110 protein-coding genes, 4 tRNA genes, 1 other RNA gene, 4 pseudogenes and 1 riboswitch (1 of these 120 running past the window's edge) are annotated in these 113,975 nt (G+C 52.7%); of the genes and pseudogenes, 68 read left to right on the top strand and 51 right to left on the bottom strand.

Annotated elements, in window-relative coordinates; genetic code table 11:
* Positions 1-968, bottom strand: a pseudogene (locus WNY38_RS10740) (ABC transporter ATP-binding protein); its annotated part reaches 448 nt to the left of the window's first position; the annotation flags it as partial.
* 191 nt (positions 969-1,159) lie between these two features.
* Positions 1,160-1,855, bottom strand: a complete 696-nt coding sequence (locus WNY38_RS10735; protein ID WP_342857332.1) for a tyrosine-protein phosphatase — start codon at positions 1,853-1,855, stop codon at positions 1,160-1,162.
* A 201-nt stretch (positions 1,856-2,056) separates the two neighbouring features.
* Between WNY38_RS10735 and WNY38_RS10730 the strand changes: the two genes are divergently transcribed.
* Positions 2,057-3,301, top strand: a complete 1,245-nt coding sequence (locus WNY38_RS10730) for an aminotransferase class V-fold PLP-dependent enzyme (RefSeq protein ID WP_342857331.1) — start codon at positions 2,057-2,059, stop codon at positions 3,299-3,301.
* On the opposite strand, the gene WNY38_RS10725 is transcribed toward WNY38_RS10730, so the two are convergent.
* The gene (locus WNY38_RS10725; protein WP_342857330.1) at positions 3,298-4,419 is read right to left on the bottom strand and encodes a pyridoxal phosphate-dependent aminotransferase; all 1,122 of its coding nucleotides are present in this window, start codon (positions 4,417-4,419) and stop codon (positions 3,298-3,300) included. The genes WNY38_RS10730 and WNY38_RS10725 overlap by 4 nt on opposite strands.
* A 121-nt stretch (positions 4,420-4,540) precedes the next feature.
* Positions 4,541-7,567, bottom strand: a complete 3,027-nt coding sequence (locus tag WNY38_RS10720) for a valine--tRNA ligase (protein ID WP_342857329.1) — start codon at positions 7,565-7,567, stop codon at positions 4,541-4,543.
* A 341-nt stretch (positions 7,568-7,908) separates the two neighbouring features.
* On the opposite strand from WNY38_RS10720, the gene WNY38_RS10715 reads away from it, so the two are divergent.
* The gene (locus tag WNY38_RS10715; RefSeq protein WP_342857328.1) at positions 7,909-9,054 is read left to right on the top strand and encodes a serine hydrolase domain-containing protein; all 1,146 of its coding nucleotides are present in this window, start codon (positions 7,909-7,911) and stop codon (positions 9,052-9,054) included.
* Positions 9,055-9,068: 14 nt separating this feature from the next.
* On the opposite strand, the gene WNY38_RS10710 is transcribed toward WNY38_RS10715, so the two are convergent.
* Complete coding sequence (locus tag WNY38_RS10710) at positions 9,069-9,500, bottom strand: Lrp/AsnC family transcriptional regulator (RefSeq protein ID WP_342857327.1); 432 nt, start codon at positions 9,498-9,500, stop codon at positions 9,069-9,071.
* Positions 9,501-9,776: 276 nt separating this feature from the next.
* On the opposite strand from WNY38_RS10710, the gene WNY38_RS10705 reads away from it, so the two are divergent.
* Both WNY38_RS10705 and WNY38_RS10700 read left to right on the top strand, forming a co-directional pair.
* Positions 9,777-10,934, top strand: a complete 1,158-nt coding sequence (locus WNY38_RS10705; protein ID WP_342857326.1) for a type III PLP-dependent enzyme — start codon at positions 9,777-9,779, stop codon at positions 10,932-10,934.
* A 247-nt stretch (positions 10,935-11,181) separates the two neighbouring features.
* Positions 11,182-12,225 carry a DUF2235 domain-containing protein gene (locus WNY38_RS10700; RefSeq protein ID WP_342857325.1) on the top strand — a complete coding sequence of 348 codons (1,044 nt, stop codon included), beginning with the start codon at positions 11,182-11,184 and terminating at the stop codon, positions 12,223-12,225.
* Between the two features lie 54 nt (positions 12,226-12,279).
* Here the strand turns inward: WNY38_RS10700 and metF are convergent, their stop codons facing one another.
* Complete coding sequence (metF, locus tag WNY38_RS10695; protein WP_342857324.1) at positions 12,280-13,122, bottom strand: methylenetetrahydrofolate reductase [NAD(P)H]; 843 nt, start codon at positions 13,120-13,122, stop codon at positions 12,280-12,282.
* Between the two features lie 95 nt (positions 13,123-13,217).
* On the opposite strand from metF, the gene WNY38_RS10690 reads away from it, so the two are divergent.
* The 3 genes from WNY38_RS10690 to WNY38_RS10680 all read left to right on the top strand — a co-directional run bounded on the left by WNY38_RS10690 (position 13,218) and on the right by WNY38_RS10680 (position 15,449).
* Entirely contained in the window at positions 13,218-14,123 is a 906-nt protein-coding gene (locus tag WNY38_RS10690; protein WP_342857323.1) for a LysR family transcriptional regulator, read from the top strand.
* Positions 14,124-14,253: 130 nt separating this feature from the next.
* A complete protein-coding gene (locus WNY38_RS10685) occupies positions 14,254-15,042 on the top strand; it encodes an inositol monophosphatase family protein (protein ID WP_342857322.1) in 789 nt (262 codons plus the stop codon).
* A 200-nt stretch (positions 15,043-15,242) separates the two neighbouring features.
* Positions 15,243-15,449 carry a pilus assembly protein gene (locus WNY38_RS10680; protein ID WP_342857321.1) on the top strand — a complete coding sequence of 69 codons (207 nt, stop codon included), beginning with the start codon at positions 15,243-15,245 and terminating at the stop codon, positions 15,447-15,449.
* A gap of 88 nt (positions 15,450-15,537) precedes the next feature.
* Here the strand turns inward: WNY38_RS10680 and WNY38_RS10675 are convergent, their stop codons facing one another.
* The gene (locus tag WNY38_RS10675; protein ID WP_342857320.1) at positions 15,538-16,284 is read right to left on the bottom strand and encodes a rhomboid family intramembrane serine protease; all 747 of its coding nucleotides are present in this window, start codon (positions 16,282-16,284) and stop codon (positions 15,538-15,540) included.
* Between the two features lie 177 nt (positions 16,285-16,461).
* On the opposite strand from WNY38_RS10675, the gene WNY38_RS10670 reads away from it, so the two are divergent.
* The 5 genes and pseudogenes from WNY38_RS10670 to WNY38_RS10650 all read left to right on the top strand — a co-directional run bounded on the left by WNY38_RS10670 (position 16,462) and on the right by WNY38_RS10650 (position 21,334).
* Positions 16,462-16,547: transfer RNA gene (locus WNY38_RS10670), tRNA-Leu, on the top strand.
* A gap of 39 nt (positions 16,548-16,586) precedes the next feature.
* A pseudogene (locus WNY38_RS10665) lies at positions 16,587-16,718 on the top strand (transposase); the annotation flags it as partial.
* Between the two features lie 14 nt (positions 16,719-16,732).
* A pseudogene (locus WNY38_RS10660) lies at positions 16,733-16,810 on the top strand (integrase core domain-containing protein); the annotation flags it as partial.
* A 392-nt stretch (positions 16,811-17,202) separates the two neighbouring features.
* Positions 17,203-20,046: an ATP-binding protein gene (locus WNY38_RS10655; RefSeq protein WP_342857319.1), complete on the top strand. Its 2,844-nt coding sequence runs from the start codon at positions 17,203-17,205 to the stop codon at positions 20,044-20,046.
* Positions 20,047-20,224: 178 nt separating this feature from the next.
* Positions 20,225-21,334: a HAMP domain-containing sensor histidine kinase gene (locus tag WNY38_RS10650; protein WP_342857318.1), complete on the top strand. Its 1,110-nt coding sequence runs from the start codon at positions 20,225-20,227 to the stop codon at positions 21,332-21,334.
* 69 nt (positions 21,335-21,403) lie between these two features.
* Here WNY38_RS10650 and WNY38_RS10645 read toward each other — a convergent pair whose 3' ends face one another.
* Both WNY38_RS10645 and WNY38_RS10640 read right to left on the bottom strand, forming a co-directional pair.
* Entirely contained in the window at positions 21,404-21,763 is a 360-nt protein-coding gene (locus WNY38_RS10645) for an Hpt domain-containing protein (RefSeq protein WP_342857317.1), read from the bottom strand.
* 44 nt (positions 21,764-21,807) lie between these two features.
* Entirely contained in the window at positions 21,808-22,800 is a 993-nt protein-coding gene (locus WNY38_RS10640) for a response regulator (protein WP_342857316.1), read from the bottom strand.
* 240 nt (positions 22,801-23,040) lie between these two features.
* Here WNY38_RS10640 and WNY38_RS10635 point away from each other — a divergent pair, with 240 nt between their 5' ends.
* On the top strand, positions 23,041-23,424 hold the full coding sequence (locus tag WNY38_RS10635; RefSeq protein WP_342857315.1) for a response regulator: 384 nt from the start codon (positions 23,041-23,043) through the stop codon (positions 23,422-23,424).
* Between the two features lie 578 nt (positions 23,425-24,002).
* A complete protein-coding gene (locus WNY38_RS10630; protein WP_342857314.1) occupies positions 24,003-25,154 on the top strand; it encodes a DUF2130 domain-containing protein in 1,152 nt (383 codons plus the stop codon).
* Between the two features lie 211 nt (positions 25,155-25,365).
* Here WNY38_RS10630 and WNY38_RS10625 read toward each other — a convergent pair whose 3' ends face one another.
* Positions 25,366-27,564, bottom strand: coding sequence for an NADP-dependent isocitrate dehydrogenase (locus WNY38_RS10625; protein ID WP_342857313.1), 2,199 nt, complete (start codon positions 27,562-27,564; stop codon positions 25,366-25,368).
* Between the two features lie 396 nt (positions 27,565-27,960).
* On the opposite strand from WNY38_RS10625, the gene WNY38_RS10620 reads away from it, so the two are divergent.
* From WNY38_RS10620 to WNY38_RS10605, 4 genes are read left to right on the top strand one after another with little or no spacing between them, the layout of a single operon-like run.
* Complete coding sequence (locus WNY38_RS10620; protein WP_342857312.1) at positions 27,961-29,385, top strand: circularly permuted type 2 ATP-grasp protein; 1,425 nt, start codon at positions 27,961-27,963, stop codon at positions 29,383-29,385.
* A 1-nt stretch (position 29,386) separates the two neighbouring features.
* Positions 29,387-30,328, top strand: a complete 942-nt coding sequence (locus tag WNY38_RS10615) for an alpha-E domain-containing protein (RefSeq protein WP_342857311.1) — start codon at positions 29,387-29,389, stop codon at positions 30,326-30,328.
* A gap of 3 nt (positions 30,329-30,331) precedes the next feature.
* A complete protein-coding gene (locus tag WNY38_RS10610) occupies positions 30,332-31,129 on the top strand; it encodes a transglutaminase family protein (RefSeq protein ID WP_342857310.1) in 798 nt (265 codons plus the stop codon).
* Positions 31,130-31,144: 15 nt separating this feature from the next.
* On the top strand, positions 31,145-31,882 hold the full coding sequence (locus WNY38_RS10605; RefSeq protein ID WP_342857309.1) for a proteasome-type protease: 738 nt from the start codon (positions 31,145-31,147) through the stop codon (positions 31,880-31,882).
* On the opposite strand, the gene tsaD is transcribed toward WNY38_RS10605, so the two are convergent.
* From tsaD to WNY38_RS10570, 7 genes are all read right to left on the bottom strand, one after another.
* Positions 31,879-32,871, bottom strand: a complete 993-nt coding sequence (gene tsaD / locus WNY38_RS10600) for a tRNA (adenosine(37)-N6)-threonylcarbamoyltransferase complex transferase subunit TsaD (RefSeq protein WP_342857308.1) — start codon at positions 32,869-32,871, stop codon at positions 31,879-31,881. The two genes, WNY38_RS10605 and tsaD, sit on opposite strands and share 4 nt — an antisense overlap.
* Positions 32,864-33,478 (bottom strand): L-threonylcarbamoyladenylate synthase, encoded by a 615-nt coding sequence (locus WNY38_RS10595; protein ID WP_342857307.1) that lies wholly within the window; start codon positions 33,476-33,478, stop codon positions 32,864-32,866. Before WNY38_RS10595 ends, tsaD begins: the two co-directional genes overlap by 8 nt.
* Positions 33,478-34,083, bottom strand: a complete 606-nt coding sequence (locus WNY38_RS10590) for a hypothetical protein (protein WP_342857306.1) — start codon at positions 34,081-34,083, stop codon at positions 33,478-33,480. Before WNY38_RS10590 ends, WNY38_RS10595 begins: the two co-directional genes overlap by 1 nt.
* The gene (tsaE, locus tag WNY38_RS10585; RefSeq protein WP_342857305.1) at positions 34,076-34,564 is read right to left on the bottom strand and encodes a tRNA (adenosine(37)-N6)-threonylcarbamoyltransferase complex ATPase subunit type 1 TsaE; all 489 of its coding nucleotides are present in this window, start codon (positions 34,562-34,564) and stop codon (positions 34,076-34,078) included. The genes WNY38_RS10590 and tsaE overlap by 8 nt, the downstream gene beginning before the upstream one ends.
* A gap of 85 nt (positions 34,565-34,649) precedes the next feature.
* A complete protein-coding gene (locus WNY38_RS10580; RefSeq protein ID WP_342857304.1) occupies positions 34,650-35,378 on the bottom strand; it encodes an SDR family NAD(P)-dependent oxidoreductase in 729 nt (242 codons plus the stop codon).
* Positions 35,375-36,148 (bottom strand): DUF1365 domain-containing protein, encoded by a 774-nt coding sequence (locus tag WNY38_RS10575; RefSeq protein ID WP_342857303.1) that lies wholly within the window; start codon positions 36,146-36,148, stop codon positions 35,375-35,377. The genes WNY38_RS10580 and WNY38_RS10575 overlap by 4 nt, the downstream gene beginning before the upstream one ends.
* Positions 36,145-37,449, bottom strand: a complete 1,305-nt coding sequence (locus WNY38_RS10570) for an FAD-dependent oxidoreductase (protein ID WP_342857302.1) — start codon at positions 37,447-37,449, stop codon at positions 36,145-36,147. The genes WNY38_RS10575 and WNY38_RS10570 overlap by 4 nt, the downstream gene beginning before the upstream one ends.
* A gap of 234 nt (positions 37,450-37,683) precedes the next feature.
* Between WNY38_RS10570 and WNY38_RS10565 the strand changes: the two genes are divergently transcribed.
* Together WNY38_RS10565 and WNY38_RS10560 are read left to right on the top strand one after the other, a co-directional pair.
* On the top strand, positions 37,684-38,232 hold the full coding sequence (locus WNY38_RS10565; RefSeq protein ID WP_342857301.1) for a sigma-70 family RNA polymerase sigma factor: 549 nt from the start codon (positions 37,684-37,686) through the stop codon (positions 38,230-38,232).
* Positions 38,233-38,235: 3 nt separating this feature from the next.
* Entirely contained in the window at positions 38,236-38,871 is a 636-nt protein-coding gene (locus tag WNY38_RS10560) for a ChrR family anti-sigma-E factor (RefSeq protein ID WP_342857300.1), read from the top strand.
* A 72-nt stretch (positions 38,872-38,943) separates the two neighbouring features.
* On the opposite strand, the gene dtd is transcribed toward WNY38_RS10560, so the two are convergent.
* The 9 genes from dtd to WNY38_RS10515 all read right to left on the bottom strand — a co-directional run bounded on the left by dtd (position 38,944) and on the right by WNY38_RS10515 (position 47,800).
* Positions 38,944-39,387, bottom strand: coding sequence for a D-aminoacyl-tRNA deacylase (dtd, locus tag WNY38_RS10555; RefSeq protein WP_342857299.1), 444 nt, complete (start codon positions 39,385-39,387; stop codon positions 38,944-38,946).
* 2 nt (positions 39,388-39,389) lie between these two features.
* Positions 39,390-40,310, bottom strand: coding sequence for a carbohydrate kinase (locus WNY38_RS10550; protein WP_342857298.1), 921 nt, complete (start codon positions 40,308-40,310; stop codon positions 39,390-39,392).
* Positions 40,311-40,395: 85 nt separating this feature from the next.
* The gene (locus WNY38_RS10545; protein ID WP_342857297.1) at positions 40,396-41,505 is read right to left on the bottom strand and encodes a TFIIB-type zinc finger domain-containing protein; all 1,110 of its coding nucleotides are present in this window, start codon (positions 41,503-41,505) and stop codon (positions 40,396-40,398) included.
* Entirely contained in the window at positions 41,498-41,878 is a 381-nt protein-coding gene (locus WNY38_RS10540; protein ID WP_342857296.1) for a hypothetical protein, read from the bottom strand. Before WNY38_RS10540 ends, WNY38_RS10545 begins: the two co-directional genes overlap by 8 nt.
* Before the next feature lie 26 nt (positions 41,879-41,904).
* Entirely contained in the window at positions 41,905-43,020 is a 1,116-nt protein-coding gene (locus WNY38_RS10535) for an SPFH domain-containing protein (protein WP_342857295.1), read from the bottom strand.
* An 18-nt stretch (positions 43,021-43,038) separates the two neighbouring features.
* On the bottom strand, positions 43,039-44,010 hold the full coding sequence (locus WNY38_RS10530; RefSeq protein WP_342857294.1) for a DUF2927 domain-containing protein: 972 nt from the start codon (positions 44,008-44,010) through the stop codon (positions 43,039-43,041).
* A gap of 6 nt (positions 44,011-44,016) precedes the next feature.
* Positions 44,017-45,207: a toxic anion resistance protein gene (locus WNY38_RS10525; protein WP_342857293.1), complete on the bottom strand. Its 1,191-nt coding sequence runs from the start codon at positions 45,205-45,207 to the stop codon at positions 44,017-44,019.
* A 27-nt stretch (positions 45,208-45,234) separates the two neighbouring features.
* Positions 45,235-46,122: a 5-bromo-4-chloroindolyl phosphate hydrolysis family protein gene (locus WNY38_RS10520; protein WP_342857292.1), complete on the bottom strand. Its 888-nt coding sequence runs from the start codon at positions 46,120-46,122 to the stop codon at positions 45,235-45,237.
* A gap of 238 nt (positions 46,123-46,360) precedes the next feature.
* Entirely contained in the window at positions 46,361-47,800 is a 1,440-nt protein-coding gene (locus tag WNY38_RS10515; protein ID WP_342857291.1) for a pseudouridine synthase, read from the bottom strand.
* Positions 47,801-47,923: 123 nt separating this feature from the next.
* Between WNY38_RS10515 and WNY38_RS10510 the strand changes: the two genes are divergently transcribed.
* Positions 47,924-48,376, top strand: coding sequence for a nucleoside deaminase (locus WNY38_RS10510; protein WP_342857353.1), 453 nt, complete (start codon positions 47,924-47,926; stop codon positions 48,374-48,376).
* Between the two features lie 51 nt (positions 48,377-48,427).
* Here the strand turns inward: WNY38_RS10510 and WNY38_RS10505 are convergent, their stop codons facing one another.
* Complete coding sequence (locus tag WNY38_RS10505) at positions 48,428-48,634, bottom strand: DUF2061 domain-containing protein (protein ID WP_342857290.1); 207 nt, start codon at positions 48,632-48,634, stop codon at positions 48,428-48,430.
* 124 nt (positions 48,635-48,758) lie between these two features.
* Here WNY38_RS10505 and WNY38_RS10500 point away from each other — a divergent pair, with 124 nt between their 5' ends.
* The 6 genes from WNY38_RS10500 to rnpB all read left to right on the top strand — a co-directional run bounded on the left by WNY38_RS10500 (position 48,759) and on the right by rnpB (position 53,463).
* Positions 48,759-49,607, top strand: a complete 849-nt coding sequence (locus WNY38_RS10500) for a helix-turn-helix transcriptional regulator (protein WP_342857289.1) — start codon at positions 48,759-48,761, stop codon at positions 49,605-49,607.
* A gap of 199 nt (positions 49,608-49,806) precedes the next feature.
* Positions 49,807-50,094 carry an Asp-tRNA(Asn)/Glu-tRNA(Gln) amidotransferase subunit GatC gene (gene gatC, locus WNY38_RS10495; protein WP_342857288.1) on the top strand — a complete coding sequence of 96 codons (288 nt, stop codon included), beginning with the start codon at positions 49,807-49,809 and terminating at the stop codon, positions 50,092-50,094.
* Between the two features lie 5 nt (positions 50,095-50,099).
* The gene (gene gatA / locus WNY38_RS10490) at positions 50,100-51,581 is read left to right on the top strand and encodes an Asp-tRNA(Asn)/Glu-tRNA(Gln) amidotransferase subunit GatA (protein WP_342857287.1); all 1,482 of its coding nucleotides are present in this window, start codon (positions 50,100-50,102) and stop codon (positions 51,579-51,581) included.
* A 37-nt stretch (positions 51,582-51,618) separates the two neighbouring features.
* Positions 51,619-52,338 carry a hypothetical protein gene (locus WNY38_RS10485; RefSeq protein ID WP_342857286.1) on the top strand — a complete coding sequence of 240 codons (720 nt, stop codon included), beginning with the start codon at positions 51,619-51,621 and terminating at the stop codon, positions 52,336-52,338.
* 78 nt (positions 52,339-52,416) lie between these two features.
* On the top strand, positions 52,417-53,043 hold the full coding sequence (locus WNY38_RS10480; protein WP_342857352.1) for an N-acetylmuramoyl-L-alanine amidase: 627 nt from the start codon (positions 52,417-52,419) through the stop codon (positions 53,041-53,043).
* Between the two features lie 12 nt (positions 53,044-53,055).
* Positions 53,056-53,463, top strand: an RNA gene (gene rnpB, locus WNY38_RS10475) — RNase P RNA component class A.
* Positions 53,464-54,005: 542 nt separating this feature from the next.
* Here rnpB and WNY38_RS10470 read toward each other — a convergent pair.
* The gene (locus WNY38_RS10470) at positions 54,006-54,968 is read right to left on the bottom strand and encodes a YHYH protein (protein WP_342857285.1); all 963 of its coding nucleotides are present in this window, start codon (positions 54,966-54,968) and stop codon (positions 54,006-54,008) included.
* Positions 54,969-55,163: 195 nt separating this feature from the next.
* Between WNY38_RS10470 and WNY38_RS10465 the strand changes: the two genes are divergently transcribed.
* Positions 55,164-55,874: a DUF533 domain-containing protein gene (locus WNY38_RS10465; protein ID WP_342857284.1), complete on the top strand. Its 711-nt coding sequence runs from the start codon at positions 55,164-55,166 to the stop codon at positions 55,872-55,874.
* 101 nt (positions 55,875-55,975) lie between these two features.
* On the opposite strand, the gene WNY38_RS10460 is transcribed toward WNY38_RS10465, so the two are convergent.
* Positions 55,976-56,896 (bottom strand): DMT family transporter, encoded by a 921-nt coding sequence (locus WNY38_RS10460; RefSeq protein WP_342857283.1) that lies wholly within the window; start codon positions 56,894-56,896, stop codon positions 55,976-55,978.
* A gap of 85 nt (positions 56,897-56,981) precedes the next feature.
* Positions 56,982-57,150: riboswitch (FMN riboswitch) on the bottom strand.
* A 242-nt stretch (positions 57,151-57,392) separates the two neighbouring features.
* On the opposite strand from WNY38_RS10460, the gene rpmG reads away from it, so the two are divergent.
* Positions 57,393-57,560, top strand: coding sequence for a 50S ribosomal protein L33 (gene rpmG / locus WNY38_RS10455; protein WP_085849169.1), 168 nt, complete (start codon positions 57,393-57,395; stop codon positions 57,558-57,560).
* A gap of 130 nt (positions 57,561-57,690) precedes the next feature.
* Positions 57,691-58,266: a GNAT family N-acetyltransferase gene (locus WNY38_RS10450; RefSeq protein ID WP_342857282.1), complete on the top strand. Its 576-nt coding sequence runs from the start codon at positions 57,691-57,693 to the stop codon at positions 58,264-58,266.
* A 75-nt stretch (positions 58,267-58,341) separates the two neighbouring features.
* Here the strand turns inward: WNY38_RS10450 and WNY38_RS10445 are convergent, their stop codons facing one another.
* Entirely contained in the window at positions 58,342-59,115 is a 774-nt protein-coding gene (locus tag WNY38_RS10445; RefSeq protein ID WP_342857281.1) for a Bax inhibitor-1/YccA family protein, read from the bottom strand.
* A gap of 216 nt (positions 59,116-59,331) precedes the next feature.
* The gene (locus tag WNY38_RS10440) at positions 59,332-59,544 is read right to left on the bottom strand and encodes a DUF1127 domain-containing protein (protein WP_342857280.1); all 213 of its coding nucleotides are present in this window, start codon (positions 59,542-59,544) and stop codon (positions 59,332-59,334) included.
* 121 nt (positions 59,545-59,665) lie between these two features.
* Between WNY38_RS10440 and WNY38_RS10435 the strand changes: the two genes are divergently transcribed.
* Positions 59,666-60,547 carry a LysR family transcriptional regulator gene (locus WNY38_RS10435; protein WP_342857279.1) on the top strand — a complete coding sequence of 294 codons (882 nt, stop codon included), beginning with the start codon at positions 59,666-59,668 and terminating at the stop codon, positions 60,545-60,547.
* An 11-nt stretch (positions 60,548-60,558) separates the two neighbouring features.
* Here WNY38_RS10435 and WNY38_RS10430 read toward each other — a convergent pair whose 3' ends face one another.
* Positions 60,559-61,533 (bottom strand): NADPH:quinone oxidoreductase family protein, encoded by a 975-nt coding sequence (locus WNY38_RS10430; protein WP_342857278.1) that lies wholly within the window; start codon positions 61,531-61,533, stop codon positions 60,559-60,561.
* 340 nt (positions 61,534-61,873) lie between these two features.
* On the opposite strand from WNY38_RS10430, the gene WNY38_RS10425 reads away from it, so the two are divergent.
* The 4 genes from WNY38_RS10425 to WNY38_RS10410 all read left to right on the top strand — a co-directional run bounded on the left by WNY38_RS10425 (position 61,874) and on the right by WNY38_RS10410 (position 65,264).
* Positions 61,874-62,248: a helix-turn-helix transcriptional regulator gene (locus tag WNY38_RS10425; protein WP_342857277.1), complete on the top strand. Its 375-nt coding sequence runs from the start codon at positions 61,874-61,876 to the stop codon at positions 62,246-62,248.
* 267 nt (positions 62,249-62,515) lie between these two features.
* Positions 62,516-63,322, top strand: coding sequence for an inositol monophosphatase family protein (locus WNY38_RS10420; protein ID WP_342857351.1), 807 nt, complete (start codon positions 62,516-62,518; stop codon positions 63,320-63,322).
* A gap of 60 nt (positions 63,323-63,382) precedes the next feature.
* Positions 63,383-64,726, top strand: a complete 1,344-nt coding sequence (locus WNY38_RS10415) for an 8-oxoguanine deaminase (RefSeq protein WP_342857276.1) — start codon at positions 63,383-63,385, stop codon at positions 64,724-64,726.
* Between the two features lie 43 nt (positions 64,727-64,769).
* Positions 64,770-65,264, top strand: a complete 495-nt coding sequence (locus tag WNY38_RS10410; protein ID WP_342857275.1) for a CAP domain-containing protein — start codon at positions 64,770-64,772, stop codon at positions 65,262-65,264.
* 26 nt (positions 65,265-65,290) lie between these two features.
* Here the strand turns inward: WNY38_RS10410 and guaD are convergent, their stop codons facing one another.
* Complete coding sequence (guaD, locus tag WNY38_RS10405; RefSeq protein ID WP_342857274.1) at positions 65,291-66,601, bottom strand: guanine deaminase; 1,311 nt, start codon at positions 66,599-66,601, stop codon at positions 65,291-65,293.
* Between the two features lie 133 nt (positions 66,602-66,734).
* On the opposite strand from guaD, the gene mgtE reads away from it, so the two are divergent.
* The 5 genes from mgtE (at position 66,735) to WNY38_RS10380 (ending at position 72,376) form a co-directional block, all read left to right on the top strand.
* A complete protein-coding gene (gene mgtE / locus WNY38_RS10400; RefSeq protein ID WP_342857273.1) occupies positions 66,735-68,126 on the top strand; it encodes a magnesium transporter in 1,392 nt (463 codons plus the stop codon).
* Between the two features lie 21 nt (positions 68,127-68,147).
* The gene (locus WNY38_RS10395; protein WP_342857272.1) at positions 68,148-68,717 is read left to right on the top strand and encodes a 5-formyltetrahydrofolate cyclo-ligase; all 570 of its coding nucleotides are present in this window, start codon (positions 68,148-68,150) and stop codon (positions 68,715-68,717) included.
* Between the two features lie 71 nt (positions 68,718-68,788).
* On the top strand, positions 68,789-69,601 hold the full coding sequence (locus WNY38_RS10390) for a TIGR00282 family metallophosphoesterase (protein ID WP_342857271.1): 813 nt from the start codon (positions 68,789-68,791) through the stop codon (positions 69,599-69,601).
* Between the two features lie 137 nt (positions 69,602-69,738).
* The gene (locus WNY38_RS10385; RefSeq protein WP_342857270.1) at positions 69,739-71,520 is read left to right on the top strand and encodes an SLC13 family permease; all 1,782 of its coding nucleotides are present in this window, start codon (positions 69,739-69,741) and stop codon (positions 71,518-71,520) included.
* Positions 71,521-71,629: 109 nt separating this feature from the next.
* Positions 71,630-72,376 carry a YebC/PmpR family DNA-binding transcriptional regulator gene (locus tag WNY38_RS10380; RefSeq protein WP_342857269.1) on the top strand — a complete coding sequence of 249 codons (747 nt, stop codon included), beginning with the start codon at positions 71,630-71,632 and terminating at the stop codon, positions 72,374-72,376.
* 56 nt (positions 72,377-72,432) lie between these two features.
* On the opposite strand, the gene WNY38_RS10375 is transcribed toward WNY38_RS10380, so the two are convergent.
* Positions 72,433-73,311, bottom strand: coding sequence for a LysR family transcriptional regulator ArgP (locus WNY38_RS10375; RefSeq protein WP_342857268.1), 879 nt, complete (start codon positions 73,309-73,311; stop codon positions 72,433-72,435).
* A gap of 86 nt (positions 73,312-73,397) precedes the next feature.
* Here WNY38_RS10375 and WNY38_RS10370 point away from each other — a divergent pair, with 86 nt between their 5' ends.
* The 7 genes from WNY38_RS10370 (at position 73,398) to WNY38_RS10340 (ending at position 76,795) form a co-directional block, all read left to right on the top strand.
* A complete protein-coding gene (locus WNY38_RS10370; protein WP_342857267.1) occupies positions 73,398-74,000 on the top strand; it encodes a LysE/ArgO family amino acid transporter in 603 nt (200 codons plus the stop codon).
* A gap of 41 nt (positions 74,001-74,041) precedes the next feature.
* Positions 74,042-74,938, top strand: a complete 897-nt coding sequence (locus WNY38_RS10365; RefSeq protein WP_342857266.1) for a DMT family transporter — start codon at positions 74,042-74,044, stop codon at positions 74,936-74,938.
* 87 nt (positions 74,939-75,025) lie between these two features.
* Positions 75,026-75,268, top strand: a complete 243-nt coding sequence (locus WNY38_RS10360; protein ID WP_342857265.1) for a DUF465 domain-containing protein — start codon at positions 75,026-75,028, stop codon at positions 75,266-75,268.
* Between the two features lie 161 nt (positions 75,269-75,429).
* Positions 75,430-76,131 carry a thermonuclease family protein gene (locus WNY38_RS10355; RefSeq protein WP_342857264.1) on the top strand — a complete coding sequence of 234 codons (702 nt, stop codon included), beginning with the start codon at positions 75,430-75,432 and terminating at the stop codon, positions 76,129-76,131.
* A gap of 176 nt (positions 76,132-76,307) precedes the next feature.
* Positions 76,308-76,383: transfer RNA gene (locus tag WNY38_RS10350), tRNA-Val, on the top strand.
* Positions 76,384-76,580: 197 nt separating this feature from the next.
* A tRNA-Asp gene (locus WNY38_RS10345) sits at positions 76,581-76,657 on the top strand.
* Positions 76,658-76,718: 61 nt separating this feature from the next.
* Positions 76,719-76,795: transfer RNA gene (locus tag WNY38_RS10340), tRNA-Asp, on the top strand.
* Between the two features lie 87 nt (positions 76,796-76,882).
* Here the strand turns inward: WNY38_RS10340 and WNY38_RS10335 are convergent.
* Together WNY38_RS10335 and WNY38_RS10330 are read right to left on the bottom strand one after the other, a co-directional pair.
* Positions 76,883-78,280, bottom strand: a complete 1,398-nt coding sequence (locus tag WNY38_RS10335; protein WP_342857263.1) for a short-chain fatty acyl-CoA regulator family protein — start codon at positions 78,278-78,280, stop codon at positions 76,883-76,885.
* Between the two features lie 132 nt (positions 78,281-78,412).
* The gene (locus tag WNY38_RS10330; protein ID WP_342857262.1) at positions 78,413-79,627 is read right to left on the bottom strand and encodes a multidrug effflux MFS transporter; all 1,215 of its coding nucleotides are present in this window, start codon (positions 79,625-79,627) and stop codon (positions 78,413-78,415) included.
* Positions 79,628-79,844: 217 nt separating this feature from the next.
* Here WNY38_RS10330 and WNY38_RS10325 point away from each other — a divergent pair, with 217 nt between their 5' ends.
* The 7 genes from WNY38_RS10325 (at position 79,845) to WNY38_RS10295 (ending at position 85,723) form a co-directional block, all read left to right on the top strand.
* Complete coding sequence (locus tag WNY38_RS10325) at positions 79,845-81,377, top strand: acyl-CoA carboxylase subunit beta (RefSeq protein ID WP_342857261.1); 1,533 nt, start codon at positions 79,845-79,847, stop codon at positions 81,375-81,377.
* 22 nt (positions 81,378-81,399) lie between these two features.
* The gene (locus tag WNY38_RS10320; protein WP_342857260.1) at positions 81,400-81,771 is read left to right on the top strand and encodes a hypothetical protein; all 372 of its coding nucleotides are present in this window, start codon (positions 81,400-81,402) and stop codon (positions 81,769-81,771) included.
* Positions 81,768-82,175: a DUF6497 family protein gene (locus WNY38_RS10315; protein ID WP_342857259.1), complete on the top strand. Its 408-nt coding sequence runs from the start codon at positions 81,768-81,770 to the stop codon at positions 82,173-82,175. Before WNY38_RS10320 ends, WNY38_RS10315 begins: the two co-directional genes overlap by 4 nt.
* Before the next feature lies 1 nt (position 82,176).
* The gene (locus WNY38_RS10310; protein ID WP_342857258.1) at positions 82,177-82,581 is read left to right on the top strand and encodes a RidA family protein; all 405 of its coding nucleotides are present in this window, start codon (positions 82,177-82,179) and stop codon (positions 82,579-82,581) included.
* A 19-nt stretch (positions 82,582-82,600) separates the two neighbouring features.
* Positions 82,601-82,996 carry a hypothetical protein gene (locus tag WNY38_RS10305; RefSeq protein ID WP_342857350.1) on the top strand — a complete coding sequence of 132 codons (396 nt, stop codon included), beginning with the start codon at positions 82,601-82,603 and terminating at the stop codon, positions 82,994-82,996.
* A 348-nt stretch (positions 82,997-83,344) separates the two neighbouring features.
* The gene (locus tag WNY38_RS10300) at positions 83,345-83,545 is read left to right on the top strand and encodes a hypothetical protein (protein WP_342857257.1); all 201 of its coding nucleotides are present in this window, start codon (positions 83,345-83,347) and stop codon (positions 83,543-83,545) included.
* A 180-nt stretch (positions 83,546-83,725) separates the two neighbouring features.
* The gene (locus WNY38_RS10295; RefSeq protein ID WP_342857256.1) at positions 83,726-85,723 is read left to right on the top strand and encodes an acetyl/propionyl/methylcrotonyl-CoA carboxylase subunit alpha; all 1,998 of its coding nucleotides are present in this window, start codon (positions 83,726-83,728) and stop codon (positions 85,721-85,723) included.
* Between the two features lie 59 nt (positions 85,724-85,782).
* Here WNY38_RS10295 and WNY38_RS10290 read toward each other — a convergent pair whose 3' ends face one another.
* A complete protein-coding gene (locus tag WNY38_RS10290) occupies positions 85,783-86,244 on the bottom strand; it encodes a DUF4174 domain-containing protein (protein WP_342857255.1) in 462 nt (153 codons plus the stop codon).
* A gap of 111 nt (positions 86,245-86,355) precedes the next feature.
* Between WNY38_RS10290 and scpA the strand changes: the two genes are divergently transcribed.
* The 6 genes from scpA (at position 86,356) to WNY38_RS10260 (ending at position 91,932) form a co-directional block, all read left to right on the top strand.
* Positions 86,356-88,476, top strand: a complete 2,121-nt coding sequence (gene scpA / locus WNY38_RS10285; RefSeq protein WP_342857254.1) for a methylmalonyl-CoA mutase — start codon at positions 86,356-86,358, stop codon at positions 88,474-88,476.
* Positions 88,477-88,609: 133 nt separating this feature from the next.
* The gene (locus WNY38_RS10280; protein ID WP_342857253.1) at positions 88,610-89,230 is read left to right on the top strand and encodes a VOC family protein; all 621 of its coding nucleotides are present in this window, start codon (positions 88,610-88,612) and stop codon (positions 89,228-89,230) included.
* Positions 89,227-89,718 carry an N-acetyltransferase family protein gene (locus WNY38_RS10275; RefSeq protein WP_342857252.1) on the top strand — a complete coding sequence of 164 codons (492 nt, stop codon included), beginning with the start codon at positions 89,227-89,229 and terminating at the stop codon, positions 89,716-89,718. Before WNY38_RS10280 ends, WNY38_RS10275 begins: the two co-directional genes overlap by 4 nt.
* A gap of 81 nt (positions 89,719-89,799) precedes the next feature.
* Positions 89,800-90,483: a TerB family tellurite resistance protein gene (locus tag WNY38_RS10270; RefSeq protein ID WP_342857251.1), complete on the top strand. Its 684-nt coding sequence runs from the start codon at positions 89,800-89,802 to the stop codon at positions 90,481-90,483.
* A complete protein-coding gene (locus WNY38_RS10265) occupies positions 90,483-91,535 on the top strand; it encodes an endonuclease/exonuclease/phosphatase family protein (protein WP_342857250.1) in 1,053 nt (350 codons plus the stop codon). Before WNY38_RS10270 ends, WNY38_RS10265 begins: the two co-directional genes overlap by 1 nt.
* Positions 91,528-91,932 (top strand): hypothetical protein, encoded by a 405-nt coding sequence (locus tag WNY38_RS10260; protein ID WP_342857249.1) that lies wholly within the window; start codon positions 91,528-91,530, stop codon positions 91,930-91,932. The genes WNY38_RS10265 and WNY38_RS10260 overlap by 8 nt, the downstream gene beginning before the upstream one ends.
* On the opposite strand, the gene WNY38_RS10255 is transcribed toward WNY38_RS10260, so the two are convergent.
* From WNY38_RS10255 to WNY38_RS10240, 4 genes are read right to left on the bottom strand one after another with little or no spacing between them, the layout of a single operon-like run.
* On the bottom strand, positions 91,929-93,551 hold the full coding sequence (locus WNY38_RS10255) for a Ppx/GppA family phosphatase (protein WP_342857248.1): 1,623 nt from the start codon (positions 93,549-93,551) through the stop codon (positions 91,929-91,931). The genes WNY38_RS10260 and WNY38_RS10255 overlap by 4 nt on opposite strands.
* A 48-nt stretch (positions 93,552-93,599) precedes the next feature.
* On the bottom strand, positions 93,600-95,786 hold the full coding sequence (locus WNY38_RS10250; RefSeq protein WP_342857247.1) for an RNA degradosome polyphosphate kinase: 2,187 nt from the start codon (positions 95,784-95,786) through the stop codon (positions 93,600-93,602).
* A 29-nt stretch (positions 95,787-95,815) separates the two neighbouring features.
* The gene (locus WNY38_RS10245; protein WP_342857246.1) at positions 95,816-96,520 is read right to left on the bottom strand and encodes a DnaA/Hda family protein; all 705 of its coding nucleotides are present in this window, start codon (positions 96,518-96,520) and stop codon (positions 95,816-95,818) included.
* 3 nt (positions 96,521-96,523) lie between these two features.
* Complete coding sequence (locus WNY38_RS10240) at positions 96,524-97,696, bottom strand: AI-2E family transporter (protein WP_342857245.1); 1,173 nt, start codon at positions 97,694-97,696, stop codon at positions 96,524-96,526.
* Positions 97,697-98,595: 899 nt separating this feature from the next.
* On the opposite strand from WNY38_RS10240, the gene proS reads away from it, so the two are divergent.
* From proS to WNY38_RS10220, 4 genes are all read left to right on the top strand, one after another.
* The gene (proS, locus tag WNY38_RS10235; protein WP_342857244.1) at positions 98,596-99,933 is read left to right on the top strand and encodes a proline--tRNA ligase; all 1,338 of its coding nucleotides are present in this window, start codon (positions 98,596-98,598) and stop codon (positions 99,931-99,933) included.
* Positions 99,934-100,124: 191 nt separating this feature from the next.
* Complete coding sequence (locus WNY38_RS10230) at positions 100,125-100,625, top strand: DUF2937 family protein (protein ID WP_342857243.1); 501 nt, start codon at positions 100,125-100,127, stop codon at positions 100,623-100,625.
* A gap of 157 nt (positions 100,626-100,782) precedes the next feature.
* Positions 100,783-102,078 (top strand): lipoprotein-releasing ABC transporter permease subunit, encoded by a 1,296-nt coding sequence (locus tag WNY38_RS10225; RefSeq protein WP_342857349.1) that lies wholly within the window; start codon positions 100,783-100,785, stop codon positions 102,076-102,078.
* Positions 102,071-102,751, top strand: coding sequence for an ABC transporter ATP-binding protein (locus WNY38_RS10220; protein ID WP_342857242.1), 681 nt, complete (start codon positions 102,071-102,073; stop codon positions 102,749-102,751). The genes WNY38_RS10225 and WNY38_RS10220 overlap by 8 nt, the downstream gene beginning before the upstream one ends.
* A gap of 224 nt (positions 102,752-102,975) precedes the next feature.
* Here the strand turns inward: WNY38_RS10220 and WNY38_RS10215 are convergent, their stop codons facing one another.
* Both WNY38_RS10215 and WNY38_RS10210 read right to left on the bottom strand, forming a co-directional pair.
* Positions 102,976-103,179, bottom strand: coding sequence for a hypothetical protein (locus WNY38_RS10215; RefSeq protein ID WP_342857241.1), 204 nt, complete (start codon positions 103,177-103,179; stop codon positions 102,976-102,978).
* Between the two features lie 110 nt (positions 103,180-103,289).
* Complete coding sequence (locus WNY38_RS10210; protein ID WP_342857240.1) at positions 103,290-103,421, bottom strand: hypothetical protein; 132 nt, start codon at positions 103,419-103,421, stop codon at positions 103,290-103,292.
* Positions 103,422-103,692: 271 nt separating this feature from the next.
* Between WNY38_RS10210 and WNY38_RS10205 the strand changes: the two genes are divergently transcribed.
* Entirely contained in the window at positions 103,693-103,935 is a 243-nt protein-coding gene (locus WNY38_RS10205; RefSeq protein WP_342857239.1) for a hypothetical protein, read from the top strand.
* A 93-nt stretch (positions 103,936-104,028) separates the two neighbouring features.
* Here the strand turns inward: WNY38_RS10205 and WNY38_RS10200 are convergent, their stop codons facing one another.
* The 5 genes from WNY38_RS10200 to WNY38_RS10180 form a co-directional block, all read right to left on the bottom strand.
* Complete coding sequence (locus WNY38_RS10200; protein ID WP_342857238.1) at positions 104,029-104,736, bottom strand: hypothetical protein; 708 nt, start codon at positions 104,734-104,736, stop codon at positions 104,029-104,031.
* A gap of 51 nt (positions 104,737-104,787) precedes the next feature.
* Entirely contained in the window at positions 104,788-106,743 is a 1,956-nt protein-coding gene (parE, locus tag WNY38_RS10195; RefSeq protein ID WP_342857237.1) for a DNA topoisomerase IV subunit B, read from the bottom strand.
* Between the two features lie 301 nt (positions 106,744-107,044).
* Complete coding sequence (locus WNY38_RS10190) at positions 107,045-107,602, bottom strand: GNAT family N-acetyltransferase (protein WP_342857236.1); 558 nt, start codon at positions 107,600-107,602, stop codon at positions 107,045-107,047.
* Between the two features lie 189 nt (positions 107,603-107,791).
* Positions 107,792-108,250, bottom strand: a complete 459-nt coding sequence (locus WNY38_RS10185) for a DUF2267 domain-containing protein (RefSeq protein ID WP_342857235.1) — start codon at positions 108,248-108,250, stop codon at positions 107,792-107,794.
* Between the two features lie 285 nt (positions 108,251-108,535).
* A complete protein-coding gene (locus tag WNY38_RS10180; RefSeq protein ID WP_342857234.1) occupies positions 108,536-109,708 on the bottom strand; it encodes a phosphotransferase in 1,173 nt (390 codons plus the stop codon).
* Positions 109,709-109,974: 266 nt separating this feature from the next.
* On the opposite strand from WNY38_RS10180, the gene WNY38_RS10175 reads away from it, so the two are divergent.
* From WNY38_RS10175 to WNY38_RS10165, 3 genes are all read left to right on the top strand, one after another.
* A complete protein-coding gene (locus WNY38_RS10175; RefSeq protein WP_342857233.1) occupies positions 109,975-110,754 on the top strand; it encodes an AraC family transcriptional regulator in 780 nt (259 codons plus the stop codon).
* A 101-nt stretch (positions 110,755-110,855) separates the two neighbouring features.
* Positions 110,856-111,380: a YbhB/YbcL family Raf kinase inhibitor-like protein gene (locus tag WNY38_RS10170; protein WP_342857232.1), complete on the top strand. Its 525-nt coding sequence runs from the start codon at positions 110,856-110,858 to the stop codon at positions 111,378-111,380.
* Positions 111,381-111,805: 425 nt separating this feature from the next.
* Entirely contained in the window at positions 111,806-112,114 is a 309-nt protein-coding gene (locus tag WNY38_RS10165; protein WP_342857231.1) for a hypothetical protein, read from the top strand.
* 234 nt (positions 112,115-112,348) lie between these two features.
* On the opposite strand, the gene rpsU is transcribed toward WNY38_RS10165, so the two are convergent.
* The 3 genes and pseudogenes from rpsU to WNY38_RS10150 form a co-directional block, all read right to left on the bottom strand.
* Positions 112,349-112,549, bottom strand: a complete 201-nt coding sequence (gene rpsU, locus WNY38_RS10160) for a 30S ribosomal protein S21 (protein WP_342857348.1) — start codon at positions 112,547-112,549, stop codon at positions 112,349-112,351.
* Between the two features lie 252 nt (positions 112,550-112,801).
* A complete protein-coding gene (locus WNY38_RS10155; protein ID WP_342857230.1) occupies positions 112,802-113,560 on the bottom strand; it encodes a YHYH protein in 759 nt (252 codons plus the stop codon).
* A gap of 273 nt (positions 113,561-113,833) precedes the next feature.
* Positions 113,834-113,975, bottom strand: a pseudogene (locus tag WNY38_RS10150) (IS30 family transposase); the annotation flags it as partial.

Raw genomic sequence — 113,975 nt, 5'->3', positions numbered from 1 at the left:
GTGTAGGAAAACACCACATCATCAAGCTGCACATCGGCTTGCTGGGCTGGGCAGGGCAAGGGTTTCGGTGCCGTTGGGTCAATGATCGTTGGCTTTTGCATGAACACTTCGTGCAGGCGTTCAATCGGTGCCATGGCTTGCTGCCAAATGCCCGCAGACATGCCCAAACGGCGTGCAGGATCGATCAGCAATCCTATCGCGGTGAAAAACGACATGAATTCGCCGATGGATTTGTCGCCATTGATGATCTGACCGCCGCCGTAATACAGCACAGCGCAAAACCCGATCCCTGCGATCAAATCCACCAGCGCAGGCATGGCGGCTTGGCCGCGTACAGCGCGTAATTCAGAACGCACAAAGGCGTTGATGGCAGTCATAAAACGATTGGTTTCGCGCGCTTCTGTGCCTGATAGCTTGATGGATGTGGTGCCGTGGTACACTTCATCCAACCGATTGGACACCAAAGACGAGGTTTCGCGGGCTTGATAAGACGTGCGGCGTACCAAGGTTTGCAGTGATGAAATCGGCCAGACCAACAACGGCGTTGCCGACAGAACAATCAGCGTCCAGACCCAATCCGTGTACAATGCCACGGCCAGCAAGGAAATCAATCCGACAACATCACGCCCCAAAGATGTGAAAAGCTGTCCCCACAAAACTGACACTTGTTGACTGTCTCCACGTGTGCGCTCGATCAAAACACCGGGGGGATATTTGTGGAAAAACGGACCATCCAAGGTCAAAACATGGCGCACAAGGTCGGTTTGAACCCGCGCCGAAGTGCGTTGCTGGGCGATGGCCATCAAAATACGCTGCGCGAAAGAAGAAATGGCGCGTATTGCGAAAACCCCCAAGATCGTCAAAGCCACCCAAGTGATCGATGACGTGCTGCCAGCTGACAAAATTGTATCAAACATCGGCTTGATCAAATAGCTCAACGCCCCAAGCATCATGCCTTCAACCGCCATAAAGCCAAAAGCGCCCAAAAGAGCCGGCGTAGATTGGCGCAAATAACCCGCCCAAAACCAACTCATCAATGTCTTAGTTGATTTTGGCTGTCGCTGTAATGTATCGCTCATTCAAGATCCTGACAGTAAAAGGCGTTTCGCCAATCGCACCTGCGGTTTTGGTCTAGCCGCAGTGCGCGATGTTTACACAATTACGAGTGTTTCCAAAGAGGCTTAAAGCTCTGCGCGATCGCCTTTTGGTCAAAATGGATCTCGAACCACTCGCGGATCGGCATATCACCTAGACGTATGATATCAGCCTCATAACAGTCCAATAGGTGATCTAGAATACCGGTTTTGGTGCTTTTCAAATGCGCGAAACGCCAATGCAGCTGTTTGCGTGCTTCGCTCAGCGGGGCCCCTTTGACGTGCAAAAGATAAAGGGCCGAGACCAACCCTGCGCGATCAGCCCCTGATTTACAATGCAACAAAAACGGTGGCTTCAGCTGGTCCAGTCGATCCAAAACACGCAAATATGCCTCTTTAGACGCCAAGCTGCGCGCGCTTAAGTTTTCTGTTACCAAAGTGATGCCGTGTTCTTCGCAAGCCTGTTTTTCCAACAGCATAAAGCTGATCGGATTGTTCGCGTTGCCGCGCAACGACAGGATCGTTTTGATCCCCATTTTTTTGTACTTTTCGACGCGCTTGGGCGAAGGTTGGTTCGAGCGCCAAACTCCAGGTGCAATTTCATATAGGTTTTGCCACAGGCCCCGCAAAAATGCGTGGTCAAACAATTGGAAATGCCAATACGCCAATCTGCGTGTCTGCGGCGTTGAAACATCGTTGCCAAACGTGCCGACGCGCCCGTATTCAAGGTCTTTGAAACGTTCTTTAAGAGTCTTTGACATTTTGCCTCATGTGGAAAATCCAGTCTGCGCTGTGTATCTTTTATCGGTCTCTCTCGCAAGTCGCTGCATTTTCGCACTTTTGCCTCAGATTATCGCAATTTTCGGGTCGACCCTACGTCAATCTTGCTGCGCCAATTGTGCCGATTGACCAAAAAAAATCTGTAGGTTAACGCTAGATGTCTCATTATCTAAGGTTTGCTTATGTCACTTTCAAATGGTCGCCATTACCTCGCTATTCCAGGCCCATCTGTTCTGCCGGACGCTGTTTTGCAAGCTATGCAACGCCCTGCGCCAAATATTTATACAGGCGAACTGGTTGACTTGACCCATGGTCTTATCCCCGATCTTAAAAAAATAGCGCGCACCCAACATCATGTGGCGATGTATATTTCCAACGGGCATGGGGTCTGGGAAGCTTCTTTGACCAATATGATTTCGCGCGGCGACACGGTTTTGGCCTGTTTGTCTGGCGCCTTTGGTGAAGGCTGGGCCGATGTGGCTGAAAAGCTTGGAGCTAAAGTACAGCGTTTGGATTTTGGCAAAACCATTGCGATTGATCCGGCAAAAGTCGAGCAGGCTTTGCGTGCTGATACGGATCACAGCATCAAAGTCGTGCTTGTCACGCATGTCGATACGGCAACATCGTTGCGCAATGATATCAAGGCTATACGGGCCGCGATCGATGCCACAGGCCACCCAGCACTTTATGCTGTGGACTGTGTGGCCTCTATGGGCTGCGAGACGTTTGAGATGGATGCTTGGGGCGTTGATGTTGCTATTGCCGCCTCGCAGAAGGGGCTGATGACTCCAGCAGGAATGGGTTTTGTTTGGGCCTCAGACAAGGCGCTTGCTGTCGGGCAAACGTCTGATATGCGCACGCCGTATTGGGATTGGAATCTGCGTACAGATCCCACGCATCTTTATGAATTCTTTGGCGGCACGCCACCCACACAACATTTGTATGCCCTGCGCACAGCGGTGGATATGATGATGGATGAGGGCATGGAAAACATCTGGAACCGTCATGCGGTTTTGGCAGGGGCGTACTGGGCGGCTGTGGACGCTTGGGGGCAGGGGGGCGATTTGACCTTGAACGTCGCTGATCCCGCGCAACGCTCGCATGCTGTCACGGCCTTGAAACTGACCGAGCCCGATGGCACGCGGTTGCGCGACTGGTTGACCGAACACATGGGCGTTACGCTTGGCATTCCATTGGGTATGGCCGCTTGGGATGCGCCGGAATGGCACGGTTATTTCCGGATCGGCCATATGGGGCATTTGAATGCGCAGATGGTTTTGGGTGTGATCGGCGCGATTGAAACGGGTTTTATCGCCTTAGGCATCCCACACGGAACGGGTGGCGTCACTGCCGCCACGCAGTTTTTGGCCAGTCAGGTTGGGACTGTGACCACGCCCGCCGAAGCCGGCGGGTGCTGTAGCGGTTAAGTTTTGCCGATTTGGTCGAACGCGTCCTGCAAAGCCAAGGGCAGGCGCTCGGCCAAAATATCCAACTCATGCGGCAAGCCCACTGAGATGCGAATGCAGCGGTCCAGTGGCGCTGCCCCCGGCATCCGCACGAACACGCCCCGCGCACTGAGTGCGGACAAAACAGCTCGGGCGAAATTGCCATCACGTCCACAATCAATCGTGACAAAATTGGTGGCAGAGGGCAACGGATTCAAACCATTGTCTTGCGCGATTTGTGCAATTCGGGCGCGGGTTTGATCGACTTTTTTAAGGGTCTCAGATAGATACTCATGGTCTTGCAAGGCGGCCGAAGCACCAGCTTGCGCGATGCGGTTCACACCGAAATGATTGCGGATTTTGTCAAAGCCGCTGATGATCTCGGGGTGTGAAATGCCATAGCCAATTCGTGCCCCTGCAAGTCCATAAGCTTTTGAAAAGGTACGGAACCGGATCACGTGCTTGTCTGTTGTATCTAGCTCGGGTGTAGAGTTCTCAGGCGCAAATTCTGCATAGGCCTCGTCCAGCACCAACAGGCAGCCGTCAGGCACAGCATCGATCATGGCTTGCACTGTAAGTGCGTCATGCACGCTGCCCATGGGATTGTTCGGATTGGATAAGTACACAAGTTTCGCGCCAACCTCATGTGCCTTGGCGATCAAGGCTTTAGGGTCTTCAAAGTCGCCTTTATAGGCCACCTTGTGCAACACGCCGCCGACACCCGCCACGTGGTAGTTGAACGTCGGGTACGACCCGTCAGAGGTCACCACAGCTTCACCGCTGCCCACATAAAGTCGCACCAAAATGCCCAGAAGCCCGTCAATGCCTTCGCCGATGGTCAGGGCCTCAGGCGCGATGTTCAGATGTGCGGCCAATTCAGAGCGCAGCGGTTCATTTTCGGGTACGCCGTATTTCCAAATACCGCTAAGCGCATCCGTCATCGCGGTGATGGCTTTGGGCGAGGGGCCAAAAGACAGCTCGTTCGCGCCAAGACGTGCGGCAAACGCGACACCGCGTTCAGATTCAATGCGCTCAGGCGCGATAAAGGGAATGGTCGAGGGCAGCGATGCTGCAAGCGGGGTGAGGCGTGTATCTGTCATATCCAATATCTGCCCCAAGTTGACAGCGCGGACAAGCGGTCATGGCCCAGACTGCAAACAAGACTGCAAAAACGGGCGCAGATTTCGCTGCGCCCGTTTTGTCATGTCATTTAGCAGGTGTTCAGCCGATTTCTGCTAGGCGGGCGAGGGCGGCTTTGAGTTTGCCTTCTTCCTCTTCGCGCGCCGCCAGATTGGCTTGGGCTTCGGCCACAACATCTGCTGGGGCAGAGGCTGCGAATTTCGGATTGTTCAAACGTCCGCGCAAACCGCCCAGTTCTTTGGCCAGTTTTTGCATGGTTTTCTCAAGCCGTGCTTTTTCTTCTGCAATATCAATCACACCCGCAAGCGGCAGCGCAAAGGTGCCGCCCTCGACCGGAATGGTGATCGCGCCTTTGGGCATCGGGCCAACAGACAGGCTGTCGATGCGCGCGAGTTTCATGATCAGGGCCTCATTATTAGCCCAAGCTGTCTTGCCTGCTTCGTCCAAATCGACCTGCACCATGGGGATTTTCAGACCCGCTGGCACGTGCACTTCGGCGCGGCTTGATCGGATGCTTTCGATCAAAGTGATCACCCAGTTCATCTCAATATCCGCTGCCGCATCCACCAATTCAGGGCCATATGTTGGCCAGTCGGTGACGGCCAAAAGCCCGCGATCTGTTTGAACGGTGCCCCAAAGCTCTTCGGTGATGAACGGCATAAACGGGTGCAGCATGATCAAAGCCTGATCCAGCGCCCAGCCCATGGTTTGACGTGTTTCTGCCAAGACGGCTTCGTCTTCGGCAAACAACAAGGGTTTCGCCAATTCCACGTACCAGTCACAGAACTTGCCCCAAACAAAGCCGTAAAGCGCATGGGCCGCATCGTTGAAACGGTATGCGGCGATGGCCTCGTCCACCTCGGCGCGCACTTTCGCGGTCTCGCCGATGATCCATTTGTTCACTGTTGCCTCAGGTGTAGGCATTACAGATGGGTCATAGACCTCGAACACTTGGTTCATTTCGGCAAAGCGCGCGGCGTTCCAGATCTTGGTGCCAAAGTTGCGATACCCTTTGATGCGCTCCTCAGAGAGTTTCAAAACCCCGCCTATAGCGGCCATAGAGGCATTGGTGAACCGCAGCGCATCGGCACCGTATTCGTCAATGATTTCCAAGGGATCAATCACATTTCCCGTGGTCTTGGACATTTTCTTGCCCTTCTCATCACGCACGAGCTGGTGCAGGTAAATGGTGTGGAATGGCACTTCGTCCACCACAGCCAATTGCATCATCATCATCCGCGCAACCCAGAAGAACAGAATGTCTTGGCCGGTGACCAACACGTCTGTTGAAAAGTATTTCGAGGTGTCTTCGTCCCATTCAGGCCAACCGAGTGTGCCGATGGGCCAGAGGCCAGAGGAGAACCAAGTGTCCAAAACGTCAGGGTCGCGGAACATGGGCACTTCCATTGGGCCTTCAAAGGATCTGATTTCGCCTTCATTTTTGGTGTCCATCAGCTTGATCTGTTCGGCCAATACCTCTGTCGCTTCTTGCATGTCTGCAACAATGCGAAAATCGGTGCCATCAACGGACTGAAGTTTCGCTTTTTCAACAGCTTCCGCTTCAGTTGCTGCACAAATAGGATACCAGTCGTCTTTGCCTGGAATGTACCAAACCGGAATCTGGTGCCCCCACCACAATTGACGCGAGATACACCATGGCTCGATATTCTCAAGCCAGTGGTTGTAAACCTTGCGCCCTGAATCAGGGATGATCTTGGTCTTGCCGCTTTGAATGGCTTCCAGCGCTGGCGCGACGATTTTTTCTGCATCCACAAACCATTGGTCGGTCAACATCGGCTCGATCACGACTTTGGACCGATCCCCGAATGGCTGCATCACAGGCTTGTTTTCAACGTAAGGGACGATTTCTGAGACTTCTGTCTCAACGCCCTCATCGTCTTTCACCGTTTTGGTGACGGTGATCATGACGGCCAAACCAGCATTGGTGATGTCGTCGATCACAGCTTTGCGCGCCTCAAACCGATCCATGCCACGGTATTTTTCGGGCACAAGGTTCATCTCGTCGATTTCAACCTCGGTGGCCGCAGCACCTGTTGCGATTTCGCGGGCACGGTCGACGCAAGCTTCATAGCTGTCACCATCGTCACGCATAGCACCCTTGCGATCCATCAAACGGTACATCGGCAAGTTGCAGCGTTTGGCAACTTGGTAATCGTTGAAATCATGGGCACCAGTGATTTTCACCGCACCAGAGCCGAAATCCTTGTCAGGGTATTCATCGGTGACAATCGGGATCAAACGATTACATAGCGGCAGATGCACCATTTTGCCCACGATAGGCGCGTAACGCTCATCAGATGGGTGCACAGCAACAGCGCCATCTCCCAGCATGGTTTCAGGGCGGGTGGTGGCGATAGAAATATAATCGCGAGTCTCGCGCAGGGTCACGTTGCCGTCTTCGTCTTTTTCAACGTATTCGTAAGTGTCACCACCCGCGAGCTTGTATTTGAAATGCCACATGTGGCCAGCGACCTCGATGTTCTCGACTTCCAAATCAGAGATCGCAGTCTCGAAATGAGGATCCCAGTTGGTCAGGCGTTTACCGCGATAGATCAGGCCTTTGGAATGCATCTCGACAAAGACTTTGATCACGGCGTCGTGGAAATTGCCCTCTTCGCCCGCAGGCGCATTTGGCGCGCCAGACATGGTAAAGGCGTTGCGCGACCAATCGCAGGAATTGCCCAAGCGTTTCATTTGCCCGATAATTGTCGTTCCGTATTGGCCTTTCCAATCCCACACGCGGGATAGAAACTCATCACGACCTAAATCGGCGCGTTTCTTGCCTTCCTCAGCCATGAGTTTTTTTTCGACCTGCAACTGCGTCGCGATGCCTGCGTGGTCTTGGCCGGGCTGCCACAGAGTGTCAAAGCCGCGCATCCGGTGCCAACGCACCATGATGTCTTGCAATGTGTGGTTAAACGCATGGCCGACGTGCAAAGCGCCCGTCACATTGGGCGGGGGCAGCATGATGGTAAAGGTTTCCTCGCGCGAGGCATTGGCACCAGCTTTGAAAGCCCCTGCCTTTTCCCAGCCGCTATAAATCCGCGTTTCCGCTGTTTTCGCGTCAAAAACTTTGTCCATGGTCATGATAAGCCGCCTAATACGTCATTCCTGTTGCGCGATATGTACCGTGCAGCCACGGCAAGGGAAAGGGTGAAACCCTCGGATGTTGGCCCACCTTGTGGACATTTTCGTGGCACTTCAGAGCATTTGTCGCTCACCTGCGCTTTGGCGCTTCGGAAAACCTGCAGTGTTTCGGTCAAAAATGCGGATCAGAGCGCGGATCAGAGCAAAGATAACTAGGTCGCGTTTTCGAGTGTCAAAGCCAATAGACCGTGCCCTGAAATGGCCACTTGGAGGACTTTAAAAATTGACGGTGACTTAAGGTTTTGGACCTAAAAGAAAACCTGCGATAGGAGACACGCGACATGGGCGATTGGCGAACACATCTGGATCGAGAAATCGATCGCATGGTGAAAAGCCCGCAATACAGCGGGATTACGATTTCCGCATATCGGCAGTCAGATGGATCGCATTATAATTTTGATGCGGGGCAGTTGTACGCACGCACGCCCTTTTTCGCGACGTCCATGGTGAAACTCTATGTGGTGGCCATTTTGATGCAACTGCGTGATGAGGGTAAAGTGGCTTTTGATACGCCGTTTAAGTCCTACTTGCCAAATTCCAATTTATGGGTCGAAATCCACGTCAAAGACGCCATGGATTATACTGGTATCATCACCATCCGGCATCTCATGTCACAAACCTCTGGGCTTGGTGACTTTTTCGTATATCGCAACCGTGCCAGAGCGCTGCAACACGCCCTCGCGGATGGGGTCGACACGTCTTGGACGTTTGAAGATGTGATTTTACGCACACGATCTCATGGTGCAATTGAAGCCCCAGGGGCCTCATCCAAGGCACTTTATACTGACAGCAATTTTCATATTCTGGGTAAGGTGATTGAAGCGCTCGAGCAAAAGAGCTTTTCGCAGGTGGTTGAAGACCGCATCACGCGGCCTCTTGGGCTGACAGCAACTTACATTTACAATGATCCGTCTGACACGCGGCCTGCTAATTTTATGTCCAAAACGCGTGAAGTCGTGGTGCCACGTGCCATGGCGTCTTTCCAAGCTGATGCTGGTTTGGTGACAACCTCGCGCGAAGGGTTGATCTTTTTACGCAGCTTTTTCGAGGGGTATTTGTTCGAACGCCGTCGTATCCGTGATTTGTTCGACTGGAAGCCTTTGCATAGGCCCATTGATTACGGTCTTGGTGTGATGCGTGTTGATGCATCGCGCTTGGTGGCGCTCAAGTTTCGTCTTAAAGAACCTTGGTCGTGGGGGCGAAAACTGCCTACAGTCTATGGCCATTTTGGGTTCGGGGGGAGTTTTGCATTCTACGCGCCTGAACTCCAAATTTACGCTGCTGGCACAACCAACCAGCTTGCAGACCCTGCGCGCTCAGTTGCTCTGGCTCTTCGCGTGATTGAGGCCATCTCTCGTGGTGAAGTCGAGCCCTTTGAAGCACATGAAGCGGTCGAGGAGGATCTGGTACATCACGGCGCCGAATAACGTGCCGGAGAGCCCTAAATCGATCGGTCAAATTTGACGCTGAGATGGATCAGGCTTTCGATGTCTTGAACGCCCGTGGTCGAGGCAATTTGTTCCAAGGCTTGATCAATGTCTTCGGTGGTGCCACAGGCTATTTGTGCAATTAAATCAACACGACCTGTGGATGTTGCCACCATTTCCACATCGGGAATTCCTTTGAGTTTCCCGACGACACCTGCCGATGTTCGCGGTTCGCAATACACCAGCACAGTGGCCTTGATCCGCCGCGCCAAAGCGACGTCCCCCAATTTGATCGTATAACCCGCAATCGTGCCGTTGGTTTCCAGCTTTTCCAATCGTGCCTGTACGGTAGAGCGCGCCACCTTGAAGCGCCGCGCCAAACGCGAGACTGAGGTTGATGAATCAGTGGCCATCGCCGCCAGTATTTTTTGATCCAAATCGTCCACAAATCATCCCTTCGGTAAACGAATTCCATGCACATCTCGTAAGTGACATCAGAGATATAGCATTTTAACCGCAATAGCTTACAAATTAACGTATAATATGTACATTTCAACTCTTTTTTTCGGTGAAATGACACGTCATATACGGCTTAATGTTTTCAGGATCAAAGGGCAGCGGCGACGCTTGCACCTGGCCTGGTTTGGATTAACGCGTAAGCGCATTCCCAACCGGACACCCCGGGTAAGATAGTGGCTGCAACTGTTGGTGAGGATACGCTGATGGGGCTTTCGAAAACACTGTGGGCATCGCCTGCGGACTACCTTCGTACACATTCGCCGGAGCATCCGGTTATGTTTTTTTCTCCTGAAACGCTTCAGGCATGCGCCCATGAATTCTTGAACGGATTCCCAGGTCTTGTAACCTATGCGGTTAAAGCAAATCCAGACGAAGAGGTTCTGATCAACCTCATTGCCGCGGGTATCCGTGGTTTTGATGTCGCCTCTCCTGTGGAAATGGACACCATCGCGCGTTTGGCGCCTGATGCCGCGATGCATTACAACAACCCTGTGCGTTCGCGTACTGAGATCAAGCATGCTGTTGCGCTGGGCGTGAAGTCCTATTCCGTCGACAGCCATTCTGAACTGGTCAAGCTGGGCCAATTGGTGCCTGCGGATGGTGTTGAAATCGCCGTGCGCTTCAAGCTGCCTGTTGAAGGGGCTGCCTATAACTTTGGCGCCAAATTTGGCGCGACGGTTGAAAAGGCGATTGAGCTGGTGACTTTGGCAGATCAGCTTGGTTTTGACGTCTCGCTCAATTTCCACCCCGGTACACAATGTACCGATCCGAAAGCTTGGGAAACCTACATCTTTACTGCGGCCGAGATTGCCCGCGTGACAGACGTGCATATCCACCGTTTGAACGTTGGTGGTGGCTTCCCGTCGCACCGCTTGAACGATGTCTTGCCACAGCTGTCCGCGACTTTCGCCTTGATCGACCGCGTCACTGACGAGGCTTTTGGCGATGCGCGCCCTGCGTTAATTTGCGAACCCGGCCGAGCGCTTGTGGCGGAAAGCTTTGCGCTTGTGACCCGCGTGAAAGCCATTCGCGATGATGCGCATGTGTTCTTGAATGACGGCATTTACGGTGGCTTGTCTGAGTTGCACTTGGTCGGCGTCATCGATCGCATCGAAGCTTATGGTCCGTTTGGCAATCGCCGTATGGGCAACCCTGTGTTGCGCACCGTTTTCGGTCCGACATGTGATAGCACTGACAAATTGCCGTCTGAGTTGGGCTTTCCAAAGGATATGGAAGAAGAAGATCACGTGGTTTTCGCGGGCTGTGGTGCCTATTCACTTGCGACGGCTACGCGGTTTAACGGGTTTGGCAACATCACAGTCGAGACGGTGCAAAACCTCGTGAAACCCGACTACTTGTAAGACGCGCGCTACGATCAAGTCTGATTTTCGGCTTCAAAACCTATTGCCTTTTACACGGCCGCTTTGCCCGCTAGTCTGTGGAAAAGCGGCCGTTTTGGTTTTAGGGAGTGCACAGTGAGACAGTGCGGAATATGTCAGAAAATTAGGGGTTTGAAAGACAGGTTTTGTCCGACGGATCTTGATATTGAGGCGCGTGATGTGCTGTTTGATGTCATAACCTTTGGTGGTTTTATAAAAGGTGATGCGCGTGCGGCACCGTAAAAGTCTATTCGGTCGCCTGCGGCACCTTATTGAATTCAAGAGAAAAGTCACCACGTCGGAGTCCGTGCATGGGCGCGGCCCCATCACCCATGTCATCATCATGGACGGCACGCTGTCGTCTTTGGACGAGGGATATGAGACCAACGCAGGTTTGACGTTTAAGTTGTGTTGTGATGTTGCCGATATAGGCCCTGACAGCGCGAATATGCTTGTGCGCTATGAGGCGGGCATTCAGTGGGACAGTTTCGCTGATACCATGGATGTCGTTGAAGGGCGCGGTATCAACGAACAGATCAAACGGGTTTACGGCGGGCTTGCGTCGCGCTATCGCGCCGGTGATAAGATTTTCCTGTTTGGCTATTCGCGCGGCGCTTATGCTGTGCGGTCCTTGGCGGGGTTCATTGATCAAGTGGGCCTTTTGGAACGTCATGCCGCGACAGAGCGCAATATCAAAACCGCCTATCGCCACTATCAGTCTGATCCGGATACAGATGCCGCGCGTTTCTTTGCCGCCAAGCATTGCCACAAAGATGTGGTCATAGACATGCTGGGGGTGTGGGATACAGTGGCGGCTGTGGGTGTGCATTTCCCTGTGCTGTGGCGATTTTCGCGGGTCTTTCATGAGTTTCGCGACCTTAGGCCACCACGTTGTGCGCGCAAATCCTATCATGCTTTGGCCTATCACGAGCGCCGCCGTGCCTATGCGCCGGTGATGTTCGAGACCAACCCCAATTCGGATCAGGTGCTGCAACAGATGTGGTTTCCAGGCTCGCACAGCGATGTCGGCGGGCAGTTGTCTGGGCATAATCCCGAACGCAAACTGTCGAACGCGACGCTGGTGTGGATGCTGGATAAGGCGGAACAAGCGGGGCTGGAGCTACCCAAAGGGTGGCGCAGGCGCTTTTTGTCCGATCCGCATGGGCGGTCTATTGGTATGAGCAAAGGCTGGGGCAAATTCTTCTGGTTGCGTGTCAAACGCACTGTTGGCCGTGACCCGTCTGAGGTGATTCATCCGGCGGTGAAACGTTAGACACACGCCGTTTCCAGCGCGCGTTTTAGGGGCTTTCACGTTGCGCCTGCAAGCTTAGGCCGTGGTTACACCCAAATTGGTGCAGACAGCTTTGGACAGATTTGGCTTGTTGAGCGTGTAAAAATGCAAATCGTCGACGCCGCCAGCAATCAGTTCTTCACACATTTCAGTGGCCAAATCGATGGACAGCTGATCTGCGTTATCGCCAGCTTTCGCATAAAGATCATCCAGATGCGCAGGCACAGGCGTGCCGCAGGATTGAGCGAATTTTTTCACGCCGTTCCAGCTGTTGATTGGCAAGATGCCGGGCAGAATTGTACCGGTGATGCCCGTGGCAATTGCGCGATCACGGAAGCGGAAGAACGTGTCAGGGTCAAAAAAGAACTGCGTGATAGCGCTGTCTGCACCGGCATCAAACTTGCGTTTGAGGAATTTCACATCTGCGTTCTCGTCCGCGGCCTCAGGGTGCGGATCAGGGTAGGCGCCCACGCGCAGCTTGAATTTGCCAGTTTCTGACAGGGCCTCGATCAGCTCAATTGAGTTGGCGAAACCTTCAGGGTGAGGGGTGAAACCGCCCGCACCTTTTGGGGGGTCGCCGCGCAGTGCCACGATTTCAGAAACACCCGCCGCCGCATAAGCATCGGCAATGGCCAGCGTTTCGGCTTTCGTCGCATCGACACAAGTGAGATGGGCCGCAACGTTTAAACCGAATTTCTTGTGCAGCAATTCCACAGCTTCATGGGTCAGGGTACGGGTGGTGCCGCCTGCGCCATAAGTGACAGAGACAAAGCCGGGCTTCAGATCATGCAGCGCATTGACCGTTTCAAACAGACCAAAAGTGGCCGCCATGTTCTTTGGAGGAAAGAACTCGAAGGAAATATTTGGCGTTTTGGTCATGGCAGTCGTCCTTATGTGTTTGATCGTCTTGTGTCACGTCCCGCCATGTGAGACAAATTCATAGTTCTCAACACTATTATGAATGGCGCTCACATATGCACTTGGAATTTCGCCACCTGCGCACCATCAAAGCGATCTTTGAAGAAGGCGGGCTGGCGCGCGCTGCTGATAGTTTGAACATCACCCAATCTGCGTTGTCGCATCAAGTCAAAGGGCTTGAAGATCAAGCGGGGGTGGAATTGTTTGTGCGTCGCTCTAAGCCATTGAAACTGTCTGCCGCGGGTATGAAATTGCTGCGGCTGGCGGAAGATGTGTTGCCACGGATCGAGGCGATCGAGGCCGAATTCAAAGGCATCGAAGATGGCACCAAAGGGCGTTTACACATCGCCATTGAATGTCACGCCTGTTTCGACTGGCTGATGCCGGTGCTCAATCAGTTTCGCAAAGCTTGGCCCGATGTGGACGTGGACATTCGGTTGCGGCTTGCCTTTGGCGCCATGACGGCCTTGGAAAAAGAACAGGTCGATTTGGTGATCTCAAGCGATCCTGATGTGCCCACAGGCGTCACTTACGTGCCCTTATTTGACTATTCGCCGATGTTTGTCTGCTCTAGCAAAAATCATCTGGCCACGCGGGATTTTGTCGACGCGGAAGATTTTGCCGACCAGACCTTGTTCACCTATCCCATGGACCGTGCCCGTTTGGATGTGTTCAAAGAATTGTTAACGCCTGCGGGTGTATCGCCTGCGCATGTGCGCCAAGTGGAACTGACGGATGTGATCATGATGTTGGTTGCGTCAAACCGCGGTGTAGCCGTTCTGCCTGATTGGGTGATGCGTGATGCGCGCGACAATGACGAATATGCGGTTTTGCCGCTCACAGCCACGGGCAAAACGCGGCGCTTATATGCGGCTGTGCGCGATGACGACGTGTCCAAACCCTATATGGCGCATCTGATCCGCATCGCCAAAACCGAAGCCGTGAAACTGCAACGTGGTTAAGTCACATGGTTTGAACCTGTAACCCTGTCGATTTGGCCAAAACTTCCCATAAAACTGCCCTTCAAGCCCTTGGCAGATCGGGTCCTTGTGCGTATACGCAGCACTTGAACATCTTCGGAGCCGGATACCCATGCTAGGCAGTGCAAACCAAAACGTCATGATCAAGGCCACACGTGCCGCTGGTCGCTCTCTTGTGAAAGACTTTCGCGAGGTCGAGAACCTCCAAGTTTCAGCGAAAGGGGCAGGGGACTTTGTCTCCAAAGCGATCATCAGTTCTGAGACCATCATGCGCGATATGCTGGTCGAGGCGCGTCCGACCTATGGTTGGCTTGGCAAAGACGGCAAAGAAGTTGAAGGCGCTGACCCAACCCGCCGCTGGATCGTTTCTGGCTTGGACGGGGTGACCAACTTTTTGCACGGCTTACCGCATTGGGCTGTGTCTGTAGCACTTGAGCACAAAGGCGAGATCGTATCTTGTGTTGTGTTTGATCCGGCCAAAGGTGAATTGTTCTGGGCTGAAAAAGGTTCCGGTTCTTGGATGAACGACACGCGTATTCGCGTGTCTGGCCGCACCAAGCTTCATGAAGGATTGTTCGCGACAGGTCTGCCAAATGGTGGTCAATCTGATCTACCTGACACGTTGCGTGATCTTGCACGCATCTTGCCAGCTTGTGCTGGTGTTCGCCGTTGGGGCGCGCCGTCACTTGATATGGCTTTTGTGGCTGCTGGTCGTTTCGATGGCTACTGGGAACGTCGCATGAAACCATGGGATATCGCTGCTGGTTTGCTTTTGGTCAAAGAAGCAGGCGGCTTTGCTGAGCCTCTCGTAAAAACAAATAACATGGTGGATGATGGCGAAGTCATCTGTGCCAATGAAGCTTTATTCGATCGGTTCGCATCGGCTATTCGCGCGTCCTAATCGGTCACCATGTTTAAGATTTCAAAACGCGCGCTGTCATGGCGCGCTTTTTCTTTGCCCCTATGTTTGTTTCTATTTTTGCACAAGTCACATTGTTTTCTTTGTGACTGTTCTCAGCTCCAATAACGAGATACCTCGTTTTAGCCCTATTGCTGCCGGTATTGAATGCGAATGTGTTTGGGTAAATAGGAGAACTTTTTGTGTTTAAAAGATTTGCCCATTGGGTCAAAAATAATAACCAAGATGACGGCGGCGCTGTCACAATTGATTGGGTCGTGATCACATCTGCAGTGCTCGGTATTTCACTTACTGTTATTTTAACTATTTCAGATGGCGCACAAATTTATGCGACCTTCGTGAGCGAAGATCTCGAAGAAATCGCCTATGAGGTGGGTTACGGCGACTAATCCGTTTCAGCCTTTATTTATGCAGTCTGAGCGCCCCGCCTGTTTGGCCGGGTGATTCTTGCTTGTAAAATACATGACGGGCAGGGGTTCATTTGCGTCGTTTGACGATGGGAACAGATGATTTTACAAATTGATATTGGGCCTCAGGATGCGGAGGATGGCCGAATGTTCGATTCCAATACTGCCGCCCGCCCAAGGCCATCCATTTGGGATAGATCACGACAATCCCAGCTATGAACCCGCCCAAATGCGCCAAATACGCGACGCCACCAGAGCCAGATGTGGCCGAGACGCCACCCACGATCTGCATGAGGGCCCAAAGGCCCAGCATGACCCAAGCGGGCACGGGAAAGATTTTGAAAAAAATGATCAAAATTAGCAAAATGTCGATCTTTGCTTTGGGGTACAACAGCAAATAGGCTCCCATCACGCCGGCAATCGCACCGGAAGCACCGACCATCGGTACACGCGCGCTTGGATCGGCCAAAAACTGAGCCAACCCAGCGATCGCGCCGCAAAATAAATAGAACCCCAAGAATTTCCCGTGGCCCAGTTCGTCTTCTAAATTGTCACCAAAAATCCATAGAAACAGCATGTTGCCGGCTAAATGCATAAATCCTGCATGCATAAATATAGACGAAAAAAACGTATAAGCCCCATCACCGGACGACACGCGCGCAGGCACCAAAGCCCAATTGGCGTAGATGTCATAAAGGGTTGCATCGTTGCTATATGCGGGCAGCATCGCCAAAAATACAGCGATATTCAGCGCCATGATGCCGTAAGTGACATAGGCGGGGCGTCTGGACGGGTTGTGGTCACGAATTGGAAACATAAAACCACATTGGCGCTGCAATATCCTGCGTCAAGCGCAATTCTTTGGGCGAAGCTGCCGCAGAATGCATTTTGGGTGTCGAAAACCACTTGGCTCTGGGCTTTGAAGCGCTTAAACATCAAGGCGTTGCAAAACAGCTTTGTGCCTTTAGCGCTTATATTGCTTTGCGACATGGTTGCGGGCGTGGTGGAATGGTAGACACACCAGACTTAAAATCTGTTGGGCGTATGCCCGTGGGGGTTCGAGTCCCCCCGCCCGCACCACATTTTTAATTATATGTAATATAAATCAGTTGATTGAGGATTTTTTCTTCGATTTTCCTTTCAGCCCCCTTTGGGGCTGGGCTTGGTGTAAAAGAACTGTGCCGCAAGCACGGCGTCAGTGATGCGAGGTTTTACAAATGGCGATCCAAGTATGGCGGGATGGAAGTGTCCGCAATCTGGTGGCGGCATGGCGCATCGACTTCAACCACAATCACCCACATTCAAGCCTTGCTGGCCTGACACCAGCGGAATATGCCAACCGGTCAAAGAAGGACCAAAACCTGAACAGAGATAGCCAAAATGAGTGTACTTATTGGGGAGCTGGTTAATTTTAAAACACGAGACGTTGTCCCAAAAAGGCGACGAATTTGCATTTAATTTAATGTGGATCAAGTTGCTTTTTTGTCCACTGACGCTATTGATACGATTTCTGTTGTAGACGCCATTTAGCGGCAAGGTCCGGCGCGTTGACTGTGGCCGCTCAGCGTTGTCATCCTCGATTGAACGAGAGCTGGATAAATTTTTAGGCACGAGAGAATTCACACGCTAAGGGCGAGTAAATTCTCTCGCGAAATTTAAAGAACCAGTATATGCAAGACAGCAAGATTTCGAAACGGCGCAAACGGTTTAAAAATAGTTAGTAGGGTGAAACAGTATGTCAGAAAAGAATCGTGTCCAATCAATGGATCGGTTGATCGAGCGCGCTTCTTATGCAGTGATCATTGGTTTATACGCTCTTATTTTATTTGGCGCAGTCAATTACGCGAATGTAAAAGCAGAAGAAGAGCAGGTCGGGGCGATGTATCGTGCACAATCGATCATTGCGACGCGAATACAGCAGTCAGTCAATAAAAAGCTGTTGTTTGCGCGCGGCCTTGCGGGAGCCGTTTCCATTTCCCCAAACATCACGGAGACGGATTTTTCGAACCTGAGTAGCGCGATCAAGGCCGAAGACCCATCTGTGGTGAATATGGCATTGGTGAAAGATGGTATCATCACGCGTGTACACCCGCTTGAAGGCAACAGCACGTTAATCGGACGCGACATCACTGTTTCCCCGAGCCGACTTTCTATTTTGCAAATAATAGAGCGCGTCGGAACGACCGTAATTGAAGGGCCAATCGATTTACTGAAAGGGTATTCGGGTTTCATCATCCGAGAACCGATTTATGATGTCTCTCAAGGTGAGAATAATGGTGTACTTTGGGGGGTTGCATCGATCGTCTTTGCAATTGAGCCGTTCTTAGACGAAATCGGATTAACCGAATTTGCAGATAATTACTCTGTGTCAGTGAAAGTTAAGACGCCACTTGGTGAAGACGTTATGCTGTATGGGGACCAAGCAGCGTTTGCCGCCTCAAAGAGTATGTATGAATTGAAATTTCCTTCGGTTGTGTGGACGCTTGCATTGTCTCCACGTGAGACAGCCAGAGCATCTTTGAAATCACGGAACTTGATCTTGTTGTTAACGCTAATCGGGGCAATTATTGCCTTATTGATTGCGAAAAATTTCCATGCACTCAGACGCCGCCAGAGACGCACTGCCACACAATTACGAGTTGCGCTAAGTGCAGCACCCTCAGGGTTTGCAATGTTCGATAAGAATGACCAGCTAGAGCTGTACAACCGTAGATACGGCGAATTTCATGGTATGACTCCAGATGCATTGCCCATTGGCGCAACGTTAAAAAGTATTCTCGAGGCCGGAATTGACAAAGGGCTTTACGCCGATGCGATCGGCAATGAGCAAGCTTGGCTTGCGGATCAACTGAAACGCGGACTTACCAAAGAAACAGCTCGTGTCGTCGCACTTAGCAATGACACCTGGGTGCAGCATCTGGAACACGAAACACCCGAGGGCGGGCGTGTTGTGATTTTGAACGATATCACAGCTGTATCAGCCAGCCAAAAACGGGCGAAAGTTGCTGAACAACGTTTGAACGATGCCATCGACGCACTTCCCGTCGGGTTCTGGCTGTTCGACAGTGACGATAAACTTTTGATGTTTAATCCGGTGGCGGGAGAAAAACTAAGTGGTGTGAAGCGCAAGATGGCCATAGGGCGTGAACTGAGAGATATGGTTTCCCGACGTATGGAAATCGCCAGCGAAGTGCGCCTGTATGGTGAGCCGGTCGACGATCTAGACAGGGTCATCAACACGCTCATGGGCTCAACATCTGACATTGAGGTTTGCTACGAAGACAATCGTTGGTTCAAATATTTTTCTCGCCGAACATCTGAAGGTGGTCTTGTGATGTTCAGGGTGGAAATTACTGATTTGCAGCGTCAGCAGCAAGAACTCGAGTCTTCCAACGCAGAGTTGCGCGCGGCGCTTAACGAACGCGACGAAGCAGAAGCGCGTTTGAACGTTGTTGGCGATTTGAGTTCTGAGTGGTTTTGGGAACAAGACGCAGATATGACCATGACTTTTATCTCCGAAGGGTTTGGCCGAAGGTTGAGGGTTGACCCCGATGATTATGTCGGAAAGCCCCGCAAGGGACTTGTTTTGGATGATATGAATGAACACCGAGAAGAGCGGAGTTCCCTGTACTGTAAGATGCTGGCGCAGGAGCCTTTTAGCGACTTCTTATACAGTTACCGCTTCCGTCCTGATGTGTTGAGTTGGATTCGGGTCAGTGGCAAGCCGCGTTTTGATGACGATGGCAACTTTAACGGCTATATCGGAATTGCGGAGGATGTGACTAAGTTTTACGCTGCCTTGCGTCAGGCCGAACAGGCGGATGAGGCCAAAACGCAATTTCTTAATGTGATCAGCCATGAATTACGCACGCCATTGTCGGCAGTTTTGGGCTTCAATAGCTTTATTGCGAATTTTGAAAAACTGCCTTCTTACGAAGCGTTGAGCTCAGCCGTGACGAAAGGTGAACCAGAGCAGATCAGACACACACTTCACGTGTTTGAAAAAAACCTATCTCAGTTTGCGAAACGCATTCAAGCCGCCGGAACACAGCTCAAATCATTGATCGACGATATGCTAGATTTGGCTCGGATCGAGGCGAATACCATCGATGTGACCCCAACCCGATTGGACAGCCAAAGCGTTGTTGAATCTGTTGTGGATCAGATGCACGCAATGTCTGATGAAAAAGGTCTTTCTGTACCACTTGATCTTGTTGCGGTGGATGTGTGGGTCGATGAAATCAGACTGCGACAAATCCTGACCAATCTTTTGGGCAATGCCTTTAAATTTACAGATGAGGGGACGGTCACGGTACGGAGTCGGGTCCACGATGGTATGGTTGTTTTTGAGGTCATTGATACGGGCATAGGCATTTCGCAGGATCGTGTGGACATTGTTTTTGATCGGTTTGCACAGGCAGCCCAAGGTACGAATCGGCCAAATGCTGGCGTTGGCTTAGGGTTGGCAATCTGTAAAGATCTTGTTGAATTGCTAAATGGTTGGATAAAGGTCGATAGCGAACTTGGTGTTGGCACAACATTTACGTTCGCAGTTCCACTTTGGCGTGAAGGTGGTTAATAGCTTTTCACGCCTAGGTAGAATTGTGTTGCGCGCGACCATTTTTTGACCACAAACCCAACACAACTGTGTCGCTTTTTATCAATATATTAACGTTTGTATCGATATTTTTTATAGAATATCATCATCTTATGATGTGGTAAAATTGGAGCCATTTCTAAATGTGGGTGTAATTAATATGGCGAACAACTTAGATTACGGCGTGCAAGTTTTCTCGTTAGCGAGTGGCGCAGCAACATTTACTCAGGCACGATCTGAATTTCAAAATGTGCTTTGGGATGGAATGTCGGAAAATATTCTCGTGTTTGAGATCACACTGGAAAAGCCGATTTATTTAAATTTTGCGGTGCGTGACGCGTTTGGCAACGGATCTGTGACAGCAGCAGTATCGAACCTTCATCAAAGAGGCTTCTTTCATAACCTTTTGGCCGATGAAACATTGTTGAATGCAGTGCAAACCGTCGGACGGGCAGAATTTCGCACCCATCCTGTATTCGATGAAAAACGTCTCAACGGTTGTGTTTTTGCCACTTCAGATAAGTCTGGTGATCCGTATTTGGTTGTTATGTTTCACGTTGAAACGGATCAGGAAAGAACAGAGTTTCTGCGCAGAGAAGTCAATTCGGTTATCACTCACGAATTGCGTACGCCGTTGACGAGTATCAAAGGCGCGCTTGATCTGTTGAATTCGGGCTTGGTTGGTTCGCTGACAGAAAAAGCACAAACGCTTCTAAATATAGCGGGCTCTAACGCCGACCGCATGCTTGATCTCATTCAAGAGATCCTTGACCTTAATGAACGCGCGCAAGTTGATGATGTGCGTGAGCACGAAGTGATTAAAATTGCACCTCTTTTGGAGAGTCTTGTCGTTACACATCAGGGATACGGCTCCTACCACGGTGTGGATGTCCAAATGCGTCCAACGGATGCAGCGCTGCAGGTTTGCGTTCCTCCGTCTCAACTGACAAAAATTCTGTCCAACCTATTGTCCAATTCAGTTAAGGCATCCGAGCGGGGCAATTCGGTAGAAATATGGGCGCAGGCTTCAGGTGCGAGTATTGCGATTTTCGTATGCGATCATGGAGCAGGAATCCCGGTTGAGCTACGAGACAACCTGTTCGAGCGCTTCACAAAAGCAAGTTGGGGGAATGATCAAACGGTCGCCAGCTCTGGTCTTGGGCTTAATATCGTGCGCACGCTGGTCGAACAGCTGGATGGGGCGATTTCATTCGAAACGGAAGACGGCAAAGGCACGGTGTTTCGTGTCGACATGCCTGTGCATGACTAAGACCGATCATATGACAAAATAGGATCGGGCCTTGTCTGTGTTATTCGTACGGGGATTTGAGATAGTCGTTTACAAGGCCTCGACGAGCGCGTCTTCCATAAGGTCTAAAAGAGTTTCAATCCGTTCCGACAAGCTACAGAGCTGCATTGGTGTTTGATTGAAACCAGCAATAAGCTGTTCGATTTCTGCAGCACAGTCACCAATGTCTTGAAGGCTAAGAGTTGCAGCTATCCCGCCGAATTGATGTGTTATAAAAGCTAAGCGCCTCAATGCATTTGAGCGCTCTGCCTCGTTTTGTATCAATATTTGAAGCGCCTCGATTTCGGGAATTTTGTAGCTGAAATCGTCAACAAACCGCTGTTTCGTGCGTTGAAGCGTTCGAGCGATCTGGTACTCTAAGTCGGGGCAATGTTTTTTTCGGTTGGGCATAGGCGCCATAAGATCTCTATTGTTTAAGGATTTGGCTCGAATGTTTAGCCACGTGCTGACATGCTTTTGGGAAGGAGTCTCGACATAGAGCTACGCTCGGCGCATTTGACCTCTGCTTTAGCGGTCGCGCGGGCAATTAGGGCGTGAGGAGACGCATCGAACATCGACATTCTAACACTTTCGCCAACTATTACAGTTGCATCTACAGGCACAGTGTCTCCATCGATCAGTCCGAATTCACGTAATTTTAAGGACAGATTCAGTTCGAGTTCTTCTTCGTTCAATTGGAGCGTGCGCGGCAAGATCGCAACATATTGTCCATTTCCAACGTAAGATATCATTACATTGTAGCTGCGTAGGGTTTCGAAAATGGCTTCGGCGACATCGGTTAATATCTCATAAAACTCTAACGGAGATGTCATCGAAAAAAGACGTTCGCGTTTTTGAATTTGAAAGCATATGGCGCCACACATGAATCGTTTGCCTCGAGACAGGCGGTGTAGATAGTTTTCCATTTCGAGACTGCCTATTACGCGTGGAACGTCGTAAATAGAAACGGCATCATTCAGATCAAAATGTGTTTCCGAATAGGATTTGTAGCTCATTCCCAAACGCAAGTTTTCCTCGCGTCGTATCGCACTCAACGAAGTTTGCTGCTCATCGAAAAGAAGCTGCGCAACGTGTAGCCGTGCTGCAAGTTCGGTCGTATCGATTGGTTTGGTGAGATAATCTGTGGCACCTCGCAAAAATGCGGCGTCAACGTGCGCCTTGTCTCTCATGGAGGTGAGCATAATGATCGGCGTACGACGATGTTCGGCGGAAGCACGAATTCTGCCACACAATTCCACACCGTCCATGCCCGGCATTTGTATATCAAGGAAAAAAGTTGAGAACTTGTATTGCCCCTGATTAACGAGAGCCAACGCTTCTTCGCCGCTTTGCGCATAAACAACGTCTTCATGGCCTTGAGACGCCAAGATAGCCGCCATTAGATCCAGGATATTGCGATCATCGTCGACAACTAATAGCGTCATCATAATCTCCAAAAAGATAACTATACTGTGTTTGCACTACGATTGCTTCGTTAACCGTACCGTTTTTGACTTAAGTTCAACCTTAAGGATATATTCACCAAAAATTTGGGTCAAATTATGGCGAAAATTAGAAATGTGCTTCTGCGGCGTTTTTTTTCTCCCAAACAAACATAAAGTCGCCGAAAAAATCCAATTTTAGTATAATTCTCTTGTTTAGAATTCCGATAATTATATTGTTCCAGTATGAAAGTATTGAAAAACATTATGCACGTAGAAGATGATCGAGATATTCGTGAAATTACACGGATGTCGCTCGAGCTTGTGGGTGGCTTTGATGTGCAGCAATTCAGTTGCGGCAAAGATGCTATCAAATGTCCGCCTGATATGACGCCTGATATGGTGTTGCTGGACGTTATGATGCCGGTAATGGACGGTATTGAGACGCTCAAGCAGCTCAGAAAACTTGAACATTTTGCCGGCGTTCCGATCGTTTTCGTGACAGCAAAAGCAACACATGCAGATTTCGGTCAACTTGAGGCTCTTGGTGCAAAGGGTATCATTCTCAAACCATTTGAGCCGATGGAGCTTCCAGGCCAGCTGGTAAAAATTTGGGAAGCCTGTCAGTAAATAAAGACCCAGTATGATCATCGCTACGATAATTGTTATCTTTGTCCTCCTATGTTTCTGTACCGTTTTGAGATCCAGAGAGATCACCACTTAGGCCAAACTTTTAGCTCATACTGTTTAAATGTTATGTGCTGCGCCTTTTCGAATTTACTCAGTTAAATCGTTCCCCTTTTTCTCTAGTATGGTTTTGTCGCGTCGCGAGTAAACGTCGGCGCCATCGTTCAAGTGGCTTGTGAACTTGTCTAATTTCTCTTGTGAATGTGGGTGAGTTCGTTTTCACTGGACCGCCGTTTGCCCTGATCTTTAAAAGCGTTAGAACCGTTCTGCGAGTTTAACGGCGGATGCAGGTGAACACGCACATGAACTGCAGCAACTTGTCAATTCTGCGCTAAGCGCCACGGGTGCGGCTATAGACTTTAAATTTAACGGACCCTGCGCAATTCCAGTGGAAACTTGGTACTTGGGTAAAAATACAGAAAGCAAAATGATTTATGAGTGTTACGATGCACTCAGGTGCCGGATCGCGTATTCTAGTCACGTCCTAGCAACAGAAATTTTCAAATTATTAGGGTAACCTTATGTCCGAGTTGAAGATCCATTGTCCGAAGTGTTCAAACGAAATTGAACTGACTGAGCAATTGGCGGGCCCGATGCTGGCGGATTTAAAGGCGTCGTTCAACAGTGAGCTGGCCAAACGGGAGGCTCAAGCTGCAAAGGCTCTGGTTGCCGCACAGGCACAGGCCAAGGAAGCTGCCCAAGCAGAGTCTTCCGCCGCGCAGACGGCCTTACAAGACCGGATCACCGCTCAGGACGAAAAGCTGCGAGAGGCGCAGGCCGCTCAGACTGCGGCGTTGAAACGTGAGCAGCAACTCAAAGACAAAGAAGCTGAGATGGAACTGACGTTGCAAAAAATGCTGGCGCAAGAGCGTCCTGCAATGGCCGAAAAATTGGCTCGAGAGGCGGATGAAAAGGCAGGGTTGAAACTTGCTGAGCAAGCGCAAGTCATGGAGGGCATGAAGCGCCAGATCGAAGCGCTGAAGCAAAAGTCAGAACAAGGGTCGATGCAAACCCAAGGAGAGGCGGCTGAAATCGTTCTTGAAGAAACCTTAGCCGCGGCGTTTCCGACCGATGGGTTTGTGCCAGTGGCCAAAGGGGTCAGCGGTGCGGATGTACGTCAAGACGTAGCAGGGCCAAACGGTACTGCTGGCAGTATTCTTTGGGAAAGTAAACGCACTAAGAACTGGACCGCCGGTTGGCTGGCGAAGTTGCGAGATGACCAACGGGCGTCAGGATGCGAGGTTGCTGTGATTACATCCCATGCCTTGCCTGAGGGGGTCGATAGTTTCAGCATGATCGATGGTATCTGGGTGTGTGCGCCGCGCTATGCAGTGCCGCTTGCATCGTCTTTGCGGCAGGCGTTGATTGACGTCGCGAGCGCTAAGGTGCGCGCTTTGGGGCAGGAAACCAAGATGGAGATGATCTATGATTATCTTACTGGAACGCAATTCAAACAGCGCGTCGATGCGATATGTGAGCGGTTTGAGGACATGCAAGACAATCTGCGAAAAGAACGTGTATTCATCGAAAAGCAATGGGCGCTGCGCGCCAAACAGATTGACCTTGTTATCGCGTCTACGGTTGGGATGCACGGCGATTTACAGGGTATTGCGGGGCGCTCGATGCCTGAGATCACGAGCGTTGAGGCGCTGATGATTGGTAAGGATGACTGAAACTGTGCTTGGTATTTTGGTATGTCGTTTTGGGTTCGGCCTGATGAATTCTTGGAACCGTCTTGCCAAGTAGATAGTTCATGCTTGCGCTAGGAAAGCTGCGCCGCAACAGTCAAGCTCGGCGATGAGCAACCGTTACACCGTAATGTGATGCGAGGATAAAAAAGGGGAACCCTAAGGTTCCCCAAAAACTTGTGTATTTGCGCGAAGCTTAGCCGATGATGGCGTTGAGCGTTGTAGATGGGCGCATGATCGCGGATGTTTTGGCGGCGTCTGATTTGTAGTAGCCATCCATATCTGCTGGTTTACCTTCGTCTTTTTTAAGCTCGTTCAAAATCGCAGCTTCGCCTGTTTCAAGCTTTTCAGCCACTTGTGCGAAGTGTGCTTTGAGTTCTGCGTCAGCGTCTTGTGTTGCCAAGGCTTCTGCCCAGAAACGTGCGAACCAGTAGTGTGAAGAGCGGTTGTCGTTTTGACCGACTTTGCGCTCTGGCGATTTGTTCTCTAACAAGAGCTTCACTGTGGCGTCTTCCACGGCTTGACCCAAAACGGCTGCTTTGGTTTTGCCTTTGGCCGCAGCCAAGAAGTTGAAACTTTCGCCAAGCGCACAGAATTCGCCAAGGCTGTCCCAACGCAGGTGGTTTTCGTCAACCAGCTGTTCCACGTGTTTCGGCGCAGAACCACCAGCACCTGTTTCAAACAGGCCGCCACCGTTCATCAATTTCACGATGGAAAGCATTTTTGCAGATGTGCCAAGTTCCAAGATTGGGAACAAATCGGTCAGGTAGTCGCGCAACACGTTGCCAGAGATGGTCACAACGTCTTTGCCTTTTGTCATCTCAACCCATGAGAAACGCGTCGCTTCGCGTGGCGCCATGATTGGGATGTCTTTGCCCGCCGCTTTAAGTGCTGCGTCGACGTATTTGATCAGCTCTGCGTCGTGGGCGCGGTTGGCGTCTAACCAGAAGGCCGCTGTGCCAACAGCGTCGAAACGCTCGATACCTGTTTTGATCCAATCAAGAATAGGCTCTTTTTTCGCAGTCGAAGACCGCCAGACGTCGCCAGCCTCAACAGCGTGCGAATGCAGCACGTCGCCGGTGTCGAGAACGATCTCAACTGTACCAGCCGTTGGCAGCTCGAATGTTGTTGGGTGTGAACCGTATTCTTCGGCTTTTTGCGCCATCAAGCCAACGTTGGATACAGCACCACAAGTGGTGACATCCAATGCGCCGTTTTCTTTGAAGAAGTTGATGGTCTCGTCGTAGATGCCAGCGTAGCAATTGTCTGGGATGCAGCATTTGGTGTCTGCGGCTTTGCCGTCAGGACCCCAACCGATGCCGCCTGCTTTGATCACGGCTGGCATGGACGCATCGATGATGACGTCTGAGGACACGTGCAGGTTGGTGATGCCTTTGTCTGAGTTCACCATGTACATGTCAGGTTTGCCTGCGAGGGCAGTTTTCAGATCCGCTTCCAATTCGGCGTTGCCTTTGATGCGCTCTTCGAGATCGCCAAGACCAGCGTTGGGGTTAAAGCCCAGTGCTTTCACTGTGTCGCCATGCTTGGCCATGAAATCTTCGATGTAGACCGACACAAAGTGACCAAAGAGGATCGGGTCAGAGACTTTCATCATGGTGGCTTTGAGGTGCACAGAGAACAAAACGCCGTCTTCCATGGACGCGATTTCGGCTTTGATGAAGTCACGCAAAGCGGCAACGGACATGAATGTCGCGTCAACGATTTCGCCTTCAATATATGTCAGACCGTCTTTGAGAACAGTTTTGGTTCCGTCCGCTGCAGTGAAGATGATTCTTGCGCCGCCTGCTTGGTCAGCTGAGATAGTCGCGGATGTCTCGTTGGCAAAAAAATCATTGCCGGACATAGACGCAACATGTGTCTTGCTGTCGGCTGTCCATACGCCCATGCGGTGCGGGTTGGCCATCGCATAAGACTTCACCGCCTTGGCAGAGCGGCGATCAGAGTTGCCTTCGCGCAAGACAGGGTTCACGGCGGACCCTTTTACGGTGTCGTATTTGGCGCGGATGGCTTTTTCTGCGTCTGTTGCAGGCTCTGCAGGGTAGTCAGGAATCGCAAAGCCTTTGGACTGCAATTCTGCGATTGCGTCAGTTAGCTGTGGAACAGATGCCGAAACGTTAGGCAATTTGATCACGTTGGCGTCGGCTGTTTTAACCAATTTTCCAAGCTCTGCCAAATCGTCAGACACGCGCTGGTCTTCGGTCAAAAGATCAGGGAAGAGCGCCAAAATACGGCCGGCCAAAGAGATGTCGCGGGTTTCAACGCTGATGTCGGCAGCTTTCGCAAAGTAGCGAATGATCGGTAAAAGGGAGTGGCGCGCAAGCTCGGGGGCTTCGTCAACGATTGTGTAGATAATGTCTGGGGTTTGATTGGCCATGCTTTGGTCTCTTTCACGATATGATCGGACAAATACCTGCGCGGCAGAGGCTCGCAGGGCATCCACGTCCCCCAGTCCACGCTGTTGCCATTCAGGTAAATCAGACGGCCGCCCAAGTCAATGTGTGCAATGGTATACAGAGAGAAAATCTTTGCCAAATGCGTCATTGAATATCGTGAGTGTAACGGTTGGGATTGAGTTTCTAGATTCTATGCCACGCCAAGCGTCGTCTTCAAGCAGATGAAAGAATCGTTCCATACAGCCACATAAATGACGTAAGGGCATGACATCTGCAGGCTATTCTCAGCTGATTAAAAGTTAATCACACTCTATTTTGGGTGTCTTTGCAGACGAGAACCTATTGTAACCCTTGATTTTCGGACCTAGCCTCAAACCATGACTGAAAAAAACATCTTTGACGAAATGTTGGGCACTGAGGGTCAGCTTCGCGCGCCTTATGCGGAATTCAACCACTGGTTTGAAGGCGAAGATCCCGCGCGATTACGGGCCAAGCAGCGCGAGGCTGAAGAGGTGTTCCGCCTGATGGGCATCACCTTTAACGTTTACGGACGTTCCGAAGCCGAAGAGCGCTTGATACCATTTGATATCATTCCGCGCATAATTGCTGCGCGTGAATGGAAAAAATTGTCCAAAGGTATCGAACAGCGTGTGCGCGCGATCAACGCTTTTTTGCATGATGTGTACAACAGACAAGAGATTATCAAAGCAGGCCGTGTGCCGCGTGAGATGATCGCCAATAACGAAGCATTTTTACCGCAGATGTTGGGCATGACCCCTCCGGGTGGCATCTATACGCATATTGTGGGGGTCGATTTGGTCCGCACGGGTGACGATGATTTTTACGTGTTAGAAGACAATGCGCGCACGCCGTCAGGTGTGTCGTATATGTTAGAAAATCGCGAAACGATGCTGCAAATGTTCCCTGAGCTGTTTGCGAAAAACAAAGTGCAGTCGATCCAAAACTATCCTGCCGATTTGCGCCGCTCTTTGGCCGCTTGTGCGCCCGCTGCCTGTGAGGGCACACCAACTGTGGCTGTCTTGACGCCCGGTGTGTACAACTCTGCCTATTACGAGCACGCGTTTTTGGCCGATCAAATGGGTGTGGAACTGGTCGAAGGCCATGATCTGCGCGTCGTAAATGGGCGCGTCGCCATGCGCACGACCCGCGGCTATAAGCCGATTGATGTGCTGTATCGCCGGATCGATGACGAATATTTAGACCCGCTCAGTTTCAATCCTGACAGCGCCTTGGGCGTGCCTGGGATTATGGATGTCTACCGCGCAGGTGGCATCACCATTGCCAACGCGCCGGGCACTGGGATCGCGGACGATAAAGCGATCTACAGTTATATGCCGGACATCGTCGAATTCTATACGGGCGAAAAAGCAATCTTGAAAAACGTGCCGACATGGCGCTGTAATGAGCCGGATTCTTTGGCCTATGTTCTTGATAACCTGTCAGATTTGGTCGTCAAAGAGGTCCACGGATCTGGCGGCTACGGCATGTTGATTGGCCCGACATCTAGCAAACGTGAACTCGATGCCTTCCGCCGCAAACTCAAAGCGCGCCCGGGGAATTACATCGCCCAGCCGACACTAAGCCTTTCAACCGTGCCGATTTTCAACAAAGCCGGTTTGTCACCACGCCATGTGGATTTGCGACCCTATGTGCAATGCTCGCCGCAAGGCATCAACATCACTCCGGGTGGTTTGACCCGCGTTGCGCTAAAAAAAGGATCGCTTGTGGTCAACTCCTCCCAAGGGGGCGGGACCAAAGACACATGGGTGCTGGAGGACTGATATGCTAGGAAAAACTGCAAACGGCCTCTACTGGATGTATCGTTATCTGGAACGGGCTGAGAACACATCGCGCTTGATTGAAACAGGTCAACGTATAGGCCTGACACGTTCGGACGCTGATGATGATGAATGGCGCTCTGTGATGAAAACCGCAGGCGTCGCTTACGGGTATTTCGAAGGGCATGACGAGGTAAACAAGGACGATGCTATCGACTGGATGCTGCGCTCCAAGGATAACCCCTCGTCTGTGATGTCCGGCATTGCCACGGCCCGACAGAATGCACGATTGGTCCGCACTGCTTTGACACATGAAGTATGGGAAGCGATGAACGGCTGCTTTATGGCGTCTAAAAAAACGCTGGCCCGTAAAGTGTCAGAGCGCGATCTGCCCTCCGCTTTGGGGCTTGTGCGCCAACGCACCGCATTGGTCCGTGGGGCAACCCACGGTACGATGTTGCGCAACGACATGTATAACTTTGCCCGCATCGGTACGTTTTTAGAACGAGCGAATGCAACTGCGCGCATTCTGGATGTGAAATATTACGTTTTGCTCCCTTCTGTATATTCTGTCGGATCTTCGATCGATAACGTGCAATGGGAAACCATTTTGCGTTCTGTTTCAGGACGTGGCGGGTTCCGCATGGTGCATGGCAACAGCACCAATCCCCGCGATATCGCGCAGTTCTTGGTTTTAGACAAACGTATGCCGCGCAGTTTGAACTTTTGTGCGCGTAAAGTGCTTGATAATCTTGAGCACCTATCCTTAGACTACGGGGTCGAGCCAAAATCCTTGGAACTGGCCAAGACCTTGGTCTCTCGATTTGCGCATAATGACATTGATGTGATTTTCGAAGAAGGTTTGCATGAGTACATTCAATCTGTGCTCGGTGCCTTCGGAGAATTGGGTCGTCAGGTCGAAATTGACTTTAGGTTCTATGAGTAACCCATGAAATTGAAAATCCGCCACACGACGCGATATGTCTTTGACACGCCAGTATCTTACGGGCTCCAACAGGTGCGGTTGACGCCTAAAGCAAGCCCGTTTCAAAAGATTGCCAACTGGGAAACAAGTGTGACAGGCGGCGCTAAAGAAGTCTCCTACAACGATCACAACAACAATCAGGTTGATCTCATTTCTTTCAATCGTGACGCTGCCGAAGTAACCTTGATCAGCGAAGGCGAGGTCGAGATGACAGAATCTCACGGTATGATGGGCAAACATCGCGGACCTGCACCCCTATGGTTCTACGAAAAATCTACGAACCTGACGAAAGCAGGGCCTGGTACGCGTAAATTGATCAAAAAGATAAAAGGCGACGCCGATTTGGAACGTCTCCATTGCCTTTCAAAAGTGATTAATGAAAACGTCATCTACGAAGTTGGCAGCTCATTGCCTACGGGCTCTGCTGAGGATGCTTTGAGTGCCGGTAAAGGCGTTTGCCAAGATCACAGTCATATTTTTCTCGCCTGTGCTCGGGCTATGGGATTCCCCGCGCGCTATGTGTCAGGGTATTTGCTGATGGACGACCGGATCGAGCAAGAAGCGACGCATGCATGGGCTGAGGTGCATATACCCGACCTTGGATGGGTGGGTTTTGATGTGTCCAATGCAATTTCACCTGACGTCCGCTATGTCCGGGTTGCGACAGGGCTGGACTATGCTGGGGCTGCTCCTGTAACAGGGACGACATATGGCGGCTCTGGTGAACGCTTGAGCGTTCAAATTGAAGTCGCCCAACAGTAAAGCGAACTCAGCACTATGACATATTGCGTTGGAATGATGCTCGATCGCGGGCTTGTTATGATGTCAGACACACGCACGAATGCAGGCGTCGATAACATCTCTATGTTTCGCAAAATGGCCACTTGGGAAGAGCCGGGAGAACGCGTGCTCACTGTGATGACAGCTGGTAATTTGGCCACGACACAAGCCTTGATCAGTCTGCTTGATGAGCGCAGCAAAGCGCCTGAGGATCGTGAACCCTCTATCTTTGCCGTGCCGTCAATGTTTCAAGCGGCCCAGCTTATCGCGGACACGTTGAAGGACGTCATTTCCAATCACGCGGACGAGGGGCAAAAAGCCGACAACGGATTCAACGCCACGGTTATTTTGGCGGGCCAAATCAAAGGCACGCCTCCACGGTTGTTTTTGATCTATCCCCAAGGCAATTTCATTGAGGCCAGCACCGACACACCGTTCTTCCAAATCGGTGAAACCAAGTACGGCAAGCCTATTTTGGTGCGTGCTTATGATCCAAAAATGTCTTTTGAAGAGGCGATCAAGCTGCTGCTCGTGTCTTTTGATAGCACGATCAAAGCCAACCTGTCTGTGGGGCTCCCTTTGGACGTGCATACCTACGAAACCGATAGTTTTAAAATCGGGGTGCAAACGCGTGTTGAGGCGGACAATGAGTATTTTCAAACCATTTCAAATGGTTGGGGGGAAGCTTTAAAAACCGCTTTGGACAGCCTGCCAAACTACAGTCACGACGCCTAAGGCGTCTCAAGGCCTAAATTTGGTTTGGGGATCAAGTCCGGCTTGATCCCTTTTTCTATGTAGTCCCAAGTGGCCAAACCGATCATAGCACCATTGTCTGTCGCCCATTTAATTGGAGGCAAACACAAGGATATGCCGTGGTCTTGCGCCAATTGCGCCATTCCGTCTCGCAGTTGCGGTGACGCGGCCACACCGCCCACAATGATCAGCGATTTTGGTGCGCATTCGATCACCGCGCGCTCGGCCTTGGCGATCAGCACATCCATACAGGCAGCGACAAAAGACGCAGACATGTCGTCGACGCTGACCTCAGGGTGTTTCTCGATATGGCGCGCCACAGATGATTTCAGGCCTGAGAATGAAAACTCATAACCCTCGGTTTTCATTGGACGGGGCAGGCGCAACACGGGCGTTCCGCGGTTGGCCGCCGCATCAATCGCAGGCCCCCCTGGCATGCCGAGACCCAGCATTCGCGCCACTTTATCATAGCTTTCCCCAACTGAATCGTCGCGGGTTGTGCCCAGCAAACGATAGCTCCACGGGTCTTTAAGCTCGGCCACCAAAGTGTGCCCGCCAGAGACCAACATTACCACCGCGGGGTAGGTGGTGCGCGTCTCTTCCAAATCGACAGAGCGCATATGCCCACGCAAATGATTGATGCCATAAACGGGCATGCCCCAACCCATCGATAGAGCTTCAGCCGTCGACAGCCCGATCAAAAGCGATCCGATCAAGCCCGGCCCACGGGTGACGCCGATGGCTTTGAGATTGCTAGGAATGACTTGCCCCTCATCCATAACAGCTTGAATCGTCGGCAAAATCGCTTCCAAATGCGCACGCGAGGCCAGCTCTGGATACACCCCGCCATGGGCTTGATGAATTTCATATTGCGACACGGTTTTGATCGCTCTGACAGACCCATCTTTTGCAACCAGCGCCACGGAGGTGTCATCGCAAGAACTCTCGATTCCCAATACATACTCAGTCATTGGCGCGCTCCAAAATAGCAGCGATCTCGGCCTCAGACACGGCCCCGATGCGTTCGATCTTAGGCGGTGAGATACGGCAATTGACCAATGTCGAAGGTGCTTGCGATTTGGCTTGTCCTGCAACGACATAATCCGGCGTGCCGTTCAACTGGATTACGGCTTCATCTGTCGTGTGCGGCGTGTCTCGACCCGACAAATTCGCGGATGTGGCCATCAAAGGCCCCAAATTGGTCAGCAGCGCCAGCAACAGCGCATCATCGGGGATGCGAATGGCACATTCTGCGCGGCCCGACAGCCAGCTTGGCGCGATTTCTGTCTGCAACTCTATCGCTATTGTCAGCGGCCCCGGCATATGTTTGCTGTTCAAACAAGCGCGCGCGCTTGGGCTGATCTGACCACCAAAAGCGGTGATCTGATCGGCGGAGGCGACGATGATCGGCAGGTTTTTATCCCGCGGACGTTTTTTTAGTGCATAGACCTTATCGACAGCAGTGCTGTCACTTGGCAAGGCCACAAGCCCTAAGACCGTGTCCGTGGCCAAAAGCACCACGCCGCCAGAGACAAGCGTTTGTTGTGTCTCGACCAAAATGCGCGGATCAAATGACATTATAAGACCTCCACAATTGGATAGGTACGCGCATCTGGCTGCGGGAATGCTTTGGAACGCGCGACTTTTAACATGGCGGCCATCGACGCCACGTTGGTCAAAGGCGGTTCTTGCCCGTCGACCTCAACATTGCCGACAATACGGTATTTGTCTAATTTTTCGAGTGAAGTTAACGCGCTATCGCGCTTACAATGTTCGTAATGTGCAAGCGCGCCATTTTCGAACACCCCGAAATGCACGAAAGGCCGCGCCGCTTTTCGCAAGATCGCAACAGGCGCGTCGCCAAGGGACGCCTCAGCGCCGAGCAGTTCAAAGGCGGGCAGGCCTGTCGTCGGCAGCCCAATGGCAAAACCCAAGGCATTGGCAAAAGCAACACCTGTGCGGGTCACACCAAGACCACCGGGGCCGATGTCGACAAAAATCTGTTTGATGTCTGTAAGCTTTGCCCCAAGCCGGTCCAGCCCCGTTTCCAACACCATGCGGTAATCGCGTGAGCCGATTAGGGCCTCGTCAGTGGCACTGTCGAATACGATGTCATCGCCACACGCCAGTCCCAAAACTGGCACGCCATTTGACGTTTGAAGCAAAAAGGTCAGGTCAGTCATTGAGCGTAACCTCAAGATCGGCAAAGACAGGAGCCCACCGCGTGTCATTGGAAGAGAGCGTGAAAATGCGGTCTGCGTCTGTGTCGCCAAAGGCGATGTCGATTTGCAAAGGCGCATCAAAGAACCCGTCAATCCGCGCGCCCCATTCGATCAAGCAAATCGCACTGTCGAAATAGTCATCCAAACCCAAGTGGTAGAATTCTTTCGACGTTTCAAGGCGATATGCGTCAACATGCAACACGGGGGCTTTCGGCGCCTCGTAGATATTGGCGATTGTATAGGTCGGGCTGGTGACGTCTTCCAAGCTGCCTAATGCCCCCACAAGCGCACGAATGAAAAAGGTTTTGCCCGCAGCTAAAGATCCATCGAGTAGCGCAACATCGCCTGCACGCATATGGGCGGCAAGCTGTGCCGCGATGCGGCTGGTTTGTGCTTCATTTGAGGCATGAAGCACGATGGATTGAATCTTATGCGCGGTCACGCTGTTGATCCCTAGACATGAATTCCTGAGGCGGATTTAGGCCAAAAATGCTCAAAGGTCCATGGGATCCGCGTTTGGCACGCGATTAAAACAACTTGTTGAACAGCCCGCGCGGCAAATAGCGCCCCCATTTGAACACCCAAGCAAAAGGCCGCGGAAAGGCGGTCTCGAACCGACCGCTGTCGATGGCTTTGAGCACATGGGTCGCGGCCACGTCGGCAGTCATGATCTGAGGCATGTCGAAATCGTTTTTGGCGGTCAGGCGCGTCTTGATAAAACCGGGGTTGGCGATCTGGACGTTAACGCCAGAGCCTTTGAGATCAATCAACAGGTTTTCAGCCAAATGCATCAGCGCGGCTTTGGAGGCAGAATACCCAACAGCCGCCGGCAGACCGCGATATCCCGACAGCGATCCGATCAGCATGATGTGACCAAACCCACGGGTGACGTAGTGCGGCACAACGCCGGCTAGAACCCGTGCCGCGCCTGTGAAATTGGTGTCGATCATCCGTTCAACGGCCTTCGCGTCCCAATCGCGTGCATTCATTTGCTCGTAGGTGCCAACACAATAGAGCATCGCATCGGCGTGCTGGGCACGTGGGGTGGCTGTAAGAACGCTCTTCGCATCAGTCACATCCATCGGCAAAACTGTTGCGTTGGGCAATGATGTGGCGAGGTCATTCAACTTGTCTTCCGAGCGGGCCGACAAAATAACGTGGGCGCCACGCATCGCGATCATTTTGGCCAAAGCTGCGCCAAGCCCGTCTGAGGCCCCGACAATCCACCATGTTTTACCTGTAAACGCGTCTGTCATTTGGGGGCTCCAGATTTTGTAAGATCATGTGTCGGCGGGGCAGGGCGTCTTCGGTAGGTCGCGCCCTTGAACTTTAACACAAGTGCTTGCCAGTGGATCAAAGCCATGGTGCGCAGCGGGCCAAAGGGACGGCGCAGGTAAGCCTGCACCAGCGACATGTTGGTCATCGGCTTGCGCGGACCATAGAGAGTGGCGATCACGCCCTCATTCCCATTGCCATGAAAAATACGGATGGCGACGCGGTCTGATGTAATGTCAAAATGAAACGCGTAATGCCCGTCAACCTGTTGAAATGGCGAAACATGCAGCGCTTTGGGGGCGGTGATTTTGTCGGCTTTGGTGATGGGGCTGAGATCATCTTTCACGCACAAATAAGAATGGCGATCATCGAAAGGCGTTGATACTTCGGCGATCACACCCATCAATTGCAGGCCGCGCCAGCCCAGCCAAAAACTAACGGGGTTAAACCCGTATCCTAGAAACCGTGGCTGTGTGAGCAGATCGATGCGTAGATCATTAAGGCCCGCATCTGCGAAATGCCTGCGCGCCCAATCGACACCGATTCCTTGTTTCAACCGGCCCCCGTGGTCACGATCATGAATGGACGCTAAATTGAGCCGATTGCGCGAAAGCAATGCTGGAAGCTTGATCGCGGGCGCATCAAGATCGATCAACACAAAGTCCACTCCATAGCGAAAGGCGTTCTTTATAGACCCGCGTCGCGCATGGCTGGTGTGGCCCGCTATGTGCTCGGGGCGATGTTGTGTCATGCCAGTATTGCCGCCAGTTTTGCAGGGGACTGTTCGGCCATTTTATCGGCCACTTGCACGGCGGAATGAAACCCGTCTTCATGAAAGCCATTGCGCAAATACGCACCCGCAAACCACGTTCGATTGTCGCCGTTGATGGACTGGATGGTCTTTTGCGCTGTCAAAGCCGCATTGTCGAACACTGGGTGATAGAGTGTTGTCTCGTCATAAATTTTCGCCTCATCAATCGGGGTGGCCGCATTGAGCGTGACAAACAAAGGATCGCGCTCGTCAATCGCTTGCAGCCTGTTCATCCAATAGGTAACGCCAAGGGATTGTTCTTGTCCGACATTGTCCGATTTGTAGACCCATGAGGACCAAGCGGCGCGGCGTTTGGGCATTTGATTTGGATCACAGTGCAGCGTCACGCGATTGGCTTGATAGCGCAGATCAGACAGGGCTTTTTGCTCTGTTGGGGTTGGTTTCGCGATCAGTTTGATGGCTTGATCTGAATGGCAGGCAAAGATGACTTGGTCGAAACTTTCAGTCGTACCGTTTTTGGCCGTTACAGTGACGCCAAGGGCCGAGCGCGTCACGGCAGAAACAGGGGTGCCAAGGCGCATCGTGCAGCCCATCATTTTTAGATGAGTCTCAAGCCGGTTCACATATTCAATGGATCCGCCTTTGACAGTGTACCATTGGTGTTGGCCCGTGGCGGACAGCAAGGCGTGGTTGCGGAAAAACCGCAGTAGGCTGGCGGCAGGGTAATTGCGTACCTCGGATGGGGGGGTCGACCAAATCGCACCACATATCGGCATCAGGTAGTATTGGATGAACCAATCCCCTAAGCCCAGCTGTTCGGTCAATTCGCCAATGGTGGTCGTCTCGTCTTGCACCGTGTTTTCTGCATGGGTGTTGAATTTGAAAATGTCGCGCACCATGCGCAAAAACGCAGGGCGTGCCATGTTGGATTTCTGCGCAAACAGCGCGCCCAGCCCCTGCAATCCATATTCCACAGCGCCGTTGTTGATGGTCGCACCAAAGCTCATGTCCGATTTGATCACAGGTACATTCAGCGCATCAAACATCGCCGTCAAATTGGGATAATTGGCATAGTTGAACACGATAAATCCTGTATCCACCGGCTGGTCGCCGTTTTTGCCGGCGATCCGCGTGCGTGCATGTCCCCCTAAGCGTGGCTCAGATTCAAAAATCGTTACATCATGCTGGGGCGACAATAAGTACGCGCTGGCGAGGCCAGAAATACCCGAGCCGATAATGGCAATGCGTGAGCGGGCTTGGGTGGGAATATCAAATGACATCGGAAATCCTATGTTGCTTATATAGGCTACGCGATCTCACCCCGTTTGGATCACTTAATTCATCGGTTCAAAATAATTCACACGGAATGTGATCCATCTATCGACGGGCTGCGTATGCTTGGTATGATAGTTGATGAACATAAGATTTTGGATGGCGCTGGTCTTGCGCCCATTTTGCGACAAGCGCGACATGCGTGCAAAATCTCTCGTGAGAGGACGCCCGTGACTTCAGCCATGTCGACAACTTTCACTGAGCAGACAGAATGGATGCTCAGGGTGCGGGACGCGCGTGATCGTGACGCTTTCGCTATGCTATTTGACCATTTTGCGCCTCGTTTGCGCGGTATGTTGATGAAAAACGGATTTGGCGCTGCGCAAGCTGACGATGTTGTTCAAGACGTGATGTTGTCTGTGTGGCGCAAAGCCCATTCATTCAACCCAGAGCGTGCGAATGTGTCAGGTTGGATTTTCCAGATCGCGCGAAATCGTCAAATCGACGTGATCCGTAAAGATCGCCGGCCCATGCCCGAAGAATTGGCCATGCCCGAAAGCACCGACATAGATGGCGAACAGGTTTTGGGGATCGAGCAAGAAGCGGCCAGTCTGCGTGCTGCGATTTCTCGTCTGAACCCTGAGCAACGCGACTTGGTGCAAAAAGCCTATTTGGGTGAGCTGTCCCACAGTGAAATCCAAGCCGAAACAGGTCTTCCGCTCGGCACAATCAAATCGCGCATTCGACTTGGACTTGAGCGTCTGCGCCATGAATTGAAAGGAGAGCGGTAAAACATGACTGACATCGCTCATCATATCCCTGAGGCGATTTTGGCCTCTTATGTTTCCGGCACTTTGGCACAACCTTTTGCATTGGTTGTGGCCGCGCATGTGTCGATTTGCGAAGACTGTCGTGCCAATCTCGCGGCCCATGAGGCTGTTGGTGGCGCGTTACTGGACGATTTTGATCCCATTTCGATCACAGGCGACTTGCGCAATCGCGTGATGGCGGGGCTGGACGACGTCGTGCCAGAACCCGTGCGCCCGCGTGGCGATGACATTTTTCCAACACCGGTTTTGGAAGCACTGGGCAGCAAACCACCCAAATGGCGCTCACTTGGGCCAGGAGCCAAACAATGCATTTTGAATGCAGGCAAAGAGGGATCCGTGCGTTTGTTGCATATCGCACCGGGCTTTGCCGTCCCAGATCACACCCATGGAGGGCTTGAGCTGACTTTGGTGCTTCAAGGCGCGTTCAAAGACGAAACGGGGCGGTTTGCCCGTGGAGATTTGGAAGTGGCTGATGACGACTTGGAACATACGCCTGTCGCTGAAGACGGTAAGCCGTGCATCTGTTTGGCCGCGACCGACGCGCCGCTGAAATTCAGCGCCTTCATGCCACGTCTTTTACAGCCCTTGTTCCGCATTTAAGCGCTCAGGCATTGTGATATTATGATTTAAGGGGCCTATCGTGGGCCCCTTTTTCTATTTTGAATTAATCTCTTAGGCGTCGTCTGTATCAATCCAGATGGTCACGGGACCATCATTGATCAAACTCACCTTCATATCTGCGCCAAATTCACCTGTTTGAACTGGCACGCCCGTGTCGGCCAGAAATCCGGTGAAGGCGTTATAGAGTGCCTTACCAGTCTGCGGATCCGCTGCGTTTGAAAAGCCGGGACGATTGCCCTTAGTGTTGGCGGCCAAAGTGAACTGGCTCACGACCAAAGCGGATCCGTTGATGTCGTGCAGCGATAGGTTCATTTTGCCCGCATCATCTTGGAATATCCGTAGTTTGGACAGCTTGGTCGCCAGCTTTTGTGCCTCAGCTTCGGTGTCGCCGCGCATCGCACAGACAAAGACCAACAGACCTCGCGCGCAATCACCAATGACCTCGCCATCAACTTTGACGCTTGCTTCCAGAACCCGTTGAACCAGAACCCGCATGATTACATCTCATGGGCCCAAGGTGGATTTGCGCCTGCGCGTGACACAGTGATCGAGGCCGCTTTTGATCCCATCGCCAAGGCGGCTCGAATGGTGTCGTCATCCAGATCGGCCACACCCGCTTTGGTCAGCTTGCCGCTTTGTTGCAGTGAAGCCAAAAGACCCGCGTTGAACGTATCGCCCGCGCCAACTGTATCGGCAACCTCAACCTTGGTCGCCGCGACTTGGACAACCCCGTGTTTGGTAAAGCCACGCACACCCTCAGAGCCTTCGGTCAAGCACACCAGTTTGGGGCCCTTGGTCAAAAGCGTTTGAATATGCTGTTCGATATCACCTTCGCCCATGATCCACAAAAGATCTTCGTCGGACACTTTCACGATGTCACATAGGCTCAGCATATGTTCCATTCGCGCACGATACCGCGCCTCATCTTTGATAAACGATGGGCGAATGTTCGGATCCATCATGATCACGCGGGTGGCAGCTTCGCGTGCGCACAAGGCCTCATATGCTTCGCCGCAAGGCTCAACTGGCAAGGAAATTCCGCCAAAGAACAGCGCGTCGACAGTGTCAGGAATGGTGGGCAAATCTGCAGGGGTCAGCATACGGCCCGCTGTATTTTCGTCATAAAACGCATAGGTCGCATGGCCATCAACCAATTTTACAAACGCCACGGTGCAAGGCCGATCTGCTGTCACCGCCAGTGACGCATCCACGCCACTCTCGGCCAATTTGGATTTGAGCAATTCGCCAAAAAAATCATTCGACAACCCGTGGAAAAACGCAGGGCCCGCGCCAAGACGTCCCAAAGCAATCGCCGTGTTGAACACAGCGCCACCCGCATGGGGTGCATAGGCGTTCTCATTCAAAGTGGACGTGCGGGGCAACATATCAATCAGAGCTTCACCGGCGCAGAGGATCATGGGGCAATTCCTTATTAAGTTGCGGCGATAGTAAATCTGTTAGCGCTATCATGGCAAGAGTTATCTGGTCTCAATAGCAGTCAAATCATTGGGACTGTGATGCGATAAATCCAATGGTTCCAGCAACGATCAGACCCACAGCCACAGCAAATCCAATTTTCCAAGCCGACCAAGGACGCTCGCCTTGCACCCGACCAGAGCGGCCATTGACGACAAAGCGATAGGTTTTCCCACGATATTTATAAGCGGCCATCCACACAGGCAGCAGCACATGTTTGAATGTCACGTTCGACACCTGCGTTTGCACACTGGCCACTTGTTGGCGATCACCGCCGATGTCAAACTTGACATCACGCAAAATCACACGATCCATATACCCTCGCGCCGACCGATAGCCATCTTCCAAGTCAACAGTATAACTTTCTGCCCGAAACCCAGCAATATAATCGGGGACATAGGGTTCCATCGCTTGCAAGTCCCAAGGCTCTAACCCTTCGGTGTACTTTTGGGGCAATGACGTCGAGGCCAGCACCAAAACATCATCAAAGAATCGCGCGACACGGCCTGATTTGTTGCGCCATTTGGTGCGTCTCTCGCGCACTTGCTTGCGTTTCCCTTCGCGCATGACGGTTTTGGTGACATAGTAATCGTCCCCGCGCATACCAGAATACTGCGATTTTGTATCGGCATCAAAGGTCCAATAGGGCACGTAAATGCCAGACAGTTTGCGTCCTTTGCGAGCGTAGTCTTGCAGGCCATTTGGGGCAAACCAAAGCCCGCCAAGCCAGTCATTCATCGCCTCACGTGCCGTGGCCTCGGTCAAGGCAAAAGGCAGTAATCCACGCGGTTTTATTTGGCGATGAAGCCCCGTATCCGTCACCACCGGCGTGGCACAGAACGGACATTCTGAAGCATGGACCTCGGCGCTGAACTCGACCTGTGCGCCACAGTTCGGGCATTCAGAAACCCGTGTCTCTTCCATATCTTGCTGCGGCAACAGGTCTGTAATGGCGCGGTTGTAATCCAACTCAAATGGGCCTGTCGCGCCGCCAATGTCCAACGCCTCGGTCGCCCCGCAATGATCGCAGATCAGCGCGCCAGTATCAGGTGAAAACCGCATATCTGACCCGCAGGTGGTGCAGGGAAACCTGTGATCTTGAAGAACCTCTTTTGGGTGCAACTGATCGTTATCCATCCTGGCGTCCGCCTGTGTGCTCAAAACTAACAATTTGCGCGATTTGCGTGGCTGCTTCGGACGTGTGCCGGATGACATGGCAAAATATGCGCTCTTGCGCGCCGCGTGTCAGTCGCCCAGACACGGACGCCGCTTTGCCATGGGTGACAACTTGATCGACGGTGATGGTGTCAGGGGCTGTCAGAGCCTCGAACACCTTCGCGATGGCCAAGCGACCGGCGGTGGGGGCGTCTTGCCCGCGTTCCCAAATCGCATCATCTGCGATCATGTCGACGGGCAAAGGGCCAACGCCCATGAACGCCAGCGCGATATCTTCGGCGCGGGCGTCTTTGCGGGCGCGGCCTTCGGCTTTGCGGATCACTTTTGGGGGCATGTTCAGCTCTGTCCTATCGCCGCGTTTTAGGCACCAGGTGGGGGTGGAGGCGGAGCGACTGAAAACAGCTGTGACAGCTCGATCACGTCGTCGGCTTCCAACCAACCATCTTGACCTTGGGTCCAAACATAAGACGCGCGGGTGAGGGTGCCTTTGGCGGCCATCTGACCCATTTCGGCCTTTGAAAACGGTCCCTTGGTTTCACCGTTTAAGGCGATGTGCCACACATGTTCAACGGGGGGCGGCGGTGGCGCTTTAACGGCTGTCGTGGGGCGCGCACCCCATGGACCGGATTGTGGACCTGTGACTTGTTGGGCCATCCCCATGCCCAATCCAGCACCGATGCCAGCGCCCATTGAGGCCGCCATAGCAGAGTTTTCCGCGCCCATGCCTTCGGCCGCGTTGAACTTCATATAGTTGTCCAAATTGCCGACAATGCCCATCGATGTGCGCTTATCAAGGGCGGCTTCAACGGCTTCTGGCAGGCTGATATTTTCGATGTAATATTCAGGAATAACAAGGCCGTATTCAGCAACGACTTTGGAAATTTCAGTGGCCACCAGTTTGCCAAGCCCGTCTGTATTCGCCGCCATATCCAGCACAGGAATACCGCTTGAGGCGACAATACGCGAAAAGGCTTGCACGATGATGTTGCGGATTTGGAACGAGATTTCGTCCATGGTGAATTCGCCGTCTGTGCCAACGATTTCCGTCAAGAATAGTGCGGGATCTGACACTTTGACTGTGTAGGTGCCGTAGGCGCGGATGCGCACGGGGCCAAACTCAGGGTCGCGGCACATGATCGGGTTTTTCGTGCCCCATTTGAGGTCCGAAAAACGCGTGGTGTTGACGTAGTAGATTTCAGATTTGAACGGAGACTTAAAGCCGTGATCCCAGTGGTTCAGCGTCGTCAAAATCGGCATGTTGTTGGTTTCAAGCATGTACAGACCCGGCGTGAACACATCGGCCAATTGACCTTCATGCACGAAAACAGCCGCTTGGCCTTCGCGGACAGTCAGCTTCGCGCCGTACTTGATCTCGTGCGCTTCACGTTCAAACCGCCACACCATTGTATCGCGAGTGTCATCGGTCCAGTGGATGACATCGATGAATTCACCAGTTAGAAAATCGAAAATTCCCATGGAAGGCTCCTGTGGTGGTTAAGTGGCGTCGCGCATCAACTCGTTGGCGATCTGCGCAGAAATAGGGCGGGCGATTTCGGGCTGCATGCCAGGGTACAGGCGCGGATCATACAAAATGCGCAGCAGCAATTCGTCATGGCCGGTCAGCAGCGCGAATTCTTCGTCGTCATTGAAAATCGACGGGCGGGCGCGGGGCGTGTCATTGGCAAGACCAAGGCCTTGGGCGATTTCTTCGTGAAAACAAGACTTTCGCATCAAATCAGGGTGTTCGCCGCGAATAATCGCTACGGCTGTTTGATAGACACCGTTGTCAGCTGGATCCGAGGCCACGACCAAACAGTAGCTGGATCGTGGCATGTTTTCGATGGAGTTTATTGCAGCTTGGCCTATGCCTGGGATCAACTGCTCCAGACGCGGCCCAATAACTTGGCGTTCATCTTCGTTCAGCACCAAAACATGAAAATTAGGCTTCGAGGATAGTGCTATCGAATGGTTTGTCGCGCGTGCAAGGCGCCCCGCCAAAGCCGCTACTGTTGCGCTGTCTGTGGCGCGTTGTGCGGCAGGGATACTGGCACCGAATTCCAGCCCAATGCGTACAGGGCCGGTCCATTTGTGCAATGGCGACGGTGTTGTGCGGGCGACATAAGTTCCACCTACACTGGTGTATTCGTCGTTCAATGCGATGGCGTCAAAGTTGCTGGCCAATTGATGGCTTGTGAAGGGCGTGTCACTGCCACCACCATCTGTGCGCAGTAAATCGTTGAGAAGCAGGTTGTTTTGCACTTTTGCATAGTAATCGCGCATTGCCTTGCTCTGCGCTGACGGCCCCGTGATTGCAGTCTGAACAGGAGACGGCGCCGGCGCAATTGTCGTTGGGCGTGACTGAAGGATAGGCGACACAGCTGCGGGTTGAACACAACCAGCCAAAGCAGCCGCCACGAAGACAAGCCCCGTAGCGCGCAGATTTTTATATGTGTCGCCTTTTATCATCTCATCTCAGCTCGGAACTGCAGTGCCAGCATTGTCGCCGGTGCCTGTGCGTTTGGCTTTTGCCGAGGCCAATGTGTCGCGCAGATCTGCTTCCATCTGCTTGAGATCGGCTTCTGCTGCAGCGCGTTTGGTTTTGCCGTCGTCGGCGATCTGCAAGCTTTCTTGAATGGTCGCGATCAATTCAGCGTTGGCGGTTTTCACGGCCTCGATGTCAAATACGCCGCGTTCCATTTCTTCGCGCACAACTTTGTTGGCTTGGCGCAGGTTCTTGGCATTGGATGTCAACAATTCGTTGGTCAAATCATTGGCTTCGCGCACCGCATGTGCCGCCTCAGATGAGCGTTGAATGGTTACGGCTTGGGCCAATTGAGTTTCCCACAATGGCACGGTGTTGACCAAAGTTGAATTGATTTTGGTGACCAAGGATTTGTCGTTTTCTTGGACCAAACGAATGGACGGCAACGACTGCATGGTGACTTGGCGTGTCAGTTTTAAGTCATGCACGCGGCGTTCCAGATCATCACGTGCGGCACGCAGATCACGTAGTTGTTGCGCGATCATGACTTGATCGTTTTCTGCCGCAGCGGTCACTTCGGCTTCTTTGGCGGGGATGGTCACGCCATCAAGCTCTTTGAGCTTTTCTTCGCCAGCGGCAATGTAGATACCCAATTCGTCATAAAATGTCAGCGTGCGGTCGTACAATACATCCAAGGATTTGATGTCTTTGAGAAGCGTGTGCTCATGCGACAAAAGATTGTCTGTGATGTCGTCTATTTGACCTTGGACGGTCTCAAAGCGGGCGACGAATTTCGCCATTGGGGCTGCGCGACCCAAAAGTTTTTCCCACCAAGACCGATCGCGACGTACGTCCAATTCAGAGATCGAAAAACCGCGAATGGTTGTCACGATGGACCGCAGACTATCACCCGCAGGGCCAACATCTTTGTTGCGCACATCTGCGAGCATCGCTTGAGAAATCTCTTGTAACTCGGCTTGCGCGCCAGAGCCAAAGCGCACGATGGAATTGGTGTCGCTCATGTCGATTTCATTCATGGCGCTGCGGATCGCGTCGGCCTGTGCAGGTTCCGCGGCGTCCAAGACGATCAGATCGCCTGCGGGCTCAGGCAAAACGACTGCTGTGACGGCTTCGACGTCTTTCAACGTGGCTTCGGCTTTTTGGCGAGTGGTATCTGACATGATGTCCCCCAGTGATAGCTGTTTGATTTACTTGATACCTTCGCGAGCCAAACGGTCGCGAAGTACGTCGATCTCGATATCAAGGTCGACTTTGTTGTCTAAAAGTAACGCTTTGTTGCGCGCTGTGAAATTGCTTTCAAGATCGTTCAAAAGAGCTAGGTAGGACGCGCGAGCTTCCATGTTGCGGCTGCGCGCCCAGATATCGGCAAATTTGATGGTCGCGTCGCGCGCGCCCTGCAAATAGACGCTCAAGTATTTGCGCGCCGCTGTCAAATCGCGCGGATCTTCTTCGACTGTGCGAAACATGGCGCGCGCTGTTTTGGCAAACTGTTCAAGGCGCGTTTGCGCTTCGCGATCGCCAGTGCGCTGAAGCGCCTCTTGCATAGCTGTCAAATGACGCTCGGCCTCATTGACAGCTTTGGCAACGCGATCTTGTTGGAAGGTGTCGATACCTTCCATGCCTTTGTGTTTCAAAGGGTCTATGCCAAAGGCGAAACTGTGCAACGCCGTGCCGAGTACCGCGAAGATACCGGCTTCAATTGGCCCCCAACCCGCAATACCCACAAGGCCAAGGCCAAGGCCTGTCAAAGCAGATCCGAAGATTTTGCGTGGAATGGCTGGGCGGCGGGCGACTTTGCGCGCCTCATAAGCTTCTTGCGCTTTCAAACCTTCGCGGGTCAGCCAAGCTGCCCCCAAAAGCAGCCCTAGAGCAACAAGGTACTGCGCCATAACAATAGGTTCTGCGCCAAAGGCTTTCCAAGCCAAAGGCAGAGCCGCATAGAACAAAATGTTTGAGCGTGCGCCAACGCGAGACGGTTTTTTACCATCGAAAGGTCGTGCTTTTGGCGCATCCATAGAAGTGTCTGCGTCGCTTTTAGTGTCCGGTGAATATTTTGAACTGTATTTTTGTGCCATGCTCAGATGCCCGATGCGCCCAAAGTGGCGTAAAAGGTCAGTGCAACCAGCAGATAATACGCAAGTTTTTGGGCCCCATTGGCGCTCATGTCGCGGTCACTCCATCTTACTAAAGGCATATGACTCGTTGCCCGTTCGGGCCTTGCCATAAGATATAGGAAACAAATGCGCGTCATGAAAGGGTTAAGCGCGGGGAAGCTGGGTAAGTTGCTCCCCCCTCGCTTTGGGCTAAGGTTGCTTAGCTGCGTTTTTTGCCGCTAAAGCCGCCGCCACGTGGGCCGCCGGACGGTTTGCCGTCGCGGCTGCCTGTTGGTTTGTCACCGTGGGACTTAAACCCCTTGGCGCGTCCACCTTCAGGTCCGCCGCGTGATTTATAGCCTGCGGATTTGAATTCAGGCTTGCCGTCACGATCAACTGGCTTGCCTTTAAAACCGCCGCCTTTTGGACCGCGATCATCGCGCTCGCCACGCGGTTTAAAGCCGTCCGTTTTCGGTCCGCGATCATCGCGCTCGCCACGCGGTTTAAAGCCGTCCGTTTTCGGTCCGCGATCGTCACGATCCCCACGCGGTTTAAAACCACCGCCTTTGGTGCCGCGATCATCTTTGTCGCCGCGGGGTTTGAACCCAGCGCCCTTGGGACCACGATCATCGCGTTCACGTGAATCTGTGCGGCCAAAGCTTTCTTTGCGCGGGCCGGCAGGTTTGCCGCCACGGCTGACTTGGCGACGTGGCTCGGATGGGTGCTCAATGTCTGATGCAAAAGGATCGACGCCCAGCTGATCACGCAGCACACGGGCTTTGACTTCTTCGGCCTGACCTGGACGAATGGTGCCCAAACGAAACGGGCCATAAGAAATACGCATCAAGCGGTTCACGACGACGCCGATGTGTTCCATCGCGCGACGCACCTCGCGGTTGCGGCCTTCGCGAATGCCGATGGTGAGCCAAGCGTTCGCGCCTTGCTGGCGGTCAAACACGGCTTCCATAGGTTGGAAATCTTCGCCATCAATCGTTATGCCTTTGCGCAGTTGATCCAGCAACGCCTCGGACGGCGAGCCTTTGACGCGCACGCGGTATTTGCGCAGCCAACCGGTGTCTGGCAGCTCAAGTTTGCGTTTCAATTCGCCATCGTTCGTAAGCAGCAAAAGCCCCTCAGAGTTCAAATCGAGACGGCCAACAGACAGAACCCGTGGCAGGCCTGCGGGCAGGTTTTCAAACACTGTGGCACGGCCAAGTTCGTCTTTTTCTGTGGTCACGAGGCCCAGAGGTTTGTGGTAAAGCCACAAACGGGGCGGTTCCGCTTCGCCGATTTGTTGTCCGTCCACGGTGATGCGATCACTGGGCAAAACGTTAAGGGCAGGAGAGACAACCTTGCGGCCATTCACTGTCACGCGGCCCTCTTCGATGATCACTTCGCAATCGCGGCGCGAGGCAACGCCTGCGCGGGCCAAAACCTTGGCGATCCGGTCGCCAGGGCGTGTGCCATCTGCGCCAGCCTCGGGGCCTTTGGCGGGCGCTGTTTTGGGCGCGCCTTTCTTGGCATAAGGATTCGCGGGGGGCTTTTTGTAAGACTTGCCTTCCGTGTCACCATGGCTGCGGGAGCCCTTGCTTTTGGAAACAAAGGAGGGTGCGCCAGATTTTGCGCCGCGGGCGGGTTTTTTATCTGAATCTCGTGTCATGCGCTTGCCATAGCTGGGCTTTGCGCACTTGGGAAGGGGCTTGGTGTGTATCAAGCCTGCATTGGGCGCGTTTTGGGCGCGCATTTGCTTGTCATAGGGTCGTTTTGGCGTCAAATACAGGTTATGAGCTTTAGATCTTACATGGATACGGCCTTGCATGAGGCCCATGCCGCAGCGGCCCGTGGTGAAGTGCCTGTGGGGGCCGTCATCGTGTCGCCCAAGGGGGATATCATCGCCCAAGGTGGCAATCGCACCCGTGAATGGAATGATCCGACAGCCCATGCCGAAGTGGTGGCAATCCGTGCGGCCTGTGCTGTCTTGGGTCAAGAGCGCCTGTCGGGGTATGATTTATACGTGACGCTTGAGCCGTGCCCGATGTGTGCGGCTGCCATTTCCAACGCGCGAATTGCGCGCTTGTATTATGGCGCTGCAGATGAAAAGTCAGGCGGCGTGGCCCAAGGTCCGCGTGTATTTTCCCATGCGCAATGCCACCATGCGCCCGAAGTCTATGATGGGATTTCGGCCCAAGCGTCCGAAGACTTACTTAAAGATTTCTTTGCAAGTCGGCGACGCTGAGCCGTATTTTTAGGTGTTGTCGTTGTGATTTCTTGACCCTTGTGGAGCGTATTAGCGTCCGCGTATGCCCCAAGCTATTTTTGACCAGACAATTTCATGCGCAAAATAGCAGATGAAGCCCACGACTGCGCCAGAAATAGCAATGCTGCCGCCTGCTGCAACTGACCCCGTGAACACAAAGCCAATGAGCGTCATGGTGAAAAGTCCAGCCAGTTGCCACGTAACAGATTTGGCGATGAGTCTGATCTTGCTGTCCATGTGGCGCCCTTTGCGTAAAGTGTTGTGTTGTTATTGGGCTATCGTGAATATCGCGCTATGGACATTAGGGGAATTAGCTGCATAAAATACACTTTACAGATTTTATCCTACAAAGTTGATCGTGATGGACAAGCGTAAACGCGCAACCTTATTTCGAGAACGCCTACAAGACGCGATGGTGCTCAAGGGCGTGACAAAGAGTGCACTTTCGCGCGCAACGCAGGTGGATCGATCTACGATTGGCCAGTTGTTAAATGTCGATCAACCGCGTCTGCCGAATGCACAATTGGCAGCTGAGGCCGCAAATGTATTGGGCGTTAGCACGGATTGGTTGCTCGGTCTCACAAACAGGCCAGAAACCCCAGGTGATATTGTGGCGGCAGCCTTGTCGCTTAGCCCCGCTGAGCGTTCGTCTGCGGATGCGCAACTTCTTGAATGGCATCACGAATCTGCGGGCTATAAAGTGCGACACGTGCCTGCAACTTTGCCCGATATGTTGAAAACCAAGCAAATGTTGGAATGGGAATATGCGTCAGTGCGCGCGCGCCAGTTGCCACAGGCCTACGACGCCCTGCAAGATCAAATGGAGTGGGTGTCCTCTGGTGTGTCTGACTATGAAATTGCGCTACCAATTCACGAGATCGAAGCCTGCGCCGCTGGAACCGCCTATTATGAGGGTGTCGGAAAAGACGTGCGCCATGCCCAGTTGAATTTTATTGCGGATCAATGTGATGAACTGTTCCCGAGGTTGCGTATATTTTTATTTGACGCGCATCGTGTTTTCAGCTCCCCCGTCACCGTTTTTGGTCCAAATCTGGCCGTTATCTATGTGGGGCAATTCTATCTGGCTTTTCGCGAAATCGAGCGTGTTAAATCTTTGTCTAGTCATTTCGATTGGCTCGTCAGAGAGGCCGTCGTGGACGCACGAGGCGTTTCAGCGCATATTCGCGGCTTGATTGAGGCGCAAAGCTGACGGGCAGGGCTGCCGCTGGAGTTGCACAAACAACAACCGCGTGCTGCTGCATTGCGTCACATCAAGTCCCATCTAATCAGACCAGAGCCAAACTTTGTCACGCCATACGCTTGAAGCGCGGGGCGGGGCGCGATAAAGCCAATGCAAATAGATTGAATTGAGCGCCCTCAAAGCGCTGTTGAGATAACGGAGTTGCCCCATGTCGATCGACATTGATACCGCACGCCGCGTTGCATCGCTTGCACGCATTCGGGTTGAGGAAGACGCCCTCCCTGAGCTGGCCCAAGAATTCAACGCTGTTTTGGGCTTCATCGAGCAGCTGTCAGAAGTGGACGTGGAGGGCATCGAGCCGATGACCTCTGTGACCCCGCAGCGCCTCAAGCGCCGCGTCGACGTGATCACCGATGGCGATCAACAGGCCAAAATTTTGAAAAACGCACCAGATGCACGCGAAGGCTTTTTCGCTGTGCCCAAAGTGGTGGAGTAAACGCTATGACTGATCTGAACACACTGACATTGTCCGCCGCGCGTGATGGTTTACGCAAAGGCGCGTTCACATCCTCTGATCTGACTGAAGCTTGCCTGACATCGATCGCGGGCGCGGGAAAGCTTAACGCTTTTGTGCATGACACATCCGAGCAAGCGCGCGAGCAGGCCAAAGCCGCCGACGCGCGTATTGCAGCGGGCGATGCGCCCAGCATGTGTGGCTTGCCGATTGGCGTGAAAGACGTGTTTGCGACCAAAGGCCAGCCAACGCAGGCAGGTTCTTTCATTTTGAACGGCTTTAAACCCGAGTATGAAAGCACCGTGACCTCAAACCTATGGGGTGCGGGCGCTGTGATGCTGGGCAAGTTGAACATGGATGAATTCGCGATGGGCTCGTCGAATGAAAATTCTGTTTACGGTCCTGCGATCAACCCGTGGAAAATTGATGACCGTGATTTGACGCCTGGCGGTTCATCCGGTGGCTCTGCTGCGGCTGTGGCGGCTGATCTTTGCTTGGCGGCGACCGGCACGGATACAGGCGGGTCTATTCGCCAGCCTGCTGCGTTCACCGGCACCGTTGGCATTAAACCAACCTATGGCCGCTGTTCACGTTGGGGCGTCATCGCTTACGCGTCCTCACTGGATCAAGCCGGCCCGATGACCAAAACCGTGCGCGACGCGGCGATCATGCTGGAAGCCATGGCGGGTCACGATCCGAAAGATTCCACGTCCATGGAACTGGCCGTGCCTGACTTTGAAGCGTTGATCACTGGCGACATCAAGGGCAAGAAAATGGGTATCCCTAAAGAATACCGTCTCGATGGTATGTCCGCTGAGATTGCGAAACTTTGGGATGATGGTGCCGCGATGCTGAAAGATGCTGGCGCTGAGATCGTCGATGTGTCCTTGCCTCACACCAAATACGCGCTGCCTGCTTATTACGTTATTGCGCCTGCGGAAGCCTCGTCAAACTTGGCGCGCTACGATGGTGTGCGTTACGGTCACCGCGCGAAAATCGGCGAAGGTGACGGCATCGACGACATGTATGAGAAAACCCGCGCCGAAGGCTTTGGCCGCGAAGTGCAGCGCCGCATCATGGTCGGCACTTATGTGCTGTCCGCGGGCTTCTACGACGCTTACTACAACCGTGCGCGCAAAGTGCGTACCTTGATCAAACGCGATTTCGAACAGGTGTTTGCCGCTGGCGTTGACGCGATTTTGGCGCCAACCACGCCCTCTGCAGCTTTTGGCATTGGCGAAGTGTCCAAAGCGGACCCTGTCGAGATGTATCTCAACGATGTGTTCACCGTGACACTTAACTTGGCGGGGTTGCCTGGTGTGTCAGTGCCAGTAGGTCTGTCTTCGACTGGCTTGCCGCTCGGTCTGCAACTGATCGGACGTCCATGGGAAGAAGGCGATCTGCTGAATATTGCTCATAGCCTTGAACAATCGGCGGGCTTTGTTTCCAAGCCAAACAAATGGTGGTAACTCTTTTGATAACTTTAATTTTCTCGGGGGATGCGTGATGCGTCGTGCCGCTTTTGCTGTGATGTCTTTGGCTGTTTTGGCCGCCTGTGATTCGCCTGTGCCGGACAGTGGCGCTGGCGTTGGTTTTGGAACCTATGCTGAATATCAGGCTCGTCGCGAAGCTGAACTGATCGCTGCTGGTGAAGGGCGCTCCGTGAACGGTTTGCAGCCGATCGCTGGTGAACCCGTGACGGCGTCGACAGCAGATATCGCTGATGAGGCCTTGGCCGCGATTGGTCAAAGCCCCACCAACGTGGGCGCGCCAGCTGATCCGACGGGTCAATTTACATCTGCGCCAATTTCGGCTGGTGTTGAAAATGTGGTGGGCATTTCGGCGGAAAATGATTTTGACGCTGTGGCATCAGAGCGCTCCATCGCACAAGACGCCGCGCGCGTTGCGGCAAACCGCGAGCAGTATCAAACAGTTGCACCAACAGATTTGCCAAGCCGTCCTTCGGGCTCAGGCTCGTCTTTGGTTGAATTCGCGCTGTCGACAACCAACTCAGTTGGCCAGCCTATCTATTCGCGTTTGACCCTTGGGGCCGAGGTCCGTGCGCAGCGCAATTGTGCGAAATACTCATCACCTGACTTGGCGCAGGATGCATTTTTGGCGGGTGGCGGACCAGAGCGCAATGTCAAAGGTATGGATCCTGATGGCGATGGATTTGCCTGTTCTTGGGATCCGCATCCTTTCCGTTTGGCCGCTGGTCGCAATTAATCTCGCATGACTGCACTGTCCTGCCATTCCCAAGCTTCGCCTAACTTTGGTGAACGCAAGGGTGGGGCGGTGCCCGATATCATCCTTCTGCATTACACTGCGATGGCGACAGGGGCCGCGGCTGTCGCACGGTTGTGTGATCCCGAGTTTGAAGTCTCAGCCCATTATTTGATCGATGCTGACGGAAGCATTGTCCGCATGGTCGATGAGGAAAAGCGCGCGTGGCATGCGGGTGCTGGGCAATGGGGCGATGTCACAGACATCAATTCGCGCTCTATCGGGATCGAGCTTGCCAATTGTGGTTCTGTGCCTTTTGCGGCAGCTCAGATGGATGCGCTTGAGGCGCTCTTGCGCGACATCAAGATCCGCCATTTCATCAAGCCTGAGCGCATCATCGGTCATTCCGATATGGCACCTGAGCGCAAAATCGATCCGGGCCCCAGATTTGATTGGCGGCGCTTGGCGGTGCAAGGTTTGAGTGTTTGGCCCGAGGTTTTGGGGGCGCGCAAGGTCGATGAAAATACGTTTTCGTCCGATCTCACGGCCTTCGGATATGCCTGCGGCACGCCTCTTGAGGCGCGCCTGTCTGCCTTTCGTGATCGGTTTCGCCCCCGTCACACTGGCCCCCTTGATGGCACCGATATGGCTCTGGCGGGTGATCTGGCCATGCGCTTTCCCGTTGACCGCGCGCCGCGCACAGCCTAAGTCCCAAATCGCACGGATGGCTGGATGACCGCGGGTTCTGGGTGTGCAAGCATACCGGAACGCGAGGAAAGTCCGGACTCCATTGAACAACAGTGCCGGGTAACGCCCGGCGGGGGTAACCCTAGGGATAGCGCCACAGAGAACAGACCGCCTTCTAAATCGGAGGTAAGGGTGAAACGGTGAGGTAAGAGCTCACCGCGCAAGCGGCAACGCAAGCGGCACGGCAAGCCCCACTGGGAGCAATGCCAAATAGGGGTCTTACGTGAGGTCTGATGTGCGTTTACGCATACCGCTCACAGGGTCGTTCAAGCCCGAGGACCCGGGTTGGCAGCTTGAGCGTATTGGTAACAATGCGCCTAGAGGAATGGTCATCGAGGGGGCAACCCCAGACAAAATCCGGCTTATAGGCCATCCGTGCACTTTTGGATTTGATGTGAGTGAGACTATGATTTTGAAACACTCAATGAGCGCCGTCCAAACAAGCGTCTTGTTATGATTATTTGTATTTTCGGTATGTCCTAATCCGGCACATGCAAGTGAAGCGGTGTTCTGTTCTGTCTTTTTTAAGCCCGTGCGGATTGGCTGCGCGGCTTGGATGGACCTCAGAAAACCATAGAGCTGATGCAAGGCAGAGCTGATGCAAGGCTAGGCGGAAACTTTGTGGGCATCCGTTCCTAGGGATTTGGGCATGTCGACAGGGTTTTCAAAGCCTTCACGTCGCTATGTACCAAATTCACAAGCTATCGAGTGCTTATGACCGCATGGACGCAAAAAGGGGCAGGGCGCATGGCAAATGCCACTGTGCATGGAAGATCCAAGATGTGTGCAATGCACCAAGGTGTTGCGGGATGTTGTCAGATAACACTGCGCCTTAGTCTTATCGGCGCGGTCATATCCCACACCACACTACTGAGGCCACCCTTTGGATAGGGGCCTCAGTAGGCTTCATCAAAGCAATCGTATCAGCGGCAAAGTTCGCTGGATTGCACTTCGCCGTTGTTGGTGACGGTTTTTGTGGTGAAGTCATAGCAGCCGTCTTTGTCTGAGGGCGCGTAGCGGATGTAATATTCTTCGCCTTTATAGGTGTAATCCATGCTGCGTGCGCCATCTGCGTCTTGCGTGAACACAAGATTGTCGACGCCGCCTTGCGGTGGGCGACCTGCTTCCACGCCACCACCTGTGGCCATATCAAGCGGGCGCACCCGTGGCAGTTGGTCAAGTTCAGGCACTTCACCCATCAAACACTGCACGATGTAAGGTGCCTCGGCAGAGGTGTGATAGCGATAGCCAAAAGTGTCATCGCTTTGCCCGTTGCAGATATCAAGATCGCCCTCGGCGACTTCTGTGCCATCTGGGTTGTTGTCGCCATAAATCGGAAAGCCGTCAAATGCCCAACCAATGATCGCGTCATCGCCAGCATTTTCCATCTGGTCGATCATGCAGGTTGGCTTGGCGTGGTAATGGTAATCATCGCCGCGCCCTGCATGGCCACCACAGACATCAAGTTGTTGGGTCTGCAAGGTGTCGTGCTGCGCTTGGTGGTGGGCAAGGTCGGCTTGAGACATTTCGCCGCCTGCTGTGTAGTCATAGATAGGCACTCCGTTGACCGCGACGCCAAGAGCTGCGTCACGCGTGATTGGCGTGCTGCCCATGGTTGGAAACAAAATGATAGGGGCTGCGTATTCTGCGGGCACGGGCACCTGTTCATTGGAGCCAACAATCCCCGTCATCACGTCGTGATCAGGATAGGTGTCTGATGTGATGAACGCGTGGGCATCATCGCAAGTCACCGTCACACTGGCGCCAAAGCCAGCTTCGGCCACCGAGGCTGCTACCGTGGCACAATGATCCTCGTTGGCAGAGGCCGCCGATGCTGCGCAAAGGGCGATTGAGGTGATTAGGGACGTTCTGAAAAGGTGAGGCATCTTTTTTCCAATCAAAGGGCAGGGGGTAAGCCGCATGCTGTTATATAAACCTATACGCGCATCCCTTAAAATTCTGTCGCGAAATTTAGGGGGCCATTTCGCCAATCGTTCCCCCTTAGACTTTAGAATGCTTGGAGTTTTACGGGTTCGCCCCCATATTCATCTCAATGGCGAAACATTTATAAAGGAAGCCCCATGAGCTTTGTTAAAACATTGGCCACATTGGCCGTCGGATTTGTGGCCGCAAAAGGCGTTACGAAAGTCAAAGACATGGGCGGTATGGACGGCGTGCGTGACGCGCTGCGCAAAGCTGGCGATGACGGTGGCATGGCCGACCAGATGGGCCAAATGGCTGAAAAATTTGGCGTCCCAGGTGGTGCCGATGCGATCAAGAAAATGATGGGCACTTTTGGTGGTCAGGCCGCCGATGCCTCTGAGGCGACTGAAGCGGGCCTTGGATCATTGTTTGCGGCCATGGGGAGCGCTGCGACTGCTGGTGCGGGCGGCTTGTCCGATATGTTTGGCGCTGTAACTCAAGGAACGACCTTGGGTGAAGCCGCAGAAGAAAACGCCAAGCTGATGATTCGCGCTATGATTATGGCTGCGAAATCAGATGGCGAGATCGACGCAGAAGAGCGGACCAAGATTTTGGATCACCTCACGGATGCCTCGCAAGACGAGATCGATTTTGTGCAAGCCGAATTGGATGCCCCCGTTGATCCTTTGGCTTTGGCTAAGGACGCGACCGAGGACACCAAGAGCAAAGTCTATTCGGCGGCCTTGATGGCGATTTCTGTCGATACGGATGCGGAAAAGACATTCTTGAACGCTTTGGCGGCAGCCTTGCAGATCGATGCCGTCACGCAGGCCGGCATTCATCAATCGATGGGCAAGCCGGCGCTGTAAATCACGCATATCGAAACATCACATTAAACATCAAAAAAGGGCGATCTTGCGTGCAGGGTCGCCCTTTCGTTTGCAGTCTTTTCGCCTATCTGTTGCGTCAATTACGCGCGTTGCGATTCTTGGCGCAGCAGATAGGCCGATGCCCCTACGATCAACGCAGATCCAAGCCACATCGATCCAGGCGGTACAAAGCCAAAGGCCAAGATGCCAAAGCCCACATTAAGGGGCAGTTTGAGATGATCAAATGGCTGCAAGTAGGCCGCATCCGCAACGCTATAGGCTTTGGCGATTGCGTATTGGGCAAGGGCGGTCAAAAGCCCTGCCACCAGAATCACAAGTCCCGCAATGTCAAACCCGAGCGCAAGGTTGCTCATGCCCGTATCACCACTCAGCGCCAGCGCCAAATTGATGGGTGTCAGCAGCAGCAACAGATAAACAGTGAGGCTCTCAGCGCTTTCCGTCGCGGTCATGTATTTGGTCAACAGGGATGTCAGGGCCCAAAACACAGCTGCGCCCACGGGATAGAGCGCATAGGGTGAAAATTCTTCCGCCCAAGGTGCCAAAATAATCATGCCACCGATGAAGCCCGCGGTCACCGCGCCCCAGCGTTCCAGCGTGGTTTTTTCGCCCAAGAACACTCCAGCCCCAAGGGTGACGAAAAACGGCGACAGCATGATCAAGGCAATGGCCTGCCAAATCGGCACATGGGCAAGCCCTGTGATCCAAAGTTGCACTCCAATGGCCGAGGCGATCACGCGCATGAAATGCAGCATGAATGCGCCAGTGCGCATGGCTTTGATGCCGTGACGGATCACCCATGGCATCGAAATTAAAAAAGCGATGAAATATTGCCAAAAGGCCAGACGGGTCGGAGCGATTCCCTGAATCATTGTGCCAAATTGGCCCAACAAGTTTATTATTGCGAATAAAATACCGGCAAGGACCATCAAAGCGGCCCCCAATTGCGGCGGGGTAAGGCGCGCGCTTGCGGCGGCTATTCTTCTTTGTTTTTGGCGAGTCATGCGGTGTCCTTTCATTTGCGCATAACTCAAGGCAAACAGGACAACTGGGCGTATAGCGCCCCTAAAAAGGCACTTTACCCCCGTTTCCCGCTCTCTTTCATCCGGACTATGACCGTCGGCTCCGGAATTACACCGGATCTGCTGACCCAAAAGTTGGTGAAACAACCCTTGGCGCTCGCGGGCTTGGTCGGCTCTGGTAACCCAGATTTGACCTTACCGCCGGTGGGGAATTGCACCCCGCCCTGAGAACGTTGCGACCCCTATGGTCGCGCTTTAAAATCTATGTCATAGAGGCGCCAAGAGCAATGCATTGTACGCTGTGGGGCATCCATGACGTGCAATGTTTGTTTGGCCATAACGGCCACGCTTGTTTTTTTTGTTGGGACCCCATTGACTCGAGGGCGCAACACTTTAAAAGGCAGGCTTCAAGGATTCCACGGGGTGTCACGCGCAAGTGCCCGACTGACCCGTTGTACGTAAGACTGGAGACATAAAAATGGCTAAGCCAACCACAATCAAAATCCGTCTGAACTCGACAGCAGACACGGGCCACTTTTATGTGACCAAGAAAAACGCACGTACCATGACCGAGAAAATGGTCATGAAAAAGTACGACCCGGTTGTGCGCAAGCATGTTGAGTACAAAGAAGGCAAAATCAAGTAAGCCTGATTTGAACGACAAAATGCAAAAGCCGCGCAAACCCCAAAGGTTCGCGCGGTTTTTCTTTGTTTAAGATTGCTCTCGCGGACTTCCCCAAATCACGACACGCAAGCGTGACACAGGAGATCCCGATATGTGTTTATTACAAGAGAGTCCCTCTATTGAGGGCGACAGTCCTAGCCAGTCTAGCGAACCCCTTAGGGTTCTGCCGCCTTTTATCGTTCGTACAGCTACACCTGCCGATGCCTTGGCCATCGATGGTTTGATCGCTGCCAGCTATGGCGCGTTGATGCGTCCCGTCTATCATGATGACATTCTTGCACGCGCCTTGCCGCGTTTGATGCGCACCGCGCCAAGCTTACTCTCTGGCGGCAGTTATTTTGTCGCCGATGCTGGCGGTGTGCTTTTGGGGGCAGGCGGGTGGTCTCAGGCGACGCCGTTTGGCGGAATTGGTCCCGCAAGCAACGGGCATATGCGCCGCGTTGCGGTGGTGCCGCATGCGATCCGCTCCGGCGTTGGCTCTTTGATTGTCGATCACGCTTTGGCTCATGCACAGACACAGGGCGTAGAGAACATGTTCTGCCTGTCCACATTGGCCGCCGAGGACTTTTACAAAGCCAAAGGGTTCGATGCGACCGGAGAGGTCGAATTGACGCTTGAGCCCGGATTGTATCTGCCTGCCATTCAGATGCGCCGCACGTTGAATTGATATGTCAAATATGTCGAGTGCGCACAAAAAAAGGCCGGTCCTAAGACCGGCCTTTTCATATCTAATGGGGCGTCTTTAGTTGCGGTTGCCGAGAAGGTTCAGCAAGAACATGAACATGTTGATGAAGTCGAGGTAGAGCTTCAGCGCGCCCATGATTGCTGATTTAGCAAGCCATGTTGAGTCCATTGCATGTGCATGTGCGATATAGTCGTTCTTGATTTTTTGCGTGTCAAAAGCTGTGAGGCCCGCAAAGATCAAAACGCCGATGACTGAAATCGCAAAGCTCAACATGCCAGAGCCCAAGAAAATATTCGCGATGGAGGCCACGATCAAACCGATCAAACCCATCATCAAGAATGTGCCCATGCCGGACAGGTCTTTCTTGGTTGTGTACCCAAAGATAGACAAGCCTGCGAAGGAAATAGATGTCACAAGGAATGTCTGTGTGATGGACACGCCTGTGTAGACCAAGAAGATCGAGCTGATGGAAACGCCCATCAAGGCTGCGAAAGCGTAAAAGAACGTTTGCGCGCCAGCGGCGGACAAGCGATTCACGGCCGCGCCAAAGGCAAATACCATGCCGAGTGGTGCGAACATCACAACCCATTTAAGAGGGGACGTGTAAAGCGCCTGACCCAAACCAGTGAGGTACTGACCTTCGCGGAACATCAATTCTGTTGGCGTTGAGGTCACAGCCAAATTGGCGATAGCCCAAGCGGCCAATGCCGTAATCAAAAGACCAACGGACATCGTTCCGTAAACTTTGTTCATGTGGGTGCGAAGACCCGCATCGATATGGGCGGATGAGCGGGCGCCAATGCCTGCATCAATCGTTCTGTAGTCAGCCATTAACTGTCTCCTGTGCGATTTAAAACGTTGTTCCAAGCCGACTGCTTGGTTTCCATACCAATATTGGTGTGATGCCGCATCTTTTCAAGGCTTAAGCGCAGCATCTAGGCGTGAAAACGTAAAAAGACCGCGCCTTTGAACGGGGCGCGGTCTGTATCGCTGATGGTTCGGGGACAATGATTCCAATCAGGCGATATTGGTAAGATGTATCGTGGTTTATTTCATCCAGTGTTGCGGCGCGTCCCAAGTGGGGCGGGCAGATTCCTGTTCGGCTTGGGCGCGTGTGATGCCGATGTCTGACAACATGCTGTCATCAAGGTCTGCCAATGCTGTGCGTTGACGCGCCACTGCGCGCGCTTGGATGAAACGAGCCAATAAGGATTTTGGGGACTTGGTGCGAGGTGTCCGCTGGAGCGTCAATGTAAGCATGGGTTTACCTTCCTATTTGTGATGTTTTGCTGCTTATGTATCATTCATATTGATATGTTTCGTCGATCATCTATGATAAGTAAAATGAATGATTGTTGGTCAATGCATCACGGAGTTTGATATGGCGCGAAATTTGGATATGACAGCTTTGCGGTCTTTTGTGGCTGTCGCTGATTGCGGGGGTGTCACTCGTGCTGCAGGGTTTCTGAACCTCACACAGTCTGCTGTGTCGATGCAGCTCAAACGACTAGAAGAAAGCCTAGACCTTAAACTGCTGGATCGCTCTGCACGCACCATCGCCTTGACCGCAAATGGGGAGCAACTGTTGTCTTATGCACGCCGGATGCTTGATTTGAACGATGAGGTGTTCGGGCGTCTGACAGCGCAAGAGTTTGAAGGTGAGATCACTCTTGGTGTGCCGCATGACATTGTTTACCCTTCGATTCCACAAGTGTTGCAGCAATTCAATCACGCTTTTCCAAGGATGCGGGTGCATCTTGTGTCGTCTTTCACTTTGAAGCTGAAAGAGATGTTGGCAAAAGGCGAGGCTGATTTAATTTTGACCACCGAAGACACCTTGGATGCTGGCGGAGAAACCTTGGCTGAACTTCCACTGGTATGGGTCGGGGCGGTCAATGGGTCTGCGTGGCGTCAAAGGCCGTTGCGCTTGGCGTTTGAGCATAAATGCTTGTTCCGCAAAGGTGTGCAAAAGGCGTTGGATGACGCAGGTATTCCATGGCAGATGGCGATCGAGAGTGATCAATCGCGTACGATTGAGGCATCTGTCTCGGCCGATTTGGCTGTGCATGCAATGCTTGTCGGCTCTACGCCGCCGCAATCAGAGACCGTTCAGCACGGCGGAGCTTTGCCTGAACTGCAAAGCAAACAGGTTAATCTGTACAGTACGGATATGGCGCGCGGTCAAGCCTTCAATGCGCTTAGCGATTTATTGCGCGGATCGTTTGAGATGCGACTCGCCACACGCGGTATCGCAGCGCAATAAGGCGACGAGGGCTAAGGGTTAATAATGACCTTTCCGGTCGCTTGACGTTCGGCCAGCAAGGCAAGGCCTTCGGCTGTTTGAGCCAAAGGCAAGCGGTGCGAAATATGTGGGGTGATTTTTCCGGCAGCAGCCCAGCCAAATAACTGATCCAGAGACTCTGCGACGACTTTGGGCGCAAAATCAAAATAAGCGCCCCAGTAAAACCCAATCAAGGTGATGTTTTTGACAAGCATATGATTGGGTTTCACGTTCGGCAGATTTCCCCCCGCAAAGCCAATCAATACAATACGTCCATCAGGGTTGGTTGCTCGGAAACATGCCTCAAACAGGTCGCCGCCAACGGCATCATAGACCACATCGGCACCACCCAGCGCTTTGATCTTGTCACGTAGGTCTGGATCATCAGCATCGATCAGATGGTCTGCGCCAGCTGCGCGCGCGATCTCAAGTTTTGCAGCCCCACGTGCGATGGCGATCACTTCGGCTCCGATTAATTTCCCAAGCTCGACGGCGGTCAAGCCAACGCCCCCTGCGGCGCCAGTGACAATAAGACGTTCTCCGGGTTGCAATCGGGCTTTATACATAAGCGCCATGTGTGAGGTGCCGTAAGTAATCTGCAAAGCCGCGGCGTCGTTATAAGAAAGAGACTCGGGAAGTGGGATGCACCGTTGAGCAGAGGCGATGGCTGTATCTGCAAGTCCGCCTTGCCCGACGTAGGCCGCCACGCGCATTCCAATTGCAAGATGGCTCGGTACATCAGAACCTAAAGCGACAATATCGCCAGCGAATTCCATTCCTAAGGTAAAAGGCGTAGCGGGTGTGTCTTGATATTTACCGGAGCTCATCAAAAGATCGGCAAAATTCAAACCGCATGCACGAACATCGATGAGGACGTCATGCGCTTTGGCGAGGGGGGCTTCAACTTTTATCAGTTTTGGACTGGCGTCGAAGTCGGCGACTTGAAAAGCGGTGATAAATTCTGACATGGCAAAAGGGTACCTTAAGTCTGCGAGAAATGAATCAGCCGAATTGACGCATTTGGAACTTTGTTCCTTAAGTAGGGTTGGTCGTTTTTTGATCGAATGTATTCGCAAAATGCAAAATTTTTAGGTGTTCGCGCTGAGGTTTAGTCAGAAAATCGATTTTAGCACAAATGAATATCAGTAAAGTTTAAGGAAAAAATACTAAATATACTTTTTTATCAAATGGTTAGTTTTCAGTCCTCATATCCTATCCAAAAAGACAGGTTGAGGAATATCCCGAGTCGGAGGAATTCTGTTACACACGCATAGGTTACTCTGTGTGTCTCATCAAGGAGCGGTAAATATGAAACATCCGGTGGATGTACATGTAGGAAAGCGCGTTCGACATCGTCGTTGGATGGTCGGAATGACGCAACAACAGCTCGCCGAAAAGGTGGGTATTAAATTTCAGCAGATTCAAAAATATGAAACTGGTATGAATCGAGTGTCGGCGTCCCGTCTTTGGGATATTTCCGAAGCCTTGGGTGTACCTGTTGCCTTCTTCTTTGATGGCGTAGATGCATCTGAAACTGGTGATTTGCCTGCGGCAGGGGCTGTTCCCGCAGATATCCTTGCGGACAAAGAGGCGCTTGAACTGGTACGGTCTTACTATTCTATTCCAGAAAACCAACGCCGTCGTTTGTTCGAATTGGCTCGGGTTTTATCCGACGTAGCATGATGTAAGTGGTGCTTTTCGGAGCGTGACCGTTCGATCACTTCGATTTCTTGCAATGGTCCCGATGCCTTACATGGCTCCGGGACCTTCGCACATTTTAGACCCAGTGTTTTATCACTTTTTAGGGGCTTAGCCTTGCATCTTGACGCGTGACATCCGAATGTTTACCGCAAGGTATAGGCACGCGCGCGATCGCCTTTGAGGTTTTACGCCGCATCAGACAGTTTGCGCCGCGCAGATCAAAACACAAAAGGATGTGTTCTCGGTATGATGCAGTTAAAAATTGGCGCAGAGCAGCAAGAAAGCCTTATCGAAACCGCGCATGCCGCAGCAGATGCTGCCCGTGCCATTACATTGCAGTATTTTCGCGGTACATCGCTTGGCACGCAGTCGAAACTTGAGGCTGGCTTTGATCCTGTCACGGTGGCAGATCGCGGTGCCGAAGAGGCCATGCGCAAAATTATCAGCGAGATGCGCCCCGATGATGCCATCCATGGCGAAGAGTTCGGCCCCAAAGAGGGGACATCTGGTCTGACATGGGTTTTGGACCCAATCGATGGGACGCGCGGTTTTATTTCTGGCACGCCGACTTGGGGCGTTTTGATTGCCTGCCGCGATGATGCCGGCGTGCATCTTGGCGTGATTGATCAACCATACATTGGGGAACGTTTTTTTGGCGGCTTCGGTGTCTGTGAGCTTACAGGGCCGCATGGGGTCAAACCACTTGCTGCACGACAAGATGTTGCTTTGAGTGATGCTATAATTTTTACCACATTTCCAGAAGTTGGCACGCCTGAGGACCGTAAGGGCTTTGAGTGCGTTGCGAATATGTGCAAACTGACGCGGTACGGGATGGATTGCTATGCCTATGCGCTTTTGGCGGCGGGGCAGATTGATCTCGTGATCGAGGCCGGTTTGCAACCTTACGATATCTTGGGACCAATCGGCGTGATTGAGGCCGCCGGGGGCGTGGTCACGGACTGGCAAGGAAAAACGGCGCAGAACGGCGGGCGTGTTGTTGCCGCGGGATCAGAGACTTTGTTGGCCGAAGTCTTGGAGCTGTTGAAAGACGCGTAGCCTCAAAACTTGGTTTTGTGAGTGCGGCAGCTAGACTGAGGCGATTGGAAAGGACAGTGGATGCATCCATGTTTCATCATTCGTGGCGCAGATATTCTTGTCACGATGGACGACGCGCGCCGAGAGATAAAGGGCGGCGATGTTTTGGTGCGCGATGGCGTGATCGAAGCTGTCGGAACGTTGCTGTATGATGATGACGCACAAATCGTTGATGGGCGCGGCTGTGTTGTCACGCCAGGTTTGGTCAATACGCACCACCATCTGTTTCAAACACTGACGCGGGCCGTTCCTGACGCGCAAAACGCGTTGCTGTTTGGCTGGCTGCAAAAGCTTTATCCTATATGGGCAAAATTTACCCCAGATCACATCCGCGTATCGGCTATGATTGGTTTGGCAGAATTGGCTTTTTCTGGCTGCTCTCTTACCTCGGACCACCTCTATCTTTACCCCAACGGGTCGCGTCTTGAGGACACTATCGATGCGGCCAATCAAGTCGGCTTGCGCTTGCACGCCATGCGCGGCGCGATGAGTATTGGTGAAAGCGACGGTGGCTTGCCCCCTGACAGCTTGGTCGAGCGCGAAGCAGACATTTTGAACGATAGCCTGCGGGTGATTGATGCCTTTCATGACCCAAATCCGGGTGCGATGATCCGCGTTGGCGTGGCGCCGTGCTCGCCGTTCTCGGTTAGCCAAAGCTTGATGCGCGATGCGGCGATTTTGGCACGCGACAAGGGCGTGATGATGCACACGCATCTGGCGGAAAACGACGAAGATGTCGCCTATTCGTTAGAAAAATTCGGGTGTCGCCCGGGCCAATACGCACAGGACTTGGGCTGGACAGGATCAGACGTGTGGCATGCGCATTGCGTTAAGCTGGATGTTTCAGAAATTGAGTTATTTGCGCAAACGGGCACAGGCGTGGCGCATTGCCCCTGTTCCAATTGTAGGCTGGGGTCTGGGATTGCCCCTGTGCGTGCGATGCGTGACGCAGGCGTGCCTGTCGGGCTTGGCGTTGATGGATCTGCCTCAAATGATGCCAGCAATCTTGTGTCTGAGGCGCGCCAAGCCATGCTGTTGCAACGGGTGATGAATGGCGCTGACAAAATGAGCCCGCGTGAGGCTTTAGAAATTGCGACGCGAGGCGGTGCGCAGGTTTTAGGGCGCGACGACGTTGGCCAAATAGCAGTGGGCATGCGTGCTGATATTGCGATTTGGGACGTGTCAGATATCGAATCTTCAGGAAGTTGGGATCCGGCCGCTTTGTTGCTGGCGGGGCCCACGCAGGTCAAACACCTGTTCGTCGAAGGCAAGCCTGTTGTCAAAGATGGCTGGCTGACGACCCTTGATATGGCGCGCGTATTGCAGCAACAATCTAACTTGGTGCGCGGGCTGATGGATGCTTAAAGACCCTAAGGCGCAGTTGATAAATTTACGAGGAACCAAATCAATGTTGAAAGCACCACTCACGGGCCTGTGCGCTGCACTTGCCTTGACCGCCTGCCAAAGCCAAACGGGCGCAGGATTTACGCAACCAGCCCCTGTGCAAACCAGCGGTGTGAACACCTCTGTTGCGGCCGAGGGCGAAATATTGTCCGCGGTAAACGCTGAACGCGCCCGCAATGGATTACAGCCTCTGGTTTACAACGGCCTGTTGACGCGTGCAGCGCGCGCGCATGTCGATGACATGATGCGCACTGGCATTTTTTCACACACCGGCTCTGATGGCGGCACAGCTGCTGATCGTACGCGGCGGGTGGGGTATAATTATTGTATTGTTGGGGAAAACCTCTCAATTGGGTACCCATCAGTCCATGCTGCTGTGCAAGGCTGGATGACGTCCAAAGGCCATCGCGATAATATCTTGAATCGCAGATTTGACGAAATCGGAATCGGAATTGGTGAAGGGGCGCGTTATGTGACGGTGTTTGGCAGTCGCTGCTAACCCGTTATCATAAAAGGCTTAAACCTTTAGGTGGGGCGCATAGGACGCCCCATCACATAAGTTTCCACGATAGCCCGATCATCGCCCATCATGATGGTCGGAAAAATGGCTTCCCAAATATCGGTGGAACGCCCCGCGCGCTGAGCGATGGCGGGGGTCGAGGTCAAATCGATCACCGTCAAATCCGCTTCAAGCCCCATTGCGATGCTGCCGATCTGGTGCTCTAAATGCAGCGCTTCAGATGATCCACGCGTGGCGAGCCAAAGCAATTGAGCAGGGTGCAAAGCCGCGCCGCGCAGCTGGCCGATTTCATAACTTGCCGCCATTGTACGTAGCATCGAAAAACTGGACCCGCCGCCTGTGTCCGTGGCCAAACCCACACGCAGACCGTCAGCTTTGCGTGCAGCCATGTCAAACAGGCCTGAGCCGATAAAGGTGTTGGACGTCGGGCAATGGATCAAAGAGCTGCCGGTCTCTTGCAGACGCGCTATCTCGCGTGGCTCTAGGTAAATTGCGTGACCAAACAAGGCGCCTTTGCCGATCAAACCGAATTTCTCGTAAGTGTCCAAATAGTCCCGCGCCTCGGGGTACAGTGATTTGACCCAAGCGATCTCGTCTGTCTGTTCGCTCAAATGGGTTTGCATCAAACAACTGGGGTTTTCAGCCCATAACGCCCCAAGCGCCTCTAATTGCTCTGGCGTAGAGGTCGGCGCAAACCGTGGCGTGATCGCATAGGTGGCGCGGCCTTTTTGGTGCCAGCGCGCAATCAGCGCTTTGGACTGATCATAGGCGGTTTGCGCCGTGTCGCGCAGGCCTTCGGGGGCAGTGTCACGATCCATACAGGTTTTACCCGCAACAATGCACATGCCACGCACTTCGGCCGCTTCAAACAGGGCTTCAACAGATTCTGGGTGAATGGTGCAAAAGGATGTGACGGACGTTGTGCCATTCGCGAGCAGGAAATCCAAATACATCGCTGCGATCTCGCGCGCATAGGCGGCATCGTGAAAGCGCTGTTCTTCGGGGAATGTATAGGTGTTGAGCCAATCAATCAGCCGCTTGCCCCATGAGGCGATGATCCCCGTTTGCGGGTAATGCGCGTGGGCATCGACAAACCCAGGGGTGATCAGCGCGTCCCCGTGGTCGATCACCGTCAAATCGGGACGTTTGGTGCGCAGTGTTTCGAGATTCGCGATGTCTGCGATGCGTCCATTTGAGATCAACAGCGCACTGGGGCTGACTGTGACAGCTTCCGTGGGCGTTATCAAAAACGGATCACCATGAAACAACAGGATTTGGCCTGCGATGATGCAGTCTTTTTGGGCAGGGGTGCTCATAGAAGGCTCCGATATGTGTTGCCACAGTTTAGGGCGATGATTTTCGAAGGTAAATCGATCTTGCCTCTGTTTCTCAGCGCGGTCGTGACGTAAAGTCTCTAAAACAGGCACCTTAAAAGACCGCGAGTACAATATGGTCGAAGAGACAACACCCGAGACACAAAACGAACCCCGCGACGAGGACGCCTATGTATTAGCGCCGCGCCTGTTGTCGTCGATTATTTTTGCGCTGGAAACTCAGGATCAAGCCCAACTCGTCGAGCTGATGGAACCGCTTCACCCGGCCGACATCGCCGATATTTTGGAGCAAGTGAACGCCTTTGACCGTCGACGAATTATCGAACTGTACGGGCGCGAGCTTGACGGTGAGATTCTATCTGAGATCGATGATGGTATCCGCGAAGAAGTCATAGCTCTTATGCGGCCAGAGGTCTTGGCAGACGCTGTGCGCGATTTGGATTCTGATGATGTCGTCGATCTCATCGAGGATCTTGAAGAGGAAGCACAAGAAACCATCTTGGCGTCTTTGGAAGATGCAGATCGCGTGGCGGTCGAGCAATCTTTGTCCTACCCCGAATTCTCTGCCGGTCGTTTGATGCAGCGCGAGGTCGTGATGGGGCCAGAACATTGGACCGTCGGACAGGCCATTGATTACATGCGCGAAGCCGAAGGATTGCCAGAAGATTTCTATCACATGGTGATCACTGACCTTTTGTTGCATCCCATTGGGCATGTGACCTTGGGTAAAATCCTAGGTGCCCCACGCGCACAAAAGTTAAATAGCATTATGGAGCCGGGATTTCGCACGTTTCGTGTTGATGAGAGCGAATCTGACGTGGCCTATGCGTTCAACCAATACCATATGATTTCAGCACCTGTTGTAGATGAAAACGACCGTTTGACTGGCGTAATCACCATTGATGACGCGATGAACGTGCTGGATGAAGAGCACGAAGAAGACATTATGCGTCTGGCGGGGGTCGGTGAAGGCACCTTGACCGACCGTGTTTATGACACAGTGAAACAACGCTTGCCGTGGTTGGCTGTCAACTTGTTGACGGCGATCATGGCCTCGCTGGTGATCTCGCAGTTTGAGGGCACGATCACGGCACTGGTCGCTTTGGCTGTGCTGATGCCGATCGTCGCCTCAATGGGCGGTAACGCGGGCACCCAAGCGTTGACCGTGGCCGTACGCGCCATCGCCACACGCGACTTGACCGGCGCAAACGTCTGGCGGGTTATTCGACGAGAAGTTTTAGTGGGCTTAGTTAACGGGGTTATTTTCGCTGTTATCATGGGCTTGGTAGGGATCGTTTGGTTTGGATCGCCTGCGCTGGGCGGTGTGATCGCCGTTGCTATGGTGATCAACTTGGTGGTCGCGGGACTTGCTGGTATAGGTGTGCCTGTCGTGCTTGAGCGGGTCGGTGTCGATCCGGCTTTGGCCTCTGGCGCGTTTGTGACCACTGTGACTGATATCGTGGGATTTTTCGCGTTCCTAGGGTTAGCTGCGACATTTTTGTTGTAAAGCTGTGAGGGGCCTTGGGACGTGAGTGATGTGAGCGTTGATCTGAAAGCGATAGCACGCAAACGGGCGTTCGCGCAGCGGGGCGTTGTTCACGCGCGCGATCGTGGAAATGCAGGGATTGCCTCAACGCTTTTGGCGACGTTTTTAGCGCCTTATTATGGTAAAATCATTGCGGGCTATATGCCGATCAAGTCTGAAATCGATCCTTTGCCGGCTATGAAAACTCTGTCCAAAAAGGGGCTTGTGGCAGTCCCGATTGTTGAGGCTAAAGCAGAACCTTTGCGATTTGATTTATGGACGCCAGACACTGAAATAATCCCAGGTGCTTTTGGGGCATCAGTGCCAAAGCTTTCAAAGCCTGTCGTGCCAGATGTTCTGATCGTGCCGCTGGTGGCGTTCAATCGCGCGGGGCACCGGTTGGGCTATGGTGGTGGGTTTTATGATCGCACCTTGGCCAAATTGCGCGCCGAGCGCGATGTATTTGCTGTTGGATTTGCCTACAGCGGGCAAGAAATGACAGATTTCCCGACCTCGTGCTATGACGTGCCTTTGGACGCGATTGTCACGGAAAGCGAAGTTTTCACACTTTGAAATCAGCCTGCACCGGTTTGCTTGTAACGCAGGGCTTGCGTTTGGGGGGCAAGGACGGCTAAGCCGTGGCCATGAAAATCCTATTTCTCGGCGATATCGTCGGTCGCGCGGGGCGCGATGCGGTGATCCAGCGGCTTCCCACTTTGCGCAAAGAGTGGAAGCTCGATTTTATTGTGGTTAACGGTGAAAACTGCACCAATGGCATGGGGCTGTCTGCGGACCATGCCCGTTTGCTGCTGGATGCTGGTGTTGATTGTTTGACCCTTGGCGATCACGCCTTTGACCAACGCGATATGATGCAGTTTTGCGAAACGGAAACGCGGATCATCCGTCCGATCAATTTCGCTAAAACAGCACCTGGGCGTGGCGTACGTATCTTTGAAGACGCCCGCGGGCGTCGTATTTTAGTGGCGCAAATTTTGGGTCAAGTGTTTATGAAACGCGCCTTTGATGATCCGTTTTCTGCCCTTGATGAAGTGTTCATGCGCCACAAACTTGGTGGGCAAATCCAAGCGGCGCTGATCGATGTGCATTGCGAAGCCACATCTGAGAAAATGGCCATGGGCCATTTTTGCGACGGCAAGGCTTCGGTCGTGGTTGGCACGCACACCCATGTCTGTACCGGCGACGCGCAAATCTTGCCCGGTGGTACGGCTTACCTGACCGATGCTGGCATGTGCGGCGATTACAATTCGGTGATTGGCATGGATAAAGCCGAACCCCTGCGCCGTTTTATCACGGGCATGTCCAAAGGTCGGTTTGAGCCGGCAAAGGGTGATGCGACCCTGTCAGGTGTCTATGTTGAAACCGATGATCGAACTGGATTGGCTACACGGGTGAAGCAAATTCGTCATGGTGGACGGTTGGAGCAAAGCCACCCGTAACAGGTCAGCAACGAATTACTTTGCAACATTTTTTTGCGTTTTGGGTGCTCGGCCCTTTCAGGGCCGTATTGCCGCTTGTAGTGCCACTGTATCCACGTCAATTATGGTCAAGTTGTGCAATAGATCTTTGAGGTGGCATGGAGATTTTTCATTTTGATCCGATGACGCAAGCGATTGTGTCCTTGGTGGTGGTTGGTTTCATGTTCGTGCTGTTCGTGCGCGAGGTTTTCCCGACAGAAGTGGTGGCCCTGACCGGCGCTGCTTTGATGATTGTCTTAGGTATTTTGCCCTATGACGCGGGGCTGGCGGTTTTGTCGAACCCTGCGCCTTGGACCATCGCCGCGATGTTTATCGTCATGGGCGCTTTGGTGCGCACTGGAGGCTTGGAATGGTTCACCCGACTGGCTGGACTGCATGCCGAAAAACGCCCTTCGCTTTCTATCGCCATGCTTTTGGCCGTGGTCGTGGTCTTGTCGGCCTTTGTCGCCAACACGCCCGTGGTCGTTGTGATGATTCCTGTGTTTGTGCAACTGAGTTCTAAGCTGGGGGTATCTGCCTCTAAACTTTTGATCCCATTGTCTTATGCTGCTATTATGGGCGGCACAATGACGCTGATAGGCACGTCTACAAACTTGCTTGTTGATGGTGTGGCGCGCGCCGAAGGTCTTGAGCCGTTTTCTATTTTTGAGGTGTCAATCTTAGGGATGATCATCGTCGTCTGGGGCATGACTTATCTGTATTTCATCGGGCGACATCTGCTGCCTGAACGTGACAGTTTGGCCAATATGTTGAGCGGCTCGCGATCCAAAATGAAGTTTTTTACCGAAGCCATCGTGCCGCCAGACAGCAACTTGATTGGGCGCGAAGCCTTGACCGTTCAGCTGTTCAAGCGAGAAGGCGTTCGGTTGATCGACGTTGTGCGAGGTGACAATTCACTACGTCATTCATTGAAAGAAGTGGTTTTGGAAGTCGGCGATCGTATAATTTTGCGGTCGCAAATTTCAGAACTTTTGAGCCTGCAACGCGATAAATCACTCAAACGCGTTGATCAAGTCTCTGCCGTTGAAACCACTACGGTTGAGACGTTGATTACTCCGGGATGTAAAATGGTTGGGCGGTCGCTTGGCTCGATGCGGTTGCGGCGTCGGTACGGGATTTACGTTTTGGCAGTGCACCGGCGCAATCAAAACGTGGGTCAAAAAATCAACGATCTTGTTGTGCGCGTTGGGGACACTTTGCTGATTGAGGGCGCGCCTGCGGACATTCAAAGGCTCGCGTCTGACATGGATCTGGGTGATGTGTCTAAACCGACTGAGCGCGCCTATCATCGTTCGCATGCGCCGATTGCACTGATCGCGATGTTTTCTATCGTCATTCTCGCCGCACTTGGTGTCGCACCTATTTTGATGCTCTCAGTGGTATCTGTTGCAGTGGTTTTGGTGACGCGTTGTATCGACGCCGAAGAAGCCTTTTCCTTTGTCGATATTCGCCTTCTGACGCTGATTTTTTCGATGCTCGCTGTGGGGGCCTCGCTTCAGGCGTCCGGCGCTGTGGCGATGATTGTCGGATGGGTCGCGCCATTGCTTGACGGCTTGCCGATCTTTTTTGTGATTTGGTCCGTCTATCTGTTGACGTCCGTGTTGACGGAACTTGTGTCTAACAATGCGGTGGCGGTGGTTGTCACCCCGATTGCTATCGCTTTGGGACAGCAAATGGGTCTTGATCCACGCGGACTTGTTGTGGCTGTCATGGTGGCTGCTTCGGCCAGTTTTGCCACGCCCATCGGCTATCAAACAAACACGATGGTTTATGGCCCAGGCGGTTACAAATTTACCGATTACATGAAGGTGGGCATTCCTCTGAACTTCTCTATCGGATTGCTCGCCTCTGCCGTGATCCCGTTTTTGTGGCCACTTTAGGTCTAAATACGGCCTCTTTGAATATTTAGACTGCCCCCGTGGTCTTGCAGGTCAGGGTGCGCATCGCCTATACGGGTGCAAAGCTGAAATTCTAGTTCGGAGGCTCCTCATGGCAGGCCACTCAAAATGGGCAAACATCCAACACCGTAAAGGTCGTCAGGACAAATTGCGCTCGAAACTCTTTTCTAAACTCGCCAAGGAAATCACCGTGGCAGCTAAAATGGGCGATCCTGATCCCGACAAAAACCCACGTTTGCGTATGGCTGTCAAAGAGGCAAAATCTGTTTCTGTGCCCAAGGACGTGATTGATCGCGCGATCAAAAAGGCTATTGGCGGCGATGCAGAAAATTACGACGAGATCCGCTACGAGGGCTACGGTCCAAACGGCGTTGCTGTGATCGTGGAATGTATGACGGACAACCGCAACCGCACCGCTTCAACTGTGCGCTCGACGTTTTCTAAAAACGGTGGCAACCTTGGTGAAACCGGTTCTGTTGGGTTCATGTTCGACCGCAAAGGCGCGATCACATATCCTGGAACCGTTGGCGATGCAGACACCGTGATGATGGCGGCGATTGAGGCCGGCGCGGAAGATGTCGAAAGCGCAGATGAAGGTCACGTGATCACTTGCGAAGGCTCAGATCTGCACGAAGTGTCAACGGCGCTTGAGACGGAGCTTGGCGAATCTGACAGCACCAAGTTGATCTGGCAGCCAAATATCCAAACCGAACTTGATCTTGAAGGCATGGAAAAGCTGATGAAGCTTGTCGACGCTTTGGAAGATGATGATGACGTGCAAACGGTCACCACAAACTTTGAGGCCTCTGACGAGGTCATGGAACAGCTCGGAGAATAAGCTACGCGTTTATTTTAGATGTCTTAGCCCCGCCGGTTGATCCGCGCGGGGCTTTTTTATGGCTGAACCAGCGCGTTACGCGCCGCTTTGCGTACCGAAGCTGTTAAGTCGCGTAAGGGCGCTTTGACCGCGCGCGAGACATGCCAGAACAAATCGATGTCTAAGGGCGTGTTTGGGATGAGTTCACCCAGCTGGCCCTTGAGTTGTGCGGCCTCAAAATACCGATCAGGGTTCAACCCCCAACCAAGCCCCGCGATAGCGCCATCCAAAAATGCCTGCGTTGAAGGTAGGCGATGATGGGGCAGGGCCAGCTTGCATCCAAATTGTTGTTCCACCCATATGTCTTGCAGTTGGTCCTTTGAATTAAATATCATCGCAGGCGCGGCGGTCAGACTTTGCGCGGTGACACCGTTTTTGAAATGTTTGGCGATGAACACAGGCGATGCGGTGGCGCGGTAGCGCTGCGCGCCCAAAGCAAAGCTGTCACAGCCCGCAATCGGCCCCGCATGCGACGACACCGCAGCAGCAACTTCTCCGCGTTTAAGCCAGTCGCCTGCAGTATCTTGGTCATCGATCTCCAGATCGAAAAGAAATCCATCAACAGGGGCGAGCGCATCGACGAACCACGTGGCAAGGCTGTCGGCGTTGACTGCAATACGCACGGTTTTCGGCGTTACTGCGTTTGGAAAAATGTCCTGTGATAGCTCAGCCTCCAAAATCCCGACATCTTCGGCGTGGCGGGCCAGCCGTTTGCCAATATCAGTGCCAATGCAGGGCGCACCACGGATCACCAGCGCGCACCCGTGACGTTCCTCAAGTGTTTTGATTCGTTGCGAAATGGCCGAAGGCGTCACCCCCATCATCTTGGCCGCATGATCAAAGGACCCTCCCCGCAGAACGGCTGCAAGGGCGTCTAGGCTTGCGTAATCCAACATTAGCTTTCCTTCATGTGTCTTAATTTTATTAACTATCACTAACTCACCCATCCCGCTAGACAGTCGGTGAAACGAAAGGACGCATCATGCACGCACTTGTCACCGGATTTATCACAGGCCTATCTTTGATCGTCGCGATCGGCAGTCAGAATGCCTTTGTGCTGCGCCAAGGCCTGCGGCGTGCGCATGTTCTGCCTATTGTCGTGGTATGCGCCTTGTCTGATGCGATTTTGATTTGTGTTGGTGTGTTTGCCTCGGCTTGGATCACCACTGCCATGCCTTTGGCGTTGCCGGTGATGAAGTGGGGTGGGGTTGTGTTTTTGGCGGTCTACGGCGGTCTTGCGCTGCGCTCTGCTTGGCGCGGAGGGCAACATTTAACGCCTGCGGATAGCACCAGCCAATCTTTGCTCGCAGCGCTCACGACCTGTTTGATGCTGACTTGGCTCAACCCGCATGTCTATTTGGACACTGTGGTGTTGTTGGGCGCGATTTCGACCGATTTCGGCGCATCTTCTGGCTTATTTGCTTTGGGGGCTGTTGGCGGATCAACGGCGTTCTTTTTCTCACTCGGTTTTGGAGCGCGCTTGCTGGCGCCGCTCTTTGCCAAAGAGGTGTCGTGGCGGATTTTAGACGCGGCCATTTGTCTGATCATGTGGTCCATCGCGATGAAATTGATTGTAAGCGCATAAGGTCCCTTGTGTTTTTTCAGGCAAAGGCAGATGTTTGCAAAATGATACAATCCTCCCAGTTAAAACCGCTTGCTGGCATCCTTTGGATGTCTGTCGCCACCCTCAGTTTCGTGACGATGAATGTGCTTGTGAAATATGTGGGCTCTGGGTTGCCGGTGGTGCAAATCGCGTTTTTACGGTTCGTATTGGGTTTGGTGTTTTTGCTCCCTATGATCAAAGCTGTGCGTTCTGTTGTTTATACGCGCGAGATCGTTGGCTTGGTTATTGGGCGCGGTGTAACCCATACATTGGCCATATTGCTGTGGTTCTTCGCTATGACCCGTATTCCTATCGCCGAAGTCACCGCGATGAACTTTATGAACTCGATTTATGTCACGATCGGTGCGGTGTTCTTCTTTGGTGAAAAAATAGCGATACCACGTATCATCGCTTTGATTGTCGCGGTCATTGGCGGGCTTGTCGTGCTGCGACCTGGGTTTCGCGCGCTCGACCCGGGCCATATCGCGATGATGTTTGCGCCATTTTTTTTCGCGGGCAGCTTTTTGTGTGCCAATGCTTTATCTCGACGTGTGTCGGCCACTGTTGTGGTCTTTATGATGTCCACAATTGTCCCGCTGCTGCTCTTGCCACTTGTCATTCCCGTTTGGCAAACGCCAACAATGTTTGAGTTGGGCTTGCTGTTTTGTACGGCATTTTTCGCTACTCTTGGACATTACTGTATGACGCGCGCTTTTGCCTGTGCGCCGCAATCCGTCATCCAGCCGGTCTCATTCTTGCAGTTGCTTTGGGCCACAGTCTTTGGCGCGGCTTTGTTTGGCGAGGGCTTTGACAGCTTTGTAATTTTCGGCGGCCTTATGATCATGGCCTCGGTGACATTCATCACCATTCGCGAAGCCCGCGCCAAAAGTCGGATGGAATCAGCAAAAGCACTTCATTAAACGTCATTCGAGTTGATCCCTATCAAGGTCAGGCGGCCTAAAATGTTGGACAGTTGAGTCAAGAACTGGATCAAAAGGAGACGCACCATGTCCAACACACCACACGAATTGTCCGCAGATTTCCCTGAGCTTGCAGGTAAAATTTCTGCACTTAAAACCTCTGACGCGCATTTCGCGCGCAAGATGGAAGAGTATCACGATCTTAACCGTGAAGTGCACCGCGCTGAGACAGACGTTGAGCCAATGGATGATCTTGCACAGGCCGAATTGCGTAAAAACCGCATGGCTTTGAAAGATGAGTTGTATCAAATGCTCACCGCTGCGGCTTAATGCGCATCGCCAAGTAGAATCGACACCGTAAAACAGAGGGCATGTTAACCGTAAGGTCACATGTCCTCTTGTCTTTGTTCTTGTTTTACCCCACATACTGAGGTGTGAGATGGGGTATTATACAATATGTTGCGGTCTTTTCGGCCGTGGTGGGGCTAGGTGTGGCTTTTCCCTCTGTGAAAACAGGCGGGCTTGAAGCCGCGCAATCTTCTCATGTAGCGCCTTCTGCGGCTCAAAGTGGCGCTCCCAAATTTACTGGTACAGCACGTATTGTTGATGGCGACACTCTGGCGCTGGATGACATTAAGATTCGCTTGCACGGAATTGATGCACCTGAGATTGCGCAGACCTGTAGCGACATGCACGGTGCCATTTGGACCTGCGGACAGTGGTCAAAAGCGGCGCTTGAACGTCTGGCGACGGGGCTGGTGACATGTGTGCAAAAAGATATCGATCGCTATGGGCGCATTGTTGGCACATGTTTTGCCCAAGGTGTGGATGTAAACGCCGCTATGGTCGCCAAAGGGGCCGCCTTTGCCTATGTGCAATACTCCCGCGACTATATCAGCCAAGAGACCCAAGCGCGCCGTATGGCCTTTGGCATGTGGCGCTCAGGGGTTCAGGCGCCGTCCGAGTATCGTAGCGACAAACGAGCGACCACTCAGGCGCGACAAGCCGCTGCAGAGATCCCAAGCCCAGTGGGCTGTACCATCAAGGGCAATATTTCCAAATCGGGACACTTGTATCACCTACCTGGATCGCGCTGGTACGACGGTACGCGGATCAATGAGGCGCAGGGCGAGCAATGGTTCTGTTCAGAAAACGAAGCAAAGGCCGCTGGTTGGCGCGCAGCGCTGAGCTAAGCCTTTCGAAGTATAATTTTTATGTATCTATTTGTTATATAATAATATTTTTAGTATGTTTCAGAAAGGTTCCGGTTCGCTATTCTCATGGCTTGAGTAGGAAATGAAAAGAAGTTCACATTAATTGCACAAAGCCTCTTGTGTCCGTCCGAAGCATTCGGTAAATCGCCCTCACCGGGTCGTTAGCTCAGTTGGTAGAGCGCTTCGTTTACACCGAAGATGTCGGGAGTTCGAGCCTCTCACGACCCACCATTACCCCTCATTATAAACATGCATCATGACAAAACACGGACTTTGTTCGTGTTCGACCTGTGCTGTAGCACTTGCATTTGGGGTCGAACATTTTTTTTACAAACCAACTCACATTTCGTGCATATGGCGCTTGACGCGCAGGCCGTCGAGCCATAGAACGCCACAACGTCTCGGCGGTAACGTCGGAATGGTAGCGAGCGGTTGTAGCTCAGTTGGTTAGAGTACCGGCCTGTCACGCCGGGGGTCGCGGGTTCGAGTCCCGTCAACCGCGCCACGCTATCTTGTCTCATCTGAGGCGCCTCGAAGTGGGGCAGGAAATAGCCGAAAGGCAATGCGCGGTTGTAGCTCAGCTGGTTAGAGTACCGGCCTGTCACGCCGGGGGTCGCGGGTTCGAGTCCCGTCAACCGCGCCATTTTTCCTCTTTTTCATTACATCAAAATGACATCGAGCGATATTGGCGCTGCCTTTTGGGCTCTGCGCAGGTGTGTTCATGCCCTACTTAATCAATTGAATAGGGCAGGGTGCCGCGTTTGTCGGGGTCAATGGTCAGTGCGCGCTCTAAGGGCGGCACAGAGCGCTGGTGGCAGTTTTTGCGTTCGCAGATGCGGCATGAAATACCAATGGGCTCATATGCATTCGGGTTTTTCACGTCCAGATCATCCGCATAGACCAAATCGGATGCATGGCTGATCTCACAGCCCAAGCCAACCGCATATCGCCGCACAGGCGCATGAAACGATCCGCCAGATTTAGACACATCGCGGGCAATCGACAGATAGCGCACACCATCGGGCGTCTCAGCCAATTGGCGCAAAAATCGCCCCGGTGTCTCAAAGGCTTGGTGCACGTTCCATAGGGGGCAAGCTCCGCCATATCGCGCGAACTGCAGTCGCGTAGACGAGTGCCTCTTGGTAATGGTGCCCGCTTGATCCACGCGCACGAAATAGAACGGAATGCCTTTGGCGCCGACACGTTGCAGCGTGGACAGACGATGCCCAACTTGTTCGATTGAGGCCCCAAAGCGGTCGCCAAGCATCTCAAGATCATGCCGTGTTTCGCCGACTGCGGCCAGAAAATTTGCATAGGGCAGCAAAGCCGCGCCAGCAAAATAATTGGCCAAGCCGATACGGGCAATTTTGCGGGCATCTTCAGTATGAAAACGCGCCAAATCCAGTGTGGCGTCCAGCAAGTCATTCTGCGTTAGCAAAGCCAATTGGTGAAGAATTTGAAAGCTTTGCGTGGCTTTTGATGTGCGCGCACATAATGATAGGATGCCGCGATCTTTGTCAAAATCGCGCACGTTTTCTGAGTTGTAGCGTATGTGGATGCCCTGCGATTGTAGTACGTCTATCGCGGCGGCGGTTACATCCCGTGCTTGACCATTGGGGCATGCGAAGTGTTCAGCCGCACGATCAATTGAATCGATGTAGTTGTCGCAGTAGTGAAAGAAGTCACGGACCTCTTCCCACGGCGAGGGACGGGCTGGACTGTCGTCTCGACCAAGTGCCGCATCCAGTGAGGCGAGGCGTTCTGAGCCCTGCTTGTAGGCGCTGTGCAGCTTTAAAAATGCACGCGCCAGCGCGGGCGCATTGCTCGCGGCCAGCCGTAAATCCGCCAAAGGTGGTGCGCCGTCAGAAAAGACCGGATCGGCCAGCGCTTCGCGCATATCTGTGACCATGCGCTCGGCATCCCCCGTGGACAGCTCAGTCACGTCAAAACCGAATTCTTGCGCCAAGGCTAAAACAACGCCCGTTGACACAGGCCGATTGTTGTTTTCCATTTGGTTGAGGTAAGGCAAAGACACCCCAAGCTTTTCTGCAAACGCCCGCTGGGTCAGCCCTAAACGGGTGCGCGTTTCGCGTAGCTTTGCGCCGGCATAGAGTTTTTGCTGAGCCATGGGACCTCACGTATTTGCATCTTTGCGTATGCCTAGCATCGCTTTTGCAAACCCTGCGCGCAAGGGGGAAGTCTATGGTTCAGGGTGCGACTTATGTGTCGATCAAATGCTCGTAGTCTGTGTTGCCTGACCTTATAAGGTCAGGGCGCGCTCTCTGCGTATGACCCAAACGATCGCTACGATGCTTAGAAATGAAACCAACATCATAATTAGCAGCAGCGGCAATGCGCCATGTTCGACCGACATAAAAGCCCCCGAAGACGCAGACAAAGCCGCGCCGCCACCGATCATCATTGCGCCACCAAGACCAGCGGCAGTGCCCGTCAGTTTAGGACGCACTGACATGGAACCGGTGATGGCGTTGGGCATGGTCAATCCATTCCCAAGGCCAAGGGGAATCATCAGCGCAAAGAACCAAAACGCCGTGATGTGGCCTGTGTAAATAAGCAGAGCGCAGAGTGAGATGCCCGCGAAGGTCACCAAGGTACCGATGAAACACATCTTATTCATGCCTATCCGTACGGAAAAGCGCGCGGATAGAAAGTTGCCAAAGAAATACCCGATGGCTGGCGCGCCGATGCCCATGCCGAGAGCCGCTTCTGAGATGCCAAAAATTTGCACGCCCACGAAAGGCGCGCCTCCCAAAAAGGCAAAAAATGCGCCGGAGGCGAGGGCCGAGCACAGAGCGTATCCTAAAAAGCGTTGCGATGTCAAAAGGTCAGGAAAGCCTTTCGCCATGTCCAGGAAGGATCCGCTGGACTTTGGCGCAGTTTCTCCCATGTCGAAATAAATTAAGGCCAACAAGCCCAAGCCTGCGATAAACAAAAGCCAAAACGTGCTTTCCCAACCGAAGCTCATCGCCAAAAAGCCGCCAACAGTTGGTGCGATCATTGGCACCAAAGACATGCCCATTGTCACATAAGCCATCATCTTGGCAGCCGTATCTCCGGGGAACACATCGCGTACAACCGCGCGTGACAACACCATAGCCGTGACCACGCCAGCTTGAGCGCCGCGCAGGATCAAAAACGTCTGAATCGTGGTGGCTTGCATCGCGGCATAGGTGGCGATGATGAACAAAACCACGCCAACAAGGGCGACAGGCCGCCTGCCAAAACGATCTGACATCGGTCCGACAATCAATTGTAGAACTGCGTTCATCCCCATGAAAACGCCAATGGACAGCTGCATATAAGCGTAATTTGTGCCGAAATATTCGGTCATTTCTGGCAAAGCGGGCAAAAACACATTCATCGTCATGGCGGAAACCCCAGCCATGAGCACCAAAGTGAGAATATGCGGTGGTGTGGTGCGGTCTAAAAAGCGGATTTTTGAGTGTGTGTTCATTGGCTCACCATAGGGGCGAGCGGAGGCTCGTCTACTGCTATCTTGGCGCGCATGTGCACAGGGGTTCGTCATGTTTGCGTCATCTGTTGCTTTGTGTGGTTTGCACATTTGCAATTAGCGCAAGGCGGCCTTTGCATCCTTTGCAAATCTGCCAAACTTTGCTTTGTTCGCGGTTGTTGCGTCGCTATGGTGGGATGAGCCGAGGAGGAGCCTACCTGTGAAAGATATCATTCAAGAACTTCATGATCGCCGGTCCGACGCCCGTTTGGGCGGGGGGCAACGCCGCATTGACGCACAGCATGCTAAAGGCAAACTGACAGCGCGTGAACGGGTCGAGCTTTTGCTGGACGAGGGCAGCTTTGAAGAGTTTGACATGTTCAAAACCCATCGTTGTACCGATTTTGGCATGGAAGCCTCCAAGCCTGCGGGCGACGGGGTGATTACAGGCTGGGGGACGATCAACGGCCGCATGGTCTATGTCTTCTCTCAAGATTTCACTGTGTTCGGCGGCTCTTTGTCTGAAACGCACGCGGAAAAAATTTGCAAAATCATGGATATGGCAATGCAAAACGGCGCTCCTGTGATTGGAATCAATGATTCCGGCGGTGCGCGGATTCAAGAAGGCGTGGCGTCTTTGGCGGGCTACGCGGAAGTGTTCCAGCGTAACATCATGGCTTCAGGCGTTGTGCCGCAAATCTCTGTTATCATGGGTCCTTGTGCCGGTGGCGCGGTCTATTCCCCTGCTATGACGGATTTCATTTTCATGGTTAAAGACACGTCCTATATGTTCGTGACCGGTCCTGATGTGGTGAAAACAGTGACCAACGAAGTGGTCACGGCCGAAGAGCTTGGTGGTGCATCTACTCACACCAAAAAATCATCCGTTGCTGATGGAGCCTTTGAAAACGATGTGGAAACATTAATAGAAGTGCGTCGTTTGGTGGACTTCTTACCACAAAACAATCGCGATAAGGCCCCTGTGCGTCCGTTCTTTGATGATCCCGCGCGCATTGATTTGTCGCTTGATACGATCATCCCAGACAACGCGAACACGCCCTATGATATGAAGGAAGTGATTCATAAAGTTGTCGACGAGGGCGATTTTTATGAGATCCAAGCAGAACATGCCAAAAATATCATCACTGGGTTCGCCCGCATCGAAGGGCAAACCGTTGGTGTCGTAGCCAATCAGCCAATGGTGCTTGCGGGCTGCCTTGATATTGACAGTTCCAAAAAAGCTGCGCGGTTCGTGCGCTTTTGCGATGCCTTTGAAATCCCTGTTTTGACGCTTGTGGATGTGCCTGGGTTTTTGCCTGGCACCAGCCAAGAATACGGCGGCGTGATCAAGCACGGGGCCAAGCTTTTGTTTGCCTACGGTGAAGCAACCGTGCCGAAAGTCACTGTTATCACACGTAAAGCTTACGGCGGTGCCTATGATGTGATGGCCTCTAAACACCTGCGCGGTGACTTTAACTATGCGTGGCCAACTGCGGAAATCGCAGTGATGGGCGCCAAAGGGGCAACTGAAATTATCCATCGTAGTGATTTGAAAGATGCGGAAAAAATTGCAGCTCATACTGCGGATTACGAGGATCGTTTTGCCAATCCCTTCGTCGCAGCAGAGCGCGGATTCATCGATGAAGTGATCCAACCGCAGTCCACGCGCAAACGTGTGGCACGGGCATTTGCATCGCTGCGCAATAAAAAGCTCGAAAACCCATGGAAGAAGCACGACAATATCCCTCTGTAATTTGGGATAGTGTGAGGACATCATGGGAAAAATTGGAACGCATCAACAGTGGCATATGCTGCGCGCGGACGACGGAGTGTTGACGCTCTCTCGTCGTTTGCCCGCACGCTTTGATTTCGCGGCAAAAACCGTGATTTCAGGCGGTGCAAGCCTGCGCAGAGGACGAATGGCAACGCAAGTGCGCCAAGATATGTGGCGCGTGCTGCAATCTTTGCGCGGCTTTGCTCCTGTGGTTCAGGTCAAGGTGCAGGGCGATGATTTGGAGATCACCGCAGGCGGTGCTGTCGCGGGGCGTTTTCCGAAACTGCGCTCTGAGGCTTTGGTGTCTGAGGTGCTAGAGTGCCCTGATCGCCGCGCCCGTTGGACGCGCAGCGCACGGAGGGCCGTGGTATGAAGCTTGCATTGCTGTGCGCTTTGTCGCTGTCGGTCGCTTCAGCGGCCCATGCAGATCTAAGTCCGCGTGTTTTAGATGTCATCACCGTGCCTTCTGGCCAGCCTGTCACGTTTTTTGAAAGCATGCTGGATCGCCCCGCCACAGGGCTGACGGCGCGGTTTCGTTTTCTTGCGCCCGAATTGCCGCAAACGCTGACCATTTTGAGTTATGAAGAACTAGAAGCCGATATGGCCTATTTGTGCGATACCTACGCTTTGCCACGTATCGCGTCGCCTGTACCGTCAATGATCGTGATTTCCCTGTCTGAGCGTGAAACCGTTTTTGGGTCCTTTGAACCCGATGTAGCACAGGTGTTCGAGGCCTACCGCCCAGCAGACACCGTTTGTGAATGGGAGGCGTTTTAAGATGGCACCGAAATTCCACCTGTTTGACAAGGGCCCGCGACCTGTTGCGCCGTTTTCACACGCAGTCGAAGACGACGGTTGGGTAATTTTGACAGGGCAAATGCCCACTGATCCGAATGCCCCAGATGCGCCTTTGCCCGATGGGATCAAGGCACAAACGCGGCGTGTGATGGACAACCTTGCGCTGATTTTGGCCGAATTGGACCTTGATCTGAGCCATGTTGTGCAATGCAGGTGCTTTTTGACCGCTTTTGAGCGCGATTACGCTCTGTTCAATGACACCTACAAAAGTTACTTCCTCGAAGGCCAGCTTCCGGCACGCACCACGGTGGGCGTGACCGCTCTGGCTGTTGGCGCTTTGGTCGAGATAGACCTAATCGCGCGCAGACCGCAGGAGGACGCATAACATGCCACCCAAAGATTATATGCCCAAACATAAGGGTTTTCCCGGGCGCTATCCCGGCTCAGATTATCAATTCACGTTGCGCCGTGCCAACCCTAAAGGGGTGACGCCGATCAAAGCGTTGGAACGTTTCAAAGACCGCAAGCCTGTCGATAAACGTGTGGACGCGGCCTTTATCACTGCGATCTGGGAGATGTTCGGCGATCAACCGTTTGAACGCGGCAACTTGGATGCGGGGCGCTTGTCTTGGTTTTGGGGCCGCGAAATCGTGCCGGCTGATCCCGACAACTTTGATCCTGCGTCTTATGAGGCGCTGATCCAAGTCAACGTCAAGATTGCGCAAGTCACGTTTCCTGAGTTGTTCGTGGCCGACGATCCCTTTGATGCGGATGCAGAAACTGATGAGGAACCTTGGTAAAATGCGCGGATTGTCGCTGTCATATAACGCCTTTGCGCAAAAGTTTGCCCGTTTTGGGGTGACTTTTGACGTGACGCTTGCGCGAATGACAGCTGGCTTTCATCCTATTGATACCCCATGCGCTTTGACTGCATCGCGCACGGGTCAACGTTCTGTAGACCCTTCCCCTAAGGCAAGGATTGCGCCTATCGTGTGCGGTCCTTGCCTTTTTTCTTCTTTTCTCGGCGAGCTTGCGCGTCTTGCGCTGTCTTTCGCCGAAGCTGTTAATCTTTGTGGATTTCACTTTTCTAACGCTGCCTTTTTTGGCAGACTGAAAGCCAGTGCAACAAAACAAAGAGCAGTAAAATCATGCGCAAATCACTTTTTACATTCGCCCTCATCTCTGTCACAGCCCTTTCTGGCTGTTTGGACAATGACGCAGAGCGCGCAGTGGCAGGCGGCCTTGCCGGTGCGCTTGTGGCCGACGCGACTGGTGGCAGTGCTGCTGTTGGCGCGCTTGGCGGCGCTGCTGTTGGCGCGCTGTGCGACGACGCACGCATTTGTAACTAAGACACAGTTTACAGATTTGGCTTTGAGTGCGCCTTTTGGCGGACTTGGGCGTATTGAAAAAAAAGGTTTCCGAGCTGGCCAGCTCGGGAGCCTTTTTTCATGCGCATGATTTGAAATACCATCGCTGGCCGCATCATCACATGCTGGGCAGATCGATATGAAGAGAGAAAGGGAGAGCACATGTTTGACAAGATTCTTATCGCCAATCGAGGTGAGATCGCCTGCCGTGTCATAAAATCAGCGCAGAAGATGGGGATCAAAACGGTCGCCATTTTTTCTGACGCCGATAAAAACGCGTTGCATGTGAAAATGGCGGATGAGGCCGTTCACATTGGGCCTGCACCGGCCAACCAATCCTATATCGTGATTGAAAAGGTTCTGGATGCTGTGCGTCAAACAGGCGCGCAGGCTGTGCACCCAGGCTATGGATTTTTGTCTGAAAATTCCAAATTTGCCGAAGCTTTGAGTGCCGCAGGCGTCGCCTTTATCGGGCCACCTGTGGGCGCAATTGAGGCCATGGGTGACAAGATCACCTCGAAAAAGCTCGCACAAGCAGCCAATGTAAGCACAGTTCCCGGCTATATGGGTTTGATCGAGGACGCTGATGAAGCCGTAAAAATTTCTGGTGAAATCGGCTATCCTGTGATGATCAAAGCCTCCGCTGGCGGCGGCGGCAAAGGTATGCGGGTGGCTTACAATGACGCTGAGGCTCGGGAGGGGTTTCAGTCGTCCAAAAACGAGGCCGCGTCATCCTTTGGCGATGACCGCATCTTCATCGAGAAATTCGTCACCCAACCACGCCACATCGAAATTCAAGTGCTCTGCGACACCCACGGAAATGGCATTTATTTGCAAGAACGCGAATGTTCGATCCAGCGTCGCAATCAAAAAGTGATCGAAGAAGCGCCAAGCCCGTTCTTGGACGCGGCCACGCGCAAAGCCATGGGCGAACAGGCCGTCGCTTTGGCACAAGCGGTAGATTACGCCTCTGCTGGTACTGTGGAATTTATCGTCGATGGCGATCGCAATTTCTACTTTCTTGAGATGAACACCCGCTTGCAGGTGGAACATCCTGTGACTGAGTTGATCACCGGTATCGATTTGGTCGAACAGATGATCAACATCGCCGCTGGCGCGCCATTGGGCATCAAACAAGAAGACGTGCAAATGAATGGCTGGGCGATGGAAAGTCGTTTGTACGCCGAAGATCCTTACCGCAATTTCTTGCCCTCAATCGGTCGTTTGAGCAAATACCGCCCGCCCGCTGAAAGTGTCTCTGACACCTGTGTTGTGCGCAATGATACGGGGGTTTTTGAAGGCGGCGAGATTTCGATGTATTACGATCCGATGATCGCGAAACTTTGCACTTGGGCGCCAACCCGTGCCGAGGCAATCGATCATATGAGCGATGCTTTGGACGCGTTTGAAATTGAAGGCATCGGTCACAACTTACCGTTCTTGTCTGCTGTGATGGATCATCCGCGCTTTGTGTCGGGCAATATCACCACCGCCTTTATCGAAGAAGAATACCCTGATGGGTTTGAAGGCGCTGTGTTGTCTGATGCGCAAATGCGTAAAATTGCTGCTGCAAGTGCGGCGATGTACCGTGTGGCTGAAATCCGACGCACGCGCATCTCTGGCCGTATGGACAACCATGAACGCATTGTTGGCACGGATTGGGTTGTGCAGATCGGTGATCAAGATTTCCCTGTCAGCATCGATGCCGATAAAACCGGATCGAATGTCACGATGGGCGATATAGTGATGCGTGTTGAAAGCGATTGGGTGCCGGGGCAGACCTTGGCAGACGTCGCGATTGATGGCGCAAAGGTGACATTGAAAGTGGGCAAAGTGCCGGGAGGTTTCCGCATTCGCAATCGTGGCGCGGATCTCAAGGTTTATGTGCGCAGCCCGCGTGCGGCTGAGCTGTCAAAATACATGCTTGAAAAAGTACCTGCTGACACATCCAAATTGCTCTTGTGCCCAATGCCTGGATTGATCGTTAAGGTCGATGTGGCTGTTGGCGATGAGATTCAAGAAGGGCAAACGCTTTGCACCGTTGAGGCAATGAAAATGGAAAACATCCTACGTGCAGAGCGCAAAGGCGTGGTTTCCAAAATCAACGCCGCCGCAGGCGACAGCTTGGCTGTCGACGAAGTGATCATGGAGTTTGAATAACCCATGACCGATGTCGCCGCATCAATCCGTGGGCCTAAGGTCCCGCACGCGCCTGCGCCTTACCGTGCCGCGCGTGCGGCGTCTTTGATGTCTTGGATTTCTTGTTGGCGCAGTGGTGTTTTGTCGATGGCGCGTGTCAATTCGCGCAGGTCCCACGGATCGGGTTTGCGCAGCAGCACAGTCCCGTCTTTGTCGACCACAACCAAAGCAAATCCGCGTGGGCGCAATGTTTTGCGCACATCGCTGAGCGTTTCTGAATTGGTGTCTGTGAGCACGACAATATCGCGCTCAGTCAGGCGCTCAGGGCGCTCTGCCAGCAGATCCATTTGCTGGCGAAAGCTGGGATCAAGCGGGCTGTCAGCAAAGACTGCCACAACGCGGTTAGTCCATTTGAAATCTGCCAAGGTCACGCCTGCTGCATCTTGCGACAGGGACACCGAAATTGGTGCTTCTTGTGCAAAGGCAGCGGGCGTTACGCTGATAAGAACTGCGCCTAGGGCGCTGAGAAATATGTGTTTCATCGATCCTCCGGTCCCTTTCTATATAGGGCATCTTGCAGGATTTACCAAGATTACCACCAAGTGTTTTGCTGCAATGGCCCTGCAGTCACACACGTTTGAAAGGGACCTCTCATGACCGATAGAAAACTCTGGACTGAACTTGCCAGCAAAGAGCTTCGGGGCAAGCCTGTGGATAGCCTCGCGTGGGAAACGCTGGAAGGCATCACGGTCAAACCGCTTTACGATGAAGACGACATCAAAGACTTGCCCCATCTTGGCAATACGCCTGGCGCGGCACCGTTTACGCGCGGTGTGAAGGCGACGATGTACGCAGGCCGCCCATGGACCATTCGCCAATATGCGGGCTTTTCCACGGCAGAGGAATCCAACGCATTCTACCGCAAAGCCTTGGACGCAGGCCAACAGGGCGTGTCGGTCGCCTTCGATTTGGCCACCCACCGCGGCTATGACAGTGATCATCCGCGTGTCGAGGGTGATGTTGGCAAAGCGGGCGTGGCGATTGACAGCGTCGAGGATATGAAAATCCTTTTCGACGGCATTCCGTTGGATAAAATCTCTGTTTCTATGACCATGAATGGTGCCGTGATCCCGATTTTGGCGTCTTTTATTGTGACCGGTGAAGAGCAAGGCCACGACAAAGCGCTGCTCGCGGGCACCATTCAAAACGATATTCTCAAAGAATTCATGGTCCGCAACACCTATATTTACCCGCCAGAGCCATCAATGCGCATCATCGCGGATATTATTGAATACACTGCCAATGAGATGCCGAAATTCAACTCGATCTCGATCTCTGGCTATCACATGCAAGAAGCTGGCGCGAACTTGGTGCAAGAGCTAGCCTTTACCTTGGCCGACGGGCGCGAATATGTGCGCACGGCGATCAAAGCGGGCATGGATGTCGATAAATTTGCCCCACGTCTGTCGTTCTTTTTTGCCATTGGCATGAATTTTTTCATGGAAGCGGCCAAGCTGCGCGCTGCGCGTTTGTTGTGGACGCGGGTGATGGATGAATTCGAACCAAAGTCGGAAAAGTCCAAGATGCTGCGCACCCATTGTCAGACCTCTGGCGTGTCGTTGCAAGAACAAGACCCTTACAACAACGTGATCCGTACTGCTTATGAGGCGATGTCAGCGGCTTTGGGCGGCACGCAGTCTTTGCACACCAATGCATTGGATGAAGCCATTGCTTTGCCAACAGAATTCTCTGCCCGTATCGCGCGCAACACCCAGCTGATCTTGCAAGAAGAAACTGGCATCACCAATGTCGTCGATCCACTCGCCGGCTCTTACTACGTGGAAAGCCTGACTGCTGAGCTCGCTGACAAAGCTTGGGCCTTGATGGAAGAGGTCGAAGACATGGGCGGCATGACCAAAGCGGTCAACACTGGCATGCCCAAATTGCGTATCGAGGAATCTGCGGCCAAACGCCAAGCTTTGATCGACCGCGGCACTGAAGTGATCGTTGGCGTGAACAAATATCGCAAAGACAACGAAGACCCTATCGATATTTTGGACGTCGACAATGTCGCTGTGCGCTTGAGCCAAATGGCGCGGCTTGAGAAAATTCGCGAAACGCGCGACGATGCGCTGGTGTTGGAAACCCTGTCCGATCTGGAAGCGGCGGCACAAACGGGCAAAGGCAATCTTTTGACTTTGGCGGTTGAGGCAGCGCGAGCAAGGGCCACAGTGGGAGAAATTTCCATGGCGATGGAAAAATCATTTGGACGTCACCGCGCAGAAGTGAAAACTTTGGCGGGCGTTTATGGTGCTGCCTATGAAGGCGACGCGGGCTTTGCGCAAATTCAAAAAGACGTTGAATCTTTTGCGGAAAAAGAAGGTCGCCGCCCACGTATGCTGGTGGTGAAAATGGGTCAAGACGGTCATGATCGTGGTGCAAAAGTCATCGCGACCGCCTTTGCCGATATCGGCTTTGATGTCGATGTCGGCCCGTTGTTTCAAACACCTGCCGAGGCTGCTCAAGACGCCATAGACAATGACGTGCACATCGTCGGGATTTCGTCGCAAGCGGCAGGGCATAAAACACTCGCGCCGAAATTGATCAATGAACTCAAAGCCCAAGGGGCAGGAGACATCATAGTAATTTGCGGTGGCGTCATTCCGCAGCAAGACTATGCGTTCTTGCAAGAGGCCGGCGTCAAGGCGATCTTTGGCCCTGGCACCAATATCCCTGTGGCTGCGCGCGAGATCCTGGAATTGATCGGCGGGTAGAGCGTATAAAAGAAAAGGGCATGATGCATGTCGGGTCCTTTTTGGCTTTTCATTCTCCTGCTACAGGGTCACCATGCTTAAAAACAACACGACGTTGGTGTTGTTAGATCCCGTATACTATTTTTGGTGACCTATGCCGTATGAATTAGACCATTTGGTGGTGTGCGCCTCCGATTTGAGCCAAGGACGCCTTTGGGCCGAAGGGCTTTTGGATGTGCCGCTTGAATCCCGTGGCGCCCATGCGCACATGGGTACACACAATCACGTCGTGCGCCTTGACGTTGGGTCCTATATCGAAGTGATTGCGACTGATCCCGATGCGCCCAAACCGGAGCATCCGCGTTGGTTTGGATTGGACGATGTTGGTGGTCCGCCAAAGCTGTCAAATTGGGTGATCCGCTGCGATGATCTGGATGAAGCATGGGAACGCGCTCCTGCCACAGTTGGGCGGATTATGTCGTTTGAGCGTGGCGACTACGCATGGCGCATGTTGGTGCCTGATGATGGTAATCCGCTGTTCGATGGCTGTTTTCCGACCTTTATTGAATGGCAATCATCGCACCCCGCGGCACAGTTGCCGCATCGTGACCTGCGATTGCGCCGACTGAAATTGACACATCCGCACGCAACTGATTTGCGTGCAGCTCTTGCACCTTTTGTGCAAGCGATGGAAAATGTCTCTATTGGCGAAGGCGCGGTGGCATCTTTGCAAGCAGAAATTGGATCAGCCTCAGGGGAGATTTGGATCGCATGACACTTCGTACGGCAACACCTGCAGACGCGAGCGCTTTAAAGGCGATCATGAAACCTGTGATCGAAGGCTCTACAGCGACCTTTTCGTCGGTGGAACGCAGCGTCGATGAATGGGCCGCCTTGATCGAGGCACGCCTTAAAGACGGGCGCGCATTCTATGTGGCCGAAGTCGACGGGGTTGTGGCCGGGTACGCCACATACGAACAGTTTCGTGGTTCCAATAACGGCTATCGGTACACGATGGAGCATTCCGTTTACCTAAGTGATGCTGCGCAAGGACGTGGATATGGGCGCATTTTGCTGATCACCATCGAAGAACACGCCCGCGAGGCAGGGCACAAATCGATGATCGGTGTGATCGATGGCGATAACACGGCCTCTATCGCGTTCCATGAGGCGCTAGGATACAAAGAGGTCGGTCGCATTCCGCAGTCCGGTTTTAAATTTGATCGTTGGTTGGATGCGCTGTTCATGCAAAAGATGCTTTGAATTTCAGCGGGTCTGCCTGTGTAGCAATTCATCATGAGTTTGTGACCTGACAGTCAGCCGCATTTTCGTTAGAGTATTTTCATGTCCATTTGGTTCCGCATATTAGACGCCATCGCGGCGTTGCGCGCTGGCGAAAGCTTGTCTGCAGTTTTTGATCGTCTGCGGTCGGAGCCTGAGCAGCGCGTAGGTTTTGCCATTGCAGTGATCGCTTTGGGCGCCAAAATGGCCAAGGCTGACGGGCTTGTGACGCGCGCGGAAGTGACAGCTTTTCGCGAAGTTTTCGATATATCCAGTGAAGATGAGGTCGCAGCTGGGCGCGTGTTCAACCTTGCCCGTCAAGATGTTGCAGGGTTTGAAGACTATGCCAAACGCGTAAAAGCTATGTACGGCGACAATTGCACGCCACTTTTCGATCTTTTGGATGGGCTGTTTCATATCGCGATGGCCGATGGCGAATACCACCAGAAAGAAGACGCGTTCTTGCACCGTGTGGCCGAGATTTTTGAAATCAGTGAGCGAAGATTCCGCATTATTCGCGCGCGGTTTGTCCCTGACGCAGAACGCGATGCTTATGACATTTTGGGGGTCGATCCAAATATGGCGTTTGAGGATATCAAATCGGCATATCGCGGTCTTGTCCGTGAAACTCATCCGGACAAGATGATTGCGCGTGGTGTTCCGCCAGAGGCGGTGCAAATGGCGACACGACGTTTGGCTGAGATCAATGGCGCATGGGAAGAAATTGCTTTGGAACGCGCAAACTAGTGCGCATCGCCACCTATAATGTGGAATGGTTTGACGCGCTGTTTGACGCGCAAGGCACACCGCTTTTGGATGGTGCTTGGTCGCGTCGACACGATGTTAGACGCATTGATCAATTGAATGCATTGGCAAAGGTGTTCACCGCGCTAGATGCCGATGCGATCATGGTGATTGAGGCGCCAGATACGTCACGTAAGCGCGACACGGTGCAAGCGCTGGAACAATTTGCAGATTTTGCCGGTATTCGCGCACGCGCGGTTGTCACGGGGTTTCTTAATGACACGCAGCAAGAGATCGCGCTGCTCTACGATCCTTTGATATTGCGCGCCAAACATGACCAGCGTGGTTCCGACGACGGCCCACCTGTGTTCGATTCAGTTTATCACCTTGATATCGACACGGATATGAACCGTGATCCCATCTCGTTTTCAAAGCCTCCTTTGGAACTAGCCATGCAGGTGCGTGAAACAGGGTTTTCCTTTCGGATGATCGGCGTTCACGTGAAATCCAAAGCGCCCCATGGTGCGCGAAACCGCGATGAAGAAATCCGCATTTCCATTGAAAACCGTCGCAAGCAGCGGGCGCAGTGTATTTGGTTGCGCGAAAGGATCGAGCGGCATTTGATTGCTGGTGATCCTTTGATTGTCCTTGGGGACTTTAACGACGGGCCTGGCCTGGACGAATTCGAAGCCCTGTTTGGGCGCTCAGGTCTTGAGATTGTGATCGGAGAAGGCGTGGGGGGCGCGCTTGAGGATCAGCGCTTGTTTGATCCACATGCGCGGATGGCGATGGCGCCGCGTGCGAGCGCTGCTCCCACAACGTCTCGGTTTTTTATTCGCCATGAAAATCGATATCTGTCGGCTTTGTTGGACTACATTATGGTATCAAAGGATTTGGCTCCGATAGGCGCGTGGCGGATTTGGCATCCCTTTGATGATCGCGCGTGTTATGAGGATGTCGATTTGCGCGAAGCTTTGGTGACTGCCTCAGATCATTTTCCGGTGACCTTGGATTTGGATCTCACAAACGTGGGTCTGGATTTAAAGAATGGGTGAAATTTTAAATTTGCAGCACTATAATAAGTTTATGAAACAGATTTTGCGTCATACCGTTTTTGCGCTGGTGATCCTACCAAGCTTGGCTTTGGCCGAGGATACACCAGAAGATCAGGCTGACACGCCTGATGATGGCTTCGCACTTTTGCGAGATGGCGCAGAATTGCTGATGCAGGATCTATTCGCTCATCTCGCGCCTGCGCTGAAAGGGTTCGAAGCATTCGCACTTGAACTTGAGGCCTATGAGCCTCCTGTGATGCTGCCCAATGGCGATATTTTGATCCAGCGCAAGACACCCAAGGACGCGGACATAGGAAAGCAAGCTGCGCCCGTGCTGCCAATCCCGCGTCAGCCAATCGAAAGTGATTCCATGCCGGATGACGACATCGAGATTTAGCTTTTGGCGTGTTTGATTTGCGTGTTTGCGCCAAGCGAAGAGGCCAATGACATGAACCGCGCCTCGGACACTTCTCCAAACAGATCAATCGCTTCAGGGCGCAGCGTCAAAATTAGCTCCTTTTTCTTTGGAAAATAGCTGAGTTTCGCGATTTCATCGGGTGCATCAACTGCGATCATCGCGCCAAATCGCATAGCCTTGCCAAGCACTTCTGCGTTTTGAATTTCCTTGTCTGATAGCATTTCAATGAGCGGCGCAAAGTTCGAACCTTCGCGGGAGTTTTTATAGCGATGTAGTAAGGCCAGCCCCAAAAATACACGTTCCTTATGAGTCAGCCCGCCAAGGTTTGCACGTGTAGCATTGTCAAAGCAAACCTCTGCGCGATAATCGGGATGTGCACGCCATGTCACATCGTGCAGCAAGCACGCGGCCCGGATCAGTCGCATTTTATGGTATTCGCGGGCCCTAAAAATAGGTTCGATGAATCTGTGCAGGCGCTTACCTACGCCAGGAATTCTGGCGTCTTTTTGTTCGGCAAAACGGCAAGCTTCGATCAAAGGATCGCGGGCACGCACAGAAGCCGGCATTTGCTCGTACAGCAGGCCTTCGCGGATGCCATAGGATGAAATACAGATTTCTTTGGGTCTAAACGTCAGCACCAATTGGCGCAGCACTTCCGAGGCAATCGGCACCAAAGCCATACGCGCAGACGATGTGCCGGTTTTGGCGCGAACGTCTTCAAGATTATTTGTGCGGATGTACTGAATCGTCTTGCTCACATCGCGTACGGACATCCGATATTCATGCAAAACATGCAGCGGATATCCGCGGCGTTCCATATCGATCCGCGCGATGGCGCGCCACGATCCACCGACCAAATAGATACGTTTATGATCCGTACCCATCGTTTCGGCCAAATCCGCCATGATGGGCTTGATGTGGTCTTTGATGCCTTTGCGTCCGCCTTTGAGACCTTGCAGTTTCAATGGACCAAGGGGGGAGGTGATGCGCTTGCCCACCTCGCCATCGCCCACCACAGCCAGTTCCATAGAGGAGCCGCCAATGTCACAGATCATTCCCTTTGCGTCAGGCCAACCTAACAAAACGCCTTGTGCTGACAGACGGGCTTCTTCTTCGCCGTCGATCACCCAAAGGTTCAGGCCGGTCTCCTGCAGTATTTCCTCCCGAAATGCAGGACCGTCCTGAGCCTCCCGCACGGCGGCTGTGGCAACAGCTGTCAGCGGGGGGATTCCCATACCCCGTGCGAGTTTTTGAAACCGCTTGATTGCGGACAAGGCACGCGCCTTGCCTTTGGGATTCAATAACCCCGTTTCGCGCAGTCCAGCGCCCAAACCACACAGGATTTTTTCATTGTAAAAATACGCAGGGCTGCGCGCAGCCCCATCAAATACAACCATACGCACCGAGTTGGACCCGACATCGACAACGCCTACACGTGACAAGGCACGCGCATCTTCGTCAAGGAAAAGCGGACGTCCAAACACGCCCCATTCGCTTTGAGCAGCTGCTAGTGTCAGCGCTGATTTAGGTGTCGGCAAAATGTCTTCCCCAGTGGCTGTGGTGCAGACTGCCAAATCAAAGGCAGTGCTGTCAATCATTGAGCACGTTTACGGCTGTCTTTCTCAAGTCAGTTTGTGCGCGCGAGGTTAAAGGTTTGTATGTGTAAGCTCAGGCACGTCCTTGACGCCAGCAGAGCCGCGACCCGATAGCGACGGGTGTTCCATAAAGAACTGGTGGCACGAAAAGGGTATAGCATCCGAATCGAGTTCGGGACGCTGCCAAGTGCCGTCACCCGCCAAGATCCAGCTTTGCGCAACATCGGCCATGTTCGCGGCCATGATTTGCTGAAGAATTTGCGCTTTTACTGTGGGGTTATTGATTTCGACCAGTGTTTCTACTCGGCGGTTGAGATTTCGTCCCATCCAATCTGCGGATGACATATAGACATTTGCTTTTTTCGACGGCAGGCTTTTGCCATTGCCAAAGCAAACGATGCGCGAATGTTCCAAGAACCGCCCAATGATGGATTTGACACGGATATTTTCTGACAGGCCTTTCACGCCAGGGCGCAGGCCACAGATGCCGCGGATGACAAGATTAATTTTGACACCGTCTTGGCTCGCAGCATAAAGCGCGTCTATCACTTTTGGCTCGACCAAGGAATTCATTTTGGCCCAAATTTCGGCAGGTTTTCCCGCGCGCGCAAATTCTGCTTCGCACGCAATCCCTGCCAAAAGGTCCCTTTTCAAAGTGTGCGGTGAAATTGACAGGTTTTCTAAGCCCTCTGGTGGCGCATAGCCCCCAATGTAGTTGAACACCTTCGTTGCGTCTCGGCCCAAAGCAGCATCACATGTGAAAAAGCTTAAGTCAGTATAGATCCGCGCCGTAATCGGGTGATAATTGCCAGTGCCAAAATGCGTATATGTCACAAGCTTTCTACCTTCTCGACGCACAACGGTAGAAATTTTCGCATGGGTTTTGTAGTTGGTAAAGCCGTAGACAACATGTACACCGGACCGCTCCAAGCGGCGTGACTGACGGATGTTGGCGGCCTCGTCAAAGCGAGCTTTCAGCTCGACCAATGCTGTGACCATCTTGCCATTTTCAGCCGCTTCGCAAAGCGCCGACACGATCGGGCTATCATGAGATGTTCGATACAAAGTCTGTTTGATCGCTACCACGTTCGGATCATTCGCCGCCTGTGCCAAAAACCGGATCACAAGGTCGAATGTCTCATATGGGTGATGTAGCAAAATGTCCTTTTGTGTTATCGCTGCAAACATATCGCCTTCGTGATCTTGGACGCGCTCTGGTACGCGCGGCGTATAGTTCGGCCATTGCAAATCCCTGCGTGTGCTTAGAACCAGCCCCTTCAGGTCCGCCAACCCCAGCATGCCTGGAACCTCAACGATTTCGTCTTCAGACACGCCCAATTGCTCTTTGATTGTCGTGCGCAACGCATCTGGAGCACCTTGAGATATTTTTAACCGCACCACTTCACCACGACGTCTGCGTTTGAGAGCCGTTTCAAATTCACGGACCAAGTCTTCTGCCTCTTCTTCGACCTCAAGATCACTGTCGCGCAGAACGCGAAAGGTGCACGACCCTTCGGCAGAATAGCCCGGAAACAGCTTGCGAATGTAAATCAGAAGCAGGTCTTCGAGTGGTAAAAAACGGTCCGCAGTCTCAGGAGTTTCTGGCAGGCGAATAAAACGGTCAATTAGGGCTGGAATCGGCAACAGAGCCTGCAACGAACGTCTGTCTTTATCTCGCACCATCTGTAGCGCCAACACAAAACCAGAGTTTGGCACAAACGGAAACGGATGTGCGGGATCAATGGCCAATGGCGACAAGACCGGAAACACTTGCGTCAAAAACACATCGCGTAGATGGTTCAAATCATCTTCGGTTAAGCGATCTGGCGTCAGTATTGAGATGCCTTGCAAATGCATTTCACTGCGAATGTGTTCCCACGCGGTTACCTGTGCGGCCAGTAATTGGCGCGCATCTTTTGAGATCAGCGCCAATTGTTCTGCGGGTGAGCGACCATCCGCAGCAGGTGTCGTGTTGCCAGCTTTGGCCAATTCACGTAGGCCAGCAACACGCACAGTGTAGAATTCGTCCAAATTGGCTGCAGAAATAGACACAAATCGCAACCTTTCTAGCAATGGCACACGGGGGTTTTGCGCTTCCCCTAAAACACGCCAGTTGAATCCCAGCCAACTCAATTCACGATTGAAGAACCGCTTGGGTCCCTCAAGGCTTTCCGCGGGCAAATCTGTAGGCTCAGGAAAAGGCGCATTTAGAAAATCTGTTAATGTCGTCAATGTCATACCACGTGCGTTACCGATGTGAGGGAGCTTCAGATACTATCTTGCGTGTTCAAAGAAATGTTGTCCAGAACTTGTGCGGCGAACTTGCGCGAAATTGGTTTTCCTAAACGCAATGCGGCAGCATCAAGCGCCTCTACTATGCGGCGTAAATTGGCTGTCGATCTTTCCATTCGCTTGACCAAAAACGGGATTAACGGATAGGAAACTGCCAATTGACGATCTTCGAACTGCTTGAGAAGCATCGCGGACAATAAGGCGTCGTCTGGTGCGTCGATCTTGGTCACAGATGTGCCTTGCATGCGCGAGGCTAAATCAGGCAGGCCAATTTTCCAAAGATTTGGTGGCGTGCTGGCGGTCACTAACAAATGCCCCCCTTCGGCCAATGTTAAATTGTGTAGATGAAACAGTGCCTCTTCAGTGGCGCGCGCGTCTGAAACATTGGCGATGCGATCGGCGTCCTCGACAACAATATTGCGCAAGCTGGCCAGCATGGGAATATCAGCTTGGGCCAATTCATCAACACCGATGATCATGGCGTCGCAATCCATGGCCCACACATGCGCCATATGGGTTTTACCTGACCCCCGAGGCCCGGTGAGAACAAGTTTGTTGCTTGGCCATAGCTGTCGTGCGTCCAGCGTTGCAAGGGCAATCGCATTAGATGGAGAGACAAAAAATGCCTCGCGCTGTAGCGCCTCGCGCACAGGTAAATCAAAGGTTAGTTGTTCAGCCATCTGTTAGGACTGCTCAGAACTATCGACGTCATTTGTATCGATGGATGAGTCCCCATTGGTAGGTTCTGTACCTTGATTGTTTGCCTCAAGCCCTGTGTACAATGGACTGTCATGATATTGCTCAATCGCAAATCTTGCAATTACGCCTATGGATGCTGCCACCGGAACCGCAATTAACATTCCAACAAAGCCGAACATCGTTCCAAAAGCTGTCAACGCGAAAATCAGCCATACAGGATGTAAGCCGATCGAGGAGCCAACCAATTTCGGTGTCAAAATATTGCCTTCAAAAAACTGTCCCAGCGCAAAGATACCAGTTACCAGGCCGATGCGCAGCCAATCCGTTGCAACCACAACGGTGTCCCCATCAATGACTTCCGTGCCGCCCCAAAACTGGAACAGTGCCAGGCCAATGGATAAAACGCCGCCTACAAGCGCTCCGACATAGGGAATAAACGTAAGTGCGCCCGCGATTGCGCCGGCGACGAGGCCAAACTTCAATCCTACAAGCATCAGAGCTGCGGCGTAAAACCCGCCTAGAATGAGGCAAACCGTGCCTTGTCCGCGAATGAATGATGCAAGTGTTTCGTCGATTTCCAAGGCAAGTCGGCGTACCACTGGGGCGTGATCTCTAGGTAAAAGTTTATCGACTTCTGCGACCATTCTGTCCCAGTCGAGCAACAGATAAAAGGTAATCACAGGCACTAAAAACAAAATCATCATCACGTTAAAAATGCTCATGACAGATCCAATCGCAGATGACAAAAACTCACCGCCTCGGGATTGAATTGTTTCGCCTATTTGCACTAGAGTCTGGTGTAATTGGCTTTGTTCGTCCAAAATTTCGGGGAATTTAGATGTCAGAAATTTTTGCAAGTCATCGAATAATTGCGGCGCGGTCGCTATTAAGTCAGTGGCTTGGCCGGCGAGTGTCGGTAAAACCAAAAGCGCTATCAATACAAAAACGAACGCTGCTACTGCAGTGATCACCACTGTTGCAAGTGCTCTCGATAATCCAGCAGCCTCTAGTCTATCGGCCACAGGATCAAGCATATAGGCAACCGCCATAGCTAAAATAAAAGGCAACATCACATCGCCTAAAAGCCAAATCGCACCCAAGAATACAACGCTGGCTATGCTCCAGTATTTGACTTGATCGCGGGCAGGTAGGGCCAAAAAATTTCTCCGTGTTTTATTACATATCGCCCTGTCTTCGCGTGTATTCAAGTCCTAGTAGCCCAAAGAGCCATCGATTTTCAATTTCAGCCATAGTTTTGACAGCGTTTTGCATGTTTTTGCAGATGCCCTCATCTGCTTGGGTGGACGAGGCACGGGCCTCCACTAGGGGCGGCATTTGTTTGCGCCTTTTTGTCTTTGATGTTTTCCATTAAATCGAACGATGGACAGAGCAAGGTCTGCATCACAAAGATTAAGATCACGCGATGCAGCGCGATGGTTCCTGCGGCTGTCAACATCGCTGCATTGCTGTTCATCAAAACCGTCATGGCCAAGACTGCAAACTAGACCATATGTACGTCGATTTGGAGCGGGTGCCCAATAAAAGCAGTATTCATGGTGATGGTAATACCGACGAAGGCTTGAGCAATCAGACCTTTGAGGCCCTTGAACCTGAGCGCGCCGCGATCAATGCAATGCATGTAAACCAATGCAATGCATGTAAACCATAGGCCATCAATGATCGCGACGACAATTTGGCCATGGTGAGGGCAACAAACCCGACCGTGACAACCGCAAGTCCCACACATAAAATGGCGAGCAGGTCACCGTTGAAAATGAATATTGCGCCGTTGCGTTTCAAAGGATTGCGCGGGTCTTGTGGTGACGCGCTGAGCATAGCAAGGGGCGTGAAGGCAAGGCACGCGCAATACCACTCAGCCATATGAAGTCAAATTCACCCGCGCGCCTTTTTCCTCTGAACCGAATGGAGTTTCAGAGATCTGCACCAAAGAGGCTACAAAATCGATAAGTTCTCAAACAAAGGTTTTTGGCGTCTTGTTTGCCTGAAGCGGATCGCTTAGACCGATATAAATTCACCTATACCCAGAGGCTATACGATGCGCCTAAGCCGTTACTTTTTGCCCGTTCTGAAAGAGACCCCAGCAGATGCACAGATTGCATCTCATCGGTTGATGTTGCGCGCGGGGATGATCCGCCAGCAATCTGCAGGGATCTATTCGTGGTTGCCTTTGGGCTATAAGGTCTTGAAAAAAATCGAGAACATCGTCCATGAAGAACAGCAACGCGTCGGGCACATCCCGCTTTTGATGCCCACATTGCAGTCTGCTGATTTGTGGCGTGAAAGCGGTCGCTACGATGCTTACGGCGATGAGATGCTGCGCATTTCAGATCGCCACGGTCGCGACATGTTATATGGTCCGACCAACGAAGAAATGATCACAGATATTTTCCGTGCTCATGTGGGGTCTTACAAAGATCTGCCTTTGACGCTTTATCATATTCAGTGGAAGTTCCGCGACGAAGTGCGTCCGCGCTTTGGCGTGATGCGGGGCCGTGAGTTTTTGATGAAAGATGGCTACAACTTTGATTTAACTAAAGAAGATGCGATGCACGCTTACAACCGTCATCTTGTGTCCTATTTGCGCACCTATGAACGCATGGGCTTGCAAGCTATTCCTATGCGCGCGGATTCAGGCCCCATCGGCGGTGATGACACGCATGAATTCTTGGTCTTGGCCGAGACTGGCGAATCCGAGGTGTTCTACGACAAAGGTGTGACCGATATCAAACTCGGCGCGCGCGACATCGACCCTTATGATGTGGACCAGTGCCGCGGTGTGATGGAAGAATTTACGTCGCTTTATGCGCGCACAGATGAGACCCATGACGCTGATGAGTTTGCTAAGGTGCCTTCAGATCGCCAAATGACAGCACGCGGTATTGAAGTCGGCCAAATATTCTATTTTGGCACCAAATACTCCGAGAGTATGGGCGCAGAAGTCGTCGGCCAAGATGGTAAAAAGACCCCTGTGCACATGGGGTCACATGGTATCGGTGTGTCGCGTTTGCTCGGCGCTTTGATCGAAGCCAACCACGACGACAAGGGCATCATCTGGCCCGAAGGCGTTACCCCGTTCCACGTTGGCATCGTCAACCTGAAACAAGGCGACGAGGAAGCCGATGGGGCGTGTGATGCGCTCTACAAATCCTTCCAAGCGCTTGGTCTTGATCCTTTGTACGATGATCGCAAAGAACGTGCTGGTGGCAAATTTGCGACGATGGATTTGATCGGCCTGCCTTGGCGCATCACCGTCGGCCCGCGTGGGTTGAAAAACGGTGTGGTCGAAGTGACGTCGCGCCGTACAGGTGAATCCGAGGAAATGACCCCAGAACTGGCCGTGGAAAAGATCGCGAAAATCTACGCAAACCACTAAGCGGCTCCACGCTGAGCTTGCATGTTAGACAACATTTGAACGCCCTGCATATTTTGTAGGGCGTTTTGCTGTTTTCATAGACATCTGCGGCAAAGACTCGCGCAGAGTCTAAGGATAGCTTGGCGTAATGGGCCGAATCTGACTAACCTCGCGACAAGAATAAGGTAAGAATACTAGCTCCGAGGCAGAGCATGATCCTAAAAACACTGACACTCATAGGCGGGATGCTCGGCGCGGCAACGCTATCGCAATTCCCTGAATTTACTCAACAATACATGCAGCGTTTGGGCGGACAGGTTGATGCGCTTTCTGTAGTGATCCAAGATTTTGACACCTCAGCACAAAAAGCAAGCCTCACCCGTGAAGAGGCCTTGGCCTCTATGGGCGGCACAGTATTCTTGGAGAACCGGCGCAATGATATGCGCGCAACCATTGCGCGTCATCGTAAGCTTGAAGATGATCTTTCGGCGCTCCGAGGGGCCTCGCCGATTGCGCGGATTTCCATGCCGCATCGGCTTCGCGACCAAGCTGTCGTGCGCGCGACCTATGACACGTTTCGCCCCGCTTTGCCTTTTACGCTTGAGGGTGCATTGTCTTCTGTAATCGGCTATGTTTTTGGTTGGGCATTTATTGCGGCCTTGTTGCATTTCCTGATGTGGCCGTTTCGTCGCCGTCGACCTGCGCGATTTTAACCGACGGCACAAGCGTTCCGCAAATGTATTGAGCGCGGTTTGACGAAGATTAAAAACATGTTTTGCCGATGCCGCAAACAGTTGCAGAACTTGACCTTTTGCAACTTTGCCAACATGGTCGCCTCAGCGATAAATGGCCCCAAAGGAAGACCTTGTGATCCAAACCAAACCAGTTTCAACGGCCCCGTTTTCACGGTTTGAATGGCTGATCGCATGGCGTTATTTGCGGGCGCGTCGCGAAGAGGGCGGTGTCTCTACGATGACGTGGATTTCGCTCATCGGCATCACTTTGGCCGTGGCTGCGTTGATCATCACCTTGGCTGTGCGCACAGGCTTCAGAAACGAATTTGTTGATACAATTCTGGGCTCTAACGCCCATGTCACTGTCTATTCGTCGATCTATGTGGAAGAGGGGCAGACCTCGCGCGCGATCACCGATTTTGATGCTTGGTCCGAGGCCATTCGCGCCGTCCCTGGCGTCACCCGTGCCGCCCCTTTAGTGCGTGGTCAGGTGCTTGGCTCTTACCGGTCTTCCAATGCTGCTATTGATGTCTACGGCATCTCTTACGACGACCTTTTGACCATCCCGCGTGTGGGCCAAACGCCTGACGACTCTTGGGGCGATATTTTGCGCTTTAATGAGGGCATAGCCATTGGGTCTGGCGTCGCCCGCGAGCTGGGTGTGACTGTTGGCGATACGATCAAATTGATCTCGCCAAACGGGGCAAAAACCGCTTTCGGAACCTCGCCGCGTGTGTCGTCATATGAGGTGGTTTATGTCTTTACCGCTGGGCGATATGATATTGATAAAACAAGGGCTTACCTGCCATTCGGCGAGGCCCAAAAGTACTTCAACCGTATAGGCGCTGCCGATGAAATCGAGGTCATGGTCGAGCACCCTGAACAGGTCGATGATCTGGCCATGCCTTTGCTGATGGCTGTGGGCGAGCGGGGCATGGTTTGGACGTGGCGCGATGCCTCTGGGTCGTTTTTGCGGGCCTTGGATATCGAGGACAACGTGATGTTCGTCATTCTGTCCATTTTGGTGCTGATCGCTGCGATGAATATCGTCTCTGGTCTCATTATGTTGGTCAAAAATAAAGGGCGCGATATTGGCATTTTACGCACCATTGGATTGACGCAAGCCTCTGTAATGCGGGTATTTTTTATCTGTGGGGCCTTCACAGGCATCATCGGCACTGTGGCCGGTGTGGCCCTTGGTGCGCTGTTTGCGATGTATATCGATAACATCATGTCTTTCGTGAATTATCTCAACGGTGGGGGGGCTTGGGATCCGTCCATTCGGGGCATCTATGCGCTTCCGGCTGAGCTGCGATTTGTGGATGTGATGAAAGCCGTGTCCCTGTCTTTGGGGTTGTCGTTTGTTGTGACTATTTTTCCGGCGCGCAAGGCCGCGCGGATGAACCCTGTGGAGGCGCTGCGCTATGAGTGATATGTTGCAACTTCAATGGGTTAGTAAGCGTTACAACCTTGGAAAACCCAATGAAATTCGGGTGCTCAATGGTGTGGATTTGACCGTGAAAAAGGGCGAAGTTGTTGCCCTTGTGGCGCCTTCTGGGGCGGGGAAATCGACGCTTTTGCACATTGCTGGACTGCTGGATTCTGCCGATGGTGGCGCTGTGCATATCAACGGTACGGATGTCACAGGACTGGATGATCATGCGCGCACGGCGGTGCGGCGGGCGCAGGTGGGATTTATCTATCAGTTTCACCATCTTTTGCCGGAATTTTCTGCACTGGAAAACATCGTTTTGCCGCAGCTGGCCAATGGTGTGCCGCAAGCAGAGGCTGAGGCTAGAGCGTTGAAATTATTGACATCTGTTGGGGTTGAAGCCCGCGCAGATCACCGACCTGCGGCGATGTCGGGCGGCGAGCAACAGCGGGTGGCGTTTTGCCGTGCGCTGGCCAACCAGCCGGCATTGTTATTGGCGGATGAACCCACTGGGAACCTTGACCCTGCGACGTCAGACCGTGTGTTTGAGGCGCTGATGAGTGTGGCAAAAGACGAAGGTCTGGCCGCTTTGATCGCGACGCATAATATGGAACTGGCGGGCAAAATGGACCGCGTGCTGCGGCTGGACAATGGCGTGCTGGTCGAGGCCTAAACCACTTGTTTTAAAGACATTGTGGCGCGTGTTTTAAACTTTTGCACGGTTTGGGGCAGGGCGGCTTTACATGTTTTAATGGTTTTCGCTGCCTCAATCCGTTTCAAACTGTCGCGCCCCCCCCCTTTCACACAGAAAAAACCCCACAGTGATCGCGCGCGTTCGGGACAGAACGCGGGGATCACTGCGGGGCTTGCACACAGGTCTAGCTTTGAAGTCGGGACTTACTTCGCAGCGTGAACGAGCAGGCCAAATATGCCGACGAGGGCAAGAACTTCGAGTAGCCCATTGCCAGCTGGCGCTTGGGGGGCAGGGGCCGCGATCATGGGCTTTGCATGGGGCTGAGTGCCTTGTGCTAATGTTGGTGTTGCAGCCATAAGCATGGCAGCGAGAACGAGGGCCGGACGGGTTACTTTTGATGGACGCATAACAAGCTCCTTAGTGTTGAACATAGTTAATACGCGTCAACCGAAAGGTTCCGTCGATTTATCTCACATTTATTTTAATTTTTTTAAAATAAGTCCTGCGTGCGTGCAGGTTACTGTTTGTGCAGGATATTTTGTGTCTGCTGGCTTTGGACAGAGTGACGTGGATCGTCTGAATCGGCCAAAGCAGGCGATGCCATCAAAGCAGACAGAGTGAGAACGAGGGATTTGAAGAAGGTGTTCATAATGATAGTCCTAAACCTTTGCCCACAAAGGGGGCTCGGGGTGAGCCAGCTTCGGGCAGTGTCAGGCCGTTTTGCGGGTCTGGTTCATTAGATTAAGGGGCTTGTCGTGGGAGTCTCAAGACCTGCGCACGGAGTTGTGATTGGGGGGATTTAAAGTGAGTGCCTTCTTTTTGTGAAACAAGTTAAAGGCCGTAGCGCGCCGCTTGTATTTGGAGTGCGTTAACCTTAGTTAATTAAGTGTTAACATTTTCCTCTTTTAGAGATTTAGATCATGAAAAACCTGACGGTCTTTTTGACCTCTGCCGCGATTTTTGCGGCGTCTATTTCCCCTGTTTCGGCTGCTGGCTGTCATGCGTCCTATACTGACGTATGTGTTCCGATTGCCAGTGATGTGGATTGCTCAAGCGGAAGCGGCAACGGGCCTGCTTATGTGGTGGGACCTGTTCGAGTTGTTGGCCCCGATGTTTACGGCTTGGACCGTGATGGAAATGGTGTTGGCTGCGAAAACGGCTAAGGCTTGAGAACCTCTTCAGAGTGATTTTCAAAAAGAAAATCACGAGCGCCCGCCCCGCCCCATGGGCGGGCGCCTACGTCGCCCCCCCTCGGGTCAGGCGCTCGGGTCAGTTTCTCCTGACTTGTCTTCGATTTGCTTTGGAGGCTCATCCATCCCTATTTGATCGTAACCTGTTGTGTATCTTTCGGTGCTAGTCCGAGCCTTTTCGATCGCATCTGCTAGAGGTTGGGCATCTTCGCCGAAGCGGCGAAGCAATCTGGTTCCATCGTAAGCGGCTGCCCAAAATGCTTGGAGGCCAACTTTTTCCTTAAAGAGTTCATTTTCGGCTTTGCTGATTTTGACGAGAAAACTCCTTTTGAGTGGATCACTCATGAAAGACGCTTTCGATGCTAGATCACGTGCATTTTGTAGTGCGGCTCTGATATTTTCTCGCTCGTCTTGAGGAACTTCCGCCACCTCAAACTCTTCGACATCTTTGGCAGAGAGGAAGTGGTCTTCAACTTTCATTGAGACAATAGCGTCACCAATTGCCGACGCTTTTTCCCTTACTTCTCTAAGGCTATCTCCCTCTGAGATTTGAGCAAACACGAGAAGAAAACCTTGTATCGAGCTATCTAGAATTCGAGGAGAAATTTGAAATATAGCTTTAAACAGCAGCACCACGTTCATGGCTGCCTTCGGTTCGGCTTTCCGAAAATCATCAAAGGAAGCTCGCTCAATTGGAACTATACCCAATATTTGCGAGCTAAGAGTGAGTATTGCTTCGCTCGGATCTTTTGAAAGTGAATCGAAATCGATCATAAATAGCCGTCCTTAAAATAATTTCACGCAAGCCTGCTTGCGTGAAATCCCCTATACATCCAATTCCTCAGCAAACTGCGCGTTCTCCTGAATATACTGATAGCGCATTTCTGGTTTTTTGCCCATCAGACGCTCGACCAGATCGCCTGTTTCACCGGGGACATCTTCGTCGATTGTCACGCGGATTAACTTGCGGGTTTTGGGGTCCATCGTGGTTTCTTTCAAATCCTTGGCATCCATTTCGCCAAGTCCTTTGAACCGCTGCACGTCAATTTTGCCTTTGCCGCCAAGGCCTTTGTCCATCCAGATCTCTTTTTCCGCATCATCCGTCACATACAAACGGTTGGCCCCTTGGGTGAGGCGGTAGAGCGGCGGGCAGGCGAGGTACAAGTGGCCTTGGTCAATCAAGGGCCGCATCTGGGTGAAGAAGAATGTCATCAGCAAAGCCGCGATATGCGCGCCGTCGACATCCGCATCGGTCATGATGATGATCTTGTCGTAGCGCAGGTCTTCGACATTGAACCGCGTGCCCATGCCAACGCCCAAGGCTTCGCAAAGGTCATTGATTTCTTGGTTGGTGTGCAGCTTGCTTGAGGCCGCGCCCAGCACGTTAAGGATTTTACCTTTGAGCGGCAAAAGCGCTTGGGTTTCGCGTTTGCGCGCGCCTTTGGCAGAGCCCCCCGCAGAGTCGCCTTCCACAATAAACAGCTCGGTGCCCACGCGGTCTTTTGAGGTGCAATCCGTAAGCTTGCCCGGAAGGCGGAGCTTTTTGGTGGCTGTTTTGCGCTGGGTTTCTTTTTCTTGGCGGCGGCGCAGGCGTTCTTCTGAGCGCAGCACAAGGAAATCAAGGATAGCGCCCGCGGATTTGGTGTCAGCGGCCAGCCAGTTGTCAAAGTGGTCGCGCACAGCGTTTTCCACCAGACGCGCGGCATCAGCGGTGGCAAGGCGGTCTTTGGTTTGGCCGACGAATTCGGGGTCACGGATGAAGCAAGACACCAAAGCGCAGCCGCCGGTGATCAGATCGTCACGGGTGATGTCTTTGGACTTTTTATTGCCCACAAGGTCGCCATAGGCACGGATGCCTTTGAGAATGGCAGACCAAAAGCCGCCTTCATGGGTGCCGCCCTCGGGGGTTGGCACGGTGTTACAATAGGATTGCATGAAACCATCGCGCGAGGGCGTCCAGTTGACGGCCCATTCGACTTTGCCCGGTACGCCAAAGCGCGGCTGGAATGCGACGGTGCCCGCGAAAGGCGCGTCCGCGTAGGTCATGGCCTTGCCGAGGGTTTCTTTGAGGTAATCCGCGAGGCCACCGGGGAAGTGGAAGGTGGCTTGGGTTGGCGTCTCATTGTCATCGATTTCGGACTTCCAACGGATTTCAACGCCAGAGAACAAAAAGGCTTTGGAGCGCGCCAATTGGAACAGGCGTTTGGGTTTGAAGCGGTGTTTGCCAAAAATTTGCTCGTCGGCGTGAAATGTCACGAAAGTGCCGCGTTTGTTGGGGGCAGAACCGATTTTTTCAACGGGACCAAGCGGGATGCCGCGCGAGAAACGCTGCTCATAAAGTTCTTTGTTTTTCGCGACTTGAACGATCAAACTGTCAGACAGAGCGTTCACAACAGAGGACCCAACTCCGTGCAAACCGCCAGAGGTCGCATAAGCATCGCCCGAGAATTTACCGCCCGCATGTAGCGTACACAGGATGACTTCCAACGCGGATTTGCCAGGAAATTTGGGATGCGGATCGATCGGGATGCCACGGCCATTGTCGGTGATGGTGACGGAAAAATCCGCGTGCAGGGTCATCTCGATGCGATTGGCGTGGCCCGCGACGGCTTCGTCCATGGAGTTGTCGAGGATCTCGGCCACAAGGTGGTGCAAAGCGCGCTCATCGGTGCCGCCGATATACATACCGGGGCGTTTGCGCACGGGCTCGAGGCCTTCTAGCACTTCGATAGAGGAGGCGTCGTAGGTGGGTGTGGACCCTGCGAGGAGATCGTCGGACATTGGCACTGTGCTCGATTCTTGGTTTTGCTCTTTAGGATAGGATTAGACCACCCAAGCGGGCAAACCGCAAGATGTAGGCTGAGGGAGATGTGGGAGAGGCGTGTTCAGATCATATGCGCAGAACGTGAGCAGGGCGCTAGATCATACAGGTTCCAGTCTGCGTCGTGCGGATTACGCCTTTAACCATCACCGCTGATCCTTTCGTCACACCGGTTATGATTTTGCAGAGTTTAATGTCTGCTATGCGGGACAAAGGGTGCCGTTCCTTTCTTGGAGTTGAACGACAGCTTCCATAATTAGCTTACTCAGCCAGCGAAATTTTGAACTCCAACGTCTCGTGCCCACCAAGAGCCTTGTCGGCAATATAGGTTCTTGTCAAAGTGCCGCCTGCTTTTTCGATGACCCGCACTGACGCAGGGTTATCAGGGCTAGCGGTAATTTCGACGTATCTCAAGCCGATTGCCTTCGCCTCTGGAAGAATTCCAACAAGCGCGGCAGACGCCAGCCCTTCTCCTTGTCGCCAAGGTACGACAGCATACCCGATGTGACCCGAACAAGTTGGAGGCAACTCTTCCGTGCCCGGCTTCCATCGCAAACCTATGTGGCCACAAAACTCATCATCCCAAATCCAACGACGGATACTTGGCAAGCGTGGCACTTTCGAGCCGTCTGGCAATGTAACTGGTCCTGCCCTTGCAGTCGGATCATCGAGATTCAAAACAAATGATGCTGCGTCCTTTGAGATGCTGGCTATCTGCTCTTGTGCGGCTTTGGACCGCAAATTGTCCGGCGACCAGCCTTTTTGCAAAGCCGAGACGTATGCGGGAATGTTATCAATGCTTGGCTTGAGCAATATCATTTGGTCGGTACCATAAGTGAATTTCTTGAAAACAGGCACTCGTACAAGCCGCAGCATTAGTGATTCTGGGCTCTTTGCCGACTTTCGCTGCATTTGCACACGAGATCAACGCCAAATAGGAAGGCGAGCGGCGGCACTGCGGGACAAAGTGAGCTTTCGCTTTCTCATTCGGAACGACTGCATACGCCGCTAAATTATCCGTTGATCCAGTTCTGTCGGGTCTTTGACATCGACATGCCAGAACGAAGCGGCCCCGTCAGGAAGCTGCCCCAGCACTCTCTCGAAATCCTTGGTGTCAGTGCACCTTCGGATTGCCCAGGCAGTCGCTTCGATTGCGTTGTCTGGCGTCAGGTTGTGGTTTACGCGAACCTGCTTGGCTTCATCGGTGAGGACCTGCCGCTCCGCAAATGGAACCGGCGGTTCGGAAACATTCCAACCCTTTACGAAAATCGCGCGGAGAACAGCCGGAAGGACGCTTGCGAAGGCTAGACCCTGTTCTGCCGTCAGGCGGCGTCGAAAGACCTGCAAAACAGCGTCCACAGCGGTGTAGGCCATATTGTCGGACTCAAGCGACATGCGTTCTTTCACTTCATCAAGAAAGGCTCGCCACTCTTTGGAAGCATGGCGGTATGTCCACGGCATCGGCATTTACGGTCTCGCCTCATTTACGTTCAATCATTGCCTATTCTAGCCAGAGGACGGCTGAGGCGTCGAGCTTAACCTTTTTGCGATAGCGGACATTCATGCTCGTCGCAGCATCAGTCATATTGGGCTCTTTGCCGACTTTCGCTGCATTTGCACACGAGATCAACGCCAAATAGGAAGGCGAGGTTCGGCTGTGCGGGACGGAGCTGTCCTTGCACGCCTTCGAATCAAGGTCCGCTTTCGCCCAGATACCCCTCCTTTCGGAGCAAAGCGATTTTCGAAAACTACTCACTTGCCGACATTGCAGTCTTCAAGGAGAATGAGGGCGCGCCCTAGCTGTTTTTCCCAGAGCCACTTCATGCCTGTCAGCGATTTTGGATCGCTGCCCCATTCAATAGCTGTAAATGCAGCCATGCATGTGCAAATTCGCCAATCTTCCTGAAGGTCTTCCATCGAAAAGTTCTCTACTCCGTTTGCCACAAGCGAACGGTGATAGCTTTGCAGCAAGGTTGTCTGAAGTTCTCTGCGATGCTCCTCAGACCAAAACGGAACAGCCGCATATACGAGATCAGACGCACCCAGCCATACGCGCATGGACCATTCAAATGGCTGTCGATCTATCAGGAAAAGCGGCGGACGATCTTTTCGAGGCGTGGTGCACGTCAAGACGTTCGTCGGGTTCGGATCACCATGGACAAGCGTAAGACCATTGCCCGCAGTAGCGCGCTCCAATATGCGTTCAGCATCCGTGTCGAACAGGCTGTGCAACCGCGCGCGCGATGATGTATCAAGCGCATCCCCCATTTCATGCAATACAGGATCAAGGCCCTTGGAAACATGCGCGAGATACCCGCCGAAGTCGGATTTCAGATCATGTCGACCTTCGGGATCAGCGTCATGCCCCCAGTGGTGCGCGTGCAACTGTCCTAACGCATGACCAAGATTGGCAGCATGAGCGTCAGTGGGGGCGATCATTTTGTTGTCAGTGTAGCCGGCGCTCAGGTCTTCTAGAAACAAGGCATAGCTTTGGCCTTTGGATTCAGATGTTTCGCCGCCTGCCCACACCGCGTGGTAACACTTTGGTATTGGCGCATCATTCAACTCCAAATAATCGCGATTGTAATAATTGATCTCAGAAGCTGCCAAGAAATCGTGGCCTGCGGGGCAGAGCTTTAGAACGCATGACCGAGGTACATGCCGAACGGGTGGATCCTCCTCAAAAAGCAAACGAGCTATGCTGCTATTGTTCGCCTCGAGTGGATGCAACTCAAAGCTGGGCAGCCGCAAACCTTTGGATAAAACGCTTTCCAACCAATTTTGGCTGACGTCTTCTACTATCTGGGGTATCGTACCGATGCTCAACTGGTGCTTGCCTCGCGATATTGCATGGAATGGGCTTATCACTTTTGATCGCCAAAGAAAATGAATGCGGACATTAGCGCATCGTGCAGCATCGGTCATTCTGGGCTCTTTGCCGACTTTCGCTGCATTTGCATACGAAATCAACGCCAAATAAAAAGGCGAGGTTCGGCTGTGCGGACAAAGCAGACCTCCAGCACAGGTCCCGCATTTCGGCTTTTGGGAAGCCGTTCAACAAACGCTCGTTAGTGAAACAGGGGGCAGAAAATCGGATCTTTATGAATACGCTGGTCACTGTCGGCCTTGCGAGACAAAAGACCATATCGTTGGCAGTATAAATGCTGTGCCCAACCAGCTAAGGACAGGCTATGGAAAAGGTCTCTATCTACCAAATTTCTCAAGCAACCACCGCCACATTTGCGGACCTGTATTTCCGGTTGACGTTTTTTTTCTTCATCGAACGCGGCAGCAAGCATGTTGAAACACCAACGCAAGGTGAGATGCTGGGCTGCGAAGGAGATTTGATGATTTTCCCACCGGGTTCTATGGTCACGATGGTGAACCGGCCTATCTTGGGCGAGGATTATCGCGCTTTGGGGGTCTGCTTTACTCATGCTCTGATTGATGCCGTCTATGCGGATTTACCGAGCCCAGCCGAAGCAAAAGGGGTTCAGATCGTGCGCGCCGCGAGCCACCATCCCGCTCAAATCCTTGCCCTCATCCAATCCACTTTAGAGGATGAGACACTACCAGATGTGATCCGGCAGCACCGTTTGCTCGAACCCCTGATCTGGCTGCGCGAGCATGGCATCTATTTGCCCACGCAGGTCGAAGACCACCCGATCAGTCAAGTCCGCAGCCTGATCGAAACAGACCTGAGCCACCCGTGGATGGCGAATGAAGTCGCCGCACATTTCGCGATGAGCGAGGCCACGATGCGACGCTGGCTGTCGAAAACCGGTCAGCGCTTTGCCAAGATCTTGCTCCACACACGGTTGGAACATGGGCTCAGTCTGCTGCAAACCACAGATGCACAAGTGTCCGAGATCGCGCTAGATTGTGGTTTTAAAACACCATCGCATTTTTCCGATGCTTTCCGAAAAAGATTCGGAATTAAGCCAAAAGATATCGGTTCAGCGGCAAAATGATCAAATTAAGATATTTTTTGATTGGCAGCCGGAAGCGGTGCTGCGTTTTAATGGCTAAATCAAGGTCATTAAAATCGCACAATCCCTGAAAGGATATCGCAATGACCCGCTCCCTATTTTTAGCTGCTGCTTTGACGACGATATTGGCCGCACCTGCAATGGCAGAACAGTTCACCCTCACCAGCCCAGACATCGCCGAAGGCCAGCAACTGAGCTCTGAATTCGTGTTCCAAGGTTTCGGCTGCGAAGGCGGCAACGTGGCCCCAACACTCGTATGGTCCGGGGCTCCGGCAGGCACCGAGACCTTTGCCGTCACTGTCTACGGCCCAGATGCACCGACAGGATCAGGTTGGTGGCATTGGTTTGCCTTCAACATTCCCGCTGATACGACATCCTTGCCGTCTGATGGTGAAATCGACGGCGTGCAGCTGACGAACGACTACGGCGCAGAAGGCTTCGGCGGCGCTTGTCCTCCCCCCGGCGAAGTCCACCGGTATGAGTTCACTGTGCACGCATTAGGCACAACGTTGGAGATGGGCAGCTCGGTCAGCAACGCATTGGCGGGCTTTATGGTGAATGCAAACAGCCTAGCCTCATCCACGATCACCGCCGTTTATAACCGTTAGATTCTTGCCCCTGGCCTCGTGCTGAGGGCACCATTTATAAGTGGCAATGATCATGAAACTGAAAACTCAACAGCTGATCACAGTGTGCCCACCTACAGCGTAAACGCAGAAGTTCCGTAAACTGTGTTGATAACATACCTTCGGAATGTTGCAAAAACGGCCGTTTTGGGAATGACCACAAATCATCTAATTTTACACCGCCACAAATCTCGTTCAAAACCCAAGCGGTTGTTGTACGTTTTTGACTCAACCGTGATAGGCAGGCATGAGCTGCATTGCAGAAATTTGGTAAAGTGGGCTCATTGCCGACTTTCGCTGCGATTGCACACGAAATCAACGCCAAATAGAAAGGCGAGGTTCGGCTGTGCGGACATTGCTGCCGTTTTCGTTTTCGTTATTATGCTCAATAACTCGGAGTTGATGTTATGGATGAAGGTACGCAAACCGTTGCGTTCGAACTTAGGAGGCGGATTGATGATCTCGTTTACCGCTTCGCGAAGGCCACAGACCCGATGGGCAGAGTTGGCTTCAAGAGAAGCGACGGAGATTATTGGATTATTTGGCATGAGAAACTTCGCTGGATTGCGGGCGCATGGGACGACGCAGAAGTTTTAGGGCGACCATGGGATCAGCTCGCAAAGCAATCCGACGCTTCACCTCCCGAAGGTGTTTGGGTCAGCCGCAAGGGTTCAAAGTCATACGTTTACGACTTGGTCTACGTCGAAACTCCGTAAGCGCAGGCGGTAGGTCTGGGCTCATTGCCGACTTGCGCTGCATTTGCACAGGAGATCAACGCCAAATAGAAAGGCGAGGTTCGGCTGTGCGGACATTGCTGCGGTTATCGCAAAGTCCGTTTTTGGAGGGTCTTGAATTTGAGCTGTCCATGTAAAAACGCCCTGCTGGTACGGAAAACCCCCGCTGCCATCGGACAACGGGGGTGTTTGTTCAACATCAAGAGTTGAATTAGATCATCCTTCGCGTTCCAGCTTCTTACGTGCCAGCTTGCGGGAACGACGGATCGCTTCTGCTTTTTGACGCGCGTTTTTCTCGGAAGGCTTCTCGAAATGTTGCTTGAGCTTCATTTCACGGAATACGCCTTCCTTTTGGAGTTTTTTCTTTAGGACCCGGAGGGCCTGATCGACATTGTTGTCGCGAACACTAACTTGCATTTGGTTTACACTAGCTTTCTTGTTTGGAGTTGCAATCATCTGCACCTACTGGCCAGATAGCAACCCTAAACGATCTTGTACAGCAAGGCCTGCTGTGAAGACTTTGCTGCCGTTGACAATTGTTGTTTTTCAGCCCAATTAAGTCACCGTCCAGTGCCATACGCATCCCTTAATTAAGATTCGTGGCACCAGACAGAAAAGTACACAGCTTGGTTTTCGCGTGGCACATTGCGCCAGAAAGACTCAGAGCGCTCAGTTTCTCGTCATAAACTGCGGGTTCACTTCGCCTTTGAAACAACGCGGGAAGTAAGGATAGGTATCCGTGGCGAAATAGGTGTAGGTGCCGTTCACTATGCCACCGTTGCATTCGTCAAGGGTTCCGTTTCCGGCGATATATTCAAAATCCTGCTCGTAGGTTCCGTCATACGCATCCCCTGGAGGGTTTGGGCGCATTCCGGATTTCAACTGCCATGAAGACGTTGCTGTCGAGGGACTATATTTTATCTCGAACCCATCTGGCGCGTATCCAACCAGTGCGCCACCTTGGGACGCCACCAAATCGGTTGAGACGCCGTGGTAATGATACAGGCCTGATTTATCGACATGGGCGTTTTGATCGTCCATGCCTAAGCTGCGGGGGTCGTGCATAGCTTGCTGACGCCATCCGCTTGAAGGGTCCTGACTGAACCCGCGGCGCCCGTTCGGGTCATAATAGCCAGCCGTAAAGGGACGAATTGGAATGCCTGTGACGGAGACCCCAGCCGTCATCAGATTGCGGGTAACCGTTTGAGCCATGCGCGGGGTTGTTGGAAAGCAGAATGTCAAATTTTGTTCCCGAAACGCATTGGGATTGGCGCGGTTGGGGAACTGTCCCATGTCATGGTTTGGCGCGCCGTTGGAAGACATACAGGTCATATCACCTTTGACTTCCATTGTGGTAACGTTTTCATAAGCCAATGCTGGAGCTGTCGAGGCCAGAACTGACAAGAATGCAGCGCGAAGGGTGGACATTATTTGTCTCCTGTTGATTTCCATAAGATTTAAACGGTGCTGTAACGGGTTTCCGTCGAAAAATTCGTACTTTTTAGCCCAAATTAGCCCAAAAATTACAGCAGCAGTCAACGCGACGCTCGGATGTCGCGATTTTGGACAACTTGGTGTTAGACTTTCCGTTCACTGCACATCGCACAGAGGTCAATCTCTAACATATCTAACTCTAACATATCTAAATTTCTGGAGCGTAAAATGCTGTAACCGCAGCGATGGCAAGTATGCACGGCGATCTCAACTGGTCGACGCAACACACTGTGCGAACTTCTCTGCTGGCGTCTGATATTGCAAGGTCTTGCGAGGCCGTTCGTTGAGTTGTCTTGCAATTGCGCTGAGTTTTGCTTGGGAATGGACTGATAGATCCGTTCCGCGCGGC

The organism is Pacificibacter sp. AS14 (assembly GCF_038899935.1).
In the GTDB taxonomy this organism is placed as follows: domain Bacteria; phylum Pseudomonadota; class Alphaproteobacteria; order Rhodobacterales; family Rhodobacteraceae; genus Celeribacter.
This window is presented reverse-complemented; position numbering and strand designations above follow the sequence as displayed.

Coding starts and splice junctions, on each gene's coding strand:
- WNY38_RS10735 (WP_342857332.1), bottom strand. CDS start 1,855: ATGTCAAAGACTCTTAAAGAACGTTTCAAAGACCTTGAATACGGGCGC.
- WNY38_RS10730 (WP_342857331.1), top strand. CDS start 2,057: ATGTCACTTTCAAATGGTCGCCATTACCTCGCTATTCCAGGCCCATCT.
- WNY38_RS10725 (WP_342857330.1), bottom strand. CDS start 4,419: ATGACAGATACACGCCTCACCCCGCTTGCAGCATCGCTGCCCTCGACC.
- WNY38_RS10720 (WP_342857329.1), bottom strand. CDS start 7,567: ATGACCATGGACAAAGTTTTTGACGCGAAAACAGCGGAAACGCGGATT.
- WNY38_RS10715 (WP_342857328.1), top strand. CDS start 7,909: ATGGGCGATTGGCGAACACATCTGGATCGAGAAATCGATCGCATGGTG.
- WNY38_RS10705 (WP_342857326.1), top strand. CDS start 9,777: ATGGGGCTTTCGAAAACACTGTGGGCATCGCCTGCGGACTACCTTCGT.
- metF (WP_342857324.1), bottom strand. CDS start 13,122: ATGACCAAAACGCCAAATATTTCCTTCGAGTTCTTTCCTCCAAAGAAC.
- WNY38_RS10690 (WP_342857323.1), top strand. CDS start 13,218: ATGCACTTGGAATTTCGCCACCTGCGCACCATCAAAGCGATCTTTGAA.
- WNY38_RS10685 (WP_342857322.1), top strand. CDS start 14,254: ATGCTAGGCAGTGCAAACCAAAACGTCATGATCAAGGCCACACGTGCC.
- WNY38_RS10675 (WP_342857320.1), bottom strand. CDS start 16,284: ATGTTTCCAATTCGTGACCACAACCCGTCCAGACGCCCCGCCTATGTC.
- WNY38_RS10655 (WP_342857319.1), top strand. CDS start 17,203: ATGTCAGAAAAGAATCGTGTCCAATCAATGGATCGGTTGATCGAGCGC.
- WNY38_RS10650 (WP_342857318.1), top strand. CDS start 20,225: ATGGCGAACAACTTAGATTACGGCGTGCAAGTTTTCTCGTTAGCGAGT.
- WNY38_RS10645 (WP_342857317.1), bottom strand. CDS start 21,763: ATGCCCAACCGAAAAAAACATTGCCCCGACTTAGAGTACCAGATCGCT.
- WNY38_RS10640 (WP_342857316.1), bottom strand. CDS start 22,800: ATGATGACGCTATTAGTTGTCGACGATGATCGCAATATCCTGGATCTA.
- WNY38_RS10635 (WP_342857315.1), top strand. CDS start 23,041: ATGAAAGTATTGAAAAACATTATGCACGTAGAAGATGATCGAGATATT.
- WNY38_RS10630 (WP_342857314.1), top strand. CDS start 24,003: ATGTCCGAGTTGAAGATCCATTGTCCGAAGTGTTCAAACGAAATTGAA.
- WNY38_RS10625 (WP_342857313.1), bottom strand. CDS start 27,564: ATGGCCAATCAAACCCCAGACATTATCTACACAATCGTTGACGAAGCC.
- WNY38_RS10620 (WP_342857312.1), top strand. CDS start 27,961: ATGACTGAAAAAAACATCTTTGACGAAATGTTGGGCACTGAGGGTCAG.
- WNY38_RS10615 (WP_342857311.1), top strand. CDS start 29,387: ATGCTAGGAAAAACTGCAAACGGCCTCTACTGGATGTATCGTTATCTG.
- WNY38_RS10610 (WP_342857310.1), top strand. CDS start 30,332: ATGAAATTGAAAATCCGCCACACGACGCGATATGTCTTTGACACGCCA.
- WNY38_RS10605 (WP_342857309.1), top strand. CDS start 31,145: ATGACATATTGCGTTGGAATGATGCTCGATCGCGGGCTTGTTATGATG.
- tsaD (WP_342857308.1), bottom strand. CDS start 32,871: ATGACTGAGTATGTATTGGGAATCGAGAGTTCTTGCGATGACACCTCC.
- WNY38_RS10595 (WP_342857307.1), bottom strand. CDS start 33,478: ATGTCATTTGATCCGCGCATTTTGGTCGAGACACAACAAACGCTTGTC.
- WNY38_RS10590 (WP_342857306.1), bottom strand. CDS start 34,083: ATGACTGACCTGACCTTTTTGCTTCAAACGTCAAATGGCGTGCCAGTT.
- WNY38_RS10580 (WP_342857304.1), bottom strand. CDS start 35,378: ATGACAGACGCGTTTACAGGTAAAACATGGTGGATTGTCGGGGCCTCA.
- WNY38_RS10575 (WP_342857303.1), bottom strand. CDS start 36,148: ATGACACAACATCGCCCCGAGCACATAGCGGGCCACACCAGCCATGCG.
- WNY38_RS10570 (WP_342857302.1), bottom strand. CDS start 37,449: ATGTCATTTGATATTCCCACCCAAGCCCGCTCACGCATTGCCATTATC.
- WNY38_RS10565 (WP_342857301.1), top strand. CDS start 37,684: ATGTCGACAACTTTCACTGAGCAGACAGAATGGATGCTCAGGGTGCGG.
- WNY38_RS10560 (WP_342857300.1), top strand. CDS start 38,236: ATGACTGACATCGCTCATCATATCCCTGAGGCGATTTTGGCCTCTTAT.
- dtd (WP_342857299.1), bottom strand. CDS start 39,387: ATGCGGGTTCTGGTTCAACGGGTTCTGGAAGCAAGCGTCAAAGTTGAT.
- WNY38_RS10550 (WP_342857298.1), bottom strand. CDS start 40,310: ATGATCCTCTGCGCCGGTGAAGCTCTGATTGATATGTTGCCCCGCACG.
- WNY38_RS10545 (WP_342857297.1), bottom strand. CDS start 41,505: ATGGATAACGATCAGTTGCACCCAAAAGAGGTTCTTCAAGATCACAGG.
- WNY38_RS10540 (WP_342857296.1), bottom strand. CDS start 41,878: ATGCCCCCAAAAGTGATCCGCAAAGCCGAAGGCCGCGCCCGCAAAGAC.
- WNY38_RS10535 (WP_342857295.1), bottom strand. CDS start 43,020: ATGGGAATTTTCGATTTTCTAACTGGTGAATTCATCGATGTCATCCAC.
- WNY38_RS10530 (WP_342857294.1), bottom strand. CDS start 44,010: ATGATAAAAGGCGACACATATAAAAATCTGCGCGCTACGGGGCTTGTC.
- WNY38_RS10525 (WP_342857293.1), bottom strand. CDS start 45,207: ATGTCAGATACCACTCGCCAAAAAGCCGAAGCCACGTTGAAAGACGTC.
- WNY38_RS10520 (WP_342857292.1), bottom strand. CDS start 46,122: ATGGCACAAAAATACAGTTCAAAATATTCACCGGACACTAAAAGCGAC.
- WNY38_RS10515 (WP_342857291.1), bottom strand. CDS start 47,800: ATGACACGAGATTCAGATAAAAAACCCGCCCGCGGCGCAAAATCTGGC.
- WNY38_RS10510 (WP_342857353.1), top strand. CDS start 47,924: ATGAGCTTTAGATCTTACATGGATACGGCCTTGCATGAGGCCCATGCC.
- WNY38_RS10505 (WP_342857290.1), bottom strand. CDS start 48,634: ATGGACAGCAAGATCAGACTCATCGCCAAATCTGTTACGTGGCAACTG.
- WNY38_RS10500 (WP_342857289.1), top strand. CDS start 48,759: ATGGACAAGCGTAAACGCGCAACCTTATTTCGAGAACGCCTACAAGAC.
- gatC (WP_342857288.1), top strand. CDS start 49,807: ATGTCGATCGACATTGATACCGCACGCCGCGTTGCATCGCTTGCACGC.
- gatA (WP_342857287.1), top strand. CDS start 50,100: ATGACTGATCTGAACACACTGACATTGTCCGCCGCGCGTGATGGTTTA.
- WNY38_RS10485 (WP_342857286.1), top strand. CDS start 51,619: ATGCGTCGTGCCGCTTTTGCTGTGATGTCTTTGGCTGTTTTGGCCGCC.
- WNY38_RS10470 (WP_342857285.1), bottom strand. CDS start 54,968: ATGCCTCACCTTTTCAGAACGTCCCTAATCACCTCAATCGCCCTTTGC.
- WNY38_RS10465 (WP_342857284.1), top strand. CDS start 55,164: ATGAGCTTTGTTAAAACATTGGCCACATTGGCCGTCGGATTTGTGGCC.
- WNY38_RS10460 (WP_342857283.1), bottom strand. CDS start 56,896: ATGACTCGCCAAAAACAAAGAAGAATAGCCGCCGCAAGCGCGCGCCTT.
- rpmG (WP_085849169.1), top strand. CDS start 57,393: ATGGCTAAGCCAACCACAATCAAAATCCGTCTGAACTCGACAGCAGAC.
- WNY38_RS10450 (WP_342857282.1), top strand. CDS start 57,691: ATGTGTTTATTACAAGAGAGTCCCTCTATTGAGGGCGACAGTCCTAGC.
- WNY38_RS10445 (WP_342857281.1), bottom strand. CDS start 59,115: ATGGCTGACTACAGAACGATTGATGCAGGCATTGGCGCCCGCTCATCC.
- WNY38_RS10440 (WP_342857280.1), bottom strand. CDS start 59,544: ATGCTTACATTGACGCTCCAGCGGACACCTCGCACCAAGTCCCCAAAA.
- WNY38_RS10435 (WP_342857279.1), top strand. CDS start 59,666: ATGGCGCGAAATTTGGATATGACAGCTTTGCGGTCTTTTGTGGCTGTC.
- WNY38_RS10430 (WP_342857278.1), bottom strand. CDS start 61,533: ATGTCAGAATTTATCACCGCTTTTCAAGTCGCCGACTTCGACGCCAGT.
- WNY38_RS10425 (WP_342857277.1), top strand. CDS start 61,874: ATGAAACATCCGGTGGATGTACATGTAGGAAAGCGCGTTCGACATCGT.
- WNY38_RS10420 (WP_342857351.1), top strand. CDS start 62,516: ATGCAGTTAAAAATTGGCGCAGAGCAGCAAGAAAGCCTTATCGAAACC.
- WNY38_RS10415 (WP_342857276.1), top strand. CDS start 63,383: ATGCATCCATGTTTCATCATTCGTGGCGCAGATATTCTTGTCACGATG.
- WNY38_RS10410 (WP_342857275.1), top strand. CDS start 64,770: ATGTTGAAAGCACCACTCACGGGCCTGTGCGCTGCACTTGCCTTGACC.
- guaD (WP_342857274.1), bottom strand. CDS start 66,601: ATGAGCACCCCTGCCCAAAAAGACTGCATCATCGCAGGCCAAATCCTG.
- mgtE (WP_342857273.1), top strand. CDS start 66,735: ATGGTCGAAGAGACAACACCCGAGACACAAAACGAACCCCGCGACGAG.
- WNY38_RS10390 (WP_342857271.1), top strand. CDS start 68,789: ATGAAAATCCTATTTCTCGGCGATATCGTCGGTCGCGCGGGGCGCGAT.
- WNY38_RS10385 (WP_342857270.1), top strand. CDS start 69,739: ATGGAGATTTTTCATTTTGATCCGATGACGCAAGCGATTGTGTCCTTG.
- WNY38_RS10380 (WP_342857269.1), top strand. CDS start 71,630: ATGGCAGGCCACTCAAAATGGGCAAACATCCAACACCGTAAAGGTCGT.
- WNY38_RS10375 (WP_342857268.1), bottom strand. CDS start 73,311: ATGTTGGATTACGCAAGCCTAGACGCCCTTGCAGCCGTTCTGCGGGGA.
- WNY38_RS10370 (WP_342857267.1), top strand. CDS start 73,398: ATGCACGCACTTGTCACCGGATTTATCACAGGCCTATCTTTGATCGTC.
- WNY38_RS10365 (WP_342857266.1), top strand. CDS start 74,042: ATGATACAATCCTCCCAGTTAAAACCGCTTGCTGGCATCCTTTGGATG.
- WNY38_RS10360 (WP_342857265.1), top strand. CDS start 75,026: ATGTCCAACACACCACACGAATTGTCCGCAGATTTCCCTGAGCTTGCA.
- WNY38_RS10335 (WP_342857263.1), bottom strand. CDS start 78,280: ATGGCTCAGCAAAAACTCTATGCCGGCGCAAAGCTACGCGAAACGCGC.
- WNY38_RS10330 (WP_342857262.1), bottom strand. CDS start 79,627: ATGAACACACACTCAAAAATCCGCTTTTTAGACCGCACCACACCACCG.
- WNY38_RS10320 (WP_342857260.1), top strand. CDS start 81,400: ATGGGAAAAATTGGAACGCATCAACAGTGGCATATGCTGCGCGCGGAC.
- WNY38_RS10315 (WP_342857259.1), top strand. CDS start 81,768: ATGAAGCTTGCATTGCTGTGCGCTTTGTCGCTGTCGGTCGCTTCAGCG.
- WNY38_RS10310 (WP_342857258.1), top strand. CDS start 82,177: ATGGCACCGAAATTCCACCTGTTTGACAAGGGCCCGCGACCTGTTGCG.
- WNY38_RS10305 (WP_342857350.1), top strand. CDS start 82,601: ATGCCCAAACATAAGGGTTTTCCCGGGCGCTATCCCGGCTCAGATTAT.
- WNY38_RS10300 (WP_342857257.1), top strand. CDS start 83,345: ATGCGCAAATCACTTTTTACATTCGCCCTCATCTCTGTCACAGCCCTT.
- WNY38_RS10295 (WP_342857256.1), top strand. CDS start 83,726: ATGTTTGACAAGATTCTTATCGCCAATCGAGGTGAGATCGCCTGCCGT.
- WNY38_RS10290 (WP_342857255.1), bottom strand. CDS start 86,244: ATGAAACACATATTTCTCAGCGCCCTAGGCGCAGTTCTTATCAGCGTA.
- scpA (WP_342857254.1), top strand. CDS start 86,356: ATGACCGATAGAAAACTCTGGACTGAACTTGCCAGCAAAGAGCTTCGG.
- WNY38_RS10280 (WP_342857253.1), top strand. CDS start 88,610: ATGCCGTATGAATTAGACCATTTGGTGGTGTGCGCCTCCGATTTGAGC.
- WNY38_RS10275 (WP_342857252.1), top strand. CDS start 89,227: ATGACACTTCGTACGGCAACACCTGCAGACGCGAGCGCTTTAAAGGCG.
- WNY38_RS10270 (WP_342857251.1), top strand. CDS start 89,800: ATGTCCATTTGGTTCCGCATATTAGACGCCATCGCGGCGTTGCGCGCT.
- WNY38_RS10260 (WP_342857249.1), top strand. CDS start 91,528: ATGGGTGAAATTTTAAATTTGCAGCACTATAATAAGTTTATGAAACAG.
- WNY38_RS10255 (WP_342857248.1), bottom strand. CDS start 93,551: ATGATTGACAGCACTGCCTTTGATTTGGCAGTCTGCACCACAGCCACT.
- WNY38_RS10250 (WP_342857247.1), bottom strand. CDS start 95,786: ATGACATTGACGACATTAACAGATTTTCTAAATGCGCCTTTTCCTGAG.
- WNY38_RS10245 (WP_342857246.1), bottom strand. CDS start 96,520: ATGGCTGAACAACTAACCTTTGATTTACCTGTGCGCGAGGCGCTACAG.
- proS (WP_342857244.1), top strand. CDS start 98,596: ATGCGCCTAAGCCGTTACTTTTTGCCCGTTCTGAAAGAGACCCCAGCA.
- WNY38_RS10230 (WP_342857243.1), top strand. CDS start 100,125: ATGATCCTAAAAACACTGACACTCATAGGCGGGATGCTCGGCGCGGCA.
- WNY38_RS10220 (WP_342857242.1), top strand. CDS start 102,071: ATGAGTGATATGTTGCAACTTCAATGGGTTAGTAAGCGTTACAACCTT.
- WNY38_RS10215 (WP_342857241.1), bottom strand. CDS start 103,179: ATGCGTCCATCAAAAGTAACCCGTCCGGCCCTCGTTCTCGCTGCCATG.
- WNY38_RS10210 (WP_342857240.1), bottom strand. CDS start 103,421: ATGAACACCTTCTTCAAATCCCTCGTTCTCACTCTGTCTGCTTTGATG.
- WNY38_RS10205 (WP_342857239.1), top strand. CDS start 103,693: ATGAAAAACCTGACGGTCTTTTTGACCTCTGCCGCGATTTTTGCGGCG.
- WNY38_RS10200 (WP_342857238.1), bottom strand. CDS start 104,736: ATGATCGATTTCGATTCACTTTCAAAAGATCCGAGCGAAGCAATACTC.
- parE (WP_342857237.1), bottom strand. CDS start 106,743: ATGTCCGACGATCTCCTCGCAGGGTCCACACCCACCTACGACGCCTCC.
- WNY38_RS10190 (WP_342857236.1), bottom strand. CDS start 107,602: ATGATATTGCTCAAGCCAAGCATTGATAACATTCCCGCATACGTCTCG.
- WNY38_RS10185 (WP_342857235.1), bottom strand. CDS start 108,250: ATGCCGATGCCGTGGACATACCGCCATGCTTCCAAAGAGTGGCGAGCC.
- WNY38_RS10180 (WP_342857234.1), bottom strand. CDS start 109,708: ATGACCGATGCTGCACGATGCGCTAATGTCCGCATTCATTTTCTTTGG.
- WNY38_RS10175 (WP_342857233.1), top strand. CDS start 109,975: ATGGAAAAGGTCTCTATCTACCAAATTTCTCAAGCAACCACCGCCACA.
- WNY38_RS10170 (WP_342857232.1), top strand. CDS start 110,856: ATGACCCGCTCCCTATTTTTAGCTGCTGCTTTGACGACGATATTGGCC.
- WNY38_RS10165 (WP_342857231.1), top strand. CDS start 111,806: ATGGATGAAGGTACGCAAACCGTTGCGTTCGAACTTAGGAGGCGGATT.
- rpsU (WP_342857348.1), bottom strand. CDS start 112,549: ATGCAAGTTAGTGTTCGCGACAACAATGTCGATCAGGCCCTCCGGGTC.
- WNY38_RS10155 (WP_342857230.1), bottom strand. CDS start 113,560: ATGTCCACCCTTCGCGCTGCATTCTTGTCAGTTCTGGCCTCGACAGCT.